The organism is Sporosarcina sp. P12(2017), from assembly GCF_002743035.1.
Classification (GTDB): domain Bacteria; phylum Bacillota; class Bacilli; order Bacillales_A; family Planococcaceae; genus Sporosarcina; species Sporosarcina ureae.
On record NZ_PDYL01000017.1, the window covers coordinates 1 to 85676 of the forward strand.

83 protein-coding genes, 1 tRNA gene and 1 pseudogene are annotated in these 85676 nt (G+C 40.6%); 53 read left to right on the top strand and 32 right to left on the bottom strand.

Annotated elements, in window-relative coordinates:
• The 12 genes and pseudogenes from CSV80_RS13390 to CSV80_RS13445 all read left to right on the top strand — a co-directional run.
• Positions 1–522: pseudogene (locus tag CSV80_RS13390) on the top strand (IS3 family transposase); the annotation flags it as partial.
• 122 nt (positions 523–644) lie between these two features.
• Complete coding sequence (locus tag CSV80_RS13395) at positions 645–1427, top strand: DUF6414 family protein (protein ID WP_099671137.1); 783 nt, start codon at positions 645–647, stop codon at positions 1425–1427.
• Positions 1417–2508, top strand: a complete 1092-nt coding sequence (locus CSV80_RS13400) for an AAA family ATPase (RefSeq protein ID WP_233201594.1) — start codon at positions 1417–1419, stop codon at positions 2506–2508. The genes CSV80_RS13395 and CSV80_RS13400 overlap by 11 nt, the downstream gene beginning before the upstream one ends.
• Before the next feature lie 103 nt (positions 2509–2611).
• Complete coding sequence (locus CSV80_RS13405; protein WP_099671138.1) at positions 2612–3799, top strand: RES family NAD+ phosphorylase; 1188 nt, start codon at positions 2612–2614, stop codon at positions 3797–3799.
• A 110-nt stretch (positions 3800–3909) separates the two neighbouring features.
• Entirely contained in the window at positions 3910–4623 is a 714-nt protein-coding gene (locus tag CSV80_RS13410; protein ID WP_099671139.1) for a hypothetical protein, read from the top strand.
• Between the two features lie 646 nt (positions 4624–5269).
• The gene (locus tag CSV80_RS13415; protein WP_233201595.1) at positions 5270–5893 is read left to right on the top strand and encodes an AIM24 family protein; all 624 of its coding nucleotides are present in this window, start codon (positions 5270–5272) and stop codon (positions 5891–5893) included.
• Between the two features lie 146 nt (positions 5894–6039).
• Positions 6040–6558 carry a hypothetical protein gene (locus CSV80_RS13420; RefSeq protein WP_099671141.1) on the top strand — a complete coding sequence of 173 codons (519 nt, stop codon included), beginning with the start codon at positions 6040–6042 and terminating at the stop codon, positions 6556–6558.
• A 197-nt stretch (positions 6559–6755) separates the two neighbouring features.
• Positions 6756–8258, top strand: a complete 1503-nt coding sequence (locus tag CSV80_RS13425; RefSeq protein WP_099671142.1) for an S-layer homology domain-containing protein — start codon at positions 6756–6758, stop codon at positions 8256–8258.
• Positions 8259–8497: 239 nt separating this feature from the next.
• Positions 8498–10546: a transglycosylase domain-containing protein gene (locus CSV80_RS13430; RefSeq protein ID WP_099671143.1), complete on the top strand. Its 2049-nt coding sequence runs from the start codon at positions 8498–8500 to the stop codon at positions 10544–10546.
• Between the two features lie 159 nt (positions 10547–10705).
• Positions 10706–12490 (top strand): choline/carnitine O-acyltransferase, encoded by a 1785-nt coding sequence (locus CSV80_RS13435; RefSeq protein WP_158231904.1) that lies wholly within the window; start codon positions 10706–10708, stop codon positions 12488–12490.
• 177 nt (positions 12491–12667) lie between these two features.
• The gene (locus CSV80_RS13440; RefSeq protein WP_099671145.1) at positions 12668–14107 is read left to right on the top strand and encodes an S-layer homology domain-containing protein; all 1440 of its coding nucleotides are present in this window, start codon (positions 12668–12670) and stop codon (positions 14105–14107) included.
• 164 nt (positions 14108–14271) lie between these two features.
• Positions 14272–15003 (top strand): hypothetical protein, encoded by a 732-nt coding sequence (locus CSV80_RS13445; RefSeq protein WP_099671146.1) that lies wholly within the window; start codon positions 14272–14274, stop codon positions 15001–15003.
• 149 nt (positions 15004–15152) lie between these two features.
• Here the strand turns inward: CSV80_RS13445 and CSV80_RS13450 are convergent, their stop codons facing one another.
• Both CSV80_RS13450 and CSV80_RS13455 read right to left on the bottom strand, forming a co-directional pair.
• Positions 15153–16598 carry an S-layer homology domain-containing protein gene (locus CSV80_RS13450; RefSeq protein ID WP_158231905.1) on the bottom strand — a complete coding sequence of 482 codons (1446 nt, stop codon included), beginning with the start codon at positions 16596–16598 and terminating at the stop codon, positions 15153–15155.
• Between the two features lie 181 nt (positions 16599–16779).
• Entirely contained in the window at positions 16780–17619 is an 840-nt protein-coding gene (locus tag CSV80_RS13455) for a conserved phage C-terminal domain-containing protein (protein WP_099671148.1), read from the bottom strand.
• 231 nt (positions 17620–17850) lie between these two features.
• Here CSV80_RS13455 and CSV80_RS13460 point away from each other — a divergent pair, with 231 nt between their 5' ends.
• The 3 genes from CSV80_RS13460 (at position 17851) to CSV80_RS13470 (ending at position 19842) form a co-directional block, all read left to right on the top strand.
• Entirely contained in the window at positions 17851–18276 is a 426-nt protein-coding gene (locus CSV80_RS13460) for a hypothetical protein (protein WP_099671149.1), read from the top strand.
• 275 nt (positions 18277–18551) lie between these two features.
• A complete protein-coding gene (locus CSV80_RS13465) occupies positions 18552–19640 on the top strand; it encodes an S-layer homology domain-containing protein (protein ID WP_099671150.1) in 1089 nt (362 codons plus the stop codon).
• 130 nt (positions 19641–19770) lie between these two features.
• A tRNA-Asn gene (locus tag CSV80_RS13470) sits at positions 19771–19842 on the top strand.
• Between the two features lie 85 nt (positions 19843–19927).
• On the opposite strand, the gene CSV80_RS13475 is transcribed toward CSV80_RS13470, so the two are convergent.
• Positions 19928–20899, bottom strand: a complete 972-nt coding sequence (locus CSV80_RS13475) for a polysaccharide deacetylase family protein (protein WP_099671151.1) — start codon at positions 20897–20899, stop codon at positions 19928–19930.
• A 482-nt stretch (positions 20900–21381) separates the two neighbouring features.
• Positions 21382–21855, bottom strand: coding sequence for an S-ribosylhomocysteine lyase (locus CSV80_RS13480; RefSeq protein ID WP_029055074.1), 474 nt, complete (start codon positions 21853–21855; stop codon positions 21382–21384).
• A gap of 237 nt (positions 21856–22092) precedes the next feature.
• Here CSV80_RS13480 and CSV80_RS13485 point away from each other — a divergent pair, with 237 nt between their 5' ends.
• Both CSV80_RS13485 and CSV80_RS13490 read left to right on the top strand, forming a co-directional pair.
• On the top strand, positions 22093–23433 hold the full coding sequence (locus CSV80_RS13485) for a Na+/H+ antiporter NhaC family protein (RefSeq protein ID WP_099671152.1): 1341 nt from the start codon (positions 22093–22095) through the stop codon (positions 23431–23433).
• 226 nt (positions 23434–23659) lie between these two features.
• Positions 23660–24793, top strand: a complete 1134-nt coding sequence (locus CSV80_RS13490; RefSeq protein WP_158231906.1) for an S-layer homology domain-containing protein — start codon at positions 23660–23662, stop codon at positions 24791–24793.
• Between the two features lie 750 nt (positions 24794–25543).
• Here CSV80_RS13490 and CSV80_RS13495 read toward each other — a convergent pair.
• Positions 25544–26173, bottom strand: a complete 630-nt coding sequence (locus tag CSV80_RS13495; RefSeq protein ID WP_099671154.1) for a TetR/AcrR family transcriptional regulator — start codon at positions 26171–26173, stop codon at positions 25544–25546.
• 140 nt (positions 26174–26313) lie between these two features.
• Between CSV80_RS13495 and CSV80_RS13500 the strand changes: the two genes are divergently transcribed.
• The 10 genes from CSV80_RS13500 to CSV80_RS13545 all read left to right on the top strand — a co-directional run bounded on the left by CSV80_RS13500 (position 26314) and on the right by CSV80_RS13545 (position 34962).
• Complete coding sequence (locus CSV80_RS13500) at positions 26314–27873, top strand: AMP-binding protein (RefSeq protein ID WP_099671155.1); 1560 nt, start codon at positions 26314–26316, stop codon at positions 27871–27873.
• 14 nt (positions 27874–27887) lie between these two features.
• Complete coding sequence (locus tag CSV80_RS13505; RefSeq protein ID WP_099671156.1) at positions 27888–29231, top strand: MFS transporter; 1344 nt, start codon at positions 27888–27890, stop codon at positions 29229–29231.
• Positions 29232–29720: 489 nt separating this feature from the next.
• Positions 29721–30293, top strand: a complete 573-nt coding sequence (locus CSV80_RS13510) for a GNAT family N-acetyltransferase (RefSeq protein WP_099671157.1) — start codon at positions 29721–29723, stop codon at positions 30291–30293.
• A 219-nt stretch (positions 30294–30512) separates the two neighbouring features.
• Entirely contained in the window at positions 30513–31256 is a 744-nt protein-coding gene (locus tag CSV80_RS13515) for a hypothetical protein (RefSeq protein WP_099671158.1), read from the top strand.
• 325 nt (positions 31257–31581) lie between these two features.
• Positions 31582–31857: a DUF2564 family protein gene (locus tag CSV80_RS13520; RefSeq protein ID WP_099671159.1), complete on the top strand. Its 276-nt coding sequence runs from the start codon at positions 31582–31584 to the stop codon at positions 31855–31857.
• Positions 31858–32455: 598 nt separating this feature from the next.
• Entirely contained in the window at positions 32456–32851 is a 396-nt protein-coding gene (locus CSV80_RS13525) for a VOC family protein (RefSeq protein WP_099671160.1), read from the top strand.
• A 107-nt stretch (positions 32852–32958) separates the two neighbouring features.
• Positions 32959–33387, top strand: coding sequence for a VOC family protein (locus CSV80_RS13530; RefSeq protein WP_099671161.1), 429 nt, complete (start codon positions 32959–32961; stop codon positions 33385–33387).
• Positions 33388–33573: 186 nt separating this feature from the next.
• Positions 33574–33888, top strand: a complete 315-nt coding sequence (locus CSV80_RS13535) for a DUF1801 domain-containing protein (RefSeq protein ID WP_099671162.1) — start codon at positions 33574–33576, stop codon at positions 33886–33888.
• A gap of 132 nt (positions 33889–34020) precedes the next feature.
• Positions 34021–34392 carry a VOC family protein gene (locus tag CSV80_RS13540; protein WP_099671163.1) on the top strand — a complete coding sequence of 124 codons (372 nt, stop codon included), beginning with the start codon at positions 34021–34023 and terminating at the stop codon, positions 34390–34392.
• Between the two features lie 117 nt (positions 34393–34509).
• Positions 34510–34962, top strand: a complete 453-nt coding sequence (locus tag CSV80_RS13545; RefSeq protein ID WP_099671164.1) for an SRPBCC family protein — start codon at positions 34510–34512, stop codon at positions 34960–34962.
• Positions 34963–35116: 154 nt separating this feature from the next.
• On the opposite strand, the gene CSV80_RS13550 is transcribed toward CSV80_RS13545, so the two are convergent.
• From CSV80_RS13550 to CSV80_RS13560, 3 genes are read right to left on the bottom strand one after another with little or no spacing between them, the layout of a single operon-like run.
• On the bottom strand, positions 35117–36007 hold the full coding sequence (locus tag CSV80_RS13550) for a glycine betaine ABC transporter substrate-binding protein (protein ID WP_099671165.1): 891 nt from the start codon (positions 36005–36007) through the stop codon (positions 35117–35119).
• Position 36008: 1 nt separating this feature from the next.
• Positions 36009–36662, bottom strand: a complete 654-nt coding sequence (locus CSV80_RS13555; RefSeq protein WP_099671166.1) for an ABC transporter permease — start codon at positions 36660–36662, stop codon at positions 36009–36011.
• Positions 36655–37791, bottom strand: a complete 1137-nt coding sequence (locus CSV80_RS13560) for a betaine/proline/choline family ABC transporter ATP-binding protein (RefSeq protein ID WP_099671167.1) — start codon at positions 37789–37791, stop codon at positions 36655–36657. The genes CSV80_RS13555 and CSV80_RS13560 overlap by 8 nt, the downstream gene beginning before the upstream one ends.
• Positions 37792–38064: 273 nt before the next feature.
• Between CSV80_RS13560 and CSV80_RS13565 the strand changes: the two genes are divergently transcribed.
• Positions 38065–39324: a cytochrome P450 gene (locus tag CSV80_RS13565; protein ID WP_099671168.1), complete on the top strand. Its 1260-nt coding sequence runs from the start codon at positions 38065–38067 to the stop codon at positions 39322–39324.
• Between the two features lie 94 nt (positions 39325–39418).
• On the opposite strand, the gene CSV80_RS13570 is transcribed toward CSV80_RS13565, so the two are convergent.
• Both CSV80_RS13570 and CSV80_RS13575 read right to left on the bottom strand, forming a co-directional pair.
• Complete coding sequence (locus CSV80_RS13570) at positions 39419–41962, bottom strand: heavy metal translocating P-type ATPase (protein WP_369802831.1); 2544 nt, start codon at positions 41960–41962, stop codon at positions 39419–39421.
• 12 nt (positions 41963–41974) lie between these two features.
• Positions 41975–42295 carry an ArsR/SmtB family transcription factor gene (locus tag CSV80_RS13575; RefSeq protein WP_099671169.1) on the bottom strand — a complete coding sequence of 107 codons (321 nt, stop codon included), beginning with the start codon at positions 42293–42295 and terminating at the stop codon, positions 41975–41977.
• A 355-nt stretch (positions 42296–42650) separates the two neighbouring features.
• Here CSV80_RS13575 and CSV80_RS13580 point away from each other — a divergent pair, with 355 nt between their 5' ends.
• The 8 genes from CSV80_RS13580 (at position 42651) to CSV80_RS13615 (ending at position 48314) form a co-directional block, all read left to right on the top strand.
• A complete protein-coding gene (locus tag CSV80_RS13580; RefSeq protein ID WP_099671170.1) occupies positions 42651–43208 on the top strand; it encodes a copper resistance CopC family protein in 558 nt (185 codons plus the stop codon).
• A complete protein-coding gene (locus CSV80_RS13585; RefSeq protein ID WP_099671171.1) occupies positions 43209–44303 on the top strand; it encodes a copper resistance D family protein in 1095 nt (364 codons plus the stop codon).
• 24 nt (positions 44304–44327) lie between these two features.
• A complete protein-coding gene (locus CSV80_RS13590) occupies positions 44328–45002 on the top strand; it encodes a DsbA family protein (protein ID WP_099671172.1) in 675 nt (224 codons plus the stop codon).
• Positions 45002–45442, top strand: a complete 441-nt coding sequence (locus CSV80_RS13595; protein WP_099671173.1) for a disulfide oxidoreductase — start codon at positions 45002–45004, stop codon at positions 45440–45442. The genes CSV80_RS13590 and CSV80_RS13595 overlap by 1 nt, the downstream gene beginning before the upstream one ends.
• Positions 45443–45729: 287 nt before the next feature.
• Complete coding sequence (locus tag CSV80_RS13600; RefSeq protein WP_099671174.1) at positions 45730–45993, top strand: hypothetical protein; 264 nt, start codon at positions 45730–45732, stop codon at positions 45991–45993.
• 267 nt (positions 45994–46260) lie between these two features.
• Entirely contained in the window at positions 46261–47181 is a 921-nt protein-coding gene (locus CSV80_RS13605) for a S66 peptidase family protein (protein WP_099671175.1), read from the top strand.
• Positions 47182–47281: 100 nt separating this feature from the next.
• Positions 47282–47431, top strand: coding sequence for a hypothetical protein (locus tag CSV80_RS17675; RefSeq protein ID WP_029055061.1), 150 nt, complete (start codon positions 47282–47284; stop codon positions 47429–47431).
• A gap of 211 nt (positions 47432–47642) precedes the next feature.
• Positions 47643–48314, top strand: a complete 672-nt coding sequence (locus CSV80_RS13615) for a hypothetical protein (protein ID WP_369802832.1) — start codon at positions 47643–47645, stop codon at positions 48312–48314.
• Positions 48315–48485: 171 nt separating this feature from the next.
• Here CSV80_RS13615 and CSV80_RS18060 read toward each other — a convergent pair whose 3' ends face one another.
• A complete protein-coding gene (locus tag CSV80_RS18060; RefSeq protein WP_255407660.1) occupies positions 48486–48800 on the bottom strand; it encodes an SDR family NAD(P)-dependent oxidoreductase in 315 nt (104 codons plus the stop codon).
• 13 nt (positions 48801–48813) lie between these two features.
• Positions 48814–49170 (bottom strand): SDR family oxidoreductase, encoded by a 357-nt coding sequence (locus CSV80_RS18065; protein ID WP_255407661.1) that lies wholly within the window; start codon positions 49168–49170, stop codon positions 48814–48816.
• A 161-nt stretch (positions 49171–49331) separates the two neighbouring features.
• On the opposite strand from CSV80_RS18065, the gene CSV80_RS13625 reads away from it, so the two are divergent.
• From CSV80_RS13625 to CSV80_RS13635, 3 genes are all read left to right on the top strand, one after another.
• Entirely contained in the window at positions 49332–50990 is a 1659-nt protein-coding gene (locus CSV80_RS13625; RefSeq protein ID WP_099671177.1) for an FAD-dependent oxidoreductase, read from the top strand.
• Between the two features lie 231 nt (positions 50991–51221).
• Positions 51222–52535, top strand: coding sequence for a short-chain fatty acid transporter (locus CSV80_RS13630; RefSeq protein WP_099671178.1), 1314 nt, complete (start codon positions 51222–51224; stop codon positions 52533–52535).
• A gap of 150 nt (positions 52536–52685) precedes the next feature.
• Complete coding sequence (locus CSV80_RS13635; protein ID WP_099671179.1) at positions 52686–53327, top strand: metal-dependent hydrolase; 642 nt, start codon at positions 52686–52688, stop codon at positions 53325–53327.
• A gap of 86 nt (positions 53328–53413) precedes the next feature.
• Here the strand turns inward: CSV80_RS13635 and CSV80_RS13640 are convergent, their stop codons facing one another.
• The 3 genes from CSV80_RS13640 to CSV80_RS13645 form a co-directional block, all read right to left on the bottom strand.
• Positions 53414–54613, bottom strand: a complete 1200-nt coding sequence (locus CSV80_RS13640; protein ID WP_099671180.1) for a CynX/NimT family MFS transporter — start codon at positions 54611–54613, stop codon at positions 53414–53416.
• Between the two features lie 192 nt (positions 54614–54805).
• Positions 54806–54979: a hypothetical protein gene (locus CSV80_RS17680; RefSeq protein ID WP_199083974.1), complete on the bottom strand. Its 174-nt coding sequence runs from the start codon at positions 54977–54979 to the stop codon at positions 54806–54808.
• A gap of 32 nt (positions 54980–55011) precedes the next feature.
• Entirely contained in the window at positions 55012–55575 is a 564-nt protein-coding gene (locus CSV80_RS13645; protein WP_099671181.1) for a methyltransferase family protein, read from the bottom strand.
• A gap of 450 nt (positions 55576–56025) precedes the next feature.
• On the opposite strand from CSV80_RS13645, the gene CSV80_RS13650 reads away from it, so the two are divergent.
• The 4 genes from CSV80_RS13650 to CSV80_RS13665 all read left to right on the top strand — a co-directional run bounded on the left by CSV80_RS13650 (position 56026) and on the right by CSV80_RS13665 (position 59058).
• Complete coding sequence (locus tag CSV80_RS13650; RefSeq protein ID WP_099671182.1) at positions 56026–56610, top strand: TetR/AcrR family transcriptional regulator; 585 nt, start codon at positions 56026–56028, stop codon at positions 56608–56610.
• Between the two features lie 40 nt (positions 56611–56650).
• Positions 56651–57421 carry a 3-hydroxyacyl-CoA dehydrogenase gene (locus CSV80_RS13655; RefSeq protein ID WP_099671183.1) on the top strand — a complete coding sequence of 257 codons (771 nt, stop codon included), beginning with the start codon at positions 56651–56653 and terminating at the stop codon, positions 57419–57421.
• 79 nt (positions 57422–57500) lie between these two features.
• Positions 57501–58652 carry a thiolase family protein gene (locus CSV80_RS13660; protein WP_099671184.1) on the top strand — a complete coding sequence of 384 codons (1152 nt, stop codon included), beginning with the start codon at positions 57501–57503 and terminating at the stop codon, positions 58650–58652.
• A gap of 37 nt (positions 58653–58689) precedes the next feature.
• Entirely contained in the window at positions 58690–59058 is a 369-nt protein-coding gene (locus CSV80_RS13665) for a CoA transferase (RefSeq protein ID WP_099671185.1), read from the top strand.
• Between the two features lie 100 nt (positions 59059–59158).
• On the opposite strand, the gene CSV80_RS13670 is transcribed toward CSV80_RS13665, so the two are convergent.
• A complete protein-coding gene (locus tag CSV80_RS13670; protein WP_099671186.1) occupies positions 59159–60292 on the bottom strand; it encodes an alcohol dehydrogenase catalytic domain-containing protein in 1134 nt (377 codons plus the stop codon).
• Positions 60293–60472: 180 nt separating this feature from the next.
• Here CSV80_RS13670 and CSV80_RS13675 point away from each other — a divergent pair, with 180 nt between their 5' ends.
• The 3 genes from CSV80_RS13675 (at position 60473) to CSV80_RS13685 (ending at position 63333) form a co-directional block, all read left to right on the top strand.
• Complete coding sequence (locus CSV80_RS13675; RefSeq protein ID WP_099671187.1) at positions 60473–60958, top strand: nucleoside deaminase; 486 nt, start codon at positions 60473–60475, stop codon at positions 60956–60958.
• A 198-nt stretch (positions 60959–61156) separates the two neighbouring features.
• Positions 61157–61726, top strand: coding sequence for a glycerol-3-phosphate acyltransferase (locus tag CSV80_RS13680; RefSeq protein WP_158231907.1), 570 nt, complete (start codon positions 61157–61159; stop codon positions 61724–61726).
• The gene (locus CSV80_RS13685; protein WP_099671189.1) at positions 61723–63333 is read left to right on the top strand and encodes an aminotransferase class V-fold PLP-dependent enzyme; all 1611 of its coding nucleotides are present in this window, start codon (positions 61723–61725) and stop codon (positions 63331–63333) included. Before CSV80_RS13680 ends, CSV80_RS13685 begins: the two co-directional genes overlap by 4 nt.
• A gap of 125 nt (positions 63334–63458) precedes the next feature.
• On the opposite strand, the gene CSV80_RS13690 is transcribed toward CSV80_RS13685, so the two are convergent.
• From CSV80_RS13690 to CSV80_RS13710, 6 genes are all read right to left on the bottom strand, one after another.
• A complete protein-coding gene (locus tag CSV80_RS13690; RefSeq protein WP_099671190.1) occupies positions 63459–63902 on the bottom strand; it encodes a hypothetical protein in 444 nt (147 codons plus the stop codon).
• A 536-nt stretch (positions 63903–64438) separates the two neighbouring features.
• On the bottom strand, positions 64439–66235 hold the full coding sequence (ltrA, locus tag CSV80_RS13695; RefSeq protein ID WP_099671191.1) for a group II intron reverse transcriptase/maturase: 1797 nt from the start codon (positions 66233–66235) through the stop codon (positions 64439–64441).
• A gap of 724 nt (positions 66236–66959) precedes the next feature.
• Positions 66960–67379, bottom strand: coding sequence for a hypothetical protein (locus CSV80_RS13700; protein ID WP_099671192.1), 420 nt, complete (start codon positions 67377–67379; stop codon positions 66960–66962).
• A 220-nt stretch (positions 67380–67599) separates the two neighbouring features.
• Positions 67600–68142, bottom strand: a complete 543-nt coding sequence (locus CSV80_RS13705; RefSeq protein ID WP_099671193.1) for a hypothetical protein — start codon at positions 68140–68142, stop codon at positions 67600–67602.
• Positions 68143–68145: 3 nt separating this feature from the next.
• The gene (locus CSV80_RS18070) at positions 68146–68280 is read right to left on the bottom strand and encodes a hypothetical protein (RefSeq protein WP_255407662.1); all 135 of its coding nucleotides are present in this window, start codon (positions 68278–68280) and stop codon (positions 68146–68148) included.
• 7 nt (positions 68281–68287) lie between these two features.
• Complete coding sequence (locus CSV80_RS13710) at positions 68288–68728, bottom strand: GNAT family N-acetyltransferase (RefSeq protein WP_369802833.1); 441 nt, start codon at positions 68726–68728, stop codon at positions 68288–68290.
• Positions 68729–69374: 646 nt separating this feature from the next.
• On the opposite strand from CSV80_RS13710, the gene gloB reads away from it, so the two are divergent.
• Together gloB and gloA are read left to right on the top strand one after the other, a co-directional pair.
• Positions 69375–70076 carry a hydroxyacylglutathione hydrolase gene (gene gloB, locus CSV80_RS13720; RefSeq protein WP_099671194.1) on the top strand — a complete coding sequence of 234 codons (702 nt, stop codon included), beginning with the start codon at positions 69375–69377 and terminating at the stop codon, positions 70074–70076.
• Between the two features lie 88 nt (positions 70077–70164).
• Positions 70165–70545, top strand: coding sequence for a lactoylglutathione lyase (gene gloA / locus CSV80_RS13725; protein WP_099671195.1), 381 nt, complete (start codon positions 70165–70167; stop codon positions 70543–70545).
• A 312-nt stretch (positions 70546–70857) separates the two neighbouring features.
• Here the strand turns inward: gloA and CSV80_RS17560 are convergent, their stop codons facing one another.
• From CSV80_RS17560 to CSV80_RS13765, 8 genes are all read right to left on the bottom strand, one after another.
• Entirely contained in the window at positions 70858–71001 is a 144-nt protein-coding gene (locus CSV80_RS17560; RefSeq protein WP_158231908.1) for a hypothetical protein, read from the bottom strand.
• Positions 71002–71223: 222 nt separating this feature from the next.
• Positions 71224–71439 (bottom strand): hypothetical protein, encoded by a 216-nt coding sequence (locus CSV80_RS13735; protein WP_199083975.1) that lies wholly within the window; start codon positions 71437–71439, stop codon positions 71224–71226.
• Positions 71440–71601: 162 nt separating this feature from the next.
• Positions 71602–72399 carry a CPBP family intramembrane glutamic endopeptidase gene (locus CSV80_RS13740; RefSeq protein WP_158231909.1) on the bottom strand — a complete coding sequence of 266 codons (798 nt, stop codon included), beginning with the start codon at positions 72397–72399 and terminating at the stop codon, positions 71602–71604.
• Positions 72400–72516: 117 nt separating this feature from the next.
• Positions 72517–73068 carry a hypothetical protein gene (locus tag CSV80_RS13745; protein WP_099671199.1) on the bottom strand — a complete coding sequence of 184 codons (552 nt, stop codon included), beginning with the start codon at positions 73066–73068 and terminating at the stop codon, positions 72517–72519.
• A gap of 97 nt (positions 73069–73165) precedes the next feature.
• Positions 73166–74020 (bottom strand): ABC transporter permease, encoded by an 855-nt coding sequence (locus tag CSV80_RS13750; RefSeq protein WP_099671200.1) that lies wholly within the window; start codon positions 74018–74020, stop codon positions 73166–73168.
• 3 nt (positions 74021–74023) lie between these two features.
• A complete protein-coding gene (locus CSV80_RS13755; RefSeq protein WP_099671201.1) occupies positions 74024–74935 on the bottom strand; it encodes an ABC transporter ATP-binding protein in 912 nt (303 codons plus the stop codon).
• A complete protein-coding gene (locus CSV80_RS13760; RefSeq protein ID WP_158231910.1) occupies positions 74919–75341 on the bottom strand; it encodes a DUF3021 family protein in 423 nt (140 codons plus the stop codon). Before CSV80_RS13760 ends, CSV80_RS13755 begins: the two co-directional genes overlap by 17 nt.
• Positions 75342–75351: 10 nt before the next feature.
• Positions 75352–75831 (bottom strand): LytTR family DNA-binding domain-containing protein, encoded by a 480-nt coding sequence (locus CSV80_RS13765; RefSeq protein WP_099671203.1) that lies wholly within the window; start codon positions 75829–75831, stop codon positions 75352–75354.
• A 310-nt stretch (positions 75832–76141) separates the two neighbouring features.
• Between CSV80_RS13765 and CSV80_RS13770 the strand changes: the two genes are divergently transcribed.
• Complete coding sequence (locus CSV80_RS13770) at positions 76142–77062, top strand: HNH endonuclease (RefSeq protein WP_099671204.1); 921 nt, start codon at positions 76142–76144, stop codon at positions 77060–77062.
• 171 nt (positions 77063–77233) lie between these two features.
• A complete protein-coding gene (locus CSV80_RS17685; protein WP_199083976.1) occupies positions 77234–78568 on the top strand; it encodes a hypothetical protein in 1335 nt (444 codons plus the stop codon).
• A 156-nt stretch (positions 78569–78724) separates the two neighbouring features.
• Here the strand turns inward: CSV80_RS17685 and CSV80_RS13780 are convergent, their stop codons facing one another.
• Both CSV80_RS13780 and CSV80_RS13785 read right to left on the bottom strand, forming a co-directional pair.
• Positions 78725–81310, bottom strand: a complete 2586-nt coding sequence (locus tag CSV80_RS13780) for a CBS domain-containing protein (protein ID WP_158231911.1) — start codon at positions 81308–81310, stop codon at positions 78725–78727.
• A gap of 168 nt (positions 81311–81478) precedes the next feature.
• Entirely contained in the window at positions 81479–81919 is a 441-nt protein-coding gene (locus CSV80_RS13785) for a cell wall hydrolase (protein ID WP_099671206.1), read from the bottom strand.
• A 358-nt stretch (positions 81920–82277) separates the two neighbouring features.
• Between CSV80_RS13785 and CSV80_RS13790 the strand changes: the two genes are divergently transcribed.
• From CSV80_RS13790 to CSV80_RS13800, 3 genes are all read left to right on the top strand, one after another.
• Positions 82278–83057 (top strand): gluconate 2-dehydrogenase subunit 3 family protein, encoded by a 780-nt coding sequence (locus CSV80_RS13790; protein ID WP_099671207.1) that lies wholly within the window; start codon positions 82278–82280, stop codon positions 83055–83057.
• Positions 83058–83080: 23 nt separating this feature from the next.
• A complete protein-coding gene (locus tag CSV80_RS13795) occupies positions 83081–84841 on the top strand; it encodes a GMC family oxidoreductase (RefSeq protein WP_099671208.1) in 1761 nt (586 codons plus the stop codon).
• A gap of 72 nt (positions 84842–84913) precedes the next feature.
• The gene (locus CSV80_RS13800) at positions 84914–85486 is read left to right on the top strand and encodes an SCO family protein (RefSeq protein ID WP_099671209.1); all 573 of its coding nucleotides are present in this window, start codon (positions 84914–84916) and stop codon (positions 85484–85486) included.
• Positions 85487–85676 lie beyond the last annotated feature (190 nt).

Genomic DNA, 85676 nt, shown 5'->3' on the forward strand with positions numbered 1-85676 from the left:
ATGAGGAGCCTGTAAAGAATGTTCTAGCGAGAAATTTTAACGGCCAGGAAGACTCGCTGTGGTGGTAAGTGATTTAACATACGTTAGAGTCACCGGAAGATGGAATTATGTCTGCTTATTTGTTGATCTCTTTAACAGGGAAATCATTAGCTACAGCGGGGTCCAAAAAAGACCGCTAAGCTTGTCTACCAAGCCTTATCCAGCATTGAACGCAGCTTGGATCGCTTTCAACTTTTCCATACAGATCGTGGTAGTGAATTTAAAAATCAACTTCTTGATGAAGCATTGAAAACCTTTGGCATTAGACGATCACTTAGCATGAAAGGGTGTCCGTACGATAATACCGTCGCAGAAGCGATGTTCAATGTAGTCAAAACAGAGTTTATTAAGCAAACGACCTTTACTTCTATTAATCAGCTAGAGTGTGAGCTACAGGACTATGTGAATTGGTTCAATCGAGTTCGAATTCACGGAACGCTGGATTATCAAACACCGATTGAGTATCGATTAAAGACCTTATAAAATCTGTCCGATTTAGTGTTGACAATACACAAGTTAAACAACGAAGCATAGTGTTTATTAACATTTATTTTATGGCTAGTCCTACAAAAATATTTAAAATTGAAAAGAGAGGGTTTTAATATATGCGTAAAATTATATACTTTGATGAAGGTTCAGCAACAGATATTCTACTAATGGAACATGGAGGACAAATTTCCTCAATTGATGAGAAGAAAGGGACAGTTAGTTTAAAAGGAGAAGCTGTTGGAGAAGTTTCAGCTGGGGCAAGTACTGGATTCTTAACTATTGTTAAAGCGGCTTTTAATGCAAAAGTAAGTGCAAATGTTTCTCATAGTAGAGATACACTGGCTACTAAAACAGTCACAAATACAATTCTAACTGATTTTGTGAACCTAAAAGAAAAATTAGTCGAAAAGAAAACAATTGAAATACTTGAAGGATATAAAGTCACAGCCCTAAAAGATTCTTTTGCATTTATGAAAATGTATGCACCTTATATGAAAATATTTAGAGAAGGTTCAGAAGCAATAGAAGAACTTAAAGATCTTGATTTACAAAACGTTGATGAAATTCTTACAGCAGCTAAGGGATACTACGAAATGGTTGCTTTCAAAAACCAAAAAGAAGTAGTTCTTCGTTTTAATATTAATGCATTTAAAAATGCGTATATGCTAACAGACTTACCCAAAATGAATCTAACCTTTGTTGCAATAGAAGTTGGAGATTGTAATAAAGAAGATCTTATTATGCAGAATGAATTATCAGGTGATTCCCCTTCTGTTGACTCATTAAAAGTATCGGCTATTATGGGGAATAATCAGGTCCCACAGAATGGAACAATTACAAAGCTAAAACTGTATGATGTGATTTTAGCTGGGATAGGTGAAATCCAAAATGAAGATTAATATTTTTTATGGTCCGATGAAGGAGTTTAATTCAAAGATCCCAACTGAAGATACTATAAGCCTTTCAGAAATGGTTAGATGGAGTGATGCTCGCCGCTCTAATCCCATTGAAGACGAATTAATTGGTACTTATAATTACCTAACAATTTCTACTGAGGAATATGGTGGAGTGACAGATGCATTTATTGAAAGATTTATCATAAGCATCTTGATTTACCAAAATCGTTTAGGCTACACAGAAATTTTTCTTCATAATCCACCTACACGTGTTTATGATCAAATCCAAATTTACAAAAACCACTTTGAACTTTTAATACAATGTACCTCATATCCGAGAACTACTAAGAAAGCCCTTAAAGAAATCAAAGACAACTTTAATAAAAAAATATTAGGTCAAGATCAAGCGAAAATCGAGATTCTTACAGCACTTTATGATTTGTCAAACAATTATGACTCCAAACCTAAAATTATAATGCTATATGGTCCGCCAGGTGTGGGAAAAACCGAAACTGCTCACTTCATCAATCAAGCGATTAATCAAGATAATAGACTTCTAAGAAAGCAATTTTCCATGTATCATAACGACAGTTTCTACAGCTATATATTTGGAGATAGAACCAATTCATTTGCAAAAGATTTAATAGATCGAGAATCCAATGTTATTTTACTTGATGAATTTGATAAGTGTAATAATATCTTCTATAGTGCTTTTTATCAATTATTTGATGAAGGAATCTATGAGGATAAATACTATCAAGTAAACTTACAAAATGCGGTTATTCTGTGTACTTCAAACTATTTATCAGAATCAGACATAAGAAAAAATCTAGGGGACGCAATTTTTTCACGATTTGATGCTTTTATAAAATTCCAAGCGTTTTCAAATGAAGTGAAAGAACAATTGATAGATAATATTTTTAATGAAGAAATCTCTAAGTATCCAGAAGAGGATATTCAAATTATTTCACAATTTAATATTCCAAATCTATTAAGCCAGCACTTGTCAGCTATTAATAATGTACGTGATATAAGGAGATATATTACACAAATGATTGCTACACCCCTGATTGACAATATATAAGCTTAAAATCAAAACAAGGTAGCTGTGTGAGAAACAAACGTGAATGTTTAAACAATCATAAAAATTTCACGCTCAGGTACCTATTATTAAAAGAGGTGTCGTTATGGAAGGTTGCCAGAATTGTTATTATCCAGGTTTATTTAAAGTGTTTTCCGATATATTATATGAAGATTACGTGCCTGGAGCTGTACGAGTAAATGAACACATAGATGAAATTGATGGTAAATGTTTTGTATGTAATGAAATTCTACATGATGATGATTACATTATTGATGATAAAGATGTTTTTTTAGAAGAGTCGCTTAAGTATTTGGCTAATGAAATTAGTAAAGAAATATATGAATGTCAGTACTGTAACTGGACAATAATTCCTTATGTGCAGCAGTATGAAGACCCACTAACATTGAAAATAATTAGCGAATTAGTTGATGAATATTTTATCCCAAGTGATTTACAGTTAAAAATTTATGAATTGTTACGTTGCGATTGTGGAAATCATGTAACGCAAGATGATCCCTATGTTTCTAAGGAAGAAATGAATGAATGGTTCAATAATGAAGTTGAATTTATTGTTGAAACCTTTAATATTTCTGGAGATGAAACTGATGACTTTATACAGTACCTTCAAGAAAATCCGATGTTAGGCTTGGCTCATCCTGTTGGTGTTAAAATATTTAATAAAGTTAATCATGAACTCCAGGGCACAGAAAAAGTCGAAGGAGGATCTAAGTATTATCGGGCAAGAGCTAGAAACAAGTATCAAAGACTTGTGCCATTTATAGAAGAGGAATTATGGAATCCTCCTATTGGTATCCCGCAACAAGGTCGGTATAATCCACCAGGTGTTACTAATTTGTATTTAGGTGAATGTAAAGACACTATATTAATGGAAATTTCGCCATCAAAATTAGACATTGTGGATGTTGCCGAATTTATTGTTACCAGAGACCTTAAAGTGTTTAACTCCACAAAAACTGATATTGATATCTTTACTGGAATGTTGAAAGAACCAAATGGCTTCTCTAATTCATACGAATATATATTCCCTAATTTTTTAGCGCAATGTCTATCGTATCACGGTTATGATGGTATAATTTATGCAAGCGTTAAAAATTCAAGTGCACTCAATTTGTGTTTATTCAATGTAAAGCGTAATGAGGATATCCGTATGAATGCTATTTTTACAAATACAAACTTTTCTTCGGAAAAGGATCTTTTTGGCATCGAGCCTAAACAAGAAACTATAGTTATTGAAAATACAAAGTCTAAAGATTTAACTCTCCCGTTCTAGCTGGAATGTAAAGGTTATATATACTTCAAAGGGCTGAATATAACAATTAACAATTATAATTCCACTAGTAAAAATTAAGGATGAATAGATTAAGATTAAGGGGGATGGTTATGATTGAAAAAACTGTAAATGAAAATATTAATCATAATAGAGAAAAAGACTATATTAAAAAAGGATATATCAAAACATATCACTTATACTATTTACTCGGCATAGCGGTTATTATCATTATACTACTTACATCATTTATTTTTAAATCCTCGGAATATGCGGGTTCTATGTTAGCTTTTGCTGCCACATTAAGCTCTGTTCTATTAGCTGTTATTGCTATAATAATAACTTTGATTGATGTGTCTGGTCAAAAACAAAATGTTTTCGATATGAAGAAAGAAATTGAAAGATTAAGTGAGATTGTTAATAAATCATCAAGTTTTTCTAAAGAGCTAGATAGGGGATTAACGAAAATAGAGAATAGATATCAAGAGAATACTAATTTGTTATCATCCTTATATAAGTTAGTTGAAGAAAGTAAATTAGATGATGAACCAGAAGAATTTTATGAAAAAGCCAAAAAATTGTTTGGGAATAATATTGATAACTATAACAGGATTAAAAATTCAGTGGAGTTTAAAAAAACTATGCAAGATTTAAGGATTTTTGTATATGAGAATCCTGGGATGAAACCTACTGAGGTAATTAATCATTTTTCTGAAAGTTTTCCGAGTTATGTATATTTTTATCAAAATGCATTAGACCATTTAATTTTCAGTGAAGAATTTGAGTACGATGAAAACGGTGGATTAAAAACCGATTTACCATTTTAAATCTATAAAACAAGGTACCTATGTGAAAAACAATCGTGAATGTTTGAACATTCATAAAAGTTTCATGCACAGGCACCTTTATTATCTGCCCTCATCGTATCATAATTACCTGTATTTGAATAAGGTACCACGTCCCAACACAACTCCAACACAATTCGGGTAGCCGAAAAGATGAAATAGAATAGAAAAATATAGCTGTTTGCAACTCACAACATTGAGTGCAGATCCTACGTAATACTTCCAACTAAGTGACGGAAGTGTCCACCAATGAACAGTAATACGTGAGTGAATTTCTTCTCGCTTGAAATTCCACCAACCAAAGAAAAACTAAGGTACCTGTGTGTGAAACAAACGTGAATGTTTAAACAATCATCAAAGTTTCATGCACAGGTACATTTAATTTTGCTGTACAGGTTTTTTCTTTATAAAAATTAGTAAAGTAAAATCTCATGTTATAATTACCATAACCTTGCAAACAAATTAAAAAATCAGAAAGCGGGCGATTATTCTGTTTACGATTAAAAATTTTGTAGATAATGAGAATGTAAAAGTCAGGGAGGAGCTAGGCCCTTTTAAAGTAGTAGAGTTTCAAAGAGAGTTAAGTATCGATCATGCTACGGCCCAATCGGCATATTATGCATCTGAAATGAATGTAAGAAGAAGACAGCTAGTTTGCGATGTCAGTCAGTCCAACATTACGATTCAGGCAGGGGCCATGCAATGGATGGCCGGAGAAGTAAAAGCGACGACTGGCCTTAAGGGCGTAGGAGATTTTATTGGAAAAACGATTCGGGGTAAAATGACTAAAGAATCGAGCATCAAACCGGAGTACACGGGCACCGGTACACTTGTTTTGGAACCAACGTATAAGCATATTTTGCTACTGGATGTTGACGAGTGGGATCAGTCACTCGTCATGGAAGACGGACTCTTTTTAGCTTGTGATTCAGGATTAAAACACAAGGCCGTGATGCGTTCGAATCTTTCTTCTGCAGCAATGGGCGGGGAAGGTCTTTTTAATCTGGGGATTTCTGGGCAAGGAACGATTGCACTGGAATCTTCCGTAGCGAGAGAGGAACTTATAGAAATCGAGTTAGAAAATGATGAGTTGAAAATCGATGGGAATATGGCGATTGCTTGGTCAGGCGGTTTGGAATTTACTGTCGAACGTTCTGGAAAAACACTTATGGGTTCGGCGGCTTCAGGCGAAGGATTGGTAAATGTCTACCGCGGAACAGGAAAAGTATTAATGGCACCGTTCCTTCAATAAATTCGGAACACCAGATTCTGTTGGAATAAGATGCCTGTGTAAGAAACTTTCATGAATGTTTAACCATTCATGAAAGTTTCGCGCGCAGGTATTTTTAATTTCATGGAATATGTTAGGATAAAGTAAAAAGGGAAGGGGAGTTTGAATTGAAAAAGATGAATAGTGCATTGGGAGCGTTTGTTATCCTTGGGCTATTGTTAGCGAGTTGCGGAACGGATGACGAAGAAACGAAGCAAGTCGATGCACCAGTACAACAAGTCGAGCCCGCACAAGACAATGAGTCAAAAGGCGAAGTGATGGAACGTCCACCAATGGTCAACGAATTCAATGAAGAAACCGACGACCTGGAAGGAGCTTTCTTCTCGGAATATTCAAGCATAAAAAGTTTCGTTGAAAGCTCCGTAAATGACATGAAAGAGGGATCTGACTATCGAGAGAGATTTGCGCATGCTGAACAATTTCTTGCTGAATCGACAATTACGTATATCGGATATTTCCACGAAGAAATTGAAGAACTTGGCATGACTGAAGACTTCGAAGAACTAAAGACGGCCGCAGCAGAACTAATTGAGAAGTTTGGGACAAGCGGCGAACATCTTGAAGGGTATGAAACGAAGTATATGGAATTCGAAAATAAAATGAAGGACGTCTATTCAAAAATATAAATAGGCGTTCTTTTAAGAATTAGGATACCTGTGTGAGAAACAAACGTGAATGTTTAAACAATCATGAAAGTTTCAAGCACAGGTAGCTTTCATCTGAGTAGCTTTCATCTGGGTATTTTTTGAAACTAATTCTCCATTCTCGCGTCTATACGCTGATTACCACATTAGATGCTGAAATTTAGAGAGGACGAGAATAAATGATAAGAAAATTACTGACAATAGTTGGCGCATTGTTACTTGCTTGCAGCTTGTCTTTATCGGGTACAGCCGCGAGCAAACAACCGTTTCCAGACGTGCCATCAACGAAACACTTTGCGGAAGCGGTCAATGAGTTGGCAACGCGTAATATTATAGGAGGTTATCCCGACGGTACATTCAAGCCAGGGAATAATATTACGAGAGGACAGGCTGCCGCGATTATTGTGAAGATGATTAAACTGGATATGAACCATGTGAAAAATCCAGGCTTCAAAGATGTATCGAAGGCAAATGGCTACTACAACGCCATTGCCGCACTTGCGGAAGCTGGGATTATCGGCGGATACGAAGATGGTCGCTACGGCCCCAATGACCCCGTTAAACGAGGCCAGTTTGCGTCCATTCTTGTCAAAGCATTTGATTTGCCGCGTTATGATTTCTACGGAATGAAAAATCCTTTTAAAGACATCGCGGGCAACCAGTCTCACAGTGCCAACATTTTGATACTTCATCGGCTTGGAATTACGGGTGGCATTGCGCCGGACCGTTTTGGTTTGAATCAGCCCGTGACGAGGGGACAAGCAGCTAAGATGATGAAAGCAGCAGAAGATGGAAAACCTGCGATGATTTCATTTACAGCGGAAGAGCTTGGGATGGATGGCATGTATTCAGTGATTTGGAAAGAGAATCAGGACGTGTACGAGTCGATTGTCACTCGCGACACAGCGTATGGGCCGGGCAGACTGCAACTTATTGCATTGAAAGAAGGAACTGCGACACTGAATGTCAGCGGATATAACGGAGACTCGCCGATGAATGAGGAGGAGGAGATCTACCGGAAATATTATGTACATGTTAAAAAAACAGATGACGGACTGAAACTATCGATTGAGCAAACAGATGATTACTTGCCGACAGAGGCACCGCTGGAATTGTCTAAAACTGAGAAAATCAAGAAGATCAGTCTTTATTCAGCAACCGGTGATTTGCTAGATGGTGACGCATCTTTCCATATATGCAAAGAGGATCAAAAGACTTGTATAACGATTCGCCAGCCGGGCAAATATTATGCCGTTGCTCAATTGGCGAACGGTGAAGAAATCCGCTATGCGATTCAGATGAAAGAGCCGGAGCATGCCTATTTTCATTACGACATGGATGTGTTGAGAGAGCGTCCGTCTTATACATTCAACGTGGAAGAGCTGTTTGAAAAGAATGGGTATTATGATAAGAAAGCAGCACGGAATATCGGGAAGCACACTATCGTTACGAAAAATGCAGAAAACATTGCAACAATTAAAAGAGATCCCCACACGAATGTATTTCATGTGACAGCTAAGAAAGTCGGTACAGTTGAAGTGAAGTTTGAAAATCCCTTTTATTTTAGGGGTGAAGTGGGCGACGGGGTGTCAGGTATGATTACTGGCATGGAAATAAAGGTCCGTGATCTGAATGGTTTGATTCATATTTCCGCTTCACAAATTTATGAACTTAATTATTAAATAAGGTACCTGTGCGCGAAACAAACGTGAATGTGTAAACGATCATGAAAGTTTCATGCACAGGTATTTTTATTAAGATATTACCCAGAAGCCCAACTTCTGAGTAATATCTTTTTTACATACATTCGTACCAAAATCCCCCAAAAGACAAAATCCGCAACTTTCAAACACCCCCATCGTCAATACTATGCTATATTCAACAAATAAAACTCCGCAGCAATAAAGAAGGTGAATCCTATATGAAAAGATCCGAATATAAAGAACTACAGCGTAAAAAAACGCCAATAAAGAAAATTAGTCTGAAGAAAAAGATCATCCGTTTCGCATTCATCGGTGTACTGCTTGCCGTCCTTTGCGTGCTACTCGTGCTGAATGTCTTCATCACATTCAGCGATGTAAGTAAACTCGAAGAACCCGCACCACGATCGACGGTTATTTACGATCCGGACGGAGAAGTCATCCGTAAGGTTTCGAATTCGACTATTGAAGGTGTGCTAATTGATCAGATTCCGAATACGCTGGTCGAAGCCGTCGTGTCCGTGGAAGATCAACGGTTCTACAAACATCATGGTATTAATTATTTTAGGATGGGGCGCGCTTTGCTCGAAAATGCGTTCAAAGGCAAAATCGTGGCAGGGGGTAGTACGATTACGCAGCAGCTTGCGAAAAATGTCTTTTTGACGCAGGAGCGTACGTACTCGCGTAAATTCAAAGAACTGATTCTCGCAAAGAAGATTGAACGAGTGTATTCGAAAGAGGAGATTATGGAACGTTATCTTAACCAAATCTATTTCGGTGACGGGGCGTGGGGTGTTCAACGTGCGGCGCAAACCTATTTCGGTAAGGATGTCAGTGATTTGACGTTGAGCGAATCTGCGACCATCGCAGGTCTCATTAAAGCACCGTCGCATTTAGCGCCTACTGAAAATATGGAAAAGTCGGTGAACCGACGTAATTTGGTGTTGTCGCTAATGCTGCGTGAACAGTATATAAGCCAGCAAGAATACGATGATGCGATTGGACAGAAGGTGGTACTGGGCGAATCGACAGTGCCGGATTATGAAGAGAAATATCCGTATTATATCGACCGTGTAGTGGATGAAGCGGTGAATATGTACGGTTTGACGAGAGATGAAGTGCTGTCGGGCGGGTTGCATATTACGACAGAAATCAATCCGGTCGTCCAGGATGCGCTGGAAGAAGTGTATGCGGATGATAGCTATTTTCCGAAGAGCACTCCAGATCAACTCTTGCAGAGCGCCTCTGTTTTCGTGAATCCTAAAACAGGCGGAATCTTGGCATTAGTCGGTGGGAGAGGAGAATATACGCAGAAACGCTTCAATAATGCGACTGACCTCATCCGGCAGCCCGGATCTACGTTAAAACCGCTTGCCGTTTATACTCCTGCACTTGAGAAAGGATACCATATGTCGGATTTGCTTGTGGATGAACCGATCGATATGGATGGATACTCTCCGAAAAACTTTGATCAGCAGTATAGAGGGGAAGTTAGCATGTACGAGGCGCTCGCCCAATCGTATAATATCCCTCCCGTCTGGCTATTGGATCAGATTGGCATCCAAGAGGGCGTGAGTGCAACGAAACGGTTTGGGATTTCATTGGAGAAAAATGACCGTGCACTTGGATTGGCCTTGGGAGGATTGGTCAAAGGCACTTCTCCTTTGCGGATGGCCCAAGCGTTTTCCGCGTTTGCGAATGATGGAGTAATGAAGGAAGCGCATGCGATTAGAGAAATTAAAGATTCGGAAGGAAAAGTGCTTGGAAAGTGGCAAGGAGAGTCTGTACAGGTGACAGATGCGGAAGTTGCCCAGCAAATGACCTATATGTTGCAAGGAGCTGTAAAGGAAGGCACTGCCAAAAAAGCACAAATTTCCGGTGTGGACGTGGCGGGGAAGACGGGCACCACACAGCTTCCGTTTGAAGGAGTGGACGGTTCAAAAGATCATTGGTTCGTTGGCTATACACCCGATATTGCCGGTGCGGTCTGGCTCGGATATGATCAAACAGACGCCGACCATTATTTAACCTCCACCAGTAGCTTTACCGCACCGCCCATTTTCGCGCAGGTTGTTTCAAAATCAGCTAGCGAATTGACTGCAAAGGAATTTGATTTATCGTTAATTGATGAAGAAATAAAAGAGCTGAAGAAGCAGAAGAAAAAGACCAAGGAAGAAAGAGAAAAGAAGGAGAAGAAAAAAGAGAAGGATGAGAAGAAAAAAGAGTTTTGGGAGAAGGTTGAAGAGTGGGGCCGGGAATGGTTTAATTAGGATAGCTGTGTGAGAAACAAACGATGCATATCACGATTGAAAGTTGATTTCGGTTTAATGATTTTATTGAATGCAAAAACAAATACATTGCTCGAAAAGAAGATTGGAAATCCGATCTTCTTTTTAGCATGAAAAATGATAATCGCTTAGAAATGAATGATGAAGGGACGAATTATTATAAAAAAGACATTTGCATACACAAATGAATTACCATCATTACCTATACCGCCATTAACGAATACAAAAGAGAAACTTCTTGAATGGGTTGAACCTCTTGTAAACGATCAACAACTTGAAGAAACTACGAAGGCTGTTAATCATTTCTTCAAAGTGGATGGAGACGCAGAAAGACTTCAAAAAAAATTGTACGAATTGGATATCAACATGGAAGGTAGTTGGTTAAAGCCTTTATGGGATGATATGTATTTGAAATTCCGCGAACCTTTGCCAACGGGCATGCATTTCAATATTTTATTGGATAATAAAAAGCATGAAAATCGATATACGCGTGCGGAACTTGCGGGAAAGGTAAGCCGTTTAGTCACGGAATTCTATCATTTAATAATTGATGGCGAAGTAGCGCCCGTCGTAAAAAATGGTGTGCCCCAAGATATGAGTCAATATAAGAAGTTTTTTAAGTCCATTCGCATTCCAAAAGTAGAAAGGGATGAATTTAGACTAGCGGCATTCGAGAAAAGAAATAACCATATCATTATTTTATATAAAAGAAATATGTATAAAGTGAACGTAACAAATAGTGAAGGTGAAATTTATCAGAGTCGTGAAATCGCAACCGCAATTGAAAGAACCTTTCAAGAAGAGCAAAGTGAAGGAGCCAACGTAGGGATTTTTACAACTGCGAAAAGAGACGAAGCTGCGAAGATATATGATCAACTCACCGTATCTAAAGTGAATGCGGATCATCTACAAGCGATAGCGGATTCGCTAATTGTCCTCTCTATGGATGAAGAAAGTAGTAATTCCGAAGAAGCGATTGAGAACTTAATGTTAAATGGAACGAACAAATACTTTGATAAAACCATCCAAGTAATCCTCACTAATAAAGGTGAATTGGGTTATAGCATCGAGCATTCTTCGGTTGATGGTACAACGATATTTGCTGTCATTAGCTATGTAAATGAAGGCCTGGAAAGTGAAGAGCCTGAAACCATATATACGGCTGAACCCACTCTAATGGAAAAACAACAATGGGAATTATCCGCGGAGATGGTGAAGTCATTAATGAGATGCGAAAAAGATCATGCGAGAGTCAAAAAAGAGTTTTCTATTAAAACGACAACCTTCAATAGCTTTGGTTCAGATGAAATCAAAAAAATGGATATTAGTCCGGACGCTTTTTTTCATATGGCCTTACAGATTGCACAGTACAGAACGTTTGGCGTATGTAGTAGCGTTTATGAACCCGTTTCAGTCCGTGCATTTTATGAGGGAAGAACAGAATGTGCGAGAGCGACCAGTATGGAGAAGTTAAATTTGGTGAAAGCGCTAGAAAACGGGGAAGAGAGTCATGAAGTGTTATATGCCTTAATGCAAAAGGCGAGCGCGGCTCATACAGATCGAATCATAAGGTGCCGTAAAGGATTCGGTGTTGAAAGGCATATGTACGGCCTGGAGCAAATGTATAAGTTGCACGGGGGAGACATCGGTATGACGGATATGCCTGCACTCTTTAGCGACACTGGCTATTTGACAATGCGTCATGATTTTATTTCGACAAGTGGTATGGCTTATGACAATGTAAAGTATCGGATATTCGGCCCAGTCGTTGAAGGCGGTTTTGGGCTCGCTTATATTTTATTAGATCAAACGATTTCTATTAATATCTCCTCCCATGCTGATGAAGCAGATCATGCGCAGAAGTTAACAAATCATTTGGTAGATGCATTTTTAGAATTAAGACAGATTGCGAACCGTATTCTTTAAATACTTGAATGCTAATACCTCTACAAAAACTCCGTTGGTTTATATAAACTACCGGAGTTTTTGTGTTGGCAGTTTTCTTTAAAGAAACTTTGAAACTATTCCAAGATTCCCGCGTCTGTAAGGTGCTTCGATGAAAATGAAGAAGAACTCAATAGACAACGGAAAGGGAGAGAACAAATGAAAAAGAAATTATCTATCCTATTTGGTACACTCTTACTTGCGTGCAGCCTACCATTATCTGGAACGACGGCAAGCGAGCAGCGGTTTTCGGATGTACCGGATACGAAACACTTTGCGGAGGCCGTGAATGATTTTGCAGCGCGTGCTATTATCGGAGGCTACCCCGACGGTACATTCAAGCCGAGTAACTCGATCACGCGGGGACAGGCGGCTGCAATTATTGCGAAGCTGTTGAAACTAGATACGACGAATGTCAAAAACCCCGGTTTTAAGGACGTCAGGATGGCCAATGGCTACTACAAGGCTATTGCGGCATTAGCGCAAGCGAATATAATTGGCGGCTATCCAGACGGTAGTTATGGTCCCAATGATCCGATTACCCGTGAACAGATGGCCTCGATTTTAGTAAAAGCATTTGACTTACCGCGTTATGATTATCAACAGATGGATAATCCATTCATTGATTCAAAAAATCCGTCTCATGAGAAAAATATTTTGATCCTTTACAAGCTCGGCATCACGACAGGTACTACACCGAACACATACAGCCCGAAAAATCCGATCACTAGAGGGCAGGCAGCTAAAATGATGAAAGCTACTGAAGAAGTGAACGTCCCGATGGTTACGGTCAAAGCAGAAGATTTTGGGTGGGAGCGTATTGCCTGGGTCGGCTCGAGTGAGATGAACTCTGGTGTTTTCCAAGCTATACATCTACGAGGCAAGGATACACCGAACGGCTATACCGGTGATCGTGTTCAATTGATTCCGATGAAGGAAGGCAAGGGAGCGATTAGTTTTAGAAGCAACTCTCGTGAGGGGACGGAAAGGTATAAAAAGTATTATGTGCATATCAAAGAAGTCGATGGGGAATTGAAGTTGACTTTGGAAGAAACGACGGATTATTTTCCAGCAGAAGCAGAACTGTCTTTCGATGCGAATGACATTCAACATATTTCCTTCACGACAATGGACGGGAAGAAGTTATCTGATGATGTGAAGTTTACGTCATGCGAGAATGGCTACGGAACATGCATCCAGATGGACGGGCCAGGTCAATACATTGCGACTGTCCATTTGAAAAATGGAGACGAGGAACGTCATGGGATTGAAGTGAAACCTACGGGTACATTTTATTATAAAGTGGAGACGTTAAAAGAGCAGTATGTGTCAACGTATGACCGCGGAAATTTTGATATAGGAAAGCATACAATTCGGGCGGAAAACTATGAACAGCTGGTAACGATTACTAGAGATCCAGGAACGAACTTTTTCACTGCCCGACTTACGGGTGATAAAGAGGGATTCATCCGTATTGAATTTGAACGGGGAGAACGTTCAGAACTCTATCAGGAAACGGGTATTTACATTAGTATTCGTAAACTAGGTTCCATCATGAATATTGAAATACACAGAGACGGCTATACGACGGATATGTGATAGATTGCTGTGCTTGAACTAAAAACAAGGTACTTGTGTGAGAAACTATCTTGAATGTTTAAGCATTCGTGAAAGCTTCAGGCACATGTACCTTTAATCAATATCTACTTATATCGCATTCATGGTAGTATAAACCTATACGCGGTAATAAGGAGTGGATGAATGTGCAGATAATCGAATATATTCAGGGGCCGTGGAGGGCAGTGGCACTGCTTATTATCACTTTGGTCCCTTTTTTTCGTATTGCGCTCAATTCGTATAATATGAGGCCTATTGAAAAATTACGTTTAACGGTGAGTGAGCGGTTCACCGTGTATTTCGCACAATGGGTGATTCTGTCCGCTTTGACTGGTACGGCCCTGTTTATGCTGGTGTTTGGGGGTGTGAGTGGGATGAATGAAGAAGGGGACGATCCGCTTTTAGGATTGTCCTGGGAGCTGCTGGCCGGGCAGTCGTACGCTCTTGCGGGGATCTTTGTGTTTCTACTGCTGTTCATCGTCTACGGATTCTTTTCCATGGTTAGTGTGAAGTCGTCATTTCATATAGTGGATGAAGAGCCGCTAGAGATTGTGAAGAAAGTGAATAAGCATACATTCCTGCTGCAGGCGAAGGACGGTCGGTACTTATTTTATTCGGAAGAGCGGCTGCATCATGTGAAGTTCTATGAAGAACTGTGCGATCCGCCGAAGAATATGTCATTGCTCACACGGTTATATGGCTGGAAGATCCCATGGTTCGGGGTCACGGTTGTTCTGTTAGTAGCAGGGGCTGTATTCGGGTTCTTCAACTGGATTAGCGTAGCCGGATGGCTGATCGCCATCGCGGTGTTCGGGTTGCTAGTGCTCGGTGCAATTGTGAAAAACTATGAGGATATTCAGAGATTGAGTATTAATTAACTGGTAAGGAATTGTTAGTGAGGTGCCTGTGTGAGAAGCAAACGTGAATGTTTAAACTTTCAAGAAAGTATCAAACACAGGTACCTTTTATTGCTTAGAAACAGTTCTGAATTGATTTGAAGTTATGTGGGTACCTGGCACCTTACATACTACGCGTGATCACTCTGACCTATCACACTTATATAAACATGAACGATTGAACCTAATTGTCTTACTTCTATAAGAATGCCTTCAACGTAATAAGGGTAGCATTCTCCATAACCCAATCCTTCACATTCACCTATTCGATATATTATATTCTCGAAAGATACTGCAACGTTGCCATGTTTCTTTCCGGTAGCACGAAAAGTATTAGTTTTAGACTCATGCGTCACGGTTGCAATTTCTTCATAATTCTCACCGACTATTGTATGTGTACCTATGTTAAAGTCCTTGCCTATTTCAATTTCTGCCATGCGTTTTTCTGCAAGAGTCTCTATTTTGTATTCAAAGTTGTCCTTGGTCGGTTGTACCCGTATTCCGTACCGTTGATTTGTCCCGTCTTTATAGGTAACGGTTGCGATATACTCACCGGCTTTGTTGATTTGAAATTCGACATTTTCTTTCTCAATGACAAACGATGTATTGTCAGATAGTAATTCACCTTCCATAGTGGAAAGTGCAACCTTCTTTATTTCATTCTTATTATATAATTTGACCTTTGCGCTAAAAATATCATCCGTTTCCGTCAACGATACTTTTAATTCACCATTTACTTTTATGACATCAACATAATATTTCATCTGAACGGAATTATCGGAATTCTGACCCGAAACAATAATACCGTCTCTACCTTCTTTCACAGGAACAAATTGAATTTTGTCTTTAGAATAGCCTTCCTTACCTTTAACTAGAATGCTTTTCACGACATCTTGGTGTAATGAATTCGTACGGATTCTATCGATGGCAGTTAAACCAAAATCATCCGGTTGCATAGTAAGTATGTTCTGAGGTTTCAGATCTTCTGTCGATTTCAGCATTTTAGCCGCCTGTCCGCGTGTAATAAACGCGTTCGGGCTGAACGTAGTAGGGCTTGTTCCGGTCGTGATACCGAGTTTGTAGATGATGAGTACATCGTCTGTAATACCGCTTGGATCTTTGAACGGGTTGGAAACAGCTGTGTCACGTGGCAAATCAAAAGCTTTTACTAAAATCGCAGCCATATTCTTACGATTAATTGGATCATTCGGCTTGAAAGTGCCATCTTGATACCCCCCAATTACTCCTTTTTCTGCCAATGCAGAAATTGCTTTGTAGAAACCGTGTGAGGTAGAAACATCCTTGAAACGTGGATTTTTAACCTGGTTTGTATCGACTCCAGTCATTTTAGCAATAATGGCTGCAGCCTGTCCTCGTGTAATCGAGTTGCCCGGTTTGAACGTACCGTCCGGATATCCTCCGATAATATGACGAGCAGCTAGGTCATTGACCGCTACCGCAAAATGCTTACTCGGTGGAACGTCAGGAAATGGCTGCTTTTCTGCAGCTGCGCTAGTGATCGGCAAACTGGCAGCGAGCAATAGTGCTCCTAGGCATACTTTAAATTTGTTTTTCATTTTTAAACTCCTCTCCATTTCTATGATGTGATCCATCAATCAGCGTACAGACGGAGAATAGTAAAAAAAGTTTCAAAAGAATGTAAATAATGTATTAGGCATAACACAAAATCTTGTATTCCACTATCACGCACTATGCAATTTTCTATCATCATCGTGCCAAAACATACTAATTCAATAATTAATTACCGTACATTAACTCCTCACCACTACTAAAATCGAGAACAGGTGGAATGTATGGTTCTTTTTCTGGTTTCTTAGTATCAACTAGCTCATTGACATAGTTTTCGAAGTTTGTTGCGTTAAACAAAGTAGATGGTCTTAGGAACGCATGGAATTTAGGAAGGTTCAACCACTGCTTCGTCTTTAAGTCGATGACACGAATAAAGTCTTCCTGTGTGTAGCCTTCCTTGATTCGGCCGTTGATGAATTTACGGGTAGCAGCGGACTCCGCTTTAAAATGTTTACCGGTTTTGTCATTCAAGTACTGTATCACAGAATGTGCGACGTCGAGATTCTTCTCGACAATGGTTTTATTATTGTACTTCTTAAGTTCTTTGGTTATAGGCCGTCCCATAGTGGGATACGCCGTCGTCCCAGTGTGGGTTTGCACCGCGTCCAATTGTGAGTTGATTGACGTTTCATGTTGAGCTGGTAGAGTGTCCACTTTTGGGTTGACCGGTATCTCATTTGGCGTATACGAAAATGGCAGCTTTTCATAATCGATTCGATACCATTTGGTGTTGTCGATTTTCATCTTATTGTGCTTGGAAGTGGAGATCAGATACTCTTTTTGTTCCAAGTCGTACGTGATTCGTTTAATCGTGTTTAGCGACCAAAACGGAAATTCTTCCATCCAGTCGTCGTATGTATTGAACACCCATTTATGACCGTCACGAACGTTTTTTGAAATGTTCAAACGGTAGTGAAGTTGTTGCAAGAATAGCGCAGCGTTCAGTCCTACTTTCATTGCCAATGAAGGTAATAGTGGAATCGGATCTTCGTTAATTAATAATTTCATCTGGTGGTCCCCCTCGAGTATAGTGATGTAGGAGTATTCATTTAGTACTCCTCATACTTCATATAGAGAGTATTTTTAAAAAGGATACATGGTTATTAAAAAAAGATGAAAGGGACATGAAGTATTTCTAATTGGAATTTGCAAAACAACGTACCTTTAATTGAGAAACCTTCTAATCTCGGTGTTTAACTGATAAGATTGAAAAAAATCACTTTGAAGGGTCGGCATTGTATGAGTAAAGAAAACAATGTAAATAAGCAAGAATTTACGCTAGCTGAGAAAGCATTTGATTTATTTGTAAATGAAGAAATTGATATTTCATTAGAGGATATAACAAGATTAATAGAACTTGCACCCAACGTAAAAGATATGTTTTCAAAAGCAGTGGATGCGAATTTTGGTTCATCAAAAGACATATTTGATTTATTAAGGAATATTATTGAAATTTATAAAGATGAATTGAAAAGAGAAGATCTCAGTCAAGAACAAAGAGAAAAAATTTACGATAGAATAGATCAGCATGCTAAGGATGCACATCAACATGATGATAATAATAAAAAGTTTATCAATGGATTAACTGGCGTAGCTTTAACAGCAGTAGTCGGTACGGTTATAAAATTTGGACCGCAGATTATTAGATCTGTGATTAAGAAGTAAAATGAAAATAATATCAGGTCCCCACACAAATCAGAAACAATTCTGAATTGAACTAGAGTTGTGTGAGGACCTGGTACCTTTACAAAGAAGACACGGAACTCTCAGGAGTTTCGTGTCTTGTTTTACGTAGACGGAAAAAAGGGTATAGATTCTATAAGAGAACCCATAAATGGAAGATAGTCATCAACAAACTAGTAATTTGTCATATGTGAGTGATGATCATCATATACATATAGAGTGTGCAAAAATGTGAGTACATAAAGGGGGTAGAACGATTGTTGAAGAAGTGGATGGCGGCATGTGCGATTTTTCTACTAGCGGTTACCGGAACGATGCAGTCTGCAGAAGCTGCAAGTTTTAAGGACATGAAGAAGAATAGTTCTTCATTGTATGTGGAAGTGAATTACCTGGCGGACCTCGATATCATTAGCGGGTATCCGGACGGTAAGTTCAAGCCGAATGAGCCGATCGCAAAGAAGCATATTGCGGCTATGCTTGTCAAAGCGCTCGAGTTGCCGATGACGGATTTGGCGGACCCGGGATACAAGGACGTTCCGAAAACGCATACTTATTACAATGAAATAGCAGCAGCATACAAGGCGGGACTGTTTTCTAAGGCAACTAATTTCAAACCGGAGTCCAGCATATCACGTGCATTTATGGCGCGGTTGATGAGCAAGGCATTTCATTTGAAGGTTCAAAATAAAGCGGATTATATGCCATCGTACAGTGACGTGGGAAGAAATTCGGACTTTCATACCGATATTATGAGAGTATCGACTAATAACGTCGCTACCGGTTATCCGGACGGGACATTCAAGCCGAATCAGCTGATCACCCGTGCGCATTTCGCCGCATTCCTAACCCGCGCGATGACAGCAAGGACGATGAATATTATGCCGGACGCTGGTTATACGTACTATTACACGGACGGCTCCAGCACATACCGCTACAATCATGAGGGCAAAGAAGAGAACGGCCTGGACTACTGGCGCATTACCAATGAGACGGTATATGAAGACATTCCGCGACTCGGTTTTGTGCAAGATTCCTCGTACTACGGAGAAGGATACGATGACTGGGCCCATTTCGATCAATATATTCCGCATCCTTTCGTGGTAACGCAGATTCATCATCATGATGATATAGGGCCGGTTGGTTACGGGAACGGCTGGATCACCTCTACGAACGGGAAGAAAACAGTTCGCGGTACAGAGTATCGTGGTGTGCTAGTCGTTGAAAGTTACTTCCCGTGGAGTAAAGAAACTGTGATCGAATACTACGCAAAAGATATTGGCTTGATCCAGCGAGTGGACAGTTCGGGCAATGAGCTGTACGGACTGGTGAAGCGTGTGAAAAAATAAGTGCACGGACTTGGTCCTCAAACAATCTCAGAACTATTCCGAATTGCTTGGGGACCAGATCCTTTACTAAATGAACTATGTATATATGTAAGATTCCTGTCCATACTATATAACGCAAAAGAATTCACATTCCAAAGTAGCTCAGCGGTAGAGCAATCGGCTGTTAACCGATCGGTCGCAGGTTCGATTCCTGCCTTTGGAGTACATAAAAAACTCTCCCGACCAGCTATGTGCGGTCAGGAGAGTTTTTGCTTTGCACGGACATACATGGTTGTTTAGAAGGCGCCTCATTCATCATCCCATGCTGTTCCGTTGACACGTTTTTCACTCATCAGTTCACTGACGGTCCCCAGACGAAAACCTTTTTCTGTGATTTGTGTAATCATATCTTCCATTCCTTCAGCTACAGGTTTGGTCGGGTGCATTAAAATCATCGTGCCGTTCTCTACTTGAGATACGACCCTGTTCACCATTTCATTAGTCGCCGGCTTTTTCCAGTCGACTGTATCCACCGTCCATAAAACCGTATGCATTCCCAGCTGGCTTGCAGTTTCCACCGTTTGCTGATTAAAACTGCCGCTTGGCGGACCGAACCACTTGGGCGATGTAATCCCGAGTGTTTTCATGATGACTTCATTTGTCTTTTTTAACTCTTCCATTGTTTCAGCTTCTGATTTCTGTTGTAAATCGGGATGGCTGTAGGCGTGGTTTCCAATTTCATGCCCCTCATTGTGAATCAATTTAGCTAAATCGGGATTTTTACTTACCCAGCTGCCGTCGAAGAAGAAGGAGGCTTTCGTTTTATGCTTCTTCAGTACATCCAAAATTTCAGGAATATATTCATTACCCCAGGCAACATTAATTAAAAAAGACACCATCGGTTTATCGGGATTACCTTTGAAAATGGGGTGGGGGCCCACATCTTTCAAATGAACAGAGGGGGAAGTTTCTTTGAACACGACTTTAGATTCATCCAATTTGCCAGTCGTTTTCATTTTCTTGTAACTGGCTTCCAGATCCACTTCCAGTCCATTGTAGCCCGGGATGGCTTTCCAAACTCTGTCGACCTTTGCATCCACCGCGGGGATATGATGCGCCTTGCTGAATGATTCTAATTCTGTCGTCAGTCTGTCTTTGCCATTTTTAGATGCGGAGGCAGTGCTTACTAGATTCGTATCTGCTCCCCCATGATTGGCGAAAAGAACTAGGTAAAGTAATCCTATACAAGCAATGAAAGAAATAAGCCCAAAACGTTTCAGTTTCTATCACCTCATCTTTAGTTTGTAGTGTTTCCTGAACTTGAATAAGTATGCTTGATTTGAGGAAGTGATAGAGCAGGGATTTGAATCATTTTGACAGGTATTGAATAGATCATTACTCGTTGTAAAATGATCCATGCTGCAGGATATCGAAAATCCATTTTATTGCAGAAAAAAACGGGTTATATAAAACCCATTCCGAATTAAAATAGCCTTCCTGTCACCACATAACTCAAGAGCAATTCAGAATAGTGCCTGAGTTGTGTGATGCGATTAGAAACTGGTACCTTTTGCTAATTGGTAGGATAGCTTCCGGTCGTGTGACAGGTCCGCGAATTGGTTTGCCGTTTTCGCATGGGGGGATGCCAGTTTCTCCACAGCAAGCCAGAATTGAGAATTATAAAACAGGAGCCACCGCAAAATCAGTTTGAGCTGATTTCTGAGGCGCCTCCTGTTTGTGTTATCCAATCTTAGGCTAAGGTTTAGACAGTTTCAGCAGTTAGCGAACGAAATGGGTCATCACTTAGTCCTGCTTCTACTACTAATTTAGCATATTCTTGTGCCGCGAATAGTGAATGATCGCGGTAATTTCCGCATTCGAGTGCAGAAACAGCGGGAATATGTTCAGTTTCAATTACTTTTTTAAGTACTGTTGTAAGTGCCGCAGCAACATCTTTTGGTTCATGTTCATTCCAGATAATCATATAAAAACCTGTTCGGCAGCCCATAGGAGAAATATCGACGATTCCTTCTAGTTCATCCCGCAAGTATGTGGCAAGTAAATGTTCTAGTGTGTGTATCGCTGAAGTAGGGATTGAATCGTGATTAGGTTGTAAAAAACGTAGATCATATTTCTGTAATACACTCCCCTTTTCATGTTGTTCTGTGCCAGCCAATCTTACATATGGAGCCTTTACTTTCGTATGATCAAGTAAAAAACTTTCGACTAATGCCATTGTTATCATCCTTTCCGTAGTTGATATATAAACTATCACAACTTCACTAGTGTTGTAAATCAATATTTAGTAATATTAAGAAAATTGAATTATTACATTGACAGCCTCTTGCGGCTGGGATATTATATTTATAATTCCGATATGACTTATTGGTATTGTTTAAATAAAAATCATTTAAAAATTGTTTTTAGGAGAATAAAAGATTTATCATACAAAATGAATTGAGGTGGATTTGAAATGACAGTAAAAGAAGTGAAGAAAGGAAATGCATTTGCACTTTTACCATTAATTATTTTTGTAGCGCTCTTTATTGGCGCTGGTGTATTGACGAAGGACTTTTCGAATATGCCGCTGAACGTCGCAGTGATTATTGCTTCTGCAGTTGCTTTACTAATGAATCGAAAAGAAAAATTCGAGAATAAAGTGAGTATATTCACGAAAGGCGCAGGCCATCCAAATATTATGTTAATGGCAATTATTTTCATACTGGCAGGTGCTTTTGCGACGGTCGCAAAAGGCATGGGCGCTGTAAATTCTACTGTTAATTTAGGATTGTCTCTACTGCCTGCAAATCTATTGATGGTAGGACTTTTTGCTATTGGCTGCTTCATTTCAATCTCAATGGGAACTTCAATGGGGACAGTTGTAGCTTTGGCGCCAATTGGAATTGGTATCGCAAGCCAGACGGATATCCCGGTGGCACTGACGATGGCAACGGTGATCGGCGGGGCGATGTTTGGAGATAATTTATCGATGATTTCAGACACAACCATCGCAGCAGTCAGGACCCAACATACAAAAATGAAGGATAAATTCAAAGTGAACTTTTTTATAGTATTGCCGGGTGCCATTTTAACAGCGATTATTCTGGGTGTTATTACGCGGGGAAATAAAGCTGAAATCGGTGCGGATTTTCATTATGAACTAATAAAGATTCTTCCGTATATTGCCGTATTGGCTGCGGCATTAGCGGGCGTGCATGTACTGATTGTTTTAATTGGCGGTACGATTTTTGCCGGTGGTGTCGGATTGGCTGACGGGTCTTACAGTTTTGGCAGCTTCTTAAAAACGATAGGTGAAGGATTAATGAGTATGGAAGATCTAGCGATTATTGCAGTCTTGATCGGTGGTCTGGTGGAGGTTATTCGGCATAATGGCGGGATTGATTATCTTCTGTATACTGTAAACAGTAAAATAAAATCGAAAAAAGGTGCGGAATTTGGGATCGCAGGATTGGTCAGTGCGGCAGCAATTGCTACTGCCAATAATACCATTTCAATTGTTGTTACAGGTCCATTAGCAAAAAGTATTGCTGATGAGTATGAAATTGATCCAAGAAAGTCAGCAAGTCTACTCGATACATTCGCTGGCAGTTGGCAAGGAATTCTACCTTATGGAGGGCAAATGCTTGCAGCGGCCGGACTTGCAGCGATTTCACCGGTAAGTATTATCCCCTACTCGTTTTATCCGATTTTAATGGGGGGTTGTGCAATTCTTGCGATCCTTATCGGATATCCGAATCTAGGCAGAAAGAGTAAAGAAGTGAAACAGGTCGCTACAGTGCCTGTAGAGGAATAAAATAAATTACTTACGCATTATGTTTTCCAGTTTTATAATAAAGAAGGCATTAGGAAAACAACAGACTACTCATAAACTTCATAAATAGTAGAGAAGGTAACCATTCAGTCAGCTGATGTGGTTACCTTTTTTGAATATGAATTTTCTCTCAAGGTTTGAAACTTTTCTAGTAATTTCCCGTCTATACGCAGCTAAGAGAATAGGGTGTTTAGAGAGGATGATAGAAATGAAGAAGTTATTTGCTGTAGTGGGTGCATTCTTACTGGCATGCAGTTTGCCGTTATCAGGGGCTGCAGCTGGTAAGCAAATGTTTTCTGATGTGCCGCCGTCGAAGCATTTTGCGAATGCGGTGAATGAGCTAGCCGCGCGTAACATTATAGGAGGTTATCCGGACGGAACATTCAAGCCGGGGAATTCGATTACGCGCGGACAAGCTGCAGCGATTATTGCGAAGATGATTGGTCTGGATACATCATATCGAATAGAACAGAAATTTAAAGATGTACCCGCATCATATGGTTTTAATAGAGCGATTGCGAGGATGGCGGAAGAAGGAATTATCGGTGGGTATCCAGATGGTAGTTTTAAACCGGATGAGCCGATTAAGCGTAAAAATATGGCTGCGATCCTTGTGAAAGCATTCAAATTACCTCATGATGTAGAGGTGAAAAACCCGTTCAAAGGAGAAGTCGGCATTACAAATGACGTACTGGTTATTTACAAGCTCGGTATTACTTCGGGTACTTCACCTACAACATTCAGCCCGAACGCATCGATTACGAGAGGGCAAGCCTCAAAAATGCTTGTGGCGGCGGAGCAGGTAGTAATGAAGAATGCTGTGACGGTGAAAGCGGGCGACTTAGGATGGCATGCGATGACGGCGGTTATCGATGATCAAGTGAATCCGGACGTATTTCGTGCAGTAAAAGTGAAAGGGAAAAATGACACGCTAAGTCAAGTTCAATTATTTCCGGTCAAAGAAGGAACAGGAGGAGTTGTCATTTGGGGAAGAGACGCAGAATTTAATATGAAGTATCAAAAATATTATGTTCATGTGAAAAAAGAGGGCAGCGAACTACGTTTGACGTTAGAAAAAACAGATGATTCTCTGCCGAATGAGGTAGCGCTCAATACGAAATATAAACCCGTAAAAAATATTGCCCTCGCCAAGAAAGACGGAGAGAAAATCTCTGATGACGTAGCGATTGTAAGAAATGAATACAATTTCACGTATATTATGATGGAACAGCCGGGAGAGTATATCGCGACGGTCCTCTTTGAAAATGGAGAAGAAGTGCAATACAGTGTGTGGGTTCATGAAAGTGAAGACAGCTTTTTATATGGTGCATATGCCCAGTAGGTATGACAGGCTGATTATTAACCGAGTCTATAAGTGATTTTAATTGTGGAAAGACACTGTCTGGCGGTACGTTACGCTCTTTATGTAGTCGAACGTTACCTAACGGAAAATTGTAGTGTAGGTACTCGATTAGGGAGATTCAATAGCAATCATGAATAGTCTGAAGTTGTAATAGTTAAAGGTCCCTATGTGTGAAACGAACGTGAATGTTTCTCACATATGGACTTTTTATTAATGTGAAAGGTTTCGCTTTAATTAACAAGGCGTTTAGTTGAATTACAATTGACGTAGGGGTGAAAGGGGATGAGACAATTTGTAATACCGATGTTAAAGGCAATTGCGATAGCGCTCTTAAAAGAAAAGAAGGATGAGCCTATGTTTAGCATCACGTGTTTAAAATGCCAATGTAGTAGAGGGCTAGAATATAATTTTTAAAAAGATACGAGGATATAGAAGTTTTTACTGAAGACAGCATGTTAAGAGCTGGAGAACATGTGGAATCAATTTATTGCGCCAACTGCGGAAATAGTTTTAAACAAGGTACCTGTGTGAAAAACAAACGTGAATGTTTGAACATTCATGAAAGTTTCTCGTATAGGTACTTTTATTTCAATTTTAATTTTTTTGACGCTAATATTTCACTATATTATTCATATAAGCAATAGATAGATGAATAAAAAAAGACCGAGTCCCAATCAATCCGAAAACGATTCAAACTCGCCCTAGAAATTGCTTAAGACCCAGCTCACCTCAATCCACCTCAAACGGTGTAGCATTCAGTCTGCCACACTGAAGCCCCGCCAGGAATGTAGAAAAAAACAATCTGCTTTCGGCCTCCAGATTGTACTCTTTGCCCAATGAGAGCCAATCATACAGCAGCCCGCGCATACATCTTGAAAGCATGCGGATCAGCGCTTTCCTATTGGTGTCTTCCGGCAGATCTCCTTCTTCGATTGCCGTGACGATAAATTCATCAAGAATGGCATACAACCCTCTGTCATGTATAGAAAAGAAATTTCCTTCTCTTTCCATAAGACCACTGACATAGACCGTCCTCATCATATCTTTTCCTAACTCGAATTCGAGGTAATGCATTTGCCGTTCCACCAAATACAGCACTTTTTCATTGAACGTTAACTCTTCCCGCATAACGGAAACCACTTTTATGTAATATTGGTCGATCTCTTTGAATTTTTCCATGAAGATATCATATTTTGAACCAAAGTGGCCATAAAAGGCACCTTTGGAACTTTCGCTTTTCTTCACAATTTCATCTACGGTTACATTATCAAATCCCTTTTTCCGAAACAACTCCAACGCAGTCTCCAATATGCGCTTCTTCGTCTGCTCCGCCTGGATTTGTCTAGCCGATTTCTTCATAGCAATACCCCCCGATTATATTATACTTTACATAAAATAAAACTATTTTTCAGAATATATTGACAAACTCACGAACACTCAATTAATATATAGACTATAGTCTAAGACTACGGTCTATTCAAATGAACAGGAGGGATTTAATGGATTGTGTAGGCGAAAGAACACTTCGTGACCTGTTAAATGAGAAATTGCATCAGCATCCTGACAAGACATTGTTTTTATTCGAAGACGCTGATCGTCATGTCTCACAAAAAAACTATAGTGAATTTGAGGATGAAGTAGATCGGCTGAGCCGATATTTCCTCCACTTGGGAATCCGAAAAGGAGAGCATGTTACATTACACATGCCGAATAACTTAGAGTTTTATACAATTTGGTTTGCTTTGGCGAATATAGGGGCCGTCATGGTGCCTACGAATATTTTATCTCCTGCGAGCGAGATGAACTATATTATCTCTAATTCCCATTCTGTCATGTTGATTACAGAACAGCCTTATCTGGACAAGTTCGCGGATGTGGAAACTCACTGCCCCGCCATTCGTTACAGAATGCTCACAAGAAGTCAGCCTGTTGATGGTTACTTATCCTACGATGACGCGTTGATTTTTGAAAGCGGTTACAAATATGCGTTGCCTGAGCTTCATAATGAAGATACCGTTGCCATTCTATACACTTCAGGCACTACTTCAAAACCTAAAGGTGTGTGTGTCACGCATGCCAACTATTTATTCGTCGGTGAACAGATGGCGTTAAACTTACAGCTGACTGCCAACGACCGGACTTTTATCGTCCTTCCGCTGTTCCACGGCAACGCTCAATATTATTCTACCATGTCGGCTTTAACCGTTGGCGCTTCAATAGCTTTAACTGAAAAGTTCAGCGCATCCCGTTATTTTGAGCAGGCCAATCAGCTGCAAGCTACAGTCGGTTCACTGTTCGCTGCGCCTATTCGCATGATCTTAGCTAAAAACGAAACAAAGAACGTAATCAAGAACACTCTCCACACAATTATCTTCGCACAAAATGTCGCGGCAGAACAGTTGAACCGCTTTAAAGAACTCGCCGGTGTCAGATTAAGTCAGCTGTACGGGATGACAGAAACGATAGGTATTCCGCTAATGAATCCGCTACACGGCGTATGCAAGAATGAAAGCATTGGCAGACCGACTCTCGCGTACGAAGTGAAGTTGGTCGATGAACAAGGTAATGAAGTTCAAATAGGTGCTTCAGGGCAGATCTTGATCAAAGGCCATGCAGGACGCACCATTATGAAAAAGTATCTGCGTAATCCGCTGGCAACCGAAGAAACGATACAGGACGGCTGGCTTCGCACAGGCGATAATGCCCGTATTGGAGAAGATGGATATTATTATTTTGTAGACCGCGTAAAAGACATGATCAAGCGATCCGGGGAAAATGTGGCTACCATTGAAGTGGAAAGTGCCTTAGCCTCCCACCCAGCTGTGTACGAAGCAGCGGTGATCGGTGTGCCGGACGATATGCGCGATGAGGCTATTAAAGCCTTCGTCATTTTGAATGAAGAAATGTACGTTACGGAGGATGAGCTGCTGGCTCACTGCCAAGCACAATTGGCTAAATTCAAAGTCCCTGATTCCATTGATTTTTTAGATGATTTCCCACGAACTTCCGTCGGCAAGATTCAAAAAAATAAGTTGGTAAATTACATTCCAGTTAAATAGAGGGGAGACTTTTCATGAAAAAGATTAAAATATTGTTGGCAAGTTTGTCAGGTTCCATTATTGAATGGTATGACTTTTACTTATACGGAACAGCCACTGGAATTGTATTTACCACCCTTTTCTTCCCGAATGAAAATCCTGCCGTTTCCATTCTGATCGCATTTGCCACATTCGGGGCGGGATATGCAGCACGACCGCTGGGCAGTATTATATTTGGCCATGTGGGAGATCGGATTGGACGGAAAGCTTCATTGATGATCACGCTCATCGGGATGGGCGGTAGTTCTTTCTTGATTGGATTGTTGCCGACCTACGCGGCAGTCGGTATCCTGGCACCAGCCATGCTGGTCGTACTGCGGTTGATTCAGGGAATTTCTCTGGGAGGAGAATGGGGCGGAGCTGTCCTTCTTGCTACGGAGAATGCCAGCAAAGGAGTACGCGGGTTGTTCGGTTCGATCCCACAGTTAGGCGTACCGATCGGGTTAGTGCTTGGCACATTCAGCTTCACACTTATTAACAGCTTCACTACGGAAGCGCAGTTCATGGCATGGGGCTGGAGAATTCCGTTCCTGTTCAGCGGCGTTCTCATCGTACTTGCGCTCTGGATACGGAGTAGTATCGAAGAAACTCCAGAATTTCAGCAACGTAAAGAGTCTGGCAATATCGAGAAGATGCCAGTACTGACGCTGTTCAGAAATAATTCCAAGGATATGTTCCGAATCATCGGCCTTAAACTGGGCGACGGCTTTTTCAACGTATTCCTTATGTCATTTATTCTAGTGTACGCTACAACGTATATCGGCTACTCACGGGACACTGCACTGCTTGCACTTTCGCTGAGCTGTGCGACGATGCTGATCACGATACCTGTTGTGGGATACCTGTCTGACTTCATCGGACGTAAAGTAATTTATATTTCTGGGTTGATCGGCATGCTGGTGCTGGCAATTCCGTATTTCATCGGCATTTCCAGCAACACGTCCACATTCTTCATCATGCAGATCGTATTGCTCGGTGTCGTCTGGGCTGCAATTTTTGCGACACAAGGGACGTTTTTCTCAGAGCTGTTCCCTGCTAATGTCAGATATACAGGGATGTCCCTCGGGTATCAAATAGCCGCTGCGATTGTCGGGTTCGGACCGATGTTATGGACTGCCATGGCGGCTAATTACGGCCCATCTCCGTGGATTTTCGGCGGATTCATGATAGCAGCCCTTCTCGTTTCGCTAGTTTTGGCCATATTCTCGCCAGACACGAGAAAAATTTCGCATTACGATGAAACTGTCCATGAAGAAGAGTTTGAACCGCGCGTGTCTGCGGAACCTTTGCTCACTACTGCAACGGAGGTACGTGACTAATCAGTTTTCTACGAGCTCCCGACATATTGACTGTCGGGAGCTCTTATTATTTAACCGTATTATTCAGTCGAATGCCATCATCAAAACTTTGCAATACGCAGGAACCCGGTTTCCTGATAGAACTAATTCGTCAGGTAAAGGTAGGGTAACTGTGTGAGTAAAAAATATGGATTTTTAAACAATCATGAATTTTCATGCAAAGGTATCTTTAATCCAATCTCACTCTCTTTTAAGACAATAGCATACCTTGTTGTGTGTGGACGGGGTAGCATCTTTAAAACTCTTTTAAATCAAAAGTTTTTTCTTTTTGTCTATTATCTATTTTTCATTATAGTTTATGGGCGACGATTTCACTATTCCTCTCATTGAGTTGGGCAATACAGACTTCTGTAAGAGAAGATTTTATTCTACATTTTGGCAAACCACTTTACAAGAACGTAAGTTCGTGTTAATTTGAATAGAATTAATTATTGAAGATGGGGTGGAGAAATGAAAGTAACAATGGAACATGAATGGAGTAATATTTCACTAGATTCTTCAATGACTGTTGAAGAAGAGTTTTTTGTGGTAAATGGGCAATCATCAATAATTCTTAATAAAGAAGAAGATCAAGAGAGCATAGGTTATATTCTTTTTGTAATATACAATTCGTCTCTATTGAATAAAAAGGAATTATTAAATGTTGCGGATGCTTTTTCTGGCGATGAGTTATGGCTAATGTCTACATTTGCAAAACTCTTTAAAGAAGAATTGGAAGAGGAGCTCCCTAAATTTCTCATGTTAAATACGATATCAGTAAATCCTGATTTTCGTGGTAAAGGCTATGGAAAGACAGCAATTGAAGAACTTATAAAACTTTGTAGAATTTTAGAGATTGATTTGATCATCTTACATCCTGCACCAATTGAGGATGTTGATTTTACTGAAGAAAATAATTTAAAACGAAAAGTAGATATTGAAAAATTGGTCTCATTTTATCAAAAGTCTAATTTTGTATCTTATTCCTTAATAGATGAAGAACCGATTATGGTACTAGAGGTTAGCAGTACAGATTTTATTTAATAAGTTACCAAATAATAAACTAGACTGATTTGGTGCTAGGTCCCAACACAATTCGGAAACACTTCTGAATTGAACTAGAGACGTGTGAGAACCTGGTACCTTTGTGATTTTTGCCCATCAAGTCGTCTTCTGCTCGGCTTAGTAGATGATAATGATTAGACATGATACAAAAATCCACGGGTGGATAGAATTTAAAATATGAGAGAGGAAATTTTTTAATTGAAAAATGAGAAATTAAATGAAATAGCAAAAGAGTATGTTGGAACAGGTTTTAGTAAAATATTAGAATGGAGTTTAGATTTAGCTCCGTATGTAGGGAAAATAATTCAGAATCGAAAGTTAAACAGGGTTGAAAGAAGAATAAAGGAATATGCCGAACACTTAAAACGAATAGATATGCTATTCGCTAGTGAAAAACTTAGCAAGGACTATATTCAAGAAAAGATCGGACCGATTGTACTTTCAGATTTATTAGAAGAACATGAAGATGCAAAAATTATTTATTTATTACAGGGGTTTGAAAATGTTTTCATTAATGAATGTAAAAATGAGAGCGTTGTAATTAACTATTTTGATACTTTGAGAAGCTTAAGATATGAAGATGTAAGAATGTTATTCTATTTATCCGGAATTGCAGAAAATCCATTTAAAGATTACACAAAAGGAAGCCCTGAACATATATTATCAAAACAAATATATTCAAAATTAGAACGGTTATATCTTATCAAGAGTGCATCCACATTCAGTTATTTAGAATTGGGACCTGAAGCAGAGGAAACAGATTTGAAGCCAATGCTTACTCCATATGGTAAAAATTTTATAAAATTCATTGCAATTGATTTTGATGAAGCAGCCTATGAAAAAAGAATTAAAGATTACGATAATACTAATGGTGATGTAGTACCTAAAATTAAATTTATAGAGCAAGATCTCAAAAATCCGAAGCCAGCAGTATGGGGTTGATCCTGGTTCTCCATGAATACGTTCTATAAAATGAGGTGCCTGGGTGAGAAACAAACATGAATGTTTAAACAATCATGAAAGTTTCACGCACAGGTACCTTAAAATTTAAATCGGCTGACTGTGTCTGTATTTGGTGTGAATAAGGTGCCAGGTCCCAACACAATTCAGAAACAATTCTGAATTGACCTAGAGTTGTGTGTGGACCTGGTACCTATTATCCCTGGTACCATTATTATTCTGAATTGAATCTTCCTGCGTATACTTCCACTATAAATTGCGATACTAAGCTTGTTATCATCTATTTTACATGTGGGAGGCGAAGTATATGGCAAAGGATTCTGGCCCAAGTTGGAAAAAGAATCATCCGGGCACATTTTTTAGTAATTCGGTAGAGAAAGCAGATCGTGCAGTGAAACAAGCGATGTCTCATCCGGAAGAAATGGCAATTGAACATGCGTTTAATGCAATCGAGCGTGCTGAAAACGCGTTTAGGAATGCAAAGCAATTTAACGAAGAGTTAGACATGGTTCAGCAGCATAAGGGACAGTTGGATTCGCTCAAGCAGCAATTAAATGAAACCCAAATGAAGAAAGGCGAGTAATCAATGATGGCACTACATCATCTCATTACTTTAAAAATAACGTATCTGTGTGAAAAACAAACGTGATTGTTTAAATAATCGTGAAAGTTTCACGCATAGGTATCTTTATCATTGCACCTGGTACCATCTTTTAAAAAACAGCGCACCCTCATCTGCACAAGAGGGTGCGCTGTTTCCATTTATTTTTCTTCAATTAACCCGATATCCATCGATAAGGTGCCAGGTCCCAACACAATTCAGAAACAATTCTGAATTGAACTAGAGTTGTGTGCGGACCTGGTACCTATTATTAGTATATCGCGACGATCCGCTTTACGAATGGAGAAGAAGTGCTGTGCAGTGTGATGGCTTTTGAATCTACTGACAGCTTTTTATATGGTGCAACATCCAAGGAACTAGGACCGGCTGATAATTTTAAATGAATATAATGGATGCTGGGTATACAAGCAATCTTAATTACAGAGAGACACTATCCGACGGTACGTTTTATAATGTACGCTTTGTGTATTTTTAAAAAAGAACAATTAGGAAATTGACTCATATGTGTTAAAATAAGATGGCAGTTAAGAATATTCTGCTAATGCTAGGGGGAATATAAATGGGAAGATTAGTCCATTTTGAGATTCATGTAGATGATATGGAACGGGCGAAAACGTTTTATGGGGAAGTGTTTGGATGGACATTTCAGGACTGGAGTGAGTATGCTGGAATGCCTTATTGCGGAGCCGTCACGGGTGATGATCATGAGCCGGGTGTTAATGGTGCGTTGATGCAGCGTCAAGGTCCTCCGCCTGAACGCAACCAAGCTCTAAATGGATATGCGTGTACGATGGGAGTGGCAAATTACGATTCAACGGAGGAGAAGATCCTTTCCAATGGCGGTAGCTTAGCAATGCCGAAATATGCGCTGCCAGGAATGGCGTGGCAAGGCTATTATCTTGATACTGAGGGAAATATTTTTGGGATTCATCAGCCAGATGAAAACGCAAAATAATAACCTATTATCTTGAAAAAATGAATTGCTATTTGCAAAAGGAAAGTTTTGTTATTTGTTTCATTTATAATGCATGAGTAAGTACTATTTTTAGAGGAGTGGTGGAAATGGCTATTGATGTTTATTTGACGTTTAATGGGAATTGCCGTGATGCTGTGGAATTTTACGCAAAGGTTTTTGAAGCAGAACAACCGCAGATTATGACGTTTGGAGAAAATCCTCCCAATCCAGATTATCCTCTTCCCGAGGAAGCCAAAAATTTAGTGATGCATACGCGTTTGGACATTGAAGGAAGCAATGTGATGTTTTCAGATACGTTCCCAGGTTCTCCTTTTACGGTTGGAAATAACGTAAGTCTAGCTTATCATAGCTTTGATGAGGACAAGCTGCAAAAGGTATACGATCGACTAAAAGAAGGCGGAACTGTTGAAATGGAGCTCCAAGAGACTTTTTGGGCAAAACTTTATGGGCAAATTACGGACAAATTCGGTGTCATTTGGCAATTTAATTTAAACAATGAAGAAACAGCTTATTAATCTTGATTTCACACGGATTATTAAATTTGAATAAAGGAAAATAAAAATAGAAACCTGTAAAAACAGAGTGATAAAAACTGTTTAAATCCCTGACAACATGGGGTCTGAACGGTTTTTATTATTAAATTATATATTTACTGTTACTTCAGTAATATGAATAGAAACCATTATTAGAAGGAGAAAATTATGGTTAATAAGAAAAGAAATACTGAAGAGGTTGACCAGTTTATTTCAGATTTGCCGAAAGATATTAAAGGTATTACGACTACTTTAAGGAAAATAATTTTTGAGTCTTCGCAAGAACTTACCGAAGAGTTTAAATGGTCTATGCCCAATTATTCATATACTGGTTTAGTTTGTTATCTGCAACCTGCCCAAAAACACGTGAATCTGGGTTTTCATAGAGGAAATGAACTCCTAGAAAAAGATGAAAATAAATTATTGCAAGGTACAGGAAAAACAATGAGACATATAAGAATAAAACAGTTGGAAGAAATTTAGGTAGAAGCTATTACCTTGCTAATTAAAGACGCTATGAGTCTAAATGAGGATCACGCAATTAAGGGAAGTTTATAACTTGATACATTTAAAGTAACTGATTTTCTAAACAGTAATTTTTCATGAGGAGGAAATATGAAATTAGGCGCATTCTCTGTAAGTTTAACTGTAAAAGACATTGTGAAATCAAAACTATTCTACGAAAAACTTGGATTTAAAGTATTTGGTGGAGACATTAATAAAAATTGGATTATTATGAAGAATGAAGGTACTGTTATCGGGCTATTTCAGGGAATGTTTGAAGAGAACATTCTGACGTTTAATCCAGGTTGGGATGAAAATGCTCAAAATCTAGATTCATTCACAGACATAAGAGCTATTCAAAGACAGCTAAAAGAAAAAGGTATTAAGTTGTTGTCAGAAGCAGATGAAACAAGCGAAGGTCCTGCAAGTTTATCTATTGAGGATCCCGATGGTAATACAATTCTGTTCGATCAACACCGATGACGCAGAATATCCAATTGGAACATACTGTTTTATTTAGAATAAAATTTATTGGGGTCGAAACATTCAAAAGTACTTCGCTGACTACAGCTACTACTATAAATTTGGGGAGGAAAATATTTGAGTATTCATTTTGAAGTGAAAAGAACGATTGACGCACCAATAGAAGAAACGTATAAAGGCTTACTCGACTTAGATGCTGCAAAGAATTGGATGCAAGGTTTAGTAAGAATTGACCGATTAGATGCGGGTCCTATGCGAGTAGGAAGCGAGTGGAAGGAAACAAGGAAAATGTATGGAAAAGAAGCTTCCGAACACTTTGAGGTTGTAGAAATGAATGAACCGAATAAAATTGTGCTTCGCTGTGATGGTACAAAAGGGACAACCGGTAAAGGTGAATATGTGTATGCATACACAATTGTGCCGGCAGGTTCCCAATCTGAAGTTACATTAAATGGTGAGATTAATGGTTTAACTGGCGTTTTGAAATTGTTTGGAAAGATGATGGCAGGAACATTTAAAAAAGCATGTGCGAAGGACTTAGATTCATTAAAGCATTATTTGGAAAAGTAGAACGTTGGATACGGTACCAGGTCCCGACACAATTCGGAAACTATTCTGAATTGAACTGAAGTTGTGTGTGTACCTGGCACCACCCACAGTGTGTCTACCCGTCACCACCTACAAAAAAACAGCGCATCCTCACAAGAGGGTGCGCTGTTTCCATTCACTTTTCTTCAATTAACCCACGATCCACCAAGAATTCCTTGGCGACGAGTTCAACCATCATGCCGTCATTATCGACTTTTCCGTTCATGATTTGCATCGTTTCTTCATCGATTTCACCTTCAAGAAGGCCAAGTATTTCTTCGAGTTCTGGGTATTCTTTGAGCGTTTCATCCCGTACTAAAGGGAGTGCATGGTAGGGGGGGAAGTACGATTTGTCATCTTCTAGCACGCGTAGATTCGCGATCGCGAGCTGTCCATCTGTTGTGTAGGAGTTGATGACATTTACTTCATTTGCACCAATCGCGCGGTACATCATGCCGTGATCCATGCCTTTGACGTCTTTAAACTGGATGTCATATTCTTTTTCAAAACCAGGTAATCCGTCTGGGCGATCGATAAATTCGAACACGGCGCCTAATGTGAAGTCGTTGGCCACTTTAGCGAAATCACTGAACGTCACAAGGTCTAGCTCTTCAGCTTTTGCTTCATCTAGTGCTAGTGTATACGTGTTATTGAATCCGAATGTACCGAGTGCGGTGATGTTGTCACCAGCGACCAGTCGTTTGGTTGCAGCTAATGTTTCTTCAGCTGTGCCAGGTTCTTCTTGGTAATATGTCACGACGATGGTTCCTGTATAGTCCGGGATGACGTCGATATGGTCATTGGTCATGGCGTTCCAGACGACAGATGAGCCGCCTAGGTTTTCTTTGTAAATAATATCTACACCTAAGCGATCTTCAATTAATTGTCCCATGATATTAGACAAAATTATACTTTCCGTATTGTTTCGAGAACCGAGTCTGAGTGAATCTTTTTCATTGAATATACAACCTGATAGTAGGCTAGCCAGTAAGGTCGTGACGAGCAACAGTGTGAGTTTGTTTTTCAAATCATCTCAATCCTTTCGGCGTCGTCCAACGTTCAACGGCGCTAAAGAACGTTTCAAGAGCAATCGCAAGGATCGCAGCTGGAATAGCCCCAAGTAAGATCAATCCGTCAATTCCACGTGTGATACCGAGGAAAATGAAGTCACCGAGTCCACCTGCTCCAATGAATGCAGCTAGTGTCGCGTTCCCGACGTTAATGACCGCGGCTGTTCGAATTCCGGCCATAATAATAGGGATGGCAAGTGGCAATTCTACTTTAAATAGAATTTGCATGCTCGTCATACCCATACCTTTTGCGGCTTCGATTGTGGCGGGATCAACGTCTTTAATCCCCGTGTACGTGTTACGCATAATAGGCAGTAAAGAGTAAAGAAATAACGCAGCGATAGCGGTTTTTACGCCAATTCCGAAAATGGGAATCATGAAACCAAGCACCGCTAAACTCGGGATGGTTTGCATAATGCCTGCCGCACCGAGGACTCCAGTTTTCAGTTTAGGTACGCGTGTAATAAGAATTCCGAGCGAGACCGCAATGACTACCGCGAGGATCATCGAGAAGAAAACGAGTTGAATATGGATGGATGTTGCTTGGAGTACTTCTTGCCATCTCAATTTGGTTTGTTCTACAAGTTGTTGCCATATATTTAAATTATTCATCTAGATCGGCCTCCTGATCTGTCCATTGACTAGACATGGCAGAGAGTAAGGAGCCACGGTTGACGAGTCCTACTAGTATATGTTGTTCATCCACAATAGGGATCATGCCGAACGGTGAGGAGTCCATCATAATAATGGCATCTTTCGCTGTTGCTGTATCGAGTAAAAATGGGACAGCTGGTTTCATCACTTCATCAATGGTTTTGATGCTGTCAATTTGTTTGATTAAATCATAAGCAGAAACAATACCAAGTAGTTTCTTCTGATCATCTACAACGAGAAGATCGGTGATTTTTCGTTGACGTATAAGCGAAATGGCTCGTTCGGGAGAAGTGTTCGAACGGGTCGTGACGACCTTCTCTGCCATAATTTCAGTAACCGGCATCAGTTCAGGGTTTTGGATAATTCGATGCTTACCCATAAACTCTTCTACAAAGCCGTGAGCGGGTTCATGTAGTAGTTTCTCTGGAGTGTCTAATTGAAGTAAATTGCCGTCTTTCATGATGGCAATACGGTCGCCCATCTTTAACGCTTCGTCCATGTCATGTGTAACGAAGACAATGGTCTTCTTTAACTGTTTATGGAGCTTCAGTAATTCTTCTTGCAACTGCTCACGTGTAATGGGATCCAGCGCACTGAACGGTTCATCCATCAAAATGATATCTGGATCCGCTGCAAGCGCTCTCGCAATTCCGACACGTTGTTGTTGTCCACCTGATAATTCTTTTGGATACCGTGAAGCATAAATTTTCGGATCGAGTCCGACCATTTCAAGTAGGTCGAGTACACGTGTTCTCGTTTTGTTTTCATTCCAATTTTTCAGTTGGGGTACAATAGAGATATTTTTTTCGATCGTGTAATGAGGGAAAAGCCCGACTTGTTGAATGACGTAACCGATATTTCTGCGAAGATCAGCAGCGTTGTAAGATTTGATATCTTTGCCGTTGATAGAAATTTTTCCACTTGAGTGTGGGATGATCCGGTTAATCATTTTCATGGTAGTAGATTTACCTGAACCACTCGGTCCTATTAGAACAAGTAGTTCACCTTCAGCAATCTCGAAGTTGACAGATTTCACAGCTTGAAATCCACCATCGTACATTTTTGTCACATTTTCAAACTTCAGCATAAGTACCTCCTGTAGTAATTAAAAAAATAGACTGCACTCCTTAATAAATTAAGAAAGGCGTCTGAATTAATACCTTAACATATTAGTAAAATTTGTTCAAGATTTTATTGAATTTCAAGTTCCTACACAAATTAGAAGGCCCTCTACATGGATCTACTATAGTGTATGAACCTAGCATCTTTATTATGTTTACCAAACTGTATATCAGGTAATAGAGCTTTAAGCCATGATAAAAAAATACTTAAAATGAACATAAAACAGGAGTGAAATATTATGAAAAGATTACCGGAAACCAAAGTTAAATTAACGGATGTGAAGGAACTAATCAATAAAGGATATAATCTGTTAGGAGAACTTCGCGAAGAAGTGGGTGCGCCAGTAGTGAAAGCTGAATTCTTAACGAAAGAAATAACGGCTATTTATGGAGAAGAGGCGGCCCGTAAATTTTATGATCCGGAAAACTTTAAACGTGAAGGCGCTATGCCGAAGCCGGTCTTGAAAACTTTATTCGGTGAGGGCGGCGTGCAGACTTTAGATGGTGACGAACACCATCATCGGAAGAATTACTTTATGGATTTGATGTCTCCGGATCGAATGGAAGAGTATCATATATTATTAGCGAAGAATGTATCTGAGGAGTTAGACAAACAGCATGGTGAATTTGAGTTGTTTGACCTCGCCAATAGAGTGCTGTTTAATACCATCTCGGAATGGTGTGGGATCAACTTGGAACAATTTGACTCGAAGACGTTGGAAAAATTGGCGAGAAATCAAATTTCTATGATTAGTGGAGCCGTTACGTCTCCTGTAGACCACATAAAAGGGATTACGGATCGAAATGAGTCCGAAAAGTGGGCTGAAGATCTCATAAAAGAAGCACGAGAGCACCCGGTTCCAGGAAAAGAACGTCTTGCTTTATATACTTTTGCCCATGCGACGGACCTCGATGGAGAACTATTACCTGTGGAAGTAGCAGCGGTGGAGTTATTAAATATCATCCGTCCGACAGTGGCGTTAACGGTTTGGGTAGCATTAATGGGGCATGCACTTTTTGCGAAACGAGATATTTATGAAGAATTACAAAGTGATTTTGATGACTTGCAAGATTCTTTCATCCAAGAACTGCGTCGTTACTATCCATTTTTCCCGATGCTACCAGCGATTGCTGTGAGTGCTGTAGAAGTTGATGGGTACTTGATTCCTAAAGATAGCTGGGTTGTATTGGATCTTTACGGTAGTAACCATGACGAGCGTACCATCGCTTCTCCGGAACAATTTGATAGCCAGCGATTTGTAGGAAGAGCGAAAGATATTTCCTATGAAGAAGAATATGAAATGATTGCACAAGGTGGCGGGAAGTTCAGAGAAATGCATCGCTGTGCGGGGGAATGGATTACTCTTCACAGCTTACGTGTCTTTTCTGATCATTTAGTGAATCAATATGAATTTACTGTACCCGAGCAAGATTGGACGATTCCAATGAATCAGTTCCCAACGTATCCAAATAGTAAAGTACTGTTATTCAAAGAGTAATGGAATGTACCAGGTCCCCACACAATTCAGAATTTTTTCTGAATTGTGTGGGGACCTGGTACCGTTTCTACTGCCGTTTCTCCCGTTTCTCCAACTAACTCCTAACCCTCAAAAGCCGAAGCGCATTCAAAATCACAATTAGCGCAGCACCGGTATCACTTAATACCGCAATCCATAATGTCAACCATCCTGGGAAGATCAACAGTAAGGCTACTGCTTTTACGATTATTGAAAACCAAATATTTTGTTTGATAATCGCCAATGCTTTTCGGCTGAGGTTCATGGTGTGTGGGAGTTTCTCTAAGTTGTCAGCCATTAATATGATATCTGCGGTGTCCATGGCTGTGTCGGTACCCGCACCGCCCATTGCTATACCAAGGTCAGCCGTTGCTAGTGCAGGGGCATCGTTAATGCCATCTCCAATCATAGCCACGCGATATCCTTCTTCTTGCAGTTGTTTTATCGTATGCACTTTATCTTCCGGTAATAGTTCAGCATAATATCGGTTCATGCCGGCTTCGGAAGCGATGGCCTTTGCTGTCCCTTCGTTATCTCCCGTCAGCATAACGATTTGTTGAACACCGATTTTCTTTAGGTTTTTTACCGATCGTTTTGTTGTTTCTCGAATGGTATCCGAAACGCCAATGATACCTAAAATCTTTTGAGCGGAACCTATTATGATAATAGTTTTCCCTTCATTTTGCAGGCTGGAAATCTGTTGTGAATATGCATGGAGAGGGGCACCGATCTCTTCAAATAACTTTCTGTTTCCAGCAAAGTACGGTATCTCTTCAATTGTCGCTTGAATGCCTTTTCCTACCACGTTCTTAAACTGCGTACCCTTCATCGCTTGAATGTTTTGTTCTTTCGTGTAATTCACTATGGTGGTAGCGATGGGATGGGTAGAGTGCTCTTCTAACGTTCGAGCGATCGATAACATGTTTGTTTCGGAATCATGAAAGGTCACGACATTCGTAACTTTCGGTTTACCTTCTGTCAATGTGCCTGTTTTGTCAAAGGCAATGGCATCAATAGATCCAGCATTTTCTAAGAATGTTCCACCTTTGATGAGAACACCATTTTTAGCAGCATTTCCAAGTGCCGTCACGATCGCAACGGGAGTGGATATTACGAGTGCACAAGGACAAGCAATGACTAATAGCATTAATCCTTTATAAATCGATTCTTCCCAAGTACCGAACGTCAATACTGGAGGAACGACCATCACCAAGAGTGCCAGTATGAATACGATGGGTGTGTAAATACGCGCGAACTTATCGATAAATGCTTCCGTAGGCGCCTTTTTCTCTTGAGCTTCTTCAACTAAATGGATGATTTTGGAGATGGTTGTATCTTCAATTAATTTGGTCACTCTAACGGTGAGTGAGCCGTGTTCATTGATGGAGCCAGCATACACGAAACTGCCTATAGCTTTATCAACGGGTATGGATTCTCCTGTAATCGCGGCTTGATTGACACTGGATTCACCGTCGATGATTTCCCCATCCAATGGGATTCTGTCTCCAGGTTTGACGATAATGATGTCATTGATGGATACCTCTTCAACAGGCTTTTTAATTAAATCGTTTCCAATTTTCACCCAAGCTTCAGGTGGTGTTAACTCCATAAGTCCCCGAATGGATTTTCGTGTCTTTTCGATGGCTCGGTTTTGTAGGGTGAGACCTAAAGAAAACAGCCAAACAACGGTGGCGCCTTCAAGCCATTCTCCTAATATAGCCGCTCCGATTGCTGCAGCGGACATCAGCACATTCATGTCCAATGAACGGCTTCTAATTGCGTAATATGCACTCTTGACCGGCTTAAAGCCACTGACGATCATGGCCACGATGTACATGAATGTCGTTACATAAGGAGAAACTCCTGTATACGATCCGATGAATGCTAGTGCGATGAGGATACCTGAAAAAATGACAGCTTCATTCTGCTTACGAGAATGTGTGGAGGAAGGCGTCTGCTTATTAGTAGAAATACGTGACGCTTTAAATCCAGCTTTAGCTACTTCGTTCATAATTTCTTCGGGACTATTTTCATGTTCAATTTTCATTTTACCTGTTGAGAAATTCACCTTCACGTGTTTAACAGCAGGAAGGTGGTTTAAATGGTTTTCAATTGTTAGCGCACAAGATCCACAATCCATGCCTTCAATAAAGTAATTCTGTATGTTGTGATTCACTTTGCTAGGTTCGACTTCGAAACCGAGCTTTTTCATCTGTTTTTGGATTAACTCTTCATCAAGTTCTTGAGTCGCGCTGATTTGCATTTTGCCAGAACTATAATTCACATTCACTCCATTGATATGTTGGAGAGTGCTTAAGTTCTTTTCAATGGTTACCGCACAAACGGGGCAATCCATTCCATAAACCCGAAATTCCTCTTTGATTCCTCGATCCAGATTCACGTTAACTGGATCTACAGGTTTTTCTGTACTACTGCAACAACTTTCTTCTGCAGTGTTCGAAGCAGTACAACAACTATCATCTTGTACTTCCGTATTTATAGCGTTACTGCTACAACAGGTTGATTTTTCAATTTCTTGCGCTTGATTGCTACTGCAACAGGAGGTTTGTTTCTCTAGATTTTCAGTTTCTACGTTAGTAGAACAGCATGTATTACCCAATCTATCACGTCCTTAACTTATATGATTTTCACAGCAAGCGACATTGTTTTCAATTTGATTCAACACCTGATCAAATGTGTCTAGTAATTCTTTAATTTGTTGATTTCGTAATCCATAGTAGATGTATTTACCTTCTTGTCTTCCTACAATAATTCCACAACCTCTTAGACAAGCTAAATGTTGCGAGATATTGGACTGATTCCCATCTATACTTTCAACAATTTGTGAGACAGTCTTTTCCTCATATTTGATGCACTCTAATATTTGAACCCTGGTTTTGTCTCCAAATGCACGCAAAAACTTCACTTTAAGTTCAAAGTTTTCTTGTATCATATATATACCACTCCTTATATTAGACATGACTAATACGTTTTGTTATTATCACATTAGCAATGACTAATATGTATGTCAAACATATAGTGAATCCTATATTAGGGCGACTGTTTGTGTCGGACACAGTATTAGATTAGTACATAATGAAAAGGTTATTTTAGAACAAAATTACAAGACCTATATCGTTGTCATTGGTTTTGAAGAGTCGGAACCTACGAGCTTTCTCGAGAGTCCATAATTAAAGAAACGAACAGTATACAGTACGCATCCCATGCTTACAGGTATTCTAATAGAGGTAGGACTTCTCGTGAAAAATGGGTAGTGGTACGATCGAAAGGAAGTGAAGGGGGAAGTTATGAGGAAAAATATTGTCATGATGACAATTTTCTTATTCATCATCTCAGCAAATACCGTCTCCGCACATACTGGTCTAACTAGTGCTACCCCAGCTGATGGTGAAGTGGTTTTTGGAGAAATTCATGAAATTACATTGGATTTTAATACGAAAATCGAAGCCACAAGTACGGTGAAAGTGTTTAACGAGGCGAATGAGGAAGTAACCGTCAGTAATACCAGCGTGAATGATCATATTATGACAGCTGGTTTTTTGTCTCCGTTAGATTCTAGTACATATACTGTGGACTGGAAGATTATCGGCGCGGATGGCCATCCGATACAAGGAACGTATTCATTCGTAGTCAATCAAGATGAATTAGAGGATCCTGTAGTGTCAGAAGAAGCCCAAGAAATACCTATTCAGCCCAGTGAAAAACAAGTAGAAGAAAAAGTGGAGCAGCCAGTGGAAGTTCAATCAAAAATAGCTTCGAATGATGTCCTAGTTATCATCTTGGTCGTTTTATTTACGATTGCTGGTGGGTTTTTCGGCTGGATCATAGGAAGAAGGCAAACATAAATGATTTGGATATATATTTCAGAAAGTTTATTGTATCTATGTTTCTCCCTATTAATGGGCGCGTTTATCATTCAATTCATTCCAGAACGTTTGAAGCCTGAAATCCGTATTTCGAAGAGGCTACTTCAATTGGCCATATTAGGCGTCGTGTTCTTTTCAATTGCTCCTCTGATTAGAGTCATCTTATTTCTTTATGAAGACATCGGTCTGATGTTGACGATGCAAAATGTGCTTACGGGGTTTGAGGTAGGAAAGGCATGGACAGTCACCATCATACTTGCCATATTTTTTTATTTGTTCGTATCCTTGTTTTCAGTCTTGAATAGCAAAGTACTTTCTGGCATTTCATTAGCTTTCACCTTCGTCCTGCTCTTGGCATTGGGATGGGCAAGTCATGGGGCTTCGCTTACCGAATGGAGTGGATTCGTTGTTCACTCTTTACACTTTCTAGCTGTGACGGTATGGATTGGGATCCTCCTGATCGTCGGTTGGTGTTCGAAAAACGCAGAGAATTGGCTTTCCTATTTACGCTGGTTTACTCCATTGGCCATCGCATGTTTTCTTACGATTGTAGGAACGGGTTTATTTCTCATGACATTGGTGATTGATGTAAATGAGTATGGCGATGCATGGACGCTACCTTATGGACAAGCTTTATTGGTGAAGCATTTGACTATCATCCCTGTTCTGTTTTTCGCTTGTATCAACGGGTTTTGGATTAAACGTAAATTGAAAAGACAAGAGCAAATTAATCCAAGACCGTGGTTGAAGTTCGAAAGCGTGCTTCTATTCTTGACGTTCGTTTCGACAGGCGTCTTGGGACAACAGGAACCACCGCATAGTATCGAGACCACTCTCGCAGGCAGCGGTCCTTCGGCAAACTTCGATTACTTTTATTCAGGGGTCATTGAACCTTCAATGAGTCTACAATTTGGTTTTAACACAGTAAACACTCTATTTTTTACAGTCGCGATGATCTTCATGGGGCTGATCGTATTTAGCTTCAAGAAAAAGACACCCGCAATTGTTCCGTTTTTCATGGGGATATTCAGTGTCCTTTCGCTTTATTTTGGATTTATGTCTAGCATGCAATAATAATGATGAGAGAAGAGGTATTTGATGAAACAGAATAAAAATTCAAATATGAAATTTGTAGTTATTTTAACACTATTGGCAGTCGCCATATTGGCGGCAGTCGTGGTATTCAGCAATAAAGAAGAATCCGCGCCAACGGATATAAAGAACATTGATATTGCTGGGCAACCTACACTTGGGGATGAAGATGCTCCTGTCACGATCGTTGAATTTGGAGATTTCAAATGTCCTGGATGTAAAGCATGGGGTGAAATGATTTATCCGAAATTAGTTACTGATTATATCGAAGCAGGTACAGTTCAATTTGCATTTGTGAATGTATTATTCCACGGTGAAGAATCGACGTTAGGGTCGATTGCCGCTGAATCCGTTTTGGAGCGTAATCCGAGTATGTATTGGGATTTCCATCACGCATTGTTTGATGCACAGCCAGCTGAAAATCATGATGCGCAGTGGATAACTCCTGATAAAGTTCTTGAAATTGCGAGTGGCTTCCCTGAGATTGATCAGGCCTTATTAAAAGAAGACATGGAACAACAAGCGACTATGGAGAGTGTTAAACACGACGAAGAGTTAGTAAGAGAAGTTGGTGTTTCCATGACTCCAACTATTGTCATAAACGGGAAAGTAATGGAGGATCCGTTTGATTACGAAGCGATTAAGGCGGCAATCGAGCAAGCGGAGAAGGACGTGGATTGATGGAGTATAAAGAAAGTCAATCCAAGACACAAGGATACCTATTATATGTGGCTTGGGTAGTTTCGCTAGTTGCTATGTTTGGGAGTCTGTATTTCAGTGAAGTGAAAGGCTATATTCCATGTGAGTTATGTTGGTATCAGCGCATACTTATGTACCCACTTACATTACTATTGGGGATTGCAACTTTTCAGAATGACACTACTGTTAAAAAGTTTGTGCTTCCGCTAGCTCTTATTGGAGGAAGCATCTCCTTCATGCACTATTTAGAACAGAAGATACCGGGTTTTGGAGGTATCAAGCCGTGCGTAAGCGGGGTGCCTTGTAACGCAGAGTACATTAATTGGTTTGGATTTGTTACGATACCATTTTTGGCATTAATGGCCTTTGTAATAATTGCTGTCTGTATGTTTCTCATTAAACCAAAGAAGTTAATTAAATAAAGAATGCTGTTTTAAGAAGCCAAAGTGGTCGATTGTCGATCTTTGGCTTCTTTTTCTTTTGAAATCAGAAACGGTACCAGGTCCCAACACAAATCAGAAACAATTCTGAATTGAATTAGAGTTGTGTGCGGACCTGGTACCGTTTATGAAGTATATTGAATTAATCCAATACACTTCATCTTTGATTTCACTAGTAAATAAGTATAAAATGTACTTCTGTACTTCTATAACATTACGGAAGAGGTATGAATGAATTTCAAGAATAAAAGTTTTAGTGGAGGGTCTGTATGAATTATAGAATCAGTAACAAGCAAGTATTCGAGCAAGCACAGTTGCGATCGGTTTCAGATGTACCGTTTACTGAAGAAGAACTTCAAAAAGGTATGATGTTAGCGATAGCTAAGAAAGACGCTACGTTGGCGCTGTATTTGGTAGAGGTAGACGGTCATAAGAAGTTTGAGGTTCGTTGGGATGATTCACACGAGCTTTTCAGCGGCTGGAATTCGGCTTGGGAAAATTTCACGTGGTGTCTAGATATCGTAGGTAACTGATTTTCAGATACTTGTGTGCAAAACTATTTATCTATAAACTCTAAAAAAACTCCGCAGGTTTATGTAAACTGGCGGAGTTTTTTGTGCTTTTTTGCGGTACCAGGTCCCCACACAAATTGGAAACTATTCTGAATTGTACCGGAATTGTGTGGGGATCTGGTACCGTTCGTGCCGTTCGTCTGTCAGTGCCCAAAAAAGCCTCCCCAACATATGCTAATAAAGAGAATATGTCTGTGCTACTTACAAGGGGAGAGGAGCTACTAGTTCATGGCTACAAAACCGCAGCAATTAAAAATGGGTGACACGGTAGGGATTGTAACGCTTGGGAGTCCGCTCGCAGCTAATCGCATTACGGAAGGGATTCGGATGTTGCAAACGATGGGGTATAAAGTCGTGGTGGGAGAACATGTGTATGGCGCTAATGGCTTTCTTGCGGCTACTCCTCAGCAAAGGGCTTCGGATTTAATGATGATGTTTACCAATCCGGAAGTGAAATGGATTTTACCTACTCGCGGGGGAGTCGGGGTGGCAGGTATTTTACCGTTCCTTGATTTTAACGTCATTAAACAAAACCCTAAAATTGTCTCGGGATACAGCGACATCACGATTTTATTAAATGTGTTGTTTGAATATGCGGACCTTATCAGTTTTCAAAGTTTGTTATTGTTAGACTTTACTTCAGGAACCCCTTCATATAATTTCAATCAATTCTTTACGGCGACTTCAAACGTCACGGCACCTTGGCAAATTATGAACCCGCCTGAAGTTCCACTGAACGGATTGGTTCCAGGAAACGTCACAGGACCGATTGTAGGCGGAAATCTCACGTCATTCGTAGGCACGTTAGGCACATCCTATGAAATCAATACAGAAGGTAGAATTCTTGTTTTGGAAGAAACACATGAACCGATTAATACGGTGTATCGATACGTAAAACACTTAGAAATGGCAGGGAAATTTGACGATTGTGCAGGCATCATCATGGGACAATGTACGAACTGTGATTCTGCCTACGGAAAAAGTTATGTGGATTTGATCAATGAATTTCTAGTTCCGCTAGGCAAACCTTTAATGACCAACCTAGCGACCGCACATGGCCGCTATAAAGCCACCATACCTATTGGATCGCGTGTGAATATGAATACGGTGAATCGTACATTGACGGTGATGGAGCCGGTGGTGAAATAGGTGCCAGGTCCACATATAATTCACTACTATACGCAAGTTTTAGGGTATACTAATAAAGCAAGAAAATCTTCCGAGACGACAGGAATAGTAGGTGAATACAATGGGGAAGTATCAATTGGATAGTAAAGGTAAGGCATCCGTGGCAAAGTATCATGAAAAAAACAAGCCGGCCCAATTTGATAAAAAGCAACAACTCGACAAAATACGTACGGCATATTTGGAAAAGAAGAAAAAACAAGCGGACGAATAAGTGGCAACTAATACTTGATTCTCCTAACAATCTTTGGAAAACTCTCAGCATTTATTGTGGGGAGTTTTTTGTATTTCGTCATCCTATCCTTGAACGCAATCTTTTCATAGATAATTCAATTTAATATCGTAAACCAATAATTGTTGATATGATTAAGGTATATTCTGCATGAAAAGTCAGTAGACTGCGGAAAATACTTAACAAGGTGTGAATGATATTGAATCTCTTAAATGTTAGAAAAGGCCAATTCGTTTATTATCAAAATAAGCTGCATAAAGTCTATTCTGTAAAAGCTTTTTTTAAGCAGTCCGTTCATTTGGTCCGACTCGAAGACTTTGAACAACAGCTGGCTACGGCTAAAGAAATTAATTTGTATAAACCCAAACATCTGGACAGTTTTGTCGTGAATCATAAACGGTATACATTGCACAAAGATGAGAAGGCAAAAGTAGGCGATTATATTTTAATTATTAATCCTCAGCCGGATTCTTTAGATCACCACCATCTACATGCGATTGAAATGGTATCTTCCATTGAACGTCATGGCGTCATCAGTAATAAATCCAATGGTATTAAACATAACGAGTATTGGGTGATGATACCGGGGCTTGAAGACGGTGCGAATATTATTGATATGGAAATTCCAGATGCTCAATATAATAAGGCACAAGTAGAAGAAAAGTCGAAGGTCAGTGTACCACAAGTGCATCAACCTAAAATCGGCGACGTGTACCAATGCAACACAAAAGATCCAGTTCTTCAGGCGATGGTTGTGGCGATCCAGGGGGAGACGGTTTATTTAGGCGGGAATCTCGAAATGAATATAAATGAGTTGAACGATGCTGAGTCTTGGAGTTTAGTTCATCGGAAGTCGCTTACGTAAGATGGGTACCAGGTCCCCACACAATGTAGGTATAATTCATGACTGTATGGAGAGTAGGTAGGCGATAGTTTTAGTTTCCTGCTTGAGAAGTCAATATGTACTTCCTCTAAGACAATAAAAAGAGTGGATTAGGCTTGATACCTGATCCACTCTTTTTATAATCCACATAAATCATTGTTGCATTTTACCCGCAGTATACCCGCCATCCACCGCAAGTGTCACACCGCTAATTGATCTCGCAAGGTCTGAGCATAGGAATACCACAGCGTTTGCTTGTTCTTCTGCGGTAGACATTCTTCCGGCTGGAAGGGAAGCCAGTACGCCTTGGTATTGTTCTGGCGAAGTTTTGGACCAGCTTTCAATTGCCGGTGTAATCGTTGCGCCTGGTGCAATAGAATTAATCGTGATGCCTTGTTGGCCATATTCCAATGCTACTGATTTTGTAAGACCCGCAATGGCGTGTTTAGATGCAGTGTATGGCGCCATGTTCGGTGAGCCTTCAATGCCCGCACCGGATGCTGTGTTGACAATTGCACCGCCACCCGTTTTTTAGCATAGCGTTTACTTCATGCTTGATGCAGTAAAACGTGCCATACAGATTTACTTGTAGCCTAATATCCCAGTCCTTCGAATCCATTTCTCCAATAGGCTTTAACCCTTTGTTAATGCCTGCGTTGTTATGTGCAAAGTCTAGCTTGCCGAATGTTTCAACTGTTTTAGGGAGGTACCAGGTCCCCACACAATTTAGAAACAATTCAGGAATGTATAAAGAGTAGGTAATTATTTTAGTTTCCTCTTTGAGAAGTTTATATGTACATCTTTTAATATAATCATTATTGCGTTTCACTCGCGGCATGGAGGGGATAGTATATTTTTAACAATAAATACAAAATAATACGTCCTGTACATGCATACAATTTTAATGCAGGCTTAGGGGCGACCAGCTCCGACTAGACTAGTGGATCGGCAGAGTAGCCTTTATATAAGCGTTGGTAATTATAAATAAGGGGGATTTTTATGGAGTGGGATTATGAATATGATGTAATTGTCGTTGGTTCAGGAGCGTCGGGATTTTCGGCCGCGATCACGGGAAAGAAAGAAGGCTTGAAGACGGTCCTAATTGAAAAGGAGAAAGTATTTGGAGGGGCGTCGGCACTTTCGGGAGGCGGGGTATGGATTCCGAATAACCGATATTTGGTCGAAGGTGGAGTACAGGACAGTTTTCAGGAAGCGAAGACGTATTTGGATGCAACGGTCGGTGACAAAACGTCGGATGAGATGAAAGAGACCTATTTGAAGAAAGGCGTCGACATGATGGATTATCTCCATGAAACGTCCGAGCATATGCGGTTTACGTACGCCAAAGACTACTCAGACTATTATCCTCACTTAGAAGGCGGTAAAGGTGGGGGGCGTTCCATCGAGCCTACAGTCTTTAATCTAAACAAGCTCGGCGGTTGGCGAGGGCAGATGAAGAAACCCGCGATGGATACGAAAGGGTTTGTCATGACAGGACAGGATTTCCGTCATATTAATATGATTACCAGAACATGGAAAGGAAAGAAGAGAAGCTTGACGCTCGGCTGGCGTTTGGTTAAGCACTTGGTTTTGAAAGCCAATTATTCGGCTTTGGGCCAAGCGCTGATCGGTAGACTTGCGATAACATACAAAGAGCTTGGCGGCGAGCTTTGGCTAGATAGCCCGTTCATCGATTTTATTATCGAAGACGATTCAATTACCGGTATTAAGATTATGAAAGACGGCAAAGAAACACGTGTGAAAGCATTAAAAGGAGTCATTTTTGCGTCAGGGGGATTCTCCCAGAAACAGTCGTTTCGTGAGAAGTATCTTCCGGCACCGACGGATAAAACATGGACATCCTCTCCGCAAGGGCAAACGGGGGATTTATTGGATCCCGCCCAGATGCTTGGCGCGAAACTTGGCTTCATGGATAAGGTTTGGGGCGCGCCGTCGATCATTGATCATACAGGCAAGCCGTTCTTCTTGGTGGCGGACCGGGCAATCCCATCTATGATTATCACAGACCAAGATGGCAACCGCTATATTAATGAGCCCACGCCATACCATGAATTTGTGGATACTATGTATGCGCACCATGAAAAAACAGGCGGTAAGGCAATCCATTCGTGGATCATCCTAGATCATAAAGCAAAAAAACGTCATCTCTTCGCGGGATTGTTCCCAGGACAAGATTTCCCTAAAGAATATTATGAACATGGTGTAGTTTTAAAAAGCGAAACAATTGCAGGATTGGAAGAGCAATTGGCGATGCCAAAAGGGAATCTGGTGAAGACGGTTGAACGGTTCAATGGATTTGCGAAGACTGGAAAGGATCTTGATTTCCATCGAGGCGAAACGAAGCATGATCAGTATTACGGTGATCCCACACTGAAAAATCCAAACCTCGATGCGCTCAACAAAGGACCTTATTACGCATTGAAGATCTATCCGGGTGATATTGGAACGAAAGGCGGCGTCGTCATCGACACTCATGCCCGCGTGTTGAAAGAGGATGGTACGCCAATTGAAGGACTGTACGCATGCGGCAATTGCTCGGCTGCCGTCATGGGCGAATCGTACCCGGGACCTGGCGCGACAATTGGACCCGGCATGACATTCGGACATATCGCAGCCCTTCATTGTAAGGAGAATTAGAAGTATGGAGTTAACGTACTAGGTACTCATACAAATTAAATTGTTTTAAAGGAGAAGCGCTTTTTAAGCTTCTCTAGGTGATACATCCTGACTATAGTAAAAATTCATTTTATAACATATTACTATCCACTTTTAGTTGTCAATGGTGAAAAGATACGCTAATGGCAAAGACTTTATCTAATAAATCTACCAAATAGTCTGTACGATAATAAAAACATAGGGGGATGTAGTATGAAACTGTTAACTAGATGGTCTAACACGTTAATGGAGCGATATTTACCGGACCCGTATATTTTTGTTGCTATTTTAACCTTGGTTGTATTCGGGCTCGGTCTTGGATTCACTGATTCGGGTCCGCTTGACATGGTCGTGCATTGGGGAGATGGCTTCTGGGGGCTTTTATCATTTACTATGCAAATGGTCATTGTTCTAGTTGCAGGTTATGTTTTGGCGATTAGCCCAGTATTCAAGAAGTTGCTAAGCACGCTTGCTGGTGTCGCAAAGTCACCTGGTTCCGCAATTATACTCGTTTCTGTTGTAGCATTGATCGCTTGTTGGATTAACTGGGGCTTCGGTCTGGTCATTGGTGCTCTTTTTGCGAAGGAAATCGCAAAGAAAGTACCAAATGTTGACTACCGTTTGTTAATTGCAAGTGCTTATTCCGGTATGATTATTTGGCACGGAGGTCTTGGTGGATCGATTCCACTGTCGATTGCGACTGAAGATCATCCATTCGCTGACATAATGGGTGTCGTTCATACATCTGAAACGATTTTCTCAACGTATAATATGATCATTGTCGTGGCGCTACTCATTGCCATTCCGATGTTGAATCGCTTCATGATACCTAAGCCAGAAGATACCGTTACGGTGGACCCGAAGCTTTTAGAAGAACATATCGAAGTGGAGAAAGATACAGATCACACGCCAGCTAGTAAACTTGAAAACAGTGTGATTATTTCCATGCTGATTGGCGCACTTGGTCTCATTTATCTCATTCAGCATTTCATTACCAAAGGGTTCGATTTAAACTTAAACATTGTGAATTTTATTTTCCTCATCCTTGGCGTGATTTTCCATGGTACACCGAAACGTTTTCTTGCCGCTGTTACGACTGCGGTTAAAACAGCTGGAGGCATCATCATTCAATTCCCGTTCTATGCGGGTATTATGGGCATGATGGTTGCTTCAGGATTAGCTGGTGTGATGTCCGAATGGTTTGTTTCCATTTCGACAGAAAGTACGTTTCCATTGTTTACTTTCTTTGCTGCAGGCCTTGTGAACTTTTTCGTGCCATCCGGTGGCGGCCAGTGGGCAGTGCAAGCTCCTATTATGTTGGATGCAGCGCAAACACTCGGTGTTAGCTATTCGAAGACCGCTATGGCGATTGCATGGGGCGATGCATGGACGAACATGATTCAGCCGTTCTGGGCCTTGCCGGCACTTGCGATCGCAGGACTTCGTGCAAAGGATATTATGGGCTTCTGTATTTTCGTACTTGTAGTGAGTGGGATTATTATTAGTATCGGATTATATTTCTTCTAAGTGAATTTGAAACGACTGGGATCATGCTCAGTCGTTTTTTATCGTAACGGAATGTTTCCTATTTCATTCGGCAATCGTTATACTAGAAATGACGGGACGAATATACGTTCTTGATTCGACCGTACACTATACAGCTAGAGAGGTTTACATATGAAAGGCACTTCACATCTATTTATCGGCACAGCGGTCGGTGCTATTGCGGGATACGCTGTGCAGCCGGATATCAAGACTGCGTTAATTGGCGCGGCGGTCGGCGGAATATCCGGCGTTGTTCCGGATCTTGACACGAACGGGCTCGCGAGCAATAGCATTACACTTAGTAAGAAAGTAAGCAAATGGCTTATGGAGACTGCTGGCATCGTGATCTTGCTGACACTCATCTATCAAGTTTTTACAGAGGGACTGAGCCAAAATATTTATGTGTATGGCGGTATCGGACTTCTGTTGCTTATTGTGTCGCGTATCATCACACAACGACGGATGCTCACCATTACAGGTATTCTTGTCATGCTTCTCGGCTTTGTCCTTGATCAGTCGCTCGGTATTTTACTCGCTGGCAGCTATATAATTATTGCATCGTTCTTGCCGCATAGGTCTTATACGCATTCTATTATTGGTATTGTGTTTTATGCGTATATTTTGAAGCATGTGTATGCGCAGTGGCCGATTGACGGTCTGATTGCTGCCGGGCTTGCTGGGTATATTAGTCATTTGCTAGCGGATATGAAGGCGCTTCCTGTTAATCGGCGGGGGGTTAAGTGGTTTTTGCCTTTGTGGGGGCGGGAGTTTTAGGGTGGCTGGGTATGGACACGGTTGGATTGGGTACCAGGTCCCCACACAATTCGAGAACAATTCAGAATTGTTTCGGGACCTGGCACTTAAATAACTCGATTTCTACCAGCACCAAATCCAACAATCAGAGTTAACATCGTGACAAATAATAATATGGCTAAGGAAAATGTCCAAGTACCCGTAGTATCAACAAGTGAACCTAATAAAACGGGCCCTATTGCAGCAAGTGAATAGCCGATTGCTTGCGCCATTCCCGATAACTTTGCTGCTTGCATTGCGGTAGTTGTACGCATAGCTAGAAAAGCTAAGGAAAGAGGGAATAATCCACCATAGGCAACTCCTATCAATCCAACACTCCAAATCATGACATCGTAGCTTTCACCGCTTAAAAGACCGATATACCCACCTAATGCCAACGTACATAAAATTAAAATAATGCTTCGTTGTGATGTAAATTTACCGGCAATGATCGGTACGAGTAGACTGGCAGGTAGTCCGATTAATTGGTTAAATGACAGCATCCAACCAGCAGACTCACTCGTGACACCGTAATCGATTAAAATTTCCGGTAGCCATGTCATAAGCGCGTTATATGAAAAAGCTTGCAATCCAAGAAAGATAGCTACTTGCCAAGCGAGCGGCGAACGCCACATTTTACTATCATCAGCCTTCACATAATACATGTTCACTTCGTCGGCAGATTTTCGTTGTTTAACAAAATACACCCAAATTCCAATACCTACAAGCGCAGGTACAATCCAGATACCTAATGCAAATTCCCACCCTAGCCCAGCACCGACAGCTAACGGAATACTAACTCCCGAAGCTAAAGCAGCAAATAAACTCATTGTCGTCGTGTACACACTCGTCATCAGTGGCACTTGATTTGGAAAACGTTCTTTAATGATACCGGGAAGTAACACGTTTGAAATAGCAATTCCCACGCCGATTAAAATCGTGCCAATAAAAAGTAATGAAATGAATGGGATGGACCGAATAATGATTCCAATAGTGAGAATACACATCCCGGCAATGAGTGTAGTTTCATTGGTGAATTTAGTACTAATCTTGGGGACAATAGGCGACATGACCGCAAAGGCAATTAACGGTAAGCTCGTTAAAATACCTATACTCCCATTGGAAAGGGATAGACTTTCGCGTAGTAGACCAATAATAGGTCCAACAGAAGTGATGGCGGCACGTAAATTACATGCCACGAGTAGGACTGCGGAAATTAGGAGAACTTGATTGTAACTTTTTAACTGACCATATTTATATCTATTCATGGAAACAACTCCTTTTTAGACTGAGGGAATGTACACTGCCTGAAATTGAAGGGCAGGATCCTTTTAGTCGAAAAGGGATCTCAAAACAAATGGAGAGAAATTCATGAGTTTACGATTAGGTATAAACAGCTTACTAGGTATTGCCAGGTTTCCGCATGATTTTTAATTAGCTAAAGCATCTGACATTTTTCATCACCTTTTGTTTCTTTTGTCGATATTTGTGGAAAACGTCGTCATCAACACGATAAAAACAGGTAATAAACTCCACAAAAAGAAACCCCATTGCCGTGTGAGTAGAGATAATACTAAGAAGAAAGCAAGTGCGATAATTGAAATATAGACAGTGCGTTTCTGATATTTATTCATCTGGCACGCTCCTTTACGGAATCTGGTTCTAGTTATATGTATCGGCGAACATTTTGGCAGTACTGTACGTACTCTTCCCCATAAATTTTTACTAACGATTGTTCTTCGAGTCGTACTTGTCTATTAAATAACCAAAAAGCTGAGATCAAATATAATAATAGGATCCAATTGGGATAAATGAGGAATTCACCACATAAGACCATCCCAAAAGCAGTATATATCGGATTTCGACTGATAGAAAAAGCGCCAGTAGTAATCAATGTGCCCGGGTACTCTTCATCAATGCCTACCCTGAAGCTTTTCCCGAATGAAATTAAGCTGTAAAGGAATAACAAAAGCCCTCCGAAGCATAAGGCAACACCAATCCAGCCCACAACTCCAGTATTAAATATCTCTGTTCCCAACCTTGGTAAATTGAAGGCGTTTGAAATGATTATATATAACAACAGCAACGCAAAGGGCGGTATGATGAAATCTTTTTTGTCCATGTGTCCAAATTTAAATACGTTAATGCCAAATTTCTTTAATTGAATCGAACGAATGATTACCAATATGATTAATAGGGTAATCTTTGCAACGGCAATATATTCTTGCATCAAGACCCCCCTTAATTTACTGTTTTTCTATTCTACACCGTTAATGACTCTATTCTAACTCCAAACTTATAATCGCATCAATACTTCATTACCTATAGAATTTTGCTACGTTATATAAAAATCTACTGGCTCAAACTAGTGTAAAGACATATTTCTATCATCATCTTATCACAAATATCACAGTAAAATACTATGTTTATAGATTACTCTAACAATTGCGCGGTGACACTCCAATTGTATGACAAAATAGAGTCGTATAGAATCCCAGAAAGAAAGCATCTTTCTCGAGGTACCAGGTCCCGACACAACTTAGAAACAATTCAGAATTGTTTCGGGACCTGGCACCTGTGAAAAATACTCGGCAGTTAAAATTTGACTTGACATTCAAAATCAGAAAATTCATAATATGGATAAGTTAGAAACTGGCAGTGTGAAGGAAGTGAGAATGTCGTGTCGTTACGAGAGAAGAAAGTGGAAAAGAAAAAAGAAGAGATCCGGAAATCTGCTATGAGTGTTATTGCGGAAAAGGGATATCATGCCACGACGATGGAAGATATTGCAGCGAAGTTACTCATGACAAAGGGTTCCGTTTACTATTATTTTAAAGATAAAGAATCACTGGTGTATGAGAGTCATAAACTACTTTTGGAACAAAGTATGGAGCAACTTCAAGATGTGTTGGCTGAAGAACTCACGTCTGTAGAGAAGTTGCGGAAGGCTATGGTCGTTCACATGGAAAATGTCATGACAGAAAGAACGGATTTCTTTATAGGAGTTAAACCTGATCATGTGTTTGAGGGAGAGTATTTACAAGAGATCCTCCACCTTAGAAATCAATACAGTGATTGTATGAACAGACTTATTCAACAAGGGATGGAGGACGGAAGTTTTGTACAAGTAGATATTAAGATTGTGAATCATATACTTCTAGGAGCCATGAATAATGCGGTGATCTGGTATTCTCCGGAAGGTAGTAAAAGTATAGACGAATTGGCTAATTCTATTGCTGATTATTTATTGAAAATCCTAGTGTAGGACTATATATCAATGTGGGTAGAAAGGGAGCGAAGTATATATGAACATGGATCACGTGTCAGCGGTTATTACAGGAGGCGCTTCGGGACTTGGGGAAGCTACAGCAAGAGAGATTATTGCGGCAGGAGGAAATGTAACGATTTTGGATTTACAAGAAGACCGTGGGAATGAATTGGTCAAGGAGCTCGGAGATTGTGCATTATACGTCAAGACGGATGTTACTAGCACGGAAAGTGTTCAAGCGGCGTTGGATCATGCGGTGAGTACTTTTGGCAAAATCAATGCAGTCGTGAATTGTGCAGGCATCGCTGTGGCGGAGAAAACATATAGCGGCAGAAAAGGTGCGCATGATCTGGAAAACTTCAGCAAGGTCATTCAAATCAATTTAATCGGGACGTTTAATACGATTCGTCTAGCTGTCGAGCATATGACGAAAAATGAACCAAATGATCAAGGCGAAAAAGGATTCATTGTGAATACGGCGTCTGTTGCCGCGTTTGACGGACAGGTTGGTCAAGTGGCCTATGCGGCATCTAAAGGCGGGATCGTGAGTATGACGTTGCCCCTTGCGAGAGACTTGGCTTCTGAAGGTATTCGCGTGATGACAATCGCACCGGGCTTGTTTGAAACGCCGATGTTCGCTTCATTGCCTGAGAAAGCTAAGGAATCTCTCGGAGCTATGGTACCTTTTCCTTCACGGCTCGGCTATCCGGAAGAATATGCACAATTGGTCAAAAGTATTTGCGAAAATACGATGCTGAACGGGGAAGTCATACGTCTAGATGGAGCAGTCCGTATGCAGCCGAAGTAATAAGTATGTATAGAGAATGAAAAACGTATTCAATGAAATGTAAGGGCTTACAAATGTATGTAGGAAAGAGGGGTTTAATATGAGAGAAGCAGTAATTGTGGAATGGGTCAGAACACCGGTAGGAAAAAGAAATGGTGTATTGAGTACGGTGCGGGCGGAAGATTTAGCAGCCAAGCCGCTGGCGGAAGTAATCAAACGAGCGGGAATTGATGCGGGGCTAGTGGAGGATGTTATCTTCGGATGTGTATCGCAAGTAGGGGAACAATCTTTTGATATCGCTCGGGTCGCGGCTTTGCAGGCAGGATATCCAATTGAAGTACCGGGAACGACAGTGGACAGACAATGTGGGTCAAGCCAGCAAGCTGTACATTTCGCAGCACAAGCTATTATTAGCGGAGATATGGATGTGGTTGTGGCAGGAGGCGTCGAAAGCATGTCTCGGGTACCAATGGGGAGCAGTCGATTAGACGTGAAATTTAGTGAAGAAATCACGTCAAAATACGAAATGGTTCACCAAGGCGAGTCAGCGGAAAGAATTGCTGAGCAATGGGAGATCTCAAGAGAAGAAATGGACCGCTACTCACTCGAAAGCAATGAGAAAGCTGTCATTGCACAACAGGAAGGTCGGTTTGATAAAGAAATTATGCCGATTGAGGTAACACTTCCTGACGGTACGAACATGATTGTGAAAGATGATGAGGGGCCGAGAGAAGATACGACGATGGAGAAGCTGAGTTCGTTAAAAACACCCTTTAGGGAAAGTGGTGATGTGACGGCTGGAAACTCCAGTCAAATTAGCGACGGGGCAAATGCGATTCTGTTAATGTCCCGCGAAAAGGCGGAAGAACTCGGATTGAAGCCAAAGTTTAGAGTACTTACTCGGGTAGTGGTAGGCTCCGATCCGACACTCATGCTGACGGGACCCATACCGGCTACTCAAAAGGCTTTAGAAAAGTCCGGACTAACACTCGATGATATTGATATTTTTGAAGTTAATGAAGCCTTTTCTGTTGTGACGATTGCCTGGTTGAAAGAAACAGGTGCCGATCCAAAGAAGCTAAATCCAAATGGTGGGGCAATCGCTCTAGGTCATCCGCTTGGCGCAAGTGGCGGACGCTTGATGATTACGATGATGAGTGAACTTGAAAGAACGGGCGGCCGTTTCGGACTGCAGACGATGTACGAAGGACACGGCATGGCGAATGCGACGATATTGGAACGATTAGATTAATTGCTAATGATGAATGAAGATATGAGGAGAGATTTCTATGCCACTAGATTCTATACGGGTACTGGATTTATCCCGCTTGTTACCGGGGCCATACTGTTCGATGCTTCTCGCAGATTTTGGTGCAGAGGTGATCAAAGTGGAAGAGCCTGGCATAGGAGACTATGCGCGGGCGGAATTGCCTAAGGTAGGGGAAGTGAGTGCACTTTTTCATTCATTGAACCGTGACAAGAAGAGCGTTTGTCTATATTTAAAGGATGAAATGAATGTCAAAGAATGTGAAATGTTAGAGGGAGTCAAACGTGAAGTGAAGAGTTATATGACATACTATACTCATCATCGTGGACAGTGGAATTTGAAAAAGTTGCCACCTGCAAAATACAGGCAGCAACGTCAACACGCAGCATAGACTTTTTTAATTATCCTTTACAAAGGGTACAGTTTAAAAGATATACGAGCATGTTAATATATAAAAAACGCGATGAACAACTCATCGCGTTTTTTATATATTAAGGCTGAATCAATACCTTGATACAACCGTCTTCTTTCTTATCAAAAATGGAATAAGCATCTGCTGCGTCTTCCAATTTTACTTTGTGTGTAATAATATCTGTCGGATCGAATTCTTTTGCTTCGATCTTTTTAAATAGCTCAGGCATTAAGTGAATGACAGGTGCTTGGCCCATATTCAAGGAAACGTTGCGTGTGAAGAAATCACCAAGTGGGAAGTTGTTTGCATCTGTCGCATAAACGCCTGTTAACTGAACCGTACCAAACTTCCGTACGACTTGTGAAGCAGTGACGATCGGGCTGATCGTTCCGAATTGATTATCTCCACTAGAACCAAATGTTTCCCCTGGTTGCACTGTTCCATCCATACCTACACAGTCAATGACGACGTCTGCGCCGCCTTTCGTTTCTTCATGCAATAATTTGCCAATCTCATCATGTTCTTTAAAATTATACGTTTCTACTTTATTCGTCTTTTCCGCATGCTTCAAACGATAATCGACATGGTCTACTGAAATGACTCGTTTAGCACCCTGCATCCAAGCAAATTTTTGCGCCATTAATCCAATAGGACCGGAGCCGAGAATAATTGCGGTATCGCCTTTTTTCAACTCGCTATGAATGACACTCCAATAGGCTGTAGGAATGACATCAGATAATAAGGCGAGATGCTCGTCATCCAGCTCGCTGTTTTCCGGTACTTTGAATGAAGTAAAGTCTGCGTACGGAACGCGCAAGTACTCGGCTTGACCACCTGGGAAGTTCCCGTTCGGCTCAGCAAATCCGAACAGTCCTCCAACTTCTCCGTGCGGATTGGATTCATCACATTGACTTTCCATTTCATGTTGACAGAAGAAGCATTCACCGCACCCTATATTAAACGGAATGACGACTCGGTCGCCTTTCTTTAATGTTTTTACTTCAGAACCTACTTCTTCGACAATTCCCATCGGCTCATGTCCGACTACATAATCTTGCTCGGGCACAATCCCGCCATGGTACAGATGCAAATCCGATCCACAAATACCGCTTGTCGTAATGCGTACGATTACATCACTATTTTCTTGGATACTTGGAGCTTTCACTTCTTTTGTGACCATTGATTTCTTTCCTTGAAATGTTACTGCTTTCATACCATCACATCCTTTTTGCGTTGTGCTTATTTGGTACCCGTCTATCTTCTATGTAAACTAGATAAGTGAGAATATTAATTCCTGGTGGAGGAGTAGATAGAAAGAAATAGAAACATAACGGTGTATGTATGTTATACGAAGTGTTATAAAGGGAAGTGAAGAACAAGGAGGGATTCATTCATGTTACAAGAAAGTGAAATGAAGCATTTACAACGATCTGTCGATTTAGCAGAAATTGCGTTACATAAAGGAGATCAGCCATTTGGTTCGGTGTTGGTTTCAGCGAGTGGTGAAGTGTTAGCTGAAGATCATAATCGTACAAGTAGTGGCGACCCAACGCAGCACCCAGAATTTGCTTTAGCGCGCTGGGCTGCAGACCATATGGAAGCAGATGACAGAGCGAAGGCGACCGTGTTTACGTCAGGTGAACATTGCCCGATGTGTGCGACAGCTCATGGTTTAGTCGGTTTGGGACGGATTGTTTATGCTAGTTCATCAAAACAGTTAGCGCAGTGGAAGAAAGAAATGGGTGTTACGACGCCTGCCCCTGTGAAAAGTTATCCGATTCAAGAAATGGTTCCTGCTATCGAAGTCGTTGGGCCGGTAGAAGAATATGCAAAGCAAGTGCGAGAGTTGCAACGGAAGTACCATCAGAAAAATAACTGAAGTAAATTATGCGAGGAGAGCCGTTTGTTTTGGCTCTCTTTTATCTGAATGGTTCCAATAGTGAAGTTGGCGATACCTATTTTATATCAATTGGCGAAAATATATGATAATGGTATATTTTACTATATAATCAAGCTAGATAATTAAAGTAACTAGGCAAGTCTTGGATGCATAAAAATTATGGTTGGAGGCCGAAGTTTGATACAGCTCATAAGTTTCTTCATCTTTTGGTACCTAGTCGGTGGCATATTGCCTGCGCTATATATAGGAAAAAGGTTAGGACTAGATTTGCGTGTAGAAGGCAGTGGTAATCCGGGAGCGCGTAATGCGGGAAGAGTGCTTGGGAAGTCGATGTTCTTTGTTGTGTTGCTTCTTGATGCGATCAAAGGGGCATTGCCGATCATTGTCTCGCGCGTCTTTGGATTCAGTCCGGCTATCGTCTTGTTGATGCTTTTTGCGGTCATGCTTGGTCATTGTTTTCCTCTGTTTCATCGCTTTCGTGGAGGGAAAGGAGCGGCTTCTTTACTCGGTGGCATGATAGTCTTTCAGCCGCTAGTCTTGCTGTTAATCCTTATTTTTTCGGGTCTGTTGTACTCGTGGATTCGTAAGAAAACGAAAGCCGCTGTGCTTGGGCTGTCAGCAATTGTTCCAGCTGTATTTATAGGCTACGGTGAATGGGCGGGGATCGTGGCTGTCTGCTTGTTTGTGCTAGTCGTCTATACACATCGTAGTTATTTCATTAACCAGCAAGGGAGGCAATCAATATGACATATTATTATCGACTTGCAATACTTCCGCAAGATGCGGAGCGAATTCATCAGCTGAATTATCGGGCGTTTGTGGAAGAGATTCCGCAGCATGAATCCAATGAACAGCGTTTGTTGGTTGATCCGTTTCATGAGGAGAATACATATATCGTTTGTTTGAAAGAAAATGAAATAGTCGGGATGTTGGCATTGCGTTCAGCTCGTCCGTTTTCATTGGATAAAAAGATCGGTCCGATTGAGGAGTGGCTTGAACAAAAGCCACAACATCCTGTAGAAATTAGATTGCTTGTAGTGGAGCGAGCGCATCGTCGTGGTCGTGCGTTTTTTGGTTTAATGCAGGGGCTAGTGAATTGGTGCAAGCATGCAGGATATGATGCAGCGGTGATTTCGGGTACGGTGCGTGAGCTGAAGCTTTATGATCATATGGGCTTTGAGCCATTTGCCGATCCGGTCGGTACGGAGGAAGCGAAATATGTGCCAATGATATCGTCGTTCGCCACGTATGAAAAAAGTGCAGCGAAACGTCTTGTTGCGCCGATCGTGAACTTTCTGCCTGGCCCACCGAAAATTGCGGAAAATGTAAAAGCGGCTTTTGCAAGTGAAGCGTTTTCCCATCGTTCGGCTCAATATGCACGATTATTCGCGACTGTGCAACGTCAATTGCTCGAATTGACCGGTGCGAACTATGTCCAGTTGTTACAAGGAACAGGGACGCTTGCGAATGATGCGGTGGCGGCTCAGTTATCTAGAATAGGGGGACGTGGACTCATTATAGTCAATGGAGAATTTGGTCAACGGTTGTGCGATCATGCGAAGCGTTTTGGTGTAGCTTTTGATTGCTTGGAGCAAGCGTGGGGCGAAGTGTTATCGATCGATCAATTGGCAGAGCAATTGGATTCTCAAGAATATAGTTGGCTGTGGATGGTTCATTGTGAAACGTCGACTGGTGTCTTACATGATTTAGAAAAGATTACAGCACTTTGTCGCGCACGTGCTGTCCGAATTGCAGTGGACTGTGCGAGTTCAGTCGGAACGGTGCCTGTGAATTTCCATGACGTCGATTTCGCTTCTTCTGTTAGCGGTAAAGGACTGGCTTCGTACGCCGGAGTTGCACTAGTATTCCATCAAGATGCGATAGAGCCCGATGAAACGATTCCGCGCTATTTGGATCTCGGTCAATATGAGAAATGTGACGGCATTCCGTATACACAGTCGTCTAATGTAGTAGTTGCGTTGCATCAGTCGCTTGAAAATATATTGTTGGATCCGCAACAACGTTTTCAGCGTATTCGCTATTGCGCAGATCGCTTGCGTGAAGGCGTCGAAGAGTTGGGTGTGGAGGTGTTGTCGCCGAAAGAATCAGCAAATCCTGGTATTCTGACGTTCGTACTACCGGAAGGGAAAAGTTCTAAGCGACTCGGTGATGATTTACTTCTTAATGGGTACCGCGCGCATTATCAAAGTATTTACTTGCAAGCGCGTAATTGGTTGCAGTTGGCGGCAATGAATGAACCGTCAGATGAAGAAGTCGAGAGGTTTTTGCGATTATTGCGTTGTTTGCTAGGAGTTGGGGAACGCGAATCATCATTAAATATGAACATTGACTAAAGCAGACAAAAGTGGTTCATCGTAGCTCACGCTGATCCTTTCAGAGCGTCTGCTACGATGAACTAAGTGAGGGCTTCTAAACGTATTTTATAAACCCATATGATTATACAAAATAACACTTCTTTTTATTTCGCTAGTATTTTCGACACTTTATTGAGAAGTAATGAAATATGGAAAAATACTAAAGAGGAAAAAATACCCAGTGTGAAAATATTGGATAGCAGTAAACCTGAAACGTCTCCATCAATCAGTAATGAAATGAGTAACAGTATCCCTACAATTAATAATCCACCTGCTATATAGATCAGGAAGTGCATGATATATTTTTGAACTTCATTCTGAAACGTAATCTTGTCGAAATATATATCTACATAATGCGAATACGGTATCCCACCAATTAAATATATGGGAATTGAATAAATGAAATATAGTACGAATAATGCGTCATAAGGGAAATACCCAACGTTAGCTTGCTGTTTTGCTGAGGGGGTGTATTCGTAAAAAGCTAAAGTTAAAGAAAATATGATTGCGGAAAGTATAGCGATAATAAGTTTTCTTAGAAGTTTCATTTACTTCACCTCTATTCATACCACATCTATAAAATTAGTGTAATGATATTGATATTAAAAGGGATGCGAGGGTGGCTGGAACCCGTTGATCTGCCCTGCAGTCGGACACGTTCTGGTGGGTGGGCGTGAACCACACCCCTCGCTGATCCTCCAAGGGTCGCCGGCTACCGCTCCGATCAACTAGCTAGACTACAGAGAAGCTCTGCGACAATCGCACCCAATAACGGGATAGTGGTTGCAACCCGTTGATCTACGTTGCAGCCGGACGCGTTCCGGAGGGTGGGCGGTGAACCACACTCCTCGCTTCGCTCGCTAGGTGTTTCACCTGTCCCGCTGATCCTCCCGCCGGCTTCCACTCCGATCAACTAGCTGACTACAGGGAAGCTTTGCGACAATCGTAGCAATAGGTAAGCCTTTGAGATGATCTCCAGCTTTTCCCCTGCTCCGCACCGAACGTGCCTGTTTCCAAGCATTCGGCGCTCCATCTATCGAATGTATACTAGATTATAAGTTCTTCGTTACTTTTTGACGTGAAATTAAACTACCTTTTCAAGCCTACATTCCATTCGGTATTGATTTAATTTATTTATCATTGAATCAGTTAACTCGAACTTCTGTATCTCTGACGAGATAATATCTGTATTTTTACGATGTATCAGACGATGTATGTCTTTATGGAGGATTCGTAGATTGTTGAATTTATCCGTTCCTCCAACATGTGTTGGTGTATAATGATGGCAATGAACTTCATTAGCAGTTAAATTCCATCCTGTGATTTCGCATTTCCCCATTTTCATACTAAATCGGCTTATGCGATTATCCATGTATTCAACTGTCCTATTAGGAAGTTTTGCCTTTAACAATCTGCTGATTTCAAAGCTGACATTCGGCTTTAGCTTATCGTAAATTCTTTTTCTGCCTTCTTCCGTGTAAAGGGATAGCTTCGGACTAAAGTTCATAGCATGTACTGTTTTAACATCGCCAATAGGAAATAGGTAAACCCCATCTATTTTGAACGTTTTAACTCGTGTACTATAGAACTTTTTGTAAGTAGTACTAGGATTAATCGGATGTCCGTATTTACCTACAGGACGAAGGCGATTATACAAAAAGGCTTTTAATTCATAGGCAAGATGTGAGAATTCTAGATTGACGTGTGTAGCTCGGTTGAAATAGTTGTGAATGCCTAAAACAAAACTGTTAAAGCGTAGCGCATTTTGAGTAGTAGGGGAATCTTTTATCCGCTGGATATGAACTTTTGCTTGTTCCTTGAGCTTTTCCCGTTTCCTACGTTGAATGCCCGTATGGGCAACTCTCTTCTTTCTTTTTGCATTCGCTTTAATAGTAAAACCTAAGAATTCAGATTCTCTTTTTCGTAAATTTACGATTTGAGATTTTTCAGATGAAATATCTAACTGTAAACGTTCTTTGAGATATAATCTGACCGCGTGATACCATTTTTGAGCCGTTTTTCCATCTCGACAAAGAATTTTAAAATCATCCGCATAGCGAACAAGATATCCTTCTTTAAGGTTTGTACGTTTCTTGGCAAGTCTTTCTCCCCCTCTTGATTTAAAGTTTTTCGTGAGAGGGAAGAACTCCCATTGCCCTGCGACCCATTGGTCTAGGTCGTTTAGTACAACGTTGGAAAGTAACGTCGATAGAATACCACCTTGAGGAACTCCTTTAGATGGTACTCCTTCTTTATCAATTTCAGCCTTTAGCATTCTAGATATACAAGCTAGAACCTTTCTATCTTGAATACCTAAGTTCCATAATTGTTTGATAAGAAGCGTGTGGTTCACATTATCGAAAAATCCTTTTATATCAACATCAACTACATAATGTAATTGCGCTTGATTAATTAAGAATTGGACTCTCGCCATCGCATGATGAGTAGACCTTAACGGTCTAAAGCCATAACTGTGTTTGTAGAATTGCGCTTCCGCAATTGGCTCGAGAACCTGTTTAAAGCTCTGCTGAATAATGCGGTCAAGAATACATGGAATTCCAAGCGGTCTAAATTTACCGTTTTCCTTTTCAATCCATTTTCTTCTGACCTTCTTAGGTTGGTAGTTTTTTAGTTTTGTTTGAACGACATTTACTAGTTCATTTTCCGTAAGCTCTTTAATATCATCGATGGTTTTTCCATCTGTACCTGGTGTTTTGGAACCTTTGTTAGATTTGATTGTGCGGAAAGCCAAGAGTATGTTTTCTCTTGATACGATGATGTCGTAGAGATGACTGAACGTATCCTTATTACTGGCTTTTTCATACAAATCCGTGAAAGTTTCCGTCATATTGTAGTAATCCCAATATCTCAAAGTTGACACTGTGGCATCCCTCCTAATGAGTGATGTTCCCACATTCCTACCCGATCGGTGTCATTCACGTGAAGAAAATAATCGTTCTGACTCGTTAGACTTGGGGCTGTTCCTCCATTCCCATTACAGGAATTTCACAGGTCGTACCCCTACCTTCACAAGAGTAAATGCATTTCGGCGCTAGCCTTATAGCAAACGCTTCGGATGACAGTCCTCATTTCAACGTCCCTTGCTTCCCAAGTCCCTTACAACGTAACTATCCATTCTAGACGTAGGTGTTTCCTGTAAGCCTGCGAGCTTGATACCGCCATTGTTCGGTATAGCATATTTCAGAGGGCGCAATTTTACTTTACACCACTCGCCCCATCGTAAGATGGGCCATAGCTTTACACTATGTTCAATCTTTAGACCCGTACATTCGGAAATTTGTCAGTCCCATTTGAGTGGAACATTCTCACCATATCTAGTTTTTCAGCCATCCGGCATATCAGTTAACATACCTTCTCCATAGGAGTGGCTCTAGCCTTCCTTCTGCCGACTTTACCTGAGCTTCGTACCACCTAAACTGTCATTCAAGAAGCACGCAGGAGTCTCAATGGGATAGTTTCCGAAAACATGGTTTCATCATTCCTATCCTCCGTTGTAAGGTTGAAATTCAGTAAATATATTCCCTGTGTTTTCACGCCAAAGGCGTTTATCACAGAACTTGTCGCGCGCCCCCGATAGTTGAAGATTATCTTCTTATTACCAATAGCGTTTTCTCGAATATTGAGATATTGTTGTTGTCGATGTTATTAAGGTTGATAGTTTGGTCAAAATCATAATTTCTTTCTTCTTCCTCTTGTCCAACCCAACAAGTATATAACTCGCAGTAATCTCCTTCATCAAGGTATCCATTTAAAAGATCACATAATGCAAGGAAACTCTCTTTTGCTTCTTTGTAACTCTTTTTTAAGTAAGGGTCTTGGTTGTCAGAATCAAATGACATACCTACATATCGATTAGTATAAACCTCATATATCTTCTTAGTTGTGAAGTGTTTCTTGACTAATTCGTCACCTGAAAAGTTATCACCAATTAAAACTTTTTCATTACTGCTTTCATCGCTAAAAGGTAAAGCAAAATTACAACCAAGATAATTAACTATACTCATTAGCTTCCATACCCCTTTATGTTTTACTTTATTTCAGTGTTATTTTTGTTCAATTAACCTGCTAGTTAGTTCAATAGATTTTATTCTGAAAAATGGCCCGTTTGGTGCGCAGCGGCTGTTCAGTTAACGCACCCGTTAGTTCAAAAAGAAATGCTTCCGAGTAGAACACCTTTTGTCTTCATCCCCGAAAACAGAATTCCTTTTACTTCTTAAGCATTAACTATTCGTTATCAACCTCCTTTAGATGAGTTGCTACCACTGAACAATTCGTTCCAACTAATACGACTAATCCTGCATTTTCAAAAGAAATGAAGGTTGATTCCTCTGTCATAGTACCGACAACTTTGTTGTTAGAGCTTGACCAAAACTTAGGGACACCTTCTTCAATATGAAAATTACTCTCTGAAGTTGATAATAAACATAATGATTGTACTAAAGCTAGATAGTTAATCAATGGACAGAATTTCAAAAATTCCTCTTCGTTTGCTATTTTGATTAAAATGTAAAATTCTTCTGGATGATTATTTATTATTTCAAAACTAAAGTTTAGCTTTTCGATTTCTTTTTTTAAAAATTCAAAGTGGTTCTCGTTTTCCAATGTTACAAAATTCAATGGATAAGCATTGGAATCTTTAAATACCTTACAAAGAACTTCCTCACAAAATTGTTTACAATCCTCAATACCTATATTGATAGGATATTTAATATCTCCCCTTAGGTCGCAAGGAAAGAATTTCAAAAAGTCTTCAGGTGATTCAAGCACAATCTAAATGCCTCCTTTTAATAAAGCTGTCTCACTTATTGAACTAAATGGCCCAATTGCAGAAATAACACAGATCGCTTTTACAGCAATCGCACCCGTTTGCTTCTGATCATTATTTAGGAAATATACTCTGCTCAAGATTATGTTAAAAGTTTTTTCTTTTCAGCCAACTTTCTTTTTTCAGTTTCATATTGATAGAATCTATCCATTCACCTTCAAATTCTAGATCATTTTTATCAATATTTTCTATTTCAAAGCCAACCTTTTCATAAACATACTTGGCCCTTGGATTAAAATCAAAAACACTTAAAGTAAGTTGGTTAAGTGTAGTGTTAGTAAATATATAATCAATTATAAGTTGGGTTGTTTCAGTTCCTAATCCACGATTTCTTCCCCTTGGTCCAATAAGTATCCTGAAATTCATGCTATGATTTTTTTCATCGTATAAATTGACCACTACTTCTCCCACTAGTAAGCCCTGGGATTGGTCAACAATACCAAGATCCAAGCGATCGGTTTGTTCATTTCTTGTATTGTACCATTGGAGAATTGATTCTCTATTAAAATCCGAACTGCTTCCTGTCAGTTTTAATACTTCGGGATCCTTTAAGCAATTCTTCTATAAAAGGAAAGTCTTCATCCTTAAAAGGTCTGAGAACAACTTTTTTCCCTTCTATTATTGGTTTATGACCTAGATATACCGTTTCTTTTCACACTCCATTAACTCAATTTAACATTTACCTGCATTAATTGGGACATAACGTAATACTAAACTGTGATCCCCAACAATTTGGCCCTATTCCGGAATATACTAAGCACTAAAATTAAACCTAAAAAGTTTACACGACACACTGAGTAAGTTCATACTTCTGACGGAGATAATGACGGAAGTGCATCCCACAAGATCAAACCACTCCTGTGCATTCAACCACCAAAAGCCTCTTTGTTTATCTTTTAATAGAGTGGATGTACAAAAAATGTTTTTTATTACTATTCATTAAAGTAATTCAATCTTTTCTTTAATCCGTTGTGGTACTCCACAAAATGATAAACAAAAAGTTTTTTTTAGATGACGAGATTAAGGATTGAATTACGGACAGAGGAGGATGTCTCCTTCATGTATAGTAATAATCTCTATGTTATGATAGCAGGATAAATTAAAACATGTCGGTGGAAGGTAAAAAAGTCTCCAAACCGCAAATTAACTATATAAAAAGGGGAGGAATCATAAAGTGATTATTCATCCAATCAAAGCCTTTTCTGATAATTATATATGGTGCATTCAAGAAGAAACAGAGGCAGTTGTGGTTGATCCAGGAGAAGCGAAAGTTGTCCTTGATTACCTTGAAGAAAAGCAGCTTCGTTTGGTGGCCATTCTTTTAACTCATATGCATGAAGATCATACTGGCGGGGTACGGGAGATTCTAGCGAGTCATCCGGAAAGTCATGTTTATGGACCGAAAGAAACGAAAGACTTGGTGAATAGTGTTGTAAAAGAAGGGGACACCTTTAACTTGTTGAGCCAAACTTTCCAAGTTTACCAATCAGGAGGTCATACGCATGGCCATATCAGTTTTTTAATGGGAAATAATCTCTATTGCGGAGATGCCTTGTTTTCAGCAGGATGCGGTCGAGTTTTTACTGGCGATTACGAAGCTCAATATGAAACTTTGCAGAAATTTAAGCGCTTAGATAATGATATACATGTTTATCCCGGTCACGAGTATACCGAAACTAATTTACGTTTTGCATCCGAAATGCATCCGGATAATAAAAAAATCTCCAAATCATTGGAAGAAGTCCAGGAAATGCGTGCTAAAGGACAGCCAACGCTCCCGACAACAATCGGCAGGGAGAAGGAAATCAACCTCTTTCTGCAAGTGGAAACAGTGGAGGACTTTATCGAACTGCGTAATGCCCGTGATGACTTCTAGAACAATTGGCTTTATTCAATCGCATAAAGTGTACTGATATAGTATCTATGATAAGATAAGGTCAATAAAATGATGGAGGATGATAGTAATGAACCAAGTACTCGTTGAAATTTGTCTACGTGTTAGAGATATTGATGCTACTTTAGATTTCTATACTGGGCTTTTTGATTTTGAAGTAGCCAGTCGCAGAGAATTCCCTGAGAATAAATTTGATTTAATCTATTTAAATTCACCAGGGTCATCCGTACAAATAGAGCTTACTTATAATTATGATGCAGAACCATATGTTATAGGAAATGGTTTCAGTCATTTAGGCGTAACAGTAAATGATTTAGAAGAAATGCATAAAATCTGTAAAGCATCTTCTTATGAAACAGGTGAATTGAAGGGACTTTCAGGTGAAACACCTTCTTACTTCTTTGTGACTGACCCTGACGGCTATAGAATCGAAGTAAAGCGTAAGCACTAAAACATTCTAAATACAAAAATGATTGTAAAAAGCCTACCCCCTCAACCCTCTACTTACAAAATAGAGAAACGAGGTGTAGGCTTTTATTTTGGTTCTATAATAATAAATATTAGGGGTCTTTGTATTTATGAGTTCTGAGACTTTTACCTGAATGTCGGGAGTAAGACTTACATTTTTCAGATGAAGATTATGGATCACTCTTCTACATTCTTTTGATTCAAGATTCAATCTCAAAAGCCGTTCTTCGTTGCGGCCCTCGCTGATTCAACCAATCGCCGGCTGTAGCGAAGATCAACATTTCGATTAACTACTTTACCAAATGTTCTTTATTACGCGAATCATCATTCTTGGGATAAACATCAAGACGTTCCAAGCCACTTCAAATAAGATTGAATCCCGCAGCTCAATTAGGAAATCTTTAAAAGAGCCGTTTCGTTTTTTTCTATTATTTTTCATCTTCTAAACCTCAATAACTCATTTATTTGAATTTCAATCCACTTTTTGTTGCAATAAATATATGGTTCGCCATAAAACTCCTACTTTACTACATCTATTTATCCGCAGGCAAAGTCTCAATCTTTTTTAACTACTACTCAATGTCCCTTTAGTTGAATTAGAAAAAGAGCTGTCTTAGCAGCATAATTATCTTCAAGTAAAGCCACCCATTTGTTTAGAGAATTAAAAATTTCCATTCTTAGCTTTGCTAGTTATAAATCGCTTTATATCACAAAAACCTATTATTCCACAGACGATTACACCGAGCCCTAAAATGCTTGTTAGAATCCAATTTTCTCCCCAACCAATGATTACACTGTATAAGCAACCTAACGCAATAACTAAAGCTGCATATTTTGCTCGCCATTTTTCTAGTTTTGAGGAACTTTCATTATTCAAAATAACCCACCTCCAATTTTGCTGGATGGTAAAGTAGTAATAACACTTTTCAACTACTGCACCCATTTGTAGAATATCATTTTGAAGGTGTATATTCCTTCTAAGTTACTTATTACTACAGCTAACATTACCAGAGTAAGAACAGCGATGTTTATCGTCTTATTATGAAAATGTGATAACCAACATTATTAAATGCATAACAATATGTGCAAACATATGTGCAAGCATTGCAAGCTCTAGATTGTGCTTCCAATAAATCCAACCAAAGAATAAGCCACCTATACTATTCAGGAGAATCATTCGGAACCAAATAAATGCGGTCATTTCTGTCATATTTGCGGTTGCGCTATAGTGACCTAATGCAAATAGTAATGCGCTAATGAATATGGCAAGGATAAAGACCCAATTCGTAGGTTTTTCCGATTTCCGATTAAATAATTGCCAAAAAATAAAGACCAACAAACTCATCACACCGAAACGCATTATTAGTTCCTCAACAATCCCACCGTACAGTAAAGCCGATATAAAGTGTAATGCGGAATACGGTTGTAATGTTTCGATTAAGCTATCTGGTAAGTATGATTGAAAAAAATAATCGAATCCAATCACAACGGCAGCTGCAATCGAACCTAGTATCATAGCTAGTTTAATACCATTTATCCAATCTGATTTTGACTTTACTCTAGCGTTAGGGTGAATAACCACAGATTTCAAACCAACTTTATGAGCTGTGAAAAATCCAATTACAAGCACTACTATTATTATGATGAAATTGGGAGTTACGGCGAGTAAGGCTAAGATTCCAGGTGGTCCCGAAATCCCCATCATTTCACTCAATTGCTCTAATTCGGTGGGATTTGTCAATAATATCGATAGTCCAATAAGATAAAGGAAAAACATTGCAATGATACTAATAAAAAGATAAATTAATAATCCTTTAACACTTTTTTGCTTTGTCATATACAACCCCCTTGATTTAAGTTTGAAAATCCTTAAATTAAGATTCTTTATAATTGGCATCCTCTTTTCTAGGAAACCATTCCATCTACCAAACTGTATCTCCACGAAAACAGCATGTTACCCATACCGATTCACTTTTTCAGCCCGTGGCCAAATGAAGTAGGAGAGTGAGATCACCATATCAAGGCCAACAATGAGCGCCCATAATTTCAGCGTTTGGGATAGTGTTTCTGTTTTATTGGCATCTCCAATTAGGTAAATCATGACAAACAAGAACCCGCCACCGATGATAAATGCTAGTACATGTTGCAACGCACCTTTCACGGAATGGCGCGCATGGGCATATCCTGTTTTCTTCGCAGGTTTTGTGCCTTGCTTCTTGATGTAGTAAAGAAAGCGTTCGTCCGCCCAGCGAATCATACTTTTTCCGAATGCGATGGATACACCGAGATAAATCGCCGCAACGGCATGAACTTGTGTAGCAACAGCGCCATTATAAAGATCGGAAGCCGTGACGACTAGCAATAGTAAATCGATGACTGGTGTTAACGCTAGAAAAAATAAACCGAGTCGTTTTTTGTTATATACATATCGAGCAATGAGGCCAGCAAGAATAACGACCCAAAAACCTATTTCACAAGCAATAATCGTCCAAGCAATGAAATCCATTCAATCACCTCTTTTAGTAGGGTGGTATTGGTTATGCGTATCATAGCATAAAGATTCCGAATTGTTTGTGGATCTCGTATCTTTTACTAGTTGGACACTATCTTCTAGCGTATTTCATTACACTAGCTGAAAGTATAAAGAAAATGATAGTGATTAGTAGTAGATACATGACACTGACTATAGGAGAGACTTGCCAACCATTTACTTTGAAAGCTACTCCCATGTTCAACTGGAAGCTTTCTTTTATTTCGACGGGGGCTTGAGCGAATGCTTCAGTCATTGGAGCGTCCATGAGAATTTGGCGAAGCAAAGCGGCGATATGGGAAATCGGGAAAATTTGTATCATACTTTGTAAATAGGCAGGTAAAGTGCCGATTGGAATGTAGATGCCGGTAAGGAAACCGATCAATGTACCAATTAATGTACTAGCAGCGGCAAATGCATTAGAGGTTTTAAAGAATATGACGAGTAGAGAAATCATTGAACCAGCAGTCAAAACCGCTAAAAATAGTACGCCTACCGATTGAATGAATTGTGTGAATGAAAGTAAAGGCTCGCCAGTGGCGAAAAGCATTGCGTTTGCTACCAGAAGAGTCATGATGCACATGAGAAATCCTATGGAGAGTGAACTGATTATATAGCCACCTAGTAGTTGGGATGGTTTGGTGGGCGTAACACGGAAATCTTTATAGGCATTGGTTGCTTGGTCGTTTACCATGACACTGAATGCTCCTAATGTAGTCGTCACGCTCGTAACCGTGACTACACCCGCGATAATCCAAGACAACAGGAGCCAATGCTTCGCTGGAAAGTCCGGCACTCCATCCGCGATCAAATCGCCAAGAAAGAATACATAGAGTGCAATCAAGATGAAGACAGCTAGCAATGAGAAAAACACTGCAGACTTATCTCGAAAATAGAGCAGTAAATTTCTTTTAGCAAAAGTCAGCATAATCTACACATCCTTTCGATCATGAATACGAATAAAGACATCATCCAAGCTAGATTTTCGTACTTCAAAAGACGAAATAAACGATTGGTATTTAGTGAGTATAGGAATGGCTGCTATCGTACTCGGTAAGTCGATTGTGTATCTACCCGTTTCTTCTTGAAACTCCACATCATCATGTTGAAAAAGTGTGCGCAATGCAGTGTGATCGGTCGTCGTAATAAATAAGCGGTCTGCAGAGTATTGCTGTTTTAACTCTACTGGAGTTCCTTTGGCGATGATCCGGCCTTCTTTTATGACGATAACGAAATCCGAATTGGCGGCCTCTTCTATATAATGTGTCGTCAGAAAAACGGTCATGCCATGCTCTTTTTGTAAGTGTCCGATCATTTTCCAGATTTGCTGACGACTTTGTGGATCGAGTCCTGTTGTCGGTTCATCGAGCAGCAAAATCTTCGGTTGATGGAGAAGGGCACGAGCGATATCGACTCTTCGCTTCTGGCCGCCAGATAATTTGCCGTATCGTCGTTTCAAGATGGAATGAATATCTACAATTTCAGCGCAGCGCTGTATGGCCGCTAGTCGCTCCTGCTTTGCCATTCCATATAATTGTGCGCGTATTTCCAAGTTCTCTTGCACAGATAACAGCGGGTCTAGCAAGCTTTCTTGGAATACGACTCCGATCTCTTTCCGAATTACTTTATCCTCTTTACCAACCGTAAATCCGTTGACCGTGACGGAGCCACTGTCTGGTTGGAGTGCGGTTAAAATAATAGATATCACTGTGGATTTACCGGCGCCGTTCGTTCCAAGAAATGAAAATAGACTTCCTTTCGTTACATAAAAACTCATATCGTCAACAGCATTCACATGACCGAACGATTTACTCACATTCTCCACTTCAATGATCGTTTGCATCTTGATTCCTCCTCTGCAAGATCGTGTGATTTATTTTTAACTCGTCTGCTTTATTGTGTAAATAAATCAGTACAATAACAGATCCATACGCAATAAGCCCCACCAGTACAGCCGTCACTACGTTATACAGCCCGAAAGGATATAAGTCGAAAAATGCACCGGCTACGATCATAACAGCCATGACGCAGCTAGCTTCAAGCACATACACCCATATCGGATTCTCTATTGGTAATTGATGTGAAAGAAAAATAAGAATCGTAATGATGATTGAAATGACTAGCATGGAAAGGGTCATGTTTTCTGTCAGTGGAGGGTAGATTCCAAGAAACCGGAAAAGAGAATAGACGATTGTGCTGAATGTAAATGCGAAGCAAGCCCCGCTTATATAGAGTAAAAGATTTTTCAACTGCTTCACCTCATCCTAGGAAATGCTTTCGAAATATTTTTGCGTAATGACGATTCACGATTACCATTTCACCGTTCTCTAAGATTGCTTCAAATCGCCCATTCAATAACGCACGAACACTTTCAATTTTGGATGTATTCACCATCATATGTTTGCTGATCCGTAGAAATCGCGTATCTTTCAATTGATTTTCAAATTCATAAAGCCGCAGTTCGCTTTCATAGACGTTATCCTGTGTGTATAAAAAGGATGCATTGTCCACTGTCTCGATATATAGAACATCACTGGATTGTATAGAATACACAGCGTCATCTTTTGTAACTGTAAAGCTATACATCATCTGATTGATCTGACGTATGAGACGGGATAAGCGCTCATCGACTTCAGGACATCTGATGGTGATTTCAATCTCTTGAAATTCATTGGATTCTTCAATTTTCAGCCGTATGGTAATCACCTCTATTCGTTGTTCATGGCTGAATCGTATCATGGGGATGGAAATCGAACAATGGCTTTTGTAGTGACCTGCATGTAGAGGGGGCTTAGTTGCATAAACAGCTATTGCTGTTCCATTAAGTTGCCTGTCATAGTAGTAAGAGATGTAAGGCGTTATGAATGAACTGCACTGAGTACAAGTTTTCCTAGCGTGAAAGTCTTAGAATTGTGTAGTCTGCTAGTCACTGTCTTAACGTGAAGTAAAGATAACGACATGCAATTTATTAATCGACTGTTGAAAGATAGTTAGTTTCGGTATAATCAAGAGAGAAGAAGCGTGTCAGTTCGCAAAGGAGTGAAGCACGATGCAAAGTTATATCGTTATGCAAGGACGTACATACGATGAAGAGAAAGAGTTGGGTGTGCTTTGGTCATTGCAGCAAGACAGTATAGGCAATGTTCATCATTTTTGGGAACGGATGAAAGAAGTATGCGAAGGAGATCGCATTTTTCATTATGTAAAAGGGGATATTGTCGCCATCAGTGTGGCGAAGTCGAGTTACCGCGAGGAGAGAAAGCCGTCTGCGATTCCTTTGCCAGACAGTGAAGACGCCAAAGGCTACTTAGTGGATGTGGAGTATCACGAACTCGATAAACCGTTGACGATTGCGGATTTTTTCGATGAACTTCTACCGCTATTGCCAATTAAATACTCGGCATTTCAAGAGAATGGCAATGGCAATCAAGGCTATCTTTTCCCGTGCAATGAAGAACTTACTATCAAATTGGTTGAGTTGATCGCGGATTTAAATATTTACGAAATCGATGAAGAACAATTGGAGTTCGTCATGGGTACCGTTCAGAAAACGGAGCATGATTTCCTCATTCCGGTACTTGCTGAAACCGAATCGGAAACGAAAACAAAAGTGCGAATGGGCCATCAGCGTTTCCGCAACGAGCTCATGCAACTATGGAATGATCAGTGCGCGCTATGCGACATTGAGTTACCGGAATTATTGCAAGCTAGCTACGCTAAACCGTGGAAAGACTGTACGAACAACGAACGTGTCGATCCGAACAACGGCATCCTTCTCTGTCGCAATCATGATGCGCTCTATCATAACGGCTTCATTGCGTTTGACGGAACAGGAAAGATACATATTTCATCTGGAATTCCTGAAGAGGATTACGAGAAGTATGGATTGCACAGCAAGATGAGAGTGAATCGAACGGAGAAGAACAAGCCGTATTTGAAATGGCATAAGAAGCATATGTTTAAAGAGTAAACCTACCGTCACGCTAAACATTCAGTCCGTGATCGGCTATAAGTGCTCCAGTTTCGTTCAATTCGCCATACTTCATCTGCAGCCCTTGCAAAACTTGGTGAGTTTACCCTCTTTTTGTAGTATGATGCATAGAGAGAGTGAATTCGATAACATATTGTGCGGAGGTACGACATGAACTATGGTGATCCGTTAAGAGATAAAAACATAGAACGAGATACGACGATTTATAATAGTGAAGGTTTTGACAGACGAGGCTTTAATAAGTTTGGTTATGACCGTCATGGGTTTAATGAACAAGGATTTAATGCCAGTGGTTTTGATAAGTATGGCTTTGATGCACAGGGTTTTGACAAAAATGGCTATAATAATCAAGGGTATGACAAAGAAGGATTTAGGGCCACCGGCTATAATAAAGCGGGCTTTGATCGAACGGGTTATGATCGTTATGGTTATGACGCAGACGGGTATAATAAAAGCGGTTATAACGTCCAAGGCTATGACAAAGAAGGCTATAAAGCGGATGGTTTCAATCGACAGGGCTTTCACAAGAATGGCTATAACAGAGACGGTTATGATGTCCATGGTTTCAACCGTGCGGGTTTCAATAAGCAAGGTTATGACAAGTACGGTTTCAATAAATACGGTGTGAGTGCCCAAGGTTATGGAACGGATGGATTTAATAACCTAGGCTACGATAAGAATGGTTTTAATCGCCAAGGCTATAATAAATTCGGCTATGACGAAAGAGGATTCAATCGTGATCGCAAGCATATGAACGGCACGATGTATGATGGAAAAGGCTTTGATTTTCAAGGCGTTCATCTAAATAACAGTCCGTTCGATGATCACGGCTTTGATCAAGCAGGCTTTGATGCCCAGGGTTTCAATAAAAGAGGATACAATCGTGAAGGCTTTACACGCGATGGTGCACATATTAGCGAGAAGACGTATGATGAAGAAGGTTATGATCAGCACGGGTACAATCGAGATGGCTTTGACCGAGCAGGATACGATGCATCAGGCTTAAATTCGCTTGGCTATGATTCGGAAGGCTATGATGCACAAGGTTTTAATAAACATGGCTTGGATCGTGAAGGCTATAATCGCGATGGTTTTAATAAAGCAGGGGTCGATCGAGAAGGTTTCGGAAAGAATGGCCGAAATCGCCAAGGTTATGATAAAAAAGGTTTTAATTTGCAAGGCTATGATAAGAACGGTTTTAATAAAGAAGGCTACAACCGATTCGGCTATGATCGATATGGTTTTAATCGGGATGGTAAACATGCGAATGGTACGAAGTATGATACAAAAGGGTTCGACTGCAATGGCTTTACTCCTCAAGGTATCCATCGAAATGGAACGAACCAAGATGATGAAGGGTATGATAAGTCGGGCTATGATGAAGACCGCTATGACCGAAAAGGCTTTAATAAGTTAGGGTACGATAGAAATGGTTATGATAAATACGGTTATGATAAAGCAGGATTTAGAGCGGATTCGAAGTAAAGCAATCCGATATTAAATGAGGAACATCTGGAAGGTTAAAGGACCCTTTAACTTTCTAGGTGTTTTTTTATTGGGAATTATTCTAGCTTCAGAAAAGTACATAATAAAACAGCTCACACTTCATTTTGAAAGTGTGGGCTGTTCTGTGTTTCTTCATTATAGCGTACATACATACTCTTCCAACCACTGATCGGCTTCCTCTTTTGAAGAGACATCTCCATTAAGCTGGCTCACTTCTAAGTGTAGCAAGATTTTAGAGAAATTTGGCCCAGGCTTGAGTCCCGCTTTGACTAAATCGCCGCCATTCAAATAGTTTTGTAGTTTGTTGCGATGATATAAATACTCAATAAAGGATTCCTGATGTGGCACTTGATCAGCCACTAGGATAAACAAAATAGCTTCATCGGAGTAGTCGTGTAAAAATAGATGATAGTCGCCAATTTGTGTGAATTCATTCCACTGTTCTTGTCGTTGCAACGCCATGATTTCTTCCAATAACTTTTTTCTGTTTTTTCGCAACGTAAATTTCTCTACGGCATACAAGCTATCATTACAATAGAAGGGTAGTAAAAAGTAATTGAACCAGCTAGGTTTTTCAGCGACTTGTAAATTCGTAATCTTACGCACCTGTTCGTTGTAAATCTGTTCTAGATGTTCAGCTGTAGCGACCGATGCATCCAACTGTTTTTCATGTACACCGAACTGTTGCCAAACATTCAGTTCAAATAGACGTCGGATGACTTCTTGTGGACTGCCTTCCGTAAACAAACGAATCATTTCTTCGTTCATGCGTTGGGGAGATAAATGGATCACTTTATCGATAGACTCAAGCGCCAATTTCTCTGTCTGTTCATCCATCGAAAATCCGAAACGTTGTTCAAAGCGTACCGCTCTGAAGATCCGAGTAGGGTCTTCGACAAAACTAATATTATGAAGGATTTTGATTTTCTTCTCGCGTAGATCATTCTGTCCACCAAACGGATCAATTAATTCGCCAAACACTTCGGCATTCAGACGGATGGCCATGGCGTTGATCGTGAAATCACGTCGCTGCAAATCATCACCGAGAACGGATGTCTCGATCTCGGGTAAGGCGGCAGGCTGTTCGTAATATTCGAGTCGAGACGACACGAGATCGATCGACAAACCGGATGGCGTATTCCATGTCGCTGTGCCAAAGCTTTCATGTTCCAGGACGTCGCCACCGTGTGTTTCCATTAACCTGTTCGCTAATTCGATTCCATTACCTTCCGCCACAATATCAATATCGAAATTCGGCTTGTCCAATAAAATATCCCGGACAATCCCACCGATTAAATAAACAGGCATGTCGATGCGACTCGCTGTTACTCCAATATCTTTCAACAGCTGGAGAGCTTCTTCGGACAGGTGCTTTTTCATTCTTTTAATCAGTTCATTGGAAGGTGGAGTATTTGCTACCTTTTTATCCGCCGTCATATCACTGTACAGTACTTGGATAATATTCGATCGAGTCACAATGCCCACGATTTCGCCATCTTCGATAACAGGTAAACGACCAATATTGTGTTTAATGACGAGTTCCTGAATTTCTTCGAGTGAAGCTTCCGGTCCAATCGTGTACATTTTCGTCGTCATATACGCTTTTACAGGCGCATGACCGAGTCCGTGGTGATTCGCTTTATCGAGATCGCGTCTAGTAATAAGACCGACTAGTCTTTCGTTTTCTACAACTGGGTAGGCTGAATGTCCGTAGCGATACATACGATGGCCTGCTTCTTCAATTGTAGTATCTGGAGTAAGTGTTTTAACGGGAGAAGTCATCAACTCTTTTGCGGTAATCGCTGGGCGCAGCATCGTTTCCAAACTGCTGTGGATGTCTTCAAGAATCGCTTCTTTATCTCCTTTTTTCACCGTGGCGGAACCGGCGTGTTTGTGGCCGCCACCACCGAGCTTTTTCAGAATGGGTTGCAATGTGATACGCTCTGAGCTTGCACGACCCACGATGAACACGGAATTCTTCATTTTCACGACGGTTATCACCGCATCCGTTCCTTTAACCCCTAAGACCTTTGTTGTAATCAAGGCAAGACCGTTCACGAAATGATCCAATTCATGGGTACTAACCGCAATTTCCAGACCATCGACTTCATGAATTTCCGTATGGGTAAGCAACTGATCCAATAAATCTTGCTGTTCGGATGTTAACGTCTCCTCCGCGAAACTACCAACCATTTCTAGGCTCATTCCCTGTTCAAGTAAATAGGCAGCTGCCTTCATATCCCGCACGGTCGTATTTGCATATGTAAAATTCCCTGTGTCTGTATACAGACCAAGTCCAAATAATGATGCTTCAAAACTGGAGATAGCTATATTCTGTTTACGTATTTCCTCAATAAGTAGCGTGACTGCAGCGCCAGTTAATTCCACGAGACCTTCATCATACTGCACGTCATTTTCATCTTTTTGGTGATGGTCGTAGACGATGATTTTCCGCTTGGATGCATCGAAATCATCAGGAAGTTTGCCTATTCTAGATAAAGAAGCAACGTCGACGATAATCATTTCCGTGACTTGTTCCCAGTCCACCTGAGCGCTCGGAACAAAGTCGAAGACGTCTCGATAAATATTTAAAAAACGTTGTACGCGGCTTTCCAGCTTATCTGAAATAATTAGTTGTGCGTCTGGATACAGTTTTTTGGCTGCAATCATCGAAGCAAGTGCGTCAAAGTCGGTATTGACGTGAGATGTAATAATTTGCACTAGTAGTACCTCCTGTGTGAAGTTACTCATTATAATTAATAAAAAAGTAACCACCTTCTACCCTGACCAAGTGGAAGGTGGTTACTCATTACGTTCGATTGTTTTCATAGCACCAGTTTATCATCCCCGACCAGAATGTTCAATTAAGACTAGTAAATGGTACCTGTCTTATCCCATATACACACTATCGCACGTACCCGCTTGTGGTTCATAGAAACAGTGATTTTTATATTGCCCTGTAAACGGCTGATTATACCAAGTAGGGGGGCAGGGTGCATATGGATTGAAGTACCATAGAGCATAGTGAGCGGGATGTTGTCGCCAGTTAGTGAGAGTTCTTTCAGCTAATCTTTTTTCGGATTCTCGCGCTCGTTGATAGAACAAGTTTCCTTTTTGTACCGCTTCAAATGAATAATTATTGCCTTGTATTTGGAAAATCACATCATATATGGACCGTACATCATTAAAGTCCAGGCAATCGGCTATTGCACGATTCACGATGACATTTCCGACATATAACATTCCTTGATTTCCTTCGGCTTCGGCTTCGGCTCTCATCATTCTAGCCATTAATGAGACATCTGAATCTCGGTATTTTACTCTCGCCATATTTTTCACCTCATTGTAGTGTATGAGAACAAGGGGCAGAGATGTTACGTTTTGAAAAATAATTACACTCGACCTAATCATAGCATTTTTTTCTCTAATAATAGGGTATAGTTTAATAGTTTGAAAAATACAGACATAGGACGTACACTGTGTATAGAACAGTACATTTCCTAAATGAAGTATTATTCTTACAACTTACTGGAGAGCTGAATAATCTTTTTTCTACTAGCGTTGCGAACAAATACATAATGATCTCTTCATTGCATACACATATACCATTCTAATGGTTGCAAATATATTCCAGTATGCATCGCTAGTCTAGTGTTGACTTATTTACATTAAAAAGGAGGACAAGCCAATGGCTGATAATAATTCGAACAACCCGAAGAATACAAATGAAGTTTCCGATCCGGGACGCCGCAGTTTCGTCAAAAACACAGGAATTGCTGTCGGAGGTGTAGCTGGAGGTGCGTTACTCGGCGGTCTCTTTAGCAATCGTTCTAAAAATGATACTAACTCGAATACCGCTGCGGATAAAGGAAGCGGTAAAGAGAAACGTTATGAGGAAGCGCGTATGTACTTCACGCGTATTGCCGATTTCGCTATTTTGGAGCAGGCAGTGGAGCGAATCTTCCCTGAGGATGATAACGGACCTGGAGCGATTGAATTAGGGGTTCCTTATTATATCGATAAACAGTTGGCAGGTCCTTATGGGTCCAATGTTGGCGATTACAGACAAGGTCCTTTTATAGGTTCTAAAGCAGCGGCTTCAGACTCTAGTCTTGATCGCGGGCAGATTTTCATTAATGGGTTACGTACCATGGATGCCGAGAGTCAAAAACGATTTGATACGAATTTCGTTAAAGCGACGGAAGATCAGCAATCAGAAATCATGACGGACTTTGCAGATGACAAAGTGGAAGTCAAAGGCATTAGTTCGAAAGGATTCTTTAATTTATTGCGTTCTACTACACTTGAAGGCGCGTATTGTGATCCGTTATATGGAGGCAATCGAGATATGAAAGGCTGGAAAATGAAAGAATATCCAGGTGCTATCGCATCGTATGCCCATATGATAGAAGAAGATCAGTTCGTGAAAATGGATCAAGTGAGCCTGACAGATTATCAACCTAAATAAATTATAGGAAAGGGGAGAACAGAATGGTAAAAACATTGGATAAAGTTGATGCAGTCATCGTAGGTTCAGGCTGGGCAGGCGGAATTGCGGCAGCTGAATTAACGAAAAAAGGATATAAAGTAGTCGGATTAGAAAGAGGGAAAGCGCAGAAGCGAGAAGATTTCGTCGGTGCAAAAGACGAACTTCGCTACGATGTGCGGAAACTCATGTTCCAAGAATTGAACAAAGAAACGTTGACGATCCGTAATACGCTCGATGAAACGGCGACTCCTAACCGAAGTAACGATACAAATGCGATTAATGGTACGGCTACGGGCGGTTCAGGTGTTCACTGGAACGGCATGGTATATCGCTGGCTTCCAACGGATTTCGAAATGCATACGAAGACGGTAGAAAAGTATGGAGAAAAAATCATTCCAAAAGATATGCAACTCCAAGACTGGGGTATTACATACGATGAACTAGAGAAGTATTATGATCAGTTTGAAAAAACTGCCGGTATTTCTGGTGAGCCGGATCCATTGCGACCGGGACAGCGTTCGGATGACTACCCGACACCGCCAATGAAAGAAACGGATATCATTCGTACCTTTACGAAAGCGGCAAAAGAACTAGGCTATCATCCGTACCGTATAGCTTCTGCTAACATATCCGAGACGTATACTAATCCGGACGGAGAGACGATCAACGGATGTGTGTACTGTGCGTTTTGTGAAGCGTTTGGCTGTGACTTCGGGGCAAAAGCGGATCCAATTGCTACGGTTTTAGCTACAGCACATAAAAGCGGTAATTATGAGTTACGCAATAATTCGTATGCGGTTCGGATTGTACATGAAAACGGAAAAGCGGTTGGTATTAAATATGTAGATACAGAAACAGGAGAAGAGTTCATTCAACCGGCAGATATTGTCGTTGTGGCCGGCTTTACCTTCACGAATACTCGTCTCATGCTGTTATCCGAAATCAGCAAGCCATACAATCCGAAAGACGGAACAGGCGTGATTGGAAGCCACTTGACTGCTCACCAACGGAACTTGACGCATACGCGTGTACGTGGATTCTTTGATGAGAAGAAATTCAACCGCTATGCAGGTACCGGCGCACTTGGCGTGACGATGGATGATTTCAACGTGGAGCAACTCGATCATACGAAACTCGATTTCTTGCATGGTTTCTGTTTGCGTACGTCTCAAAGAGGAGACCGACCGATTACGAATAACCATGTTCCTGCAGGTGTTCCATCTTGGGGGAAAGAGTTCAAGGACAAGTCCATTTTCTATGCGAACCGTCGGATAGACGTTCAGCAACAAAACGGTGCCCTCGCTTGGCGCGAAAACTATATGGACTTGGATCCGACGTATACGGATATATTCGGCGATCCATTACTGCGTGTCACGAGCAAGTTCCATGATCAAGACCGCAACATTGTCAGATATGCCCACCAAAGAGGAAAAGAGTTACTGGAGCAAATGGGTGCAGATCATATAAATATTCCTGAAATTACAGAGGAAACGGAATTTGATAAGACGTCATTATCTGACCATACAGGTGGCGGTGTAGTGATGGGAGACAATCCTGAGACATCTGCTGTAAATAACTATTCACAAGTATGGGATATGGATAATTTATTCGTAGTGGGGGCTTCTTCATTCCCACTTATGGGTAGTTCCAATCCTACAGCAACAGTTGGCGCTCTAGCGTATCGTGCTGCAGAAGGCATGATTACTTTCTTAGAGAGCGGTGGCGGCCAGTTGGTTAAAAAAGAGGAAACAGCAAAAGCATAATTTCACAGGAGGAGAGAGGGATCACAACCTCTCTCCTTTCTTTCATACATAGTAAAGCGAGGAAAGATGCCTATGACTATACGATCCGTCCTCATACTTTTGGCAGCCGCTCTTTTTCTGAGTGCTTGCAACAATACAATCGAAACGAATATGTCAGAGAAGGTACCAGATTTCAACTACACTACACAAGACGAGGATACACTGGGCTTGGATGATTTGACAGGCGATTGGTGGATTGCCTATTTCTCTTATACGCACTGTACGACCGTTTGCCCGAGGACGACGGCTAATATGGTCGGTATTCAGGAAGAACTAAAAAATGACGGTTTAACACCTCGTATTATTTCATTCAGCATTGATCCGGAAAATGATACACCAGAAGTTTTACGAGAATATGCAAAGGACTATGGTGTTGACCTAGAGACGATGACGTTTTTAACGGGTTATAGCTTTGAAGAAATTCAAGATCTATCGATTCATACGTTTAAAGCTTTTCTGGAAAAGGGAGCACTTGACCAGCGATCGCATAGTTTTTTCTTTTATTTAATTAATCCTGACGGAGAGATCGTCAAGCAGTATAACGGTATGAGCGATACGGACAATAATTTGCTGGTGGCGGATGTGAAGAAGGTGTTAGGGAAGTAGAGTTTTTGTTCATGCAATTAAATAGGAGGTTGGGACAGAACAGAAAAAACGTAAGGGGAATGAGTCCTTTACGCTTTTTTTCTGTTCTTATCAGTAAATGTTTTTTTAGAGTATCAGAGTGTACCGGAACGGAGAAAGGCCGACTCCTGAGGGATCAGCGTGCGTCTTGAGACCCTGGACAGGTGCCTTA

Bases quoted from the DNA above. Each gene is read 5' to 3' on its own strand.
- CSV80_RS13400 (WP_233201594.1), top strand. From the start codon at position 1,417: ATGAAGATTAATATTTTTTATGGTCCGATGAAGGAGTTTAATTCAAAG.
- CSV80_RS13665 (WP_099671185.1), top strand. From the start codon at position 58,690: ATGCCACTAGATTCTATACGGGTACTGGATTTATCCCGCTTGTTACCG.
- CSV80_RS13435 (WP_158231904.1), top strand. From the start codon at position 10,706: ATGAAGGGACGAATTATTATAAAAAAGACATTTGCATACACAAATGAA.
- CSV80_RS13430 (WP_099671143.1), top strand. From the start codon at position 8,498: ATGAAAAGATCCGAATATAAAGAACTACAGCGTAAAAAAACGCCAATA.
- CSV80_RS13800 (WP_099671209.1), top strand. From the start codon at position 84,914: ATGACTATACGATCCGTCCTCATACTTTTGGCAGCCGCTCTTTTTCTG.
- CSV80_RS13690 (WP_099671190.1), bottom strand. From the start codon at position 63,902: ATGAAACTTCTAAGAAAACTTATTATCGCTATACTTTCCGCAATCATA.
- CSV80_RS13640 (WP_099671180.1), bottom strand. From the start codon at position 54,613: ATGAATAGATATAAATATGGTCAGTTAAAAAGTTACAATCAAGTTCTC.
- CSV80_RS13560 (WP_099671167.1), bottom strand. From the start codon at position 37,791: ATGCTGAAGTTTGAAAATGTGACAAAAATGTACGATGGTGGATTTCAA.
- CSV80_RS13740 (WP_158231909.1), bottom strand. From the start codon at position 72,399: ATGACAAAGCAAAAAAGTGTTAAAGGATTATTAATTTATCTTTTTATT.
- CSV80_RS18060 (WP_255407660.1), bottom strand. From the start codon at position 48,800: ATGGCGCCATACACTGCATCTAAACACGCCATTGCGGGTCTTACAAAA.
- CSV80_RS13630 (WP_099671178.1), top strand. From the start codon at position 51,222: ATGAAACTGTTAACTAGATGGTCTAACACGTTAATGGAGCGATATTTA.
- CSV80_RS13520 (WP_099671159.1), top strand. From the start codon at position 31,582: ATGGCAAAGGATTCTGGCCCAAGTTGGAAAAAGAATCATCCGGGCACA.
- CSV80_RS17680 (WP_199083974.1), bottom strand. From the start codon at position 54,979: ATGAATAAATATCAGAAACGCACTGTCTATATTTCAATTATCGCACTT.
- CSV80_RS13625 (WP_099671177.1), top strand. From the start codon at position 49,332: ATGGAGTGGGATTATGAATATGATGTAATTGTCGTTGGTTCAGGAGCG.
- CSV80_RS13750 (WP_099671200.1), bottom strand. From the start codon at position 74,020: ATGCTGACTTTTGCTAAAAGAAATTTACTGCTCTATTTTCGAGATAAG.
- CSV80_RS13525 (WP_099671160.1), top strand. From the start codon at position 32,456: ATGGGAAGATTAGTCCATTTTGAGATTCATGTAGATGATATGGAACGG.
- CSV80_RS13635 (WP_099671179.1), top strand. From the start codon at position 52,686: ATGAAAGGCACTTCACATCTATTTATCGGCACAGCGGTCGGTGCTATT.
- CSV80_RS13660 (WP_099671184.1), top strand. From the start codon at position 57,501: ATGAGAGAAGCAGTAATTGTGGAATGGGTCAGAACACCGGTAGGAAAA.
- CSV80_RS13575 (WP_099671169.1), bottom strand. From the start codon at position 42,295: ATGATACAAGAAAACTTTGAACTTAAAGTGAAGTTTTTGCGTGCATTT.
- CSV80_RS13785 (WP_099671206.1), bottom strand. From the start codon at position 81,919: ATGGCGAGAGTAAAATACCGAGATTCAGATGTCTCATTAATGGCTAGA.
- CSV80_RS13480 (WP_029055074.1), bottom strand. From the start codon at position 21,855: ATGGCATTAGTCGAAAGTTTTTTACTTGATCATACGAAAGTAAAGGCT.
- CSV80_RS13455 (WP_099671148.1), bottom strand. From the start codon at position 17,619: ATGAAATTATTAATTAACGAAGATCCGATTCCACTATTACCTTCATTG.
- CSV80_RS13585 (WP_099671171.1), top strand. From the start codon at position 43,209: ATGATTTGGATATATATTTCAGAAAGTTTATTGTATCTATGTTTCTCC.
- CSV80_RS13685 (WP_099671189.1), top strand. From the start codon at position 61,723: ATGACATATTATTATCGACTTGCAATACTTCCGCAAGATGCGGAGCGA.
- CSV80_RS17675 (WP_029055061.1), top strand. From the start codon at position 47,282: ATGGGGAAGTATCAATTGGATAGTAAAGGTAAGGCATCCGTGGCAAAG.
- CSV80_RS13700 (WP_099671192.1), bottom strand. From the start codon at position 67,379: ATGAGTATAGTTAATTATCTTGGTTGTAATTTTGCTTTACCTTTTAGC.
- CSV80_RS13600 (WP_099671174.1), top strand. From the start codon at position 45,730: ATGAATTATAGAATCAGTAACAAGCAAGTATTCGAGCAAGCACAGTTG.
- CSV80_RS13440 (WP_099671145.1), top strand. From the start codon at position 12,668: ATGAAAAAGAAATTATCTATCCTATTTGGTACACTCTTACTTGCGTGC.
- CSV80_RS17560 (WP_158231908.1), bottom strand. From the start codon at position 71,001: ATGAAAAATAATAGAAAAAAACGAAACGGCTCTTTTAAAGATTTCCTA.
- CSV80_RS13405 (WP_099671138.1), top strand. From the start codon at position 2,612: ATGGAAGGTTGCCAGAATTGTTATTATCCAGGTTTATTTAAAGTGTTT.
- CSV80_RS17685 (WP_199083976.1), top strand. From the start codon at position 77,234: ATGAACTATGGTGATCCGTTAAGAGATAAAAACATAGAACGAGATACG.
- CSV80_RS13595 (WP_099671173.1), top strand. From the start codon at position 45,002: ATGGAGTATAAAGAAAGTCAATCCAAGACACAAGGATACCTATTATAT.
- CSV80_RS13765 (WP_099671203.1), bottom strand. From the start codon at position 75,831: ATGATACGATTCAGCCATGAACAACGAATAGAGGTGATTACCATACGG.
- CSV80_RS13535 (WP_099671162.1), top strand. From the start codon at position 33,574: ATGGTTAATAAGAAAAGAAATACTGAAGAGGTTGACCAGTTTATTTCA.
- CSV80_RS13615 (WP_369802832.1), top strand. From the start codon at position 47,643: ATGATATTGAATCTCTTAAATGTTAGAAAAGGCCAATTCGTTTATTAT.
- CSV80_RS13795 (WP_099671208.1), top strand. From the start codon at position 83,081: ATGGTAAAAACATTGGATAAAGTTGATGCAGTCATCGTAGGTTCAGGC.
- CSV80_RS13555 (WP_099671166.1), bottom strand. From the start codon at position 36,662: ATGAATAATTTAAATATATGGCAACAACTTGTAGAACAAACCAAATTG.
- CSV80_RS13590 (WP_099671172.1), top strand. From the start codon at position 44,328: ATGAAACAGAATAAAAATTCAAATATGAAATTTGTAGTTATTTTAACA.
- CSV80_RS13565 (WP_099671168.1), top strand. From the start codon at position 38,065: ATGAAAAGATTACCGGAAACCAAAGTTAAATTAACGGATGTGAAGGAA.
- CSV80_RS13500 (WP_099671155.1), top strand. From the start codon at position 26,314: ATGGATTGTGTAGGCGAAAGAACACTTCGTGACCTGTTAAATGAGAAA.
- CSV80_RS13605 (WP_099671175.1), top strand. From the start codon at position 46,261: ATGGCTACAAAACCGCAGCAATTAAAAATGGGTGACACGGTAGGGATT.
- CSV80_RS13530 (WP_099671161.1), top strand. From the start codon at position 32,959: ATGGCTATTGATGTTTATTTGACGTTTAATGGGAATTGCCGTGATGCT.
- CSV80_RS13395 (WP_099671137.1), top strand. From the start codon at position 645: ATGCGTAAAATTATATACTTTGATGAAGGTTCAGCAACAGATATTCTA.
- CSV80_RS13670 (WP_099671186.1), bottom strand. From the start codon at position 60,292: ATGAAAGCAGTAACATTTCAAGGAAAGAAATCAATGGTCACAAAAGAA.
- CSV80_RS13675 (WP_099671187.1), top strand. From the start codon at position 60,473: ATGTTACAAGAAAGTGAAATGAAGCATTTACAACGATCTGTCGATTTA.
- CSV80_RS18065 (WP_255407661.1), bottom strand. From the start codon at position 49,170: ATGCCGCGAGTGAAACGCAATAATGATTATATTAAAAGATGTACATAT.
- CSV80_RS13755 (WP_099671201.1), bottom strand. From the start codon at position 74,935: ATGCAAACGATCATTGAAGTGGAGAATGTGAGTAAATCGTTCGGTCAT.
- CSV80_RS13505 (WP_099671156.1), top strand. From the start codon at position 27,888: ATGAAAAAGATTAAAATATTGTTGGCAAGTTTGTCAGGTTCCATTATT.
- CSV80_RS13745 (WP_099671199.1), bottom strand. From the start codon at position 73,068: ATGGATTTCATTGCTTGGACGATTATTGCTTGTGAAATAGGTTTTTGG.
- CSV80_RS13645 (WP_099671181.1), bottom strand. From the start codon at position 55,575: ATGCAAGAATATATTGCCGTTGCAAAGATTACCCTATTAATCATATTG.
- CSV80_RS13790 (WP_099671207.1), top strand. From the start codon at position 82,278: ATGGCTGATAATAATTCGAACAACCCGAAGAATACAAATGAAGTTTCC.
- gloA (WP_099671195.1), top strand. From the start codon at position 70,165: ATGAACCAAGTACTCGTTGAAATTTGTCTACGTGTTAGAGATATTGAT.
- CSV80_RS13770 (WP_099671204.1), top strand. From the start codon at position 76,142: ATGCAAAGTTATATCGTTATGCAAGGACGTACATACGATGAAGAGAAA.
- CSV80_RS13460 (WP_099671149.1), top strand. From the start codon at position 17,851: ATGAGTAAAGAAAACAATGTAAATAAGCAAGAATTTACGCTAGCTGAG.
- CSV80_RS13425 (WP_099671142.1), top strand. From the start codon at position 6,756: ATGATAAGAAAATTACTGACAATAGTTGGCGCATTGTTACTTGCTTGC.
- CSV80_RS13485 (WP_099671152.1), top strand. From the start codon at position 22,093: ATGACAGTAAAAGAAGTGAAGAAAGGAAATGCATTTGCACTTTTACCA.
- CSV80_RS13415 (WP_233201595.1), top strand. From the start codon at position 5,270: ATGAATGTAAGAAGAAGACAGCTAGTTTGCGATGTCAGTCAGTCCAAC.
- CSV80_RS13510 (WP_099671157.1), top strand. From the start codon at position 29,721: ATGAAAGTAACAATGGAACATGAATGGAGTAATATTTCACTAGATTCT.
- CSV80_RS13410 (WP_099671139.1), top strand. From the start codon at position 3,910: ATGATTGAAAAAACTGTAAATGAAAATATTAATCATAATAGAGAAAAA.
- CSV80_RS13540 (WP_099671163.1), top strand. From the start codon at position 34,021: ATGAAATTAGGCGCATTCTCTGTAAGTTTAACTGTAAAAGACATTGTG.
- CSV80_RS13655 (WP_099671183.1), top strand. From the start codon at position 56,651: ATGAACATGGATCACGTGTCAGCGGTTATTACAGGAGGCGCTTCGGGA.
- CSV80_RS13495 (WP_099671154.1), bottom strand. From the start codon at position 26,173: ATGAAGAAATCGGCTAGACAAATCCAGGCGGAGCAGACGAAGAAGCGC.
- CSV80_RS13490 (WP_158231906.1), top strand. From the start codon at position 23,660: ATGAAGAAGTTATTTGCTGTAGTGGGTGCATTCTTACTGGCATGCAGT.
- CSV80_RS13450 (WP_158231905.1), bottom strand. From the start codon at position 16,598: ATGAAAAACAAATTTAAAGTATGCCTAGGAGCACTATTGCTCGCTGCC.
- CSV80_RS13580 (WP_099671170.1), top strand. From the start codon at position 42,651: ATGAGGAAAAATATTGTCATGATGACAATTTTCTTATTCATCATCTCA.